Consider the following 109,860-nt stretch of genomic DNA (forward strand, 5'->3'; position numbering starts at 1 on the left):
GTCGACACAATCAGTGACTGACACGCCGCCTTCGCGAGCAAGCCCGCTCCCACATTAAATCCCGCACACACAAAAACGCCCGGCATAACCGGGCGTTTTGTATTGACTTGATTAACGGGCGCGGTAAGTGATGCGCCCTTTGCTCAAGTCATAGGGCGTCAGTTCGACGCGCACTTTGTCACCGGTAAGAATACGAATGTAGTTCTTGCGCATCTTGCCGGAGATATGCGCGGTTACGACGTGCCCATTTTCCAACTCCACACGAAACATGGTGTTGGGCAGGGTGTCGACGACAGTGCCTTCCATTTCGAAGCTGTCTTCTTTCGACATGCAGTAAAGCCCTCGGTATCCAGTGAATGGCCCGGTGCAACTGCGCCAGGCAAAAGCGGCGTGCATTGTGCCCGAAAAAGGGTGTTTAAGCCAAGAGGTTCTAGTTCAAGGTGACCCATCTTTGGTTAATTAGCAGCTCAATGGGTCGATATTGGGTCTTGTAGTTCATCTTTTTGCAGTTTTTGATCCAGTATCCGAGGTACACCGCCTCCAATTCCATGCGCAGGGCTTCGCCGATTTGCCACAGGATTGCAAAGCGTCCCAGGCTGCGGCGTTCCTCGGCGGGCTCATAAAAGGTGTAGACCGCCGACAGGCCATTGGGCAGCAGGTCGGTGACGGCTACCGCGACCAGGCGTCCTTCAAGGCGAAACTCGTAGAAGCGCGAGAAGGGCAGGTCGCGCACCAGGAAGGTGGAAAACTGGTCTCGGCTGGGTGGGAACATGTCGCCGTCGGCGTGGCGTTGTTCGATGTAGCGTTGGTAAAGGTCGAAGTATTCCTCACTGAAGCCCGGTTTGGCGGCAGTGACGGTCAAGTCGGCATTGCGCTTGAGGATGCGCTTCTGATTGCGGTCCGGCAGGAACTGCGCCACCGGGATACGCGCTGGTACGCAGGCGTTGCAGTTCTGGCAGTGGGGCCGGTAAAGGTGGTCGCCGCTGCGCCGGAAGCCCATTTCCGACAAATCGGCATACACATGCACGTCCATCGGCTGGCTGGGGTCGAGGAACAGCGTGGTGGCCTGCTCATCGGGCAGATAGCTGCAAGAGTGGGGTTGAGTGGCATAAAACTTCAAACGCGCCAGCTCGGTCATGATCAACCCTCGGATAAGCTTTGAAATAAGTGTAAGCCAGGTGCGGGGAAGTCGCCTAGGAAACCCACGGAGCAGAGCTGGTTTGGTCCAAATGGTCGCGCAGGTAACTGGCAAAGTCGCTGCGGGGGATGGCGCGGGCGCCGAGGCTGTGCAGGTGATCGGTGGGCATTTGACAGTCGATCAGCACAAAGCCCCATGCCTGAAGTTGCCGAACCAGGGTGGCAAAGCCGTATTTCGAGGCGTTGTCGGCGCGGCTGAACATCGATTCGCCGAAGAACAACTGGCCCATCGCCAGGCCGTACAGGCCGCCGACCAGTTCGCCCTCGTCCCACACCTCTACCGAGTGCGCATAGCCGCGCTGGTGCAGTTGCAGGTAGGCGCTTTGCATGGCTTCGGTGATCCAGGTGCCGTCTGCGTAACTGCGCGGCGCCGCGCAGGCCTGGATGACAGCGGCGAAATCCTGGTCGAAGGTCACGCTGTAGCGCTGTTGGCGCAACAATTTGCCCAGGCTGCGGGAAACATGCAGCTCGTCGGGGAACAGCACGGTGCGCGGGTCGGGCGACCACCAGAGGATGGGCTGGCCTTCCGAGAACCAGGGAAAGCAGCCATGGCGATAGGCCTGGATCAAGCGGTCGGCCGACAGGTCGCCACCGGCGGCGAGCAGGCCATTGGGTTCGCGCATGGCCTTGGCCAGCGGTGGGAAGGTCAGGGTGTTGCGTTGTAACCAGGTCAGCATGGCATCCAGGCTTACGGAAGGGGAGGGCGGTAACGGCGATGTTGCCCGTTGCAAGAGCTGTGATTATTGTCGACGAAACGCTCTGGGGCTACCCCGAACATGGGATCGATGCAGATAAGCATGAACGGGTGTTTCTGCAACTCTATGCCGGGGCCGTGGTCGTAATCGCGTACGTCGGTCGGCAAGCTAGCCTGGATTGGCAAAAACAGCTCATAAGCCTTTGTCAGTAAAGACAATGCATGCTCAAATTGAACGTTATGAAACCGAACACTGGCTATGCTGTGTAACGTGGGGCCAAGTGCGTGGCATAGCGCACACAAACCCGTACAATGCGGCCATTGGGGCGTTATCGCCGTTTCATGAATCAGTTGCAGAGTGTTAAAAGTAGCTTCACTGGCACTCGTTCATTTTTTACCTGCTCGGATTGAGCAGTATTTTGCAGTCATTCAATAGATGGACGCGCTAAAGGCGCAGGAAAAGACCCGTTTTGAAGAAATCCGCCGCAACACCTAAAGCCGCAGTCGTGCCCGCCTGGCGCCAGCACCTGCACTACCGCCTCAAGGAAGGTGCACTGATCGCCATCGGCGCGCTGTGCCTGTTCCTGATGATGGCCTTGCTGACCTATGGCAAGGACGATCCAGGCTGGAGCCATAACAGCAAGATCGAAGACGTACAGAACTTCGGCGGCCCGGCCGGCTCCTACAGCGCCGATATCCTGTTTATGGTGCTGGGTTACTTCGCCTATATCTTCCCGTTGCTGCTGGCCATCAAGACCTGGCAGATCTTCCGCCAGCGTCATGAGCCGTGGCAGTGGAGCGGCTGGCTGTTCTCCTGGCGCCTGATTGGCTTGGTGTTCCTTGTACTGTCGGGTGCGGCCCTGGCCCATATCCATTTCCACGCACCGACCGGTTTGCCGGCCGGTGCTGGCGGCGCATTGGGCGAAAGCCTCGGAGACCTGGCCCGCAGAACCCTGAATATCCAGGGCAGCACCCTGATGTTTATCGCGCTGTTCCTGTTTGGCCTCACCGTGTTTACCGACCTGTCCTGGTTCAAGGTCATGGACGTGACCGGCAAGATCACCCTCGACCTGCTCGAACTGTTCCAGGGCGCCGCCAATCGCTGGTGGTCGGCGCGGGTTGATCGCAAACGCATGGTTGCGCAACTGCGCGAGGTCGACACCCGCGTCAACGAGGTCGTGGCCCCAAGCACGCCGGACCGACGTGAGCAAGCCAAGGTCAAGGAGCGCCTGATCGAACGCGAGCAGGCCCTGACCAAGCACATGTCGGACCGCGAAAAGCAGGTACCGCCGGTGATCGCGCCTGCGCCGACCAAGGCGCCGGAGCCGAGCCATCGCGTGCAGAAAGAGAAACAGGCGCCGCTGTTTGTCGACAGCGCCGTGGAAGGCACCTTGCCGCCGATCTCGATTCTCGATCCTGCTGAAAAGAAACAGCTCAACTATTCCCCTGAATCCCTCGCGGCCGTCGGCCACCTGCTGGAAATCAAGCTCAAGGAATTCGGCGTCGAAGTCTCCGTGGACTCGATCCACCCGGGCCCGGTGATTACCCGCTACGAAATCCAGCCGGCTGCCGGCGTGAAGGTCAGCCGCATTTCCAACCTGGCCAAGGACCTGGCGCGTTCGCTGGCCGTGACCAGTGTGCGGGTGGTGGAAGTGATTCCGGGCAAGACCACCGTCGGCATCGAGATTCCCAACGAAGACCGGCAGATCGTGCGCTTCTCCGAGGTGCTGTCGACCCCGGAATACGACAACTTCAAATCGCCGGTCACCCTGGCCCTGGGCCACGACATCGGCGGCAAGCCGGTGATCACTGACCTGGCGAAAATGCCGCACTTGCTGGTTGCCGGTACCACCGGTTCCGGTAAGTCGGTGGGTGTGAACGCGATGATCCTGTCGATCCTGTTCAAGTCTGGCCCGGAAGACGCCAAGCTGATCATGATCGACCCGAAAATGCTTGAGCTGTCGATCTACGAAGGCATCCCGCACCTGCTGTGCCCGGTAGTAACCGACATGAAGGACGCCGCCAACGCCCTGCGCTGGAGCGTCGCCGAGATGGAGCGGCGCTACAAGCTGATGGCGAAGATGGGCGTACGTAACCTGTCGGGCTTCAACGCCAAGGTCAAGGAAGCCCAGGACGCCGGCACACCGCTGACCGACCCGCTGTACAAGCGCGAAAACATTCACGACGAAGCGCCGCTGTTGACCAAGCTGCCGACCATCGTGGTGGTGGTCGACGAATTTGCCGACATGATGATGATTGTCGGCAAGAAGGTCGAAGAGCTGATCGCCCGTATCGCCCAGAAAGCGCGGGCCGCCGGTATCCACTTGATCCTGGCTACCCAGCGCCCATCGGTGGACGTGATCACCGGCCTGATCAAGGCCAACATCCCGACCCGAATGGCGTTCCAGGTATCGAGCAAGATCGACTCCCGGACCATCATCGACCAGGGCGGCGCCGAGCAACTGCTGGGCCACGGTGACATGCTCTACATGCCGCCGGGCACCAGCCTGCCGATCCGTGTTCACGGCGCCTTCGTCTCCGACGATGAAGTGCACCGTGTGGTGGAAGCCTGGAAACTGCGCGGCGCCCCGGAATACAACGACGACATCCTTGCAGGCGTCGAAGAGGCCGGCAGCGGCTTCGACGGTGGCAGCAGTGGTGGCGACGATGACGCCGAGACTGACGCGCTCTATGACGAAGCGGTGCAGTTCGTCCTTGAAAGCCGCCGTGCCTCGATCTCCGCTGTACAGCGCAAGCTGAAGATTGGCTACAACCGGGCTGCGCGCATGATCGAAGCCATGGAAATGGCCGGCGTGGTCACCTCGATGAACACCAACGGCTCGCGCGAAGTCATTGCGCCAGCGCAGATGCGTGACTGATTACGTACCGCGTGGCAACACGCGGCACGCCTTGCAAACGAATCTATGAGGACTCCCATGCGTCTTATCCGCATGCTGTTGTTGCCGGCATTGGCCCTGACTGCTGTTTCGGCTCACGCTGATCCGGCTTCCGTTGCGAGCCTGACCAACCTGCTGGACAAATCCAAGACCCTGACCGCGCGCTTCTCCCAGTTGACCCTGGACGGCGGCGGCACTCAATTGCAGGAAACCGCCGGCGAAATGGCCGTGCAGCGTCCAGGGCTGTTCTACTGGAAAACCGACGCGCCAAACGATCAGACCATCGTTTCCGACGGCCAGAAAGTGACCCTGTGGGACCCGGACCTGGAGCAGGCGACCATCAAGAAGCTTGATCCGCGCCTGAGCCAGACGCCGGCGTTGCTGCTGTCGGGCGATGTGTCGCAGATCAGCCAGAGTTTTGACATCACCTCCAAGCAGGCCAGCGGCGTGATCGACTTCACCCTCAAGCCTAAATCCAAAGACACGCTGTTCGACAGCCTGCGCCTGTCGTTCCGCAACGGCGTGATCAACGACATGCAGTTGGTCGACAGCGTTGGCCAACGCACCAATATCCTGTTCACCGGGGTCAAGGCCAACGAGCCGGTGGCCGCGTCCAAGTTCAAGTTCGACATCCCGAAGGGTGCCGACGTGATCCAGGAATAAACTGCCTAGAGGTTTCAAACGCTGCCCATGGACCTGTTTCGAAGTGACCCGATTGCTCAGCCTCTGGCGGCGCGCCTGCGCTCGACCAACCTGGACGAGTACGTCGGGCAGGAACACCTGCTCGCTCGCGGCAAGCCTTTGCGCGAAGCCCTGGAGCAGGGTGCGCTGCACTCGATGATTTTCTGGGGGCCGCCGGGCGTGGGTAAAACCACCCTGGCGCGGCTCCTGGCGAAAGTCTCGGATGCGCACTTCGAAACGGTTTCGGCGGTGCTCGCTGGGGTCAAGGAGATCCGCCAGGCGGTGGAAGTCGCCAAGCAACAGGCCGGGCAATACGGCAAGCGCACCATCCTGTTTGTCGACGAAGTGCATCGTTTCAACAAGTCTCAGCAGGATGCGTTTTTGCCGTATGTCGAAGATGGCACGCTGATCTTTATTGGCGCCACCACCGAAAACCCGTCCTTTGAATTGAACAACGCCTTGCTGTCCCGGGCGCGTGTCTATGTGCTCAAAAGCCTCGACGAAGCCGCGATGCAGAAGCTGTTGCAGCGCGCGCTGAGCGAAGACAAGGGCTTGGGCAAGCGGCAGTTGAGTGTCAGCGAGGAAGGTTTCAAGATTCTGCTGACCGCTGCTGATGGTGATGGTCGACGCTTCCTCAACCTGCTGGAGAATGCTTCCGACCTGGCCGAGGACGGCAGCGAGATCGGTGTCGACCTGCTGCAAAGCCTGCTGGGCGACACCCGCCGGCGTTTCGACAAGGGCGGCGAAGCCTTCTACGACCAGATTTCCGCATTGCACAAGTCGGTGCGCGGCTCCAATCCTGACGGCGCGCTGTACTGGTTTGCGCGCATGATCGACGGCGGCTGCGATCCGCTGTACCTGGCCCGGCGCGTGGTGCGTATGGCCAGCGAAGATATCGGCAACGCCGACCCGCGCGCGCTGAGCCTGTGCCTCGCCGCCTGGGAAGTGCAGGAACGCTTGGGCAGCCCCGAAGGCGAGTTAGCGGTGGCCCAGGCCATCACGTACCTGGCCTGCGCGCCGAAGAGCAACGCGGTGTACATGGGCTTCAAGTCCGCATTGCGTGCAGCCGCCGAGCATGGTTCGCTGGAAGTGCCGCTGCACTTGCGCAACGCACCGACCAAGCTGATGAAGCAACTCGGCTATGGTGACGAATACCGCTATGCCCATGATGAGCCGGACGCCTATGCGGCTGGTGAAGATTACTTCCCGGATGACCTTGAACCGCAACCGTTCTACCAGCCAGTGCCTCGCGGCCTGGAGCTGAAGATCGGCGAAAAGCTCAATCACCTCGCCCAACTTGACCGGCTCAGTCCGAAACAGCGGAGAAAGTAGTGCTTAGAACGATTCTTGCCGTGTCCGTGGCCGGCATCGCTGGTACATTATTGCGTTTCGCCACCAGCACCTGGGTCAGCGCCAACTGGCCGAAGCATTTTTATGCGGCGACCCTGGCGGTCAACCTGGTGGGCTGTTTGATCATCGGCCTGTTGTACGGGTGGTTTTTGATTCGCCCGGACGTGCCGATTGAGATTCGTGCCGGCTTGATTGTTGGCTTTGTAGGCGGTCTGACGACCTTTTCATCCTTTTCACTGGACACGCTACGCCTGCTGGAAAGCGGGCAGGCACCGGTCGCCTTCGGGTACCTGGCCATCAGCGTGTTCGGCGGGCTGCTCGCCACCTGGGCTGGCCTGTCCTTGACCAAACTTTGATAAACGAGAGACCGACATGCTCGATTCCAAACTGTTACGTAGCAACCTTCAGGACGTAGCGGACCGCCTGGCATCCCGTGGCTTTGCCTTGGATGTTGCGCGCATCGAAGCGCTGGAAGAACAGCGCAAGACCGTCCAGACCCGCACCGAAGCACTGCAGGCTGAGCGTAATGCGCGTTCCAAATCCATCGGTCAGGCCAAGCAGCGCGGCGAAGACATCGCGCCGTTGATGGCGGACGTCGAGCGTATGGCGGGCGAGTTGGCTTGCGGCAAAGTCGAGCTGGACGCGATCCAGACCGAACTGGACTCGATCCTGCTGGGTATTCCCAACCTGCCGCACGAATCCGTGCCGATCGGCGCAGACGAAGACGGCAACGTCGAAGTCCGTCGCTGGGGCACGCCAAAAGCCTTCGATTTTGAGATCAAGGACCACGTCGCCCTGGGCGAATTGACCGGCGGCCTGGATTTCGAAACAGCCGCCAAAATGTCCGGCGCGCGCTTTGCCTTGCTGCGCGGCCCGATCGCGCGCATGCACCGTGCCCTGGCGCAGTTCATGATCAACCTGCACACCGCCGAACACGGTTACGAAGAGGCTTACACCCCGTACCTGGTTCAGGCGCCTGCGTTGATGGGCACCAGCCAGTTGCCGAAGTTCGAGGAAGACCTGTTCAAGATCAGCCGCGACGGCGAAGCCGATCTTTACCTGATCCCGACGGCCGAAGTGTCGCTGACCAATATCGTGGCCGGCGAAATTCTCGATGCCAAGCAACTGCCGATCAAGTTTGTTGCCCACTCGCCGTGCTTTCGCAGTGAAGCCGGTGCATCGGGCCGCGACACCCGCGGTATGATCCGCCAGCACCAGTTCGACAAAGTCGAGATGGTTCAGGTGGTCGAGCCGTCGACCTCCATGGAAGCGCTGGAAGGCCTGACCGCCAACGCCGAACGCGTCCTGCAACTGCTGGAGCTGCCGTACCGCGTTCTGGCGCTGTGCACCGGCGACATGGGTTTCAGCGCCGTGAAGACGTACGACCTGGAAGTGTGGGTGCCGAGCCAGGACAAATACCGCGAGATTTCGTCGTGCTCCAACTGCGGTGATTTCCAGGCCCGTCGCATGCAGGCGCGTTTCCGTAACCCGGAAACCGGCAAGCCTGAGCTGGTCCACACCCTCAACGGTTCGGGCCTGGCTGTAGGCCGTACCCTGGTAGCGGTGCTGGAAAACTACCAGCAGGCTGACGGTTCGATCCGCGTACCGGAAGTGCTCAAGCCGTACATGGCAGGCGTTGAGGTCATCGGCTAAATGGAATTTCTGCCGCTGTTTCATAACCTGCGCGGCAGTCGTGTGTTGGTCGTCGGTGGCGGGGAGATTGCCTTGCGCAAATCCCGGCTGCTGGCTGACGCCGGCGCGTTGTTGCGGGTGGTTGCTCCCCAGATTGAAGACCAGTTGCGTGAACTGGTGCAGGGCAGTGGCGGTGAACTGATTTTGCGCGGTTATCAGGAGGCCGACCTCGACGGTTGCACCCTGATCATCGCCGCGACCGACGACGAGCCGCTGAACGCGCAAGTGTCCAGCGATGCCCGGCGTCGTTGCGTACCGGTCAACGTGGTAGACGCGCCGGCCTTGTGCAGCGTGATCTTCCCGGCGATTGTCGACCGTTCGCCGTTGGTGATCGCAGTGTCCAGCGGCGGCGATGCGCCGGTGCTGGCGCGGTTGATTCGCGCCAAGCTGGAAACCTGGATTCCGTCGACGTATGGCCAGTTGGCCGGGTTGGCGGCGCGGTTTCGTAGTCAGGTCAAAGGTCTGTTTCCGGATGTGCAGCAGCGTCGCGCGTTCTGGGAGGAAGTGTTTCAAGGCCCGATTGCTGATCGGCAACTGGCCGGGCAGGGCGCTGAAGCTGAGCGTTTGCTGGTCGAGAAAATCAACGGTGCGCCGCCTCATGCACCAGGCGAAGTTTACTTGGTGGGCGCAGGCCCGGGTGATCCCGACCTGCTGACCTTCCGCGCCTTACGCTTGATGCAACAAGCCGATGTGGTGCTGTACGACCGCCTGGTGGCACCGGCGATTCTTGAGCTGTGCCGGCGTGATGCCGAGCGGGTGTATGTCGGCAAGCGCCGCGCCGACCATGCGGTGCCGCAAGACCAGATCAATCAGCAACTGGTGGATTTGGCCAAGCAAGGCAAGCGCGTACTGCGGCTCAAGGGTGGCGATCCGTTCATCTTTGGTCGTGGCGGTGAAGAGATCGAAGAGCTGGCGGCCCATGGCATCCCGTTCCAGGTGGTGCCGGGCATTACGGCGGCCAGCGGTTGCGCGGCGTATGCCGGTATTCCGCTGACCCACCGCGACTATGCGCAATCGGTTCGCTTTATTACCGGGCACTTGAAGGACGGGACTTCGGACCTGCCGTGGAGTGATCTGGTGGGGCCTTCGCAGACCCTGGTGTTCTACATGGGCTTGATCGGGTTGCCGATCATCTGCGAACAATTGATCAAGCATGGCCGTTCGGCGGATACGCCGGCGGCGTTGATCCAGCAAGGCACTACGTCCAACCAGCGGGTGTTTACCGGCACGCTGGCTGATTTGCCACGCATGGTGGCGGAGCATGAGGTTCATGCGCCGACACTGGTGATTGTGGGAGAAGTGGTGCAGTTGCGTGAGAAGCTGAAGTGGTTTGAAGGCGCTCAGTCGCAAGTCTAAACACCGCGACACAGTCCAGTGTAGGAGCGAGCTTGCTCGCGAAAAACTCAAAGGCACTGCGTTCATTCAGAATGAGCGCGTTATCGTTGACGACCTTCGCGAGCAAGCTTGCTCCTACAGGGCTTGGATCAACTCCAGACGCCTTTCCCGCTCAACCGCTCGCGGTCATGCTCCGCATCAAACGTCTGCAACGGCCCTTTCGGCACAATCCCCGTCGGATTAATCGTACGGTGACTGGCGTAGTAGTGCCCCTTGATGTGGGCAAAGTCCACCGTCTCGGCAATCCCCGGCCACTGATACAGTTCCCTTAGCCAATTCGACAAATTCGGATAATCCGCGATTCGCCGCAGGTTGCATTTGAAGTGGCTGTAGTACACCGCATCAAACCGGATCGCCGTGGTGAAAAGCCTTACATCGGCCTCCGTCAGGTATTCCCCCGCCAAATAACGATGCTCACCCAAGTGCTGTTCAAGGTGATCCAACTCGGCAAACACATCATCAAATGCCGCTTCATAAGCCTTTTGCGACGTGGCAAAGCCTGCGCGGTACACACCGTTGTTCACGGCGGGATAGATCCGGTCGTTCAGTGCGTCGATGGTCGAGCGCTGTGCCTCGGGATAGAAATCCAACTGATTGCCGGTCAGTTCATTAAACACACTGTTGAACATGCGAATAATCTCAGCCGACTCGTTGCTGACAATCCGCTTGAGCTTCTTGTCCCACAACACCGGCACCGTGACGCGCCCGGTGTAGCTGGCGGTGTCGGCGGTGTAGCGTTGGTGCATGTAGGTGAAGTCGTCGAGTTTGTCGCCGCTGGAGCCGTGGGCCTTGTCGAAGGTCCAGCCGTTTTCCAGCATCAACCAACTGACCACAGACACGTCGATCAGGCCTTCGAGGCCTTTAAGCTTGCGCAGGATCAATGTGCGGTGCGCCCAGGGGCAGGCGAGGGAGACATACAAATGGTAGCGGCCGGCTTCGGCCGCAAAGCCGCCTTCACCGGTCGGGCCGGGTTCGCCATCGGCGGTTACCCAGTTGCGGCGTTGTGCCTGTTCCCGTTGGAAGGCGCCGTCTGCGCTACTTTCGTACCACTGGTCATGCCAGCGTCCTTCGATCAGCAAACCCATGACTGACTCCTTGGCTAATAAGCGTTGGAGTGCAGTCTAAAGGTCTGAGTTCGAACAAAAAGCGCAAAGGCTGGGGGTTAATGATCGACTAAATCGATCTGTCCCGGGCGTCCCAGTATTGCTGGGCCAGTTCAAACGCCTGCTCCCTTGGGTGGCCGAGGCCGCGCAAAGCCAAGGCCATGGTGGCGATCAGTGCCAGTTGCGGGTAGCTGTCCTGCACGTCGCCGCGCCACAGCGCTTTCAAATGCTCGGGCTCCAGCGCCGCAGGTTTGACGTGGCGCTGAGCGGAGAGGGCGGGCCACTCTTCATCCCAGCTTTCGCCGCCGGTGGTGCCGTACAGGTGGCTGATGGTGTCCGGGTTGATCTCGATCTCGCCGCCGTCGCCCTTGACCACGATGGTGTTGTCGCCAAGCAAGCCGCTGGCATCGCGATGAACGCCCTGGTAACCCGGATGGAAGATGCTTTGCAGGCCGCAGCGGGCGCTCAGCGGATTGAGAATGCGTGCCAGGGAGTGGATCGGCGAACGCAGGCCCAGGGTGTTGCGCAGGTCGATCATGCGCTGCAGTTGCGGCGCCCAATCTCCCAGCGGGATAAACGCCAGGTTGCCCTTTTCAAGGGCGGCCTCGACCTGTTGCCAGTTGCGGCATAGCGGAATCTGCAAGCCTTCCAGCAATTGCTCGGTATACAGGCGGCCCGCCGTATGCGCGCCGCCGCCGTGCATCAGGATGCGCACGCCGTTCTGTGCCAGGCATTTGGCTGCCAACAGGCACCACGGCAGGTGGCGTTTTTTACCGGCGTAGGTAGGCCAGTCGACATCCACATTGAGTGACGGTGCATTCAGGCGTTCGCGCACGGCTTCGGTGAAACCCGCGAGTTCTTCCGGGCTTTCTTCCTTGTGGCGCAGCAGCATCAGGAAGGCGCCGAGCTGGGTGTCTTCGACCTTCTCATCCAGCAGCATGCCCATGGCTTCCCGGGCTTCCTCACGGGTGAGGTTGCGGGCGCCGCGCTTGCCTTTGCCAAGGATGCGCACGAACGGCGCGAACGGGTGCTCGGCAGGGGTTTCAGTGATCAACGGGGCAAAATCAGTCATAAGCAATTCGTCGGCCTGGGCAGGCCCGCCAGCTTGGCGGCGAGTTTGGCGGGAGTGCCTTTGAACAGTCGGTTGAGGTGCAGGCTGTTGCCCTTTTCCGGGCCCAGTTTCAAGGCGGTGTACTTGATCAGCGGGCGGGTAGCGGGCGACAGCTGGAATTCGTTGTAGAAGCCCCGCAGCAGCTCGAGGATTTCCCAGTGTTGCGGGGTCAGCTCCAGGTCTTCTGCGGTGGCGAGGGCGTTGGCTACGTCGCTGGACCAGTCGCTCAGGTTGGCGAGGTAGCCGTCCTTGTCCAGTTCGAGGGTGCGTTCGCCTACGGTCAGGGTGTTCATAGCCAGGTGTTGACCTTGTCGTAATCGATCGACAGCTGGACGAAGGCCGGGTAATCGACGCAGGCGGCCCAGGCAGGCAGCGCAAGATTGCGTGCCTGGCTGTCTTCGGCCAGCACAAACACCTTCACGCCCTTGGCTTGCAGGGCCTGGCAGGGTGCGCTGGCGGGTTGCAGGGCGTAGGCGCCATCGCCGCACAGCAGGATCGCGTCCTGGGCGCCACAGAGGCGCAGGCAGCTGTCCAGCCGGCTGTCGGTAAAAGGGGAGTGGGACACCACATGCAAAGTCGACATCAGAGGGTAATCACCTGGTCGTAACGGTCAATCATCTGTGAAATCTGTTCGCTGCTCAGCGGCTGGGCGTTGCCGGAGGCGGTCAGGCCACGCTCCGACAGGCTATGGCTGCAGGCAAACACCTCTTCAATGCCAAACAATTCCAGGGCCTGGAGGTTGGCGCTCAGGTCTTTCTGTTGCACGGCCTTGGCGTCCTGGCTCGCGGCCAGTTGAAACACGCCGTCATCCAGAAACAACAGGCCAATCGGCAAATCAAACGCGCCGCCAGCCAACACGATATCCAGCGCTTCACGGGCACTGGGGCCGGACCACGGTGCCTGTCGGCTGATCACCAGTAAGGATTTCGACATGTCACGGCCCTCCGAAGCAGATCAAACGGTCAGCGGTCTGGGCGGCGTCATGCAGTTGCCCCAGCCCGGACAGCGCCCACGGCGCCTCCAGGTTCACCGCGCTGCGTTGATAGCGGGTGGCCTCTTCGGCATTCAGCACCCCACGGCGCAGGGCCGCAGCGATGCACACCACGCCATCGAGCTGATGCTCGCTGACAAACTCGCGCCACTGGCGGGCGATGTCCTGCTCATCCTGCGGCGCAACCACGTTATTGGACGCGCTGTAGACGCCATCCTGATAAAAAAACAGCCGCACAATTTCATGCCCACCCGCCAGCGCGGCCTGGGCGAACAGCAAGGCACGGCGCGAGGAGGGCGCATGGGCGGCGGAAAAAAGCGCAATCGCGAACTTCATGGAACACTCTGAAGGCAAAACCTGTGGCAATGATAAAGCCGCAGGCAACAAAAAGCCCGCCGAAGCGGGCTTTTTGCATGTGGCTGCGATCAGTCGTCGCGGCCCATGATGCCGAAGATCTGCAACAAGCTGATAAACAGGTTGTAGATCGATACATACAGGCTGATGGTGGCCATGATGTAGTTACGCTCGCCACCCTGGATGATAGCGCTGGTCTGGAACAGGATGCAGGCCGAGGAGAACAGCACGAAACCGGCGCTGATCGCCAATTGCAGGCCGCTGATCTGGAAGAACATGCCTGCCAGTACTGCTGCCAGCAACACGAAGAAACCGGCGGTGATGAAACCACCCAGGAAGCTCATGTCCTTGCGGGAGATCAGCACGTAGGCCGACAAACCACCAAACACCAGGGCGGTCATGGCAAATGCCGAGCTGACCACTTCCGCGCCGCCGGCCATGCCGAGGTAACGGTTAAGGATCGGGCCGAGGATGAAGCCCATGAAACCGGTCAAGGCAAACGCCGACACCAGGCCCCAGGCCGAGTCGCGCAGCTTGTTGGTCAGGAAGAAAAGACCGTAGAAGCCGATCAGCACCACAAAGATATTCGGGTAGCCGACGCGCATTTGCTGGGCTACGAAGGCCATCACGCCGCTGAAAGCGAGGGTGAGAGCGAGCAAGCCGTACGTATTGCGCAGGACGCGGCTAACCTCTAGCTGCTCAGCCTGCGCGTTTCCATTCACTGCGTAATTCTGTTCGCGCATGGCGACACTCCTTCAGTTTTGAAACATTCAGTCGCAAGGATCATAACAGACGCTCTGTAACAAGCTATGGCGAGAGTTTGACAGTGTGTTTCATTCGGGTATTATGGCGCCCGCTGAGACAGGATGGGCTACGCTAATCCTGTGTTGCACAAGGGAAATTGGCAGAGTGGTTGAATGCACCGGTCTTGAAAACCGGCGAACGTTAATAGCGTTCCCAGGGTTCGAATCCCTGGTTTCCCGCCAAGATTCAAACAAAAGCCCCGCTAGTGCGGGGCTTTTGTGTTTCTGGCGTTTAGATAATGAATGGACTGCGCAAGCCCACCTGTTCAGAAGATATTCATCGGATACTCGGTAATCAGGCGCGTCGGCACCAAATGCCCCCCGGTGGACGCATCGCCATCGTGCCAGGCCTCCCGCAGGCGAAAGGACAGTTTCTTGGCCGGCCCACTCTGTACGACGTATTTCACTTCGGCGTCGGTTTCGTGTTCCTGGTCGTTGGCACCATAGAACCCGGTGTAGGCCGAGTTGCTGGCCGTATGCGTACCGTCGATGCCGGAGCCGCGAATATGGCGGGCCATGAAGCTCAGGCCGGGGGCGCCAAAGGTGCTCATGTCCAGGTCATAGCGCATCTGCCAGGACTTTTCGCCCGGCCCGTTGAAGTCGGAGTATTGCACCGAGTCAGCGAGGTTGATGGAGTTACCGTAGCGGCCCGCACCCACACCGGCGTTGGTCTCCCCAAAGCCTACATAGTCGAACGGCTCGTCACCATGGACCTTCTGTCCGGCCAGGGTGAAGGTCTGCGCGCCCAGGGTGTAGGCAGCCGCCAGCGAGGCGGCGGTGGTGTCGATGGTACCGGCCTTGGCGCTGCCGTCGTCCAGTGTGCGATAGAGGTTGAAGTCCAGCGCGACGGATTGGTCAGTGGTCAGTGGATGAACAAGGTTCAAATTGACGTAGTACTGATTCCACACGTCTTCCAGGTGCGCTCCGTACAGCGACGCGGTGAATTCCTTGCTGAACTGGTACTTGCCTCCCGCGAAGCTGGCCGACGCGGCACCCACACCGGCATAGCTGGCGAGAATGTCGCCGCTACGCGACGTGGTGGTGTTACCGGTGCCGGAGGTGTAATGACCGGCCTCCAGGTTCAGGCCGGTGATTTCATGACTGTCGATCTGGAAGCCTGACGCGGTCTGTGGCATCAGGTAGTTATCGGCGGTGGCGAACACCGGCGACGTGGGCTGCAAGTCGCCGACCTTGAGCGTGGTATTGGAAATGCGGAACTTGACGTCACCGCCGGCCTTCGCGAAGCCGTGATCCGGATTGCCATTGGCGTCGGAGGGAATGTTCGGGCCACCGGCACGGTCGGTGTCGCCGTCGATGCGCAACGCCAGGTCGGCAAACGCATCAATGCCGATGCCGATGGTGCCTTGGGTGAAGCCCGAGCTGTAGGTCGCCATCAGCGCCTGGCTCCAGTCACGGGTGTGGTTGCCGCTGCCGTTCTGGTTCCAGAACACGTTGCGGTTGAGAATATTTAAACTGCTGTCCGCGACAAAACCCTTGGAATCGGACTGATCGCTGGCGTAGCTCATGGCCGGGAAGGCAAATGCCAGCGCCACGGCCAAGGTATTGAGTTGAAGTAGCGGTTGACGTTTTTTCATTATTTTTGCTCCTGTGCACGAGTTCGTGTTGGAGCATTAAGGCGACAGCCCAGGCCATCAACAAATGAAACTGGATGAATGTTTTGATATCACCGTTTGCTGAATTCCAGGCAAAGAAAAGCCCGCGATGGGGAGGGCGGGCTTAAAGGTGTTCACTAGGAGCTGGAGTCACGATAAGCGTTCGATTGTGAAAGGCGCGTGAAAGGTTGCGCTCATCAGATCACCGCGATCACTTACTCGTTGTTCTCCCGCACAATCCTTCCCGCCTTCACCTCATCCGCATACCCGCTGAGCTTTTCCTGTTGGGCAGCGAGCAGGGTGCCCATCTTCATCAGGGCGATAGCTTCGTCTGGTGATCTGGCGGTTCCGGCGATATTGCTCAGCTCATTTACTGACCAGGCGATAACAGCCATCGCATCTTCGAGGTCGTAGAACAGTTCCTGCTGGGCGGTCCTTGGGCCGTCGAGCATTTCCATCAGATCGGCCATCTACCCGTGCTCCCCACAAAAACGCAAAGCAAAACGAGTCCACGCCTTGCTCCAGAAACTTTGATTTCGCCACTCAGTCATCCGTGTTATTGCGCAGCTTTCGTTGTATGACCGATCTTCACTGCCTCGCGTTCCCGCCATTCATCCTGTAAACACGCTGTCCCGCCGACCAGACTTCGCCGACCAAGGGCTGATCGCTCTGCGTACCTTTCGGCTATAACAGTTCAAGGGCGCAAAAAATGGCGAGTGTCGGGCATATTCTCAGGAGAGAACTCATGAGTGCTAAGGACATACCTCTGGGGCACGTGGTACCAGGCTATGTAACCTTTGTCGGGAGTGACACGCCGTGGGCCGGACGGCAGTTCATGAGCTTCAGCTATAGCGTCAACGGGCAGCGGTTTCACAAGTCTCTCAACGAGACGGTTGACGCTTGGTCAACGGCAACGCTTCGTAAAGCCACCTACGGCCTGCAGGTAGGAGACCCAGTGTCTGTTTGGTGTTCTCTCACTGACCCGGACGTGTGCTGCATCGGCGAAAAACCAGCCGAGAAACCAGCAATCTTGCGCTTGATAGAGACTCTGGGATCGTTAGGGCCGTTATGAAATTGATCCACACCGTTCGTCCATCGCCGGGCACTCCCAATCCCGCACCGCCTCTGATGTTCAAGCACGGACATCCCGCGCGCCAGAACGGAGAGCCAGCATGGAAATTGACGAGAAGGCCCCAGGGAACGTATCCCAGCAGGGCGTAACGCGCGGTACAGACAATGAAACCGGCCATGATCCCCGGCGCGGCCAACCTGAGGCGCCTCTACCACCGGATGACGACGCCCCTCTGGAAGAGGACATGTCGGACGTAGACGCCGCCGATTCTGTAGCGAGTGAACACCCCGACAATTGATGCACCCGAACAAGCCCGACCACTGCGTCGGGCTTTTTCGTTTCGAGCGACGATTACGGCATCAGCACCGAGTCAACCACATGGATTACGCCATTGGACTGCATCACGTCCGCAATGCTGATACCGGCCTTGCCACCCTTGGCATCCACCACCCACAGCTTGCCGTCATGCAGCTTGATCGTCAGCGGTTCACCTTGCACGGTTTTCAACATAACGGTACCGCCGTTCTTCTTGGCGTCGGCCATCAGTTGCGCAGCGGTATGAGTTCCAGGCACTACGTGATAGGTCAGGATTTTCGTCAGATCGGCTTTGTGCTCAGGTTTCACAAGCGTGTCCACGGTGCCTGCCGGCAACTTGGCAAAGGCCTCGTTGGTCGGTGCGAATACGGTGAACGGGCCTTTGCTGTTGAGGGTGTCAACCAGCCCGGCGGCCTTGACCGCCGCAACCAGGGTGGTGTGGTCTTTTGAGTTGACGGCGTTTTCGACGATGGTTTTCGTCGGATACATCGCCGCACCGCCCACCATCACGGTGTCGGCGGCAAAGCTGAGGGTTGTCGTGACGCAGAGGACCGTGAAGCAAGCGACGGCAGCAATTTTTTTGTAGATGGCGTGCATGATGTATCTCCTGGATTCTCGTGCCCCCGGTTGAGGGTATTGAATCTACGTACGAAGGATCAAAGTGGATGCACGTCTCGAAAAGTTATTCGTTTGCCGCCGCCACTGCACTTTTTTCCATTCTCCGGCTCTATCTCTGGCCCGACCACACTAATTCCCGGCGTGGACACAAGACCCAGACCTGGTGCCGATGGATCGCACGTTACTTGTTTTTATCACTCGATGGATGCGCCAGCCGCTGTTGCTGGTTGCGGTTTTGATGCTTTGCGCCAACGGTTGCAGCCAGCAGCAGGGGCGCGATATTGCCAAGCAGTTCAGCAACGGCAAACCCGATGAATTCTTCCAGACCAGCGTCGATCGCATGGCCACGCTGGGCATGCGCGACAACCTGCAAAGCTTGTATCTACTGATGAACAAGCTCTATCTGCGCAACCCCAACCAGTGGCGTCAATCAGGTTATCTGGACGCTGTAACCGCCGCCCGGCAAATCCGCCAGGCCATCGAGCTTCGCCAACCGCTGCCCGCCCTCGGGGACCGCCGCGACCTGGCGGCGCTGAGTTATTCCTTGAGCCCGCAGTTTCGCGGCGACCGGGTGGGCGCCTTTATCTATGCGATCGGCAGCATGATCGTTACCGCACACGGCGGGCACACCGAGTTTTATATAACGGATGCGATCAATCCGCAGTTCGTCAGCAACGCCGCGCGCAATATCGAGAAGGCCACCTGGCTGCTCAGCCAGCGCCAGGATGCCAACGGCTCGTTATTGCTGTTCTCCAACGAGATCTCGGAAGAGAGCAGCAACCTCAGTTTTGCCGTGGAGTTCGGCAAGATCGTCGCGCGCCTCGACCTGTTGACCCAGATGCTCGACGAACGCTACCGGCGCATCGGCCTCAACTATGCGCAAAGCTTGCTGCTGATGAATTTCCTGCCGGTGCAGTGACCCTCCGAAATGCTCAGCGCCGCCCGGTCCGCGTACTCACATCCACCCACACCGCCAGCACCAGGATGCTGCCCTTGACGATCATCTGCCAGTAACTGTCGACGTCGAGCATCGACATGCCGTTGTCCAGGCTGCTGATCACCAGCGCGCCGAGCAGGGCGCCGTACACCGTGCCCGAACCGCCGCGCATCGACGTACCGCCAATGAAGCATGCCGCAATGGCATCCAGTTCGCCCATGTTGCCCGCCGACGGTGAGCCGGCGGCCAGGCGCGCAGTGTTGACCAAGCCGGCGAGGGCGCACATCACGCCCATGATCCCGAAGATCCACAGCTTGACCGCCTGCACGTTGATCCCCGACAGCCGCGTGGCCTCCATGTTGCTGCCCACCGAGTAGATGCGCCGGCCAAATACGGTCTGGCTGGTGACGTAACTGAACACCCCCAGCAGCACCAGCAGAAGCAGCACCGGCACGGGAATCCCGTCGTAGCTGTTGAGGGTGTAGACGAAGCCGGCCAGCACGAAACCGATCAACACCACGCGCACGCTGTCGCGCAGCATCGATGGCAGCGCCAAGCCGTGCAGGGCGCGGTTGTGGCGTTGACGCCAGGTCAGGAATATCGCCAGCCCGAACAGCAACACGCCGAGAATCACCCCGACCGCCGTCGGCAGATAGCCCTGGCCGATGTACACCAGCTCCGGCGACACCGGCGCAATTGTGGTGCCGCCGGTAATGCCCAGCAGCACCCCGCGAAATGCCAGCATGCCGCCCAGCCCGACGATGAACGAAGGGATGCGCAGGTACGCGGTCATGTAGCCGTTGCCCAGGCCAATCAGAAAGCCGCACAGGGCGACGATAGCCAGGTTGAGCGGCAGCGGAACGTGATAGACCACATCCAGGATCGCCGCGACGCCGCCGAGCAAACCGAGCATCGAGCCCACCGACAGGTCGATCTCGCCGCTGATGATCACCAGCACCATGCCACAGGCCAGAATGCCGGTGATGGACATCTGCCGCAGCAGGTTCGACAGGTTGCGCGGGGTCAGGAAACCGCCTTCGGTCTGCCAACTGAAAAACACCCAGATCAGCACAACGGCGATCAACAGGGCGAGCATTTTGTAGCGGGTAAATAGCTGTTTGACCTGATTCATTTACGCGGACTTCCGATCATTATTATTGTCATGCCCGTTCGGTTGGCTGAGGGCGGCGGCGAGTACCTGTTCCTGGGTCAGGCCCTGGTTGATGAAGTCGCCGCGCAACTGGCCTTCGCCGATCACCAGTACGCGGTCAGACACCCCCAGCACCTCGGCCAGTTCCGAGGACACCATGATGATCGACACGCCTTCGGCCGCCAGCGCGCCCATCAATTTGTAGATCTCATATTTGGCGCCCACGTCCACGCCACGGGTGGGTTCGTCGAGGATCAGCACCCGGGGTTTGGTCAGCAGCATTTTGGCCAATACGGCCTTCTGCTGGTTGCCGCCCGAGAGACTGGTGATCGGCAGGAACGGGTTCGCCGTCTTCAGGTGCATGCGCTTGATTTCCTGCTCGACGCTGCCCAGTTCCGCCTCGGCGTTGATGCGCGTCAGGTGCGAGAAGCTGTCCAGCACCGCCAGGGTGATGTTGTGCCCCACGCCCAGGTCCGGGACGATGCCCTGGCGCTTGCGGTCTTCCGGGACCATGCACAAGCCCGCGCGAATCGACTTCAGCGGGGTGCGCGTATCGATCGGTTTGCCGTCCAGCCACACCTCGCCTTCGTAGCGTCCGGGGTAGCTGCCGAACAGCGCCGACACCAGCTCCGTACGGCCCGCGCCCACCAGCCCGGCGATACCGAGGATCTCGCCACGGCGCAGGGTGAACGAGACATCATCCACGCGCTTGCGGCCTGGGTTGTCGACGTCGTAGCAGGTGATGTGCCGCGCCTCGAACAGCACCTCGCCGACCGCATGGGGTTCGGTGGGGTAGAGGTTGCTCATCTCACGGCCCACCATCTGCGTGATGATGCGCGCCACGTCCATGTCGGCCATGGCCGTGGTCGCGATGTGTTTGCCGTCGCGGATCACCGCGATGGTGTCGCAGATCGCCGAGACTTCATCGAGCTTGTGGGAGATGTACACGCAGGCCACACCCTTGGCCTTGAGGGCGCGGATGATGTCCAGCAGCACATCGATTTCCGAGCGGGTCAGCGCCGAGGAGGGTTCGTCGAGGATCAGCAGGCGCGCCTTTTTGTTCAGCGCCTTGGCGATTTCCACCAGTTGCTGATAGCCGCCGCCGTATTGCGAGACGGGCAGGGCGACGTTCATGTCTGGCACTTTCAGCTCACGCATCAGGGCTTCGGCGCGGTGCATCATGGCGGGGTAGTTCATGCGCCCGCCGGGCAGTGTCAGTTCGTGGCCCATGAAGATGTTTTCGGCCACCGAGAGGTCGGGCACCAGGGTCAGTTCCTGGTGGATGATCACGATGCCGCAGGCTTCGGTTTCGGCGATGGAGTGGGCGCGCAGCGGCTGGCCGTCCCAGATAATGTCGCCGTCCCAGGTGCCATGGGGATACACCGCCGACAGCACTTTCATCAGGGTCGATTTGCCGGCGCCGTTCTCGCCGCACAACCCCACGCACTCCCCGGGTTTTACCTTGATGTCGATACCATTCAGGGCTTTGACGCCACCAAAGGTTTTGACGATGTTGTTCATTTCCAGCAGGTAGTCGGACATGGCGGATACTCATTCCACAGCGAAAAGGCGGGTGGCATGCAGGAGCTGCCTGAGGCGGCTCCTGCAGTGAGCCGTACGCTTACTGCCCGGCGATTTGCGCTTTGGTATAGAACCCGTCTTCTTCCAGCACGTTGACGTTGTCTTTGGTCAACGCAGTCGGCTTGAGCAGGATGCTCGAGACCTGTTTGCTGCCGTTGTCGTACTGCGAGTTGTAGGCCGGTTTCTCGTCACGCACCAACTGCACCGAGAGCTTGGCCGCCTCGGACGCCAGCAGTTTGAGCGGCTTGTAGACGGTCATGGTCTGGGTGCCGGCGATCACGCGCTTGATCGCGGCGAGGTCGGCGTCTTGCCCCGAGACCGGCACCTTGCCCGCCAGTTTTTGTGCCGCCAGGGCCTGGATCGCGCCGCCGGCGGTGGCGTCGTTGGAGGCGACAATGCCGTCGATTTTGTTGCTGTTGGCGGTCAGGGCGTTTTCGACAATGCTCAGGGCTTCGGTGGGGTTCCATTCCTTGACCCATTGCTGGCCGACAATCTTGATGTCGCCCTTGTCGATCGAAGGCTGCAGCACCTTCATCTGGCCCTGGCGCAGGATCTTCGCGTTGTTGTCGGTAGGTGCGCCGCCGAGCAGGAAGTAATTGCCTTTAGGCTGCGCGTTCAACACGCCCTGGGCCTGCATCTCGCCGACCTTTTCGTTATCGAAGGAGATGTAGGCATCGATATCGGCATTCAGAATCAGCCGGTCGTAGGACAGCACTTTCACCCCGGCTTTCTTGGCCTCGGCGACCACGTTGTTCAGCACCGTGGCGTTGAACGGCACGATCACAATCACATCGACGCCCCGGGAGATCAGGTTTTCAATCTGCGAGATCTGCCGCTGTTCATTGGCATCCGCCGATTGCACATAGACCTTGGCGCCCAGTTGCTCGGCAGCGGCGGTGAAGTAATCACGGTCGCGGGCCCAGCGTTCAAGGCGCAGGTCGTCGATGGAAAAGCCGATTTTCGGATGAGCCGCATCGGCCATGACCGAATTGGAAAGCAGTGCCAGAACGCTGGTGAATAAGACAGTTTTCAGGTGTTTCATGATGGTGAGTCCCTTTTATTGTTGTTTAGACGCACTTCTGGACCTGGAACGTGTTGCGCACGAAACGCTAGAGCGTAGCGGTCATGGGTAGATAAAGCGATTTACCACGCCTTCGAGCATTTCCTGGCGGCCACTCACGGCTTTTGGGTTGAGTTCATGGCTGAAGGCATGCTCGGCCAGCGACTCCAGGCTGAAGTCGCCGCCGAGCACGGCACGCCCGAACGATTGGTCCCAGCCGGCATAACGCTGGGCCTTGAACTGCTCGAGCGCGTCGTTCTGCACCATGGCCGCCGCGCGTTCCAGGGACAGCGCCAGCACATCCATCGCCGCCACGTGGCCATGGAACAGGTCCACTTCATCGAGGCTTTGGCGGCGCACCTTGGAGTCGAAGTTGTAGCCGCCGCCTTTGAAACCGCCGGCCTTGAGTACCTCGTAGGTAACGAGTGTCAGTTCCTCGACGCTGTTGGGGAACTGGTCGGTGTCCCAGCCGTTCTGTGGGTCGCCACGGTTGGCGTCGATACTGCCGAAAATGCCCAGGGAGGCGGCGGTGGCGATTTCATGGTGAAAGCTGTGGCCAGCGAGGGTGGCGTGGTTGGCCTCGATGTTGACCTTGATCTCTTTCTCCAGGCCGAACTGGTGCAGGAAGCCAAACACGGTGGCGGTGTCGTAGTCGTATTGGTGCTTGGTGGGCTCCTGTGGCTTGGGCTCGATAAACAGCTCGCCGGTGAAGCCGATTTTGTATTTGTGCTCGACCACCATGCGCATGAAGCGCCCGAGTTGCTCGCGCTCGCGCTTGAGGTCGGTGTTGAGCAGCGTCTCGTAGCCTTCGCGGCCGCCCCACAGTACATAGCTGGAACCCTTGAGGCGGTGGGTGGCGTTCATCGCGCTGAACACCTGGGCCGCCGCATAGGCAAACACCTCGGGGTTGGGATTGCTCGCGGCACCGGCGGCAAAACGCGGGTTGCTGAAGCAGTTGGCGGTGCCCCACAGCAATTGGATGCCGGTCTCTTCCTGATGGCGTTCGAGTTCGTCGACCATCTGCGCGAAGTGGTTGCGGTACTCCGCCAGGCTGGTGCCTTCGGGGGCAACGTCGGTGTCGTGAAAGCTGTAGTAGTCGATGCCCAGCTTGGAGAAAAACTCGAACGCCGCTTCTGCCTTGCCGCGCGCCACCTGCAGTGCTTCCCCCGGTTGCTGCCAGGGCCGCTGGAAGGTGCCGGCGCCGAACATGTCACTGCCGGGCCAGACGAAGTTGTGCCAGTAACACGCAGCCATGCGCAGGTGCTCACGCATCGGTTTGCCGAGGATCAGTTTGTTCGCATCGTAGTGCCGGAAGGCCAGGGGAGAGTCGCTATTAGGGCCTTCGTAGAGGATTTTATCGACAGCGGGAAAGTAGGGCATCGCCAGATCCTTGTTGTTATGAATGCACGTTAACCTTGCCTCGATACTAGCAACGCCCTCCGGCCAACCGATTATGAAAATCACCAGAGCGGGGTTCGATTTTGAGTAGCTTTGCGCGCATAGTTGGCCAACACCTCGCAAGGAGCCGCCCTCGTGAAAACTGTCCCGCCTGTGCACCGGATTGCCCTGCTGTTCAACGGCAACAAGATCTACGATCGCGGCATCATCACCGGGATCGGCAACTACCTGAGCAGCACGCGGGTGTCGTGGGATTTGTTTCTGGAGGAGGATTTCGTTTGCCGGCTCAAGGGCATCGAGCGCTGGCACGGCGACGGGATCATTGCCGACTTCGACGACCCGGCAATGGGTCCGGCCTTGGCGGGTGTGCATTTGCCGGTGGTGGCGGTGGGCGGGTCTTACGAAGATGAGCAGGCTTACCCACGGCATATTCCGTATGTGGCCACCGACAATTTCGCCCTGATCAAGCTGGCCTATGAGCACCTGATCGAAGCCGGGCTGACGCGCTTTGCCTGTTTCAGCCTGCCGCAAGCGGATATCAACCGCTGGGCCCAGGAGCGCGAAAAAGCCTTCCGCCGTCTGCTGGAGCGCGATGGCCTGCCGGTGGAGGTGTATCGCGGGCTGGGCACCAGCGCACCGCTGTGGGATTCGGCGGTGGAACAGCAGATCGCCTGGCTGCACAGCCTGCCTAAGCCGATCGGCATCATCGCGGTCAGCGACGCCCGCGCCCGCCAGTTACTGCAAGCCTGCCTCACCGCCGGCATCCCGGTGCCGGAGCAAGTTGCACTGATTGGCATCGACAACGACCCGTTGACCCGCACCCTGACCCGCGTGCCCCTCAGTTCGGTGATCCAGGGCACCGAGAAAATGGGCCGCACCGCCGCGCGCCTGCTGCACCAGATGTTGCACGGCATGCCCTCGGCAGGCAGCCAGATATTGGTGCCGCCGGAAGCGGTCAACGTGCAGACCTCAAGCCTGCACCAACCCCTGGGCCACCCCTACGTGATGCAGGCGCTGCACTTCATTCGCCAATACGCCTGCCAGGGCATCAAGACCGCGCAGGTCGCCAACTACGTCGGCGTTTCGCGCTCGTCCCTGGAAGCGCACTTTCGCAGCGAACTGAACCGCAGCGTCCACGACGAAATCCTGCGCTTCAAACTCGCGGCTGCGGTTGCCAGCCTGGAAAATACCGGCGCGGCGATTGCGGATATTGCCTACGACTGCGGGTTCAAATCCGCGCAGTACCTGCACACGGTGTTCAAGCGTGAGTTCGGGTGCACGCCGAGGGAGTATCAGGTGGGGCAGGTTGAACGCGATTCAAACGATGTCATTTCTTTGTCGCCTTGACTCCCTACGTTGTCTTGAGTCTCGCTCCAGAACCTCAAGGGATTGAATAGCCTTATGCCCACTCTTACACGCAGGACGCTGCTGCAGGCAGCCGCCATCGGATCAGCCTACACCCTGTTGCCCGACTCCATTCGCCAGGCCCTGGCGATCCCCGCCAACAATCGCACCGGCACGATCATGGACGTCGAGCATGTGGTGATCCTGATGCAGGAAAACCGCTCATTCGATCACTACTTCGGCACCTTGCCCGGTGTGCGCGGGTTCAGTGACCGCTTCACCATTCCGCTGGCTGGCGGGCACCGGGTGTGGGAGCAGCAGGGCGTCGGGCGCAGGATTTTGCCTTATCACCTCGACAGTTCCCGTGGTAACGCGCAGCGGGTCAGCGGCACGCCCCATTCCTGGGTCGACGAGCACGCTGCCTGGGGCAGTGGCCGGATGAATGCCTGGCCGACGTTCAAGACGCCCACCTCGATGGGTTACTACCGCGAGCAGGAGGTGCCGTTCCAGTTCGCCCTCGCCAACACCTTTACCTTGTGCGATGCGTACCATTGTTCGGTGCACGCCGGCACCAATCCCAATCGGCTGTTCCACTGGACCGGCACTAACGGCCCGACCGGTGCCAACGTTGCGGCGGTGGTCAACGAGTGGGACGGCCCCGGTGCGGTGGGCGTGGGCTACACCTGGAAAACCTACCCCGAGCGCTTGGAAGAGGCGGGCGTGAGCTGGAAGGTTTACCAGTTTTTGCCGGATAACTTCGGCGATAACCCCTTGGCCGGTTTTCGCCAGTTTCGTGCGGCCAGCGTCGCGGCCGGCAACCCCGCAGAACCACCGAAAGACTTCAAAGACTTTGTGCCTTACAGCGACCAACTGAATGCCCGCGTGCCATTGTACAAAGGTAACGGCAACACACTGCCGGCCGTCAGCGGCAGCCACCTGGAGGCGATCATCCAGGGCTTTCGCAACGACGTGAATGATGGGCGCCTGCCCCAGGTCAGCTGGCTGGTGGCACCGGCCGATTACTCCGAACACCCCGGGCCTTCCAGCCCGGTGCAGGGCGGTTGGTTCACCCAGGAAATTCTCAAGGCGTTGACCGCCAACCCGGACGTCTGGAGCAAGACCGTGCTGCTGGTCAACTACGATGAGAACGATGGTTTCTTTGACCATGTGCCGTCGCCATCGGCCCCGTCAAAACGCTTGGACGGCAGCTTTGCCGGCAAGTCCACGGTGAAGTTCGACAGCGAGATGTTCACCCATCCGGCACCACCCGGTTCGAGCCAGCAACCCGCGCCTGACGGTGGCGTGTACGGGCCCGGCCCACGGGTGCCGATGCTGGTGCTGTCGCCGTGGAGCCGTGGCGGTTGGGTCAACTCCCAGGCGTTTGATCACACCTCGGTGCTGCAATTTCTGGAGAAGCGCTTCCACGTGCGCGAGCCCAATATCAGCGCGTGGCGCCGCGCCGTATGCGGCGACCTCACCTCGGCCTTCAACTTCGTCAACCCCAACACCGAAACCCTGCCGCCGCTGCACACCCTCAGCCGCCAGGCCGCCGACTCGCTGCGCCAACACCAGGAGCAACTGCCTCAGGTCGCCCTGCCAACCGTGGGCCAGCAACAGGCGCCGTTCCAGGCGCGAATGGCGCGGCCGTCCCGGGCGTTGCCTTACCAGTTGAACGTCGAGGGTTCGGTTGACCGGCGCGCCAGTTCAGTGAGCCTGGACCTCTTTAACAAGGGTGAACAAGGCGTGGTGTTCCACGTCTACGACCGCCTGCACCTGGACGAAATACCGCGTCGCTACACCGTCGAAGCGGGCAAGCACCTCAGCGACACTTGGCAAGTGACGGGAGCCTACAAGCTCTGGCTATTGGGGCCGAATGGCTTCCACCGTTCGTTCAAGGGGCACCTACAGCGTCGCGAGCCGGAGTTATCCCTGGCGTATCACGGCGATACGTTGCTGCTGACCCTGGTCAACCCCGGCAAGCGTGCCGCCTCGGTGACCATCGAGCGTTGCCCTTACACCAAGCAGGGGCCCTGGCTGCTTGACATTGCGGGCGGCAGTACCGTGCAGCGCACGTTCTCCTGCCAGCCCAATGGTGGCTGGTACGACTTCAAAATACGCGATGAACACGGTTGGGTACGGCGGGTGGCGGGGCGGATCGAGACCGGGGCGCACAGCATCAGCGATCCGTTGATGGGTAAGCGCGGGTAACGGCTTGGTTCAGGTGCCGGGGGGTGAACGCCTGCACGGTCAAATAAGGAACCAGATGGGAACTCTCACCCTTAGGGTGATATCATTTGGCCACTCATTTGAACGTAAAAGGGATTTTATGCACGCGTTTCTTTCCAAAACCTTCGGCGGCCTCACGGCTCGGTATTACATCCGACAGTTTCTGTTTGGCTTGATGTTCAGCGTCGCCATCATTTGGAGCCTCGCCCATTCCAAAACCGGGCTTTCGGGCAAATGGGGTGTGGTGGTGTTCTCCGTCGTGTGCAGTTTGTTGTATCCGTATGCACGCTTCGTCTATGAGAGCGTGGTGGGTTACGTCATGGGCGAAAACGTGTTTTACGTGCCCGCCATACCCATGCTGCTGGTCAAGCTGTTCACCATGGTGATGTGCTGGAGCATGGCGCTGTTTATCGCCCCGGTGGGTTTGATTTACCTGTATTTCCATCACAGCCGCGCAGCAGTGCTTGATTGATTTCACCGAGTCGACGCCTTTAACGGGCGCTTGGCTTATGCCGGGCGCAAGCAACCCGGCATCTTGAAAAGAGTCTTTCCGTGAGCGAAGTGATCACCAGCGTGTTACATCAGGCAGCACAGAATTTTGCTGCCAGCCTGGACGAATTTTACCCGTCCTACGGCAGCAACGGCCTCAATGAGCGCAACCTTACCTACCAGATGTCCAAGGCATTTGAGGCGCGAAGCAATGCTCATGCCTTTATGGAAGTGCCGTTTCTCAACCCGGTGACCGAGCGCTACGAATTCCGTATCGATTGCATGTTGTTCGACCCCACTACCGTTGCTTTCGTTGAGTGCAAGCGGCTCTACAGCCCGGAAAAGGCGGAACAACTGCGCCTTGATTTCCATCGGATGAGCGCAATGAACCTGGCGCCACTGATGGAGAAATTCACCCGCGCTGAAACCGGCGAACGAAGCGTATATCGCGTCATGCTGGCGGAGACTTGGCAAAAAGCTACCGTGGACTGGTGGACAGCCAAGGACAGCAGCCGCAGTTGGGACAATGAATGGCTGCCGGATGAGCGGGGCGTGTTTGAGGTCAAGACATTCGAGAATGGCAACACGTTGTATTGGCTGTTTGCCTATGAGTTGTTGGAGCTTGCTTGATCGCCATGGCTTGAAGCGTTGGCCTGCTAGCCATTGACCTGCACTGCGAGCAGCGCGCGCTCTTTGGTCAGCGGGTTCATGACACCTGGGCCACCGCCGCAATGAAGGTACAAAAAGTAGTGGTCTTTGTGGTCGTGCAGGATCCGGTAAGTCTCGGGCGGCCTGCGCGTACCACGGGAAAGGTTTCGGTCCACAAGCAGCTCGTAGGTCTCGATGTGCAGGTGTTGCAGGGCGGCTTCAAAGTCGGCTTTGACTTTTTGCTTCCATCGCCGGACCCGGAGAGCTTGCAAGAGGGCTGCGAGCAAAATTAACAGCACCAGGCCGACAAGTGCGACGGGTTTTATTCCCTGTTCCATGGGGCGGCTCCGTGTCCTGTGAAATTTCGTAAGCCCTTTCCCTGTTTACTGTAGGAGCAGGGCTATCCATCTACGCAGTGCTTGAAACAAAAACCACGCGGCCATAGCCTCACGCTTTTCCTGAAACTGAGGCCCTGCATTGGGTAAGCGAAAAACGGTTTGGCCCACGGAGCGGGAAGTTCGACTGCGCTTTATCCTGCTGGCAATCATTGAAACCGCCTGTGATCGAGGCGTTCCCATCGAGCGACTGTTGCTCTCGTACATAGTGCTGCGCAACAAGCCGACCCAGGAGCAGCTTTGGGAGGCAATCAGCGACTGCGTGCTTCTTGATGAGATGCGAGGCTTTCGATTTGAACCCGGGTCGGAAGCCGATCAGTTGATGCGCAAACTCGGCGATGATGCCGTTCAGGTATGACGCTGCAAAAAGGGATTGGAACCTGAACCGTTCCAATCCCTTCCTGTTTACTGCTTGCCAGCCACCAACACCGGCGTGCGCGGCGGCACCAGGCGCTTGCTCCCCGTCGACTCATACGCCGACGCCAATCGCAGCAGCGCCGAATCATCATAAGCCCGGCCGGCAAAGGTCAGCCCCACCGGCATGCCGATATCCGCCATGACGCCCATCGGCACGGTCACCGTCGGCACGCCCAGATGGCGGATGGCGAGGTTGCCGTTGGCCACCCACACACCGTTGCTCCAGGCGATGTCCGCCGACGCCGGGTTCACATCCGCATCCGCCGGGCCTACGTCGGCGACGGTCGGAAAGATCACCGCATCCAGCCCCAATTTATCCATCCAGTCTTCAAGGTCGATGCGCCGTGTTTGTTCCAGGCCGCGCAGGCCATCGGGCACGGTGCTGATCTTGTTCCACGGTGTAATGCCGCGCTCGGCCATGCGCACGTATTCGTCCATGCCGGCGGCCAGGTCGTCTTCGCGGTTGGGCAGGGTGCCGGGGTCGTGGGGGAAGATTTTCGGGCCGTCGACGTCTGCCAGGCGGTTCAGCGTGGGGTCGTTGTTGGCGCGCAGAAAATCATCGAACGCCCAGGCCGACAGTTCCCACAATTCATCGTGGAGAAATTTCTTGGACACCAGGCCACGGGTAAACACTTTTGTGGCGCCCGGGCGGTCGCCTTCGCAGTTGGAGACCAGCGGGAAATCTACCTCTACCACTTCCGCGCCAGCCGCTTCGAGTGCCTTGCGCGCGGCTTCCCAGAGGTCGATCACTGAGGCGCGGGTCTTGATTGGCTGGCCGGTGGGGCCGCCGATTCCCGGGTCGTCGCTGGTGCCTGCTTGTGGGTCGGCGTTGATGTACATGCGCGGCACACCGAAGCGTTTGCCGGCGAGTGCATCGCCGGTCGCGGCCAGGGCGCCATAGGACTCGGGACGTACCGAGGCGACGCTGGGGATCGGCACCCAGGGTTGCATGCGCCACAGGTCGCCGCGTGTGTCAGGATCTTCCGCCACCACCACGTCGAGTACTTCAAGCAGGTCGGCCATGGTCCGGGCGTAAGGCACGACCACGTCCATGGTCGGGGTCAGCGGCCAGTTGCCGCGCACCGAGATCACGCCACGGGACGGGGTATAGGCGCACAGGCCATTGTTGGAGGCCGGGCCACGCCCACTGGACCAGGTTTCTTCCGCCAGGCCAAATGCCGCGAAGCTCGCCGCAGTGGCCGTGCCGGCGCCATTCGAGGAGCCTGAGGCGAACGGTGCGGTGAGGTAGTCGGCGTTGTACGGGCTCTCGGCCCGGCCATACACGCCGCGCTGCATGCCGCCGTTGGCCATCGGCGGCATATTGGTCTTGCCCAGGCAAATCGCACCGGTGGCGCGCAGGCGCTCGATGGTGAACGCATCGCGGTAAGCGGTCAGGTTCGCGAACGCCGGGCTGCCGGAGGCGGCGGTGAGGCCCTTGACCAGGTAACTGTCCTTGGCCGTATAGGGGATGCCGTCGAGCGGCCCCAGGGTTGTGCCGCTGGCCCGGCGTGCATCGGATGCCCGGGCTTCCTCCAGCGCTTGCGGGTTGCGCACCACCACGGCGTTGAGAGCGGTGGTGGTGTTGGGTGTGTCGTAGGCGTCGATCCTGGCGAGGTAGGCCTCTACCAGCTCGACCGCCGTGGTCTGGCCGGACTCGAGCGCAGCGCGCAACTGGGCAATGGAAACTTCGGTTACTTCGATCACGTGGTTATCGCCGGGTGTAGAAAAGGGGGAGGGCTTGAGTGCTGACTCAATCCATTCAGTGAAAGTAGCTTACTGATAGATTTTTCGTAGCGCCAGAGAATGGCATCCCTTACTGTGGCCCCTCACTTCCCTTATCGATAACGGTGCTGTTTATGTCCGCTGAAGTCCGGCTTGTCGTCATCATCAATACCCAGCCTGGGCGGGGTGCGGACCAGTTGGCCGCGTTTGCCAAACTCGCGCCGTTGGTCCGGGCTGAAGCGGGTTGCATCCAGTACGACCTGCATCCGGTTGACGGCAACAGCGACAGTTTTGTGTTGATCGAGACGTGGGCTTCAAAGGCGGCGCTCAAAGATCACCACGCTGCGCCGCACATGCTGGAGGCCGCGAAGCACAACCCGACATTCCGTGCGGGGCCCGCCAACGTATTGGTGCTGGAACCCGCTATCCAGACGCTCTGACTTCAATCCGGTGGCTCCAGGGTTTATCATTGCCCCTTCATTTTTTGCTGCCCGGAAAGATTTCGATGTCGTTTACAAGGACTGTCATGGCGAGCGCACTGCTCGCCGTTCTGGCCACCCCGGCCCATGCTGCCAACCTGGACTTGACCTACGAGGCGCCCATCCTCAGCGCCGTACCCCTTGCGACGCAGGCTGAGCCCAAGCCGCGCTTCCCGGTCAAAAGCCTGGCGCCGGTGACCGTGGAAAACAGCTGCACCGGCCCGCAGTGCACGTACGAAACCGACATCAGCCTGCCCCGTGAGGAGCAGACGGTGCGGCGTATTTCCATCGGGATTCAATGATCCCTGGATTGCTCCAGCTCGTTTTGCAGCGAGTGAAGGCGACTGTCATCGGGGTACTTTGATTTCAACTGTTCCAGGTGGGTTTCGGCTTGAGCGTATTGACCCACCTTGATCAGGTTGCGCACCAACACTATCTGAGTGATGCGCCCAGGCGATATATCAAAAGCGGCTTGATTGAAGACGAGCGCCTTGTTGAAGTCCGCATACTCTTTGCCGTTGTCACCCAGATAAAGCAGGCCCAGCACATTGTTGGCGGCGAGCGTGTGAGGGCTGATGTTTACCGCTTGTTCAAGCCGCTCACGCGCAGAAGGTATTTGGTGGCGCATAAGGTCGGCGTCAGCCATGTTGACCAAGTAGTAATAAGAACCGGCCGGGTAGTACTGCGCTGCCTGCGCCGCAAAGTCTCCGGACCTCGGATAGTCGCCCATTTCGTAGTAACTCAGTGAGATGAAGCGCAGGGCGCCCGCTTTTTGTTGGTCGCTGGCCGCCGGGTCTGCGGCAATTTTTTTGAAACGCGTGATGGCCTCCGAGTTGTTTCCATCGTCCTGAAGTTTTCCGCCTTGAACAATGCTGTCTTTCAGCTCTGCTTTATGTTCGGTGGTCTTGATGTACTCCTGAACCTTGTCGCATCCGGTCGTTAAAGTGCATAGCAAAAGTATGAGCAGCAATCTGGATTTGCCCATGGATCATTCCTGGGTGGGTGGCTTGCGAAAGTCATCGACAAGCAGGCTGGAAACTTGAGCACTGATCTTGGTTTGCCGCGTCCGACGAACCGGTTCTTCGCCGGGTGAGCGTGTATTTGTACCGTGGTTAGATCGTTTATTTCCTTATGATTGGATGCCATTCCCCAATCGCATATCCATCGCGCCGGTTCAGCCCTTATCGCGGAGCTGATCGGCGCGATCGCTTCATAACGTCTGTCATCACGGATTTGTCGGCTGTCTCGCCCCGATTAATCCCCATGCAGCATCTATTCTTGCTGCTGGGCCAGCGCCTTGCGCCGTTGTGCGGCATCTCTAGAATCGGCCCCAGAACTTACTCATTTCCTGTCGATTACGGAGTTTCGAACATGATGAACGCCATGCAGATGCCAATGAACAACGCGATGCCAATGATGCCGATGATGGGCATGCCAATGATGATGGCAACCATGACCTGCAAGATGACCGACGAGGCCATGATGTGCACCATGAAGCCGGCCGCGGGCATGGACATGGCGATGTTCAAGAACAACGCCGAAATGATGGCGATGATGATGAACTGCGGCATGCCGATGATGATGCAGTGCGCCAACATGTCGATGATGTGCATGTCTGAAGACGGCATGGCGATGATGAACAGCATGTCTGCCATGAACATGCCGATGATGATGCCGATGGGCATGCCGATGCCGATGATGAAATGCGTCATGGAATGCAAGATGGAAGCAGACTGCATGACCTGCAAGATGATGCCGATGCCTGGCATGAGCATGGACATGATGAACAACTGCTGCATGCTGATGATGAAAATGATGAACGACTGCGCCATGCCGATGATGATGAGCTGCAACGGCATGCCGATGATGTGCTGCACCTGCTGATTCGTTTGGCGTGAAACCAAAAAGCCCCGGCGAGTGCCGGGGCTTTTTGCGTTTCAGTCCAGGCGTTCCGGGTAGGTGATCACCAGGAACGCCACGGCCTCGCTGTCGGCCGGGTTTCGATAACGGTGGGGCTGGTCGGCGTAGAACAAGATCGAATCGCCGGTGGAAAGCAGGTAGCGCTCTTCGTTGACGCTGACTTCCAGCACGCCCTGGGCCACTACCAGGTTTTCCTGGATGCCCGGCCCGTGACCTTCTGAAACCTCCTCGCCAAGCGCCTTCAAGCGTATCTCGTAGAACTCCGACTGGCGTGCCATATCGTAGGGAAACAGCGCGCGGCTGATGAAAGTGCCATCGGCACTCACCAGGCGTTTGCTCTGCTGCGCCGGCAGTAGTTCAACCCCTTCGAACGCACGGTTTTCCAGGAAAGCCGCCACCGAAACTTTCAAGCCTTTGGCAATCTTGCACAGCACCTTGATCGACGGCACGCTGCGCCCGGATTCAATCTGCGCCAGCATCGCCCGGCTTACACCGCAGTTACGCGCCAGGGCATCCAGCGACAGGTAGCGTTTACTGCGCAGGCGTTGCAGGTTCTGTGCGACGCACTGGCCGATGGCGTCATCGTCGCCGCTGTTGCAGTCCTTGGGTTTGGAGGGGAGGTCGGGCACTTCGGGAATCGCGTGCAGGAAATTCATTGCCTCACGCCCGGCGGGTATCGCTGGACGCCGTCGTGTGTGCGGTAAACACCGCGACCCCGGCCCGTGCCGCGTACATCGCCCACATCAACTCAGCCGCTGCGCGTGCCTGGCGGCGTTTGCGATGGAGGGTGAAATCGATGACCGTGGCGGATGTTTGCATGACGTAAATCTCTGGGGACTCAATGGCTCTACAGTAATCCGTACGGCTTATTTCCATAAATACTGAGTTTGCATTTGGTAATTCGATTTTGGACTTAACGCTGAATGATGGCTGTCCGTTCATAAGTGGTGACCCGTCGGGCCTCAGAGGCTTCCCACCACAGACCTTGTGCTGGGCCAAGCCCGACGCAAAAACGAATTCCAAGGATTTACCCCCATGCCCCCCGCGTTTCTGTTCCCCGCCCGAAAAGCCTGGCCCTTGCTGGGTTTTGGCGCTGCCCTGAGCTTCAGCCCGGCCTCCCAAGCCGAAGACACGCTGCAACTGGCACCCGTTGAAGTCAGCAGCGCCGAACTCAGCGCCGACGAACTGGCCCAGGCCCAGCTCAAGAGCGTGCCCGGCGCCACTAACTACATCGACATGGGCAGCGTCGACCAAGGGCGGGTGAGCACCAACGAGGACGTGTTCAAATACCAGGCCGGCGTGTACGCCAAGGCGGCGAACAACGAAGGGGTGAAGCTTTCGATCCGTGGCTCGGGGATCAACCGTGGCCCCGGCGCCCACGCATCCGGCCTGTACGAGACCTTCGACGGCCTGCCACTGACCGGCCCGGGCGGCACGCCCTACGAACTCAAGGACCCGTTGTGGCTCAGCCGCGTTGAAGTGCTGCGCGGCGCCAACGGTTTTGACCAAGGCGCATTGGCGTTGGGTGGTGCGGTCAACTATGTCACCCACACTGGCTACGACGCACCCAAGTTGCAATTGCGCTACGAAGCCGGCAGCCATGGCTACGCCCAGCGAGAGATCAGTTCGGGGCAGGTGCTGGGCGATGCCGACTACTACATCAGCCTCACCGACTCGCAATACGACGGTTTCCAGAACCACAGCGCCGGCAGCGGCAAAGGCATGGCGGCCAACTTTGGCTACCGCTTCAACCCCGACCTGGAAACCCGCTTCTATTTCCGCTACCGCGAAACCGACAACGATTCCCCCGGCAAGCTGACCCGCGACCAGATCAGCCACGACCCGCGCGCCGCCGCCACCCTCAACGTGACGCGGGACTCCAAGCGCCTGCAACCGGGCTCGACCTGGATCGCCAACAAAACCATCCTGCACCTGGACGACAACGCCCGGGTCGAGGTCGGGCTGGCGTATCACGACTACCCGATGGACCTGCGTGAAGGCACCAACCGCCTCAAGGTCGCCTACACCGACGTCAGTGGCACCGTGAACTACATCCGCCAGGACACGCTGTTCGGGCGCGACAGCAAGACCACCCTCGGTTTGCGCACGACTCAGGCGATGCCCAACAACGGTGGTTCGGAGTTCGTGCGGATTCCGGTGGGCAATACAGCTGGCTATGCGCCCGGCACCAAGACCCGTGACTACAGCTACCTGGGTTCCGACAGCGTGCTGCATATCGGCAATGACCTTGAGCTGGTGCCAGACCTTTGGCTGACCACCGGGCTGGCGGCGATCTACACCCGTCGTGAAACCGAAGTCAGCTACCCAGAAACCCATACACCGGTCAGCCAGCACGATTGGGATTACGCACCACGGGTCGGCCTGCGTTATGACTTCAGCCCGCAACTGCAGGTGTACGGCAACCTGAGCCGTTCGGTTGAACCACCCCATGCGTGGTCGATGATCTGGGGTTCCAACAAGTATTTCCCGGCCAACAGCGGCCCGGCGAGCGGGTTGCAGCGCGAAGGCGTGAAGCTGAAAAACCAGACCGCAACCACCCTGGAAGTCGGTGGGCGAGGTGAGGAATGGTTCGGCCAGTGGGACCTGGCGCTGTACCGTTCCGAGGTGCGTCACGAACTGCTCAGCGTCGAAACCCAGGCCGCGACCTCCACCACGTCCGCCGTAGTCGCCGAGTCCAACGCCAGCCCCACCGTGCACCAAGGCGTGGAGCTGAGCCTGATCAGCCCGCTGTGGGACGGCGGCCGTACCGGCCAACTCGCCGTGCGCCAGGCCTACACCTACAGCGACTTCCACTACCGCAACGACGACCGCTTCGGCGACAACACCTTGCCCGGCATTCCCAAGCACTACTACCAGGCGCAACTGCGCTACAGCCATCCGAGCGGTTTCTACACCAGCCTCAACGGCGAGCATTCATCGCGGGTGGCGGTGGACTACGCCAACTCCTACTACGCGGCGGCCTACACGCTGCTCGGCGCGACGGTCGGGTATGACGCGCCGAAGCACGACTGGCAAGCCTGGGTCGACCTGCGCAACCTCACCAATCAGCGCTACGCGAATACGGTCACGCCGGGTTATGACGACAAGGGAATGGACGTTGCGCGTTCGACGCCGGGGGATGGCATGGGCGTGTACACCGGGGTTTCCTGGAGCTGGCGTTAAAGCAGGGCCTCGATCTGCGCCTGTTCCCAGGCACTGAGCAGGCTGACCGGGTCGGTGCCGAAACGTTGCCAGTTCTCGGGGCTGCCGGTCCTGCCGTCGGGGGATTCGCAGGAGAGGCAGCCGCTGAGCACGCCATTGTGCGCGAGCAGGGTGATATGCCAGCCATCGACGCGAAACAGCTTCCCCTCGATATCGATTGGGGACATCGCGGCCTGCACAGTGCGGCTGCCGAGTGCGATGTCTTTGAGCAGTTGGTAAGCCTCCCGCGCAGAGACGGTCGACGTGGATGTATTCATGAAGATAAGCCTTTTTCGGGGGCGTGCAGTGTCGCGTTCCTGGGAGAGCGTTTCAAGTTTACGGCGCTATTGCACGAGCCGGATTTTTTGATTTTAACGCTGGTTTTTTTGTAACAATTACGTGTATAAGATAAAGTCTGCTCAACTGAAAGATGCTTCTTCATGAGCAGTTAGTGCCTTGCGCTACTGGCGTGGGTGCTTAAGCGGGTACGCACATGGAATGTCGCCGTACGCGCAAATACAGTTAGCCAACTGTCAGCAATCAACTTGATAGCGTTGTCATTTCATCATGGGGTGGCTTTCGTACTACTGGGATCAATTGCGTGCGTTTTATCGACTTGAACTTAATTAAACTGTTGTAAATGGAGTATTACCATGCAAAGGAAAGCACTGTTCAAATACCTGGCGTTGTTGTGGGTGCCGCTGATGGCGGGCTGTATCAGCACCCAGCCTTCACGGGCACCGGAACTCGCCGTTCAGGCGCCTGTCGAGCAGGCGGCTACGGTCGATAACTGCTCGCAAGGCTGCCCTTCCGGCGGCGGGCCGCTGACGCTGAATCGCCAGGCCTACACCCTCAACAACAACGCGTCGACCAAGTTTGCCAACTGGGTGGCTTACCGCATTACCAAGTCCACACCAGCCAGCGGGCGCCCGCGTAATTGGCAGACGGACCCGGCCATTCCGGCGGGTGAAACCCTTGATCCTGTTGACTACAACGGCGCCAACGTGGCACTGAAGGTCGACCGCGGGCACCAGGCAAACCTGGCGTCGATGGCCGGCGTCGCCGACTGGCAGACCCTCAATTACCTGTCCAATATCACCCCGCAAAAGGCCGATCTGAACCAGGGCCCCTGGGCGCACCTGGAGGACCAGGAGCGCAAGCTGAGCCAGGACGCCACAGTGGATGAGGTGTATGTGATGACCGGTCCGCTGTATGAGAAATTCATCGGCACCTTGCCGGGCACCAATAAGGTCCACACGATTCCCAGCGGCTACTGGAAGATAGTTTCCGTGGGTAAATCGCCGCAAGACGGTCTTTATGCCTCCTTCATCCTGAATCAGGAAACACCCAAGGGCGCCAACTTCTGTGACTACCGCGCAACGGTCGAACAGATTGAACAGCGTTCCGGGCTGACATTCTGGAACGAGTTGCCGCCAGCGGTGCAAACCGCACTTAAGTCCAAGCAAGGGCAACTGCCGCAGAGGATTGGTTGCAAGTAACTACTGCGCTCTAGAAGTTAATCATTAATTATCATCCGTCCATTAAGTTGGCAGGCTGAGTAGTGCCTGTCGACTCATGGTCGCTTTAACTAAGTAAGCAGTTAATGAGTAAATTAAAAGACTGTTATCGTCTACCAGCATCCTGCTAACTACACATCATGCATGACTTTCCTGTAGCTGAGGGTGATATAGCGCGTCGCCAATCCCTGTCCACCGCCTTCACCAGGCGCCCGGACGACAGTACCTCGCTGACCACGGCGGCCATCTTCGAACTGCGCCAGACCAACATGCCGACGCGGGACCCGGACGCTTCCCTCCTGTGCAACGGCTCGCGCTGCCAGGTGCAGGACGGTGAATGCCACCAACCTTGCGAATAAAGAGTACGTCGCGTCCTGCTATTCCTACTCGTGGTGCTGGTAGCGCACTGCAGGCGAGCGCGACACGCCGGCCTACTGTAGGAGCGAGCTTGCTCGCGAAGAACCTGAGAGCGGCGCGTTAAACCAGACACACTGCGTTATCGTTAACGACCTTCGCGAGCAAGCTCGCTCCTACAGTGACCAAGAGTATTTTATCGAAGATGGCCTTTTAACATTGCTGCTCACTCTTTATCATCCGCCCCCAGCACTCCGGCCATGGAGACGCTCCATTCACTAAGGAAGTCGTAATGCACATTGGAAAAATGCTGGGGTTGGCCCTGATCACGTTGTCGATGAGCGGCTGCGCCAGCTTCACGAAGGACGAAGTGGCGCCCGTCACGCTGCCATCGAAAGCCAGCTACGCCAACAAACCGAACGTCTACGTAGACTTCAAGTTCTACCAGGGCGAGCCGACCAACGCCGCTGCCGCCGAAGTGCCACAAGCGCGGGAAATGCTCAAGCCACAGCTGCAGAAAGTCTTGACCGACTCCGGCCTGTTTGGTCGCGTTACCCTGGATGAATTCCAGAAGCAGCCGGGCGATTACAACCTGCGCCTGAAGGTCTACAACCATCCACCGGGTGGCGGTCAACTGGCCCTGGCCTTTATCAGCGGCTTTACCTTCACCATCATCCCGGCGCTGGGGACTGATCAGTACACCATGAAGCTGGAATCGCTGGACCCACAAGGCCAGACGCTGAGCACCGGCAGCAACCATGACGCGATCAATACCTGGATGGGCATCTGGTTTATCCCGCTGATGGCCAACACGCCAAAAGACGCGGTGACCGACACCTTCACCCGCCAGGTCAATGCCCTGCTCAAGCAAATGGTCGACGGCAATAACCTGAAGTATTCGGCACTGGATGCCGGCGTGCCACGGGCGTGACACGTTGCAAAAAATAAGCTGAAACGGCTGCGAGGGCAGGGTGACCCGCCCTCGCAGCACAGGCCTTACTTAAGCGCCTGGATAAACAGCGGGTCGCTGTACAACGACTTGAGCAAATCCCGCACCATCGGGTTGTAGGCATTGGCTGCATTCGGGATCGCAATGAACCCGAAAAACGAACTGGGCCAGGTGTGATTCACTTCCTTGGTCGCGTCGTACACCACGTCATTCCCCTTGAGCAGCGTAAACCGTGCGGCCAGCGTGCCGTTGCCGGAACCCACGCCTGCGGTCAGCGAATTCTTCACCACCAGCACTTGCAGATGACGTTCCGCTTGCGGGTTCAGCAGGCCTGCCAATTGCAGTTCCTGAGTGATCGCCGCCTGGATATGCGCTGGGATGCTGCCACTGGGCGAGCGGATCGGGTTGGCACGTACCGTCAGCGAGCCTTCGCCCGATGCGGCCGTCACTTGGGCATTGCTCACGGGTTGCAGCGGCGCTGCTTGCTTGAGGACCTGGACGTTATCGAAGTTTGGCTCGTATTGCGTCATGGTGACGCCGCAACCTTGCAACAGCAGCGCGAGCAATGGGGTCAACAGTAGAAGCTTTTTCACGGCATTTCCTTGCGTGAGTGTGGGAGAACTCGGCGATTATCGTCAGGCAATGGCCGGCAGGCAATCGATAGTGGCAAAAGGCCCTAGGATCCCTGTAGGCCTTGGTCCCGGCTACCTGCCGGAAAAATCCCCGAGAAGGCAATTTGCTGGCCCCTTTGTAACAAAATTCTCGCCAAAATCACTTTTATTTTCAGGTGGTTAGGCGGGATGCAAATGCGCAATGTTGGAATCATGCTGGTCGCCTGTTCCCTGGCGGGTGGGGCGGTTTCGGTTGAGGCTCGGGAGCTGCGGGACAACGACCGCTACATGTGCAGTTGGGGCGCGGGCACGGCGGCCCGGGCGCAGGAATTGAAATTGTCGGGCGTCTCGCTGTATGCCGCGCGCCAGAAGTTGCACACGTACAAGTTCAAGAAGCCCTGGATGCACATGATGGCCATGGGCATCACCGAACAGACCTACGACAGCCGTTCGCGGGTCAAGCCCGAGGTGATTCGCCAGAGTTTTTATCAGGACTGTCTGCGCTACAAGCTGGCGCGTAAATAACCCCTATTTATCCAGCAGTAACTGGAACCTGGAGAATGACTGATCGTAGTTGGGCTCCCATGGAAAGTGCCCTTGCTTGTCCGGCCAGACCATTTGCAGCGCGGGGAAGTCGGCCTTGATCGAGGCGTAGAACCAGCCGGCATAACCGAGGTATTCGCGGTAGTGCTGGCGGGCCACGGGAATGAACGCGATGCGCATGCCTTCGGCAATATCGTCATAGGGCGTGTAGGTTTCATAGGCGGCTTTTGCACCCGCAAAGCGGATGGCGGTGATGTTCAGCAACTGCTGTGCAATGTGCGGGGGCAGCCCGAATACGATGATTTCCGGCTGGCCGAAGTTTGCGTAAAACCCCAGGGAGTAGGCAAATGACGGCTCACCGTCTTCGGCACGTACATGCACGTGGTGCCAGCCGACTTTCTTGATATCCGCCAATACCTTCTCGTCGTACTCCGAGTCTGCCTTGGGCAACTGGAATCCCGGGAGCGGGGCCTTGGCCGACGTGTTCATCGAGAACAATGAGGCGGCGAAGAGGGCGACGGCGCGAATGATGTTCATCAGAGTCCTTTCTGCTGGATCGTGAGTGAAAGCGCGATGAGGCTAGCAGCGTTGGGTTCGGTCGGCAAAGTGATCGATGCACCGCCCAGTACAAAATCTGCGTAAGCCTGTCCAACTTCGTCCTGGAGCCAGTGCGCATACTGGCCCTAGGTAACCGAAGAGGCCTATGCCATGACCCGCTACGTCATCACTCCCAACGCAACCCCATCGCTCGCCATCCAGGGCGACGACGCTCGCTTCCCGCTGCGCCGGGTGTTTTGTGTCGGGCGCAACTACAGCGAACATGCCCGTGAAATGGGCCACGACCCGGACCGCGAGCCGCCGTTCTTTTTCATGAAGCCGGCCGATGCCGTGGTGCCTGCCGAAGGCGTAATCGCCTATCCGCCGATGACCGCCGACCTGCACCATGAAGTCGAGTTGGTGGTGGCCATCGGCAAGGGCGGGGTGGACATCGCCCCCGAAGACGCCTTCGCGCATATCTGGGGTTATGGTCTGGGCATTGACTTGACCCGCCGCGACCTACAGGCCCAAGCGAAAAAGCTGTCGCGGCCGTGGGAATGGGCCAAGGCCTTCGATGAATCGGCACCCTGCACCCCATTGCAGCCGGTGAGTGCCGTCGGCCATCCGGGCACTGGGCGTATCTGGCTCAAGGTCAATGGCGAGCAACGTCAAGTGGGCGACCTGGCGGACCAGATCTGGTCGGTCAGCGAGGTGATCAGCCACGCGTCTAAATCCGTGGCGCTGAAGGCTGGAGATCTGATCTTCACCGGCACCCCGGCGGGCGTCGGCGCCTTGCAACCGGGCGATGTGGTGACTGCCGGCATCGACGGCCTGGCCGAACTGAGCTTCTCCCTCGGCAAAGGTTGACGCTACAGTGGTGCCCAGGCCCTCCGAGAAATACGTATGCCCGGCACCCGCATCACCACCTACGGCATGGAACAGCGCAGCGACCGCCCCGACTTCTACATCCGCGACAAGCGGGGCAGGGCGGCGCTGACCAGTCCCCATCGCCATGAATACTTCCAGATCCAGATCAACCTGGGCGGCGACACCGTGCAGCACATCGGCGGTGCGGTGCGCCCGTTCCCGAAAAAGGCCCTGGCCTTTATCCTGCCCCATCGCCTGCATGTGATTCCCCATCCCGAAGACGGCGACTTCATGCTGATCAATTTCAGCCAGGGGTTTTTCCTGCCGCAACTGACCTGCGACCCGCTGGACCTGGAAGACATTCCCATCGGCCAGGCCCCGGAACTGTCGCCGTTTCGCTTCCAGGAACAGCTGGATTTCATCCTCGAAGACGCCGCATTCGAGCAAGTGAAAACCTGGCTGGAACACATGCGCGCCCTCGACGCCCACCGCAGCTTCGGCGCCCGGGAACGGCTCAAGGGTTACCTGTTCCAGTTGATCGGGCTGGTATGCCAGCAGTACGCCGAACCGCTCCAGACCTTCGCGGCCAACAACGCCACCCGGCGTGGCCGCAAGGACGCCCTGGCCCGGGTGCAGGGCTACATTCGTGAGCATTTGCACGAACCGTCGCTGAACCTGACCGATGCCGCGGCCGCCGCCTTTCTATCGCCCAACTACCTGACCCACCTGCTGCGCAAGGAAACCGGCAAACCCTTTTCCCAACTGGTGCTCGACCGGCGCATGCAACTGGCGCGCACGCTGCTGCTCAATAGCCCGCAGATGATCGGCGCGATTGCGCACCGTTGCGGGTTTACCGATGAGGCGTATTTTTCCCGGTGTTTTCGCAAGGCCCACGGGCTGGCGCCGGGGCAGTTCAGGCGGCGTGAGCAGGATTAGCGCGTCATTCGGCTGACTGTTTTACAAATCCAACACAACCCATGTGTTTCAATTTACATACAATTGAGCGTCTCATTGGGAGGCGGTGCACATGGGTACGGTTATACGGGTGGCAACCCAGGACGATATCGAGGCCATTTTCGAGATTCGCACGGCGGTGGTGCAGAACCATCTAAGCCGCGAGCAGATGGCCGAGCTGGGTATTACCCCGCAGGTCGTCGCCGACAGCATGCGCCAGGCTCCCTGTGTGTGGCTTGCCGAAGTGAAGGGTACGCCCGTCGCGTTCTCGATGGTCGATCTTGCCGAAGGCGAGGTGTTCGCGCTGTTTGTGTTGCCGTCCCACGAGAACCTCGGGTTAGGCCGCCAATTGATGGCAGTGGCCGAGGCGGCGTTGTTCGAACGCCACGACACGCTATTCCTGATCACCGACGGGCGCGATCAGGTCCGGGCCAATGGCTTTTACCAACGGCTTGGTTGGTCAGTGGTCGACACAGCCGAGGGCGACGACGTTCGCTATCAGAAACACAAGGTGCAATGAGTGTATGAGTCAGCTGGAACCCCCTCAATCCAACGCCTTCCGCTACTTTGTCGTCGGGGTTCTATGCGTGGCGGTATTGCTGGGGGCCTACTTCGTTCGGCTCAATGCCCAGGTTGACCGGCAGCGCGAAGAAGCGGCAGAGCGTTTGGCGTTGTGCCGTCAGGCGGCCGCCGTTTCGCGCCCCACGCCCGAGGACGAACTTGTATTGGTGGATCCGTGCAAACACTTGAGTGAGCATTACCTGAAGAAGCCCACGCACTTTTAATCAATAACCTTATTTTTATCGCGGAATTAAACAGCGCAAGTTTGTTTAAATTGGAATTCGTTGCACCAAAAAGTGGCACTTTGAATAATCGGATCCATTAAAAAAGTGTGGTTATTGAATGACTTAGCGCTGTTGTAATCCGACGAAAGGTTGAAAATTATCTTGTTACAAGTTTTGCCGCTCGGTAATATAGCCATGCGTTCACCTCCCACGGTTTATGCATTTTTAAATCCCAAGTTTCCATCAGCTACTTGGGATTTTTTTTGCCCGCGATTTGAGCTTTGTATCAACCCGCCACGTCGGCAAACTCCGCGCGCATCCGGCCATTGCGCTTGGCCTGGTACAGCAACTTGTCGACCGCTTCGACAAAGGACAGCGCCGCGCTTTGCGGTTTTACCGTGCAAGTGCCCACGCCCAGGCTCAGCGTGAGCAGGTTCGACACCGCCGAATGCCCATGCTCGATCTGCTGCTGGCGTATCAGGTGCAAACAACGTTCGGCCACGCGCCGGGCGGACTCGGCATCGGTCTCCGGCAGCAGCCACACAAACTCCTCACCGCCGATACGCGCAATGAAATCCCGTGGCCGATTGGCCGCCTGCGACAGCGTGTGTGCAACCTGACGCAGGCATTCATCGCCCTTGATGTGCCCGTAGAGGTCGTTGTACTGCTTGAAATAGTCGATATCCAGTAGGATCAACGACAGCGGCAACTGGCTACGCTGGGCACTGGTCCATTCGCGCGCAAGCACCGTGTCGAACATGCGCCGGTTGGCGATGCCGGTCAGGCCGTCCTGGAAGGAATATTCCTCCAGCTGTTTTTGCAGGCGTATCAGGTGTTCTTCGGTTTTCTTGCGCTCGCTGATATCGAACATGAAGCCGATCAGCGCTTGCACCTCGCCGTCCTTGCGCTCTACGTGCACCACGTCGCGGATCCACACGTACTCGCCGCTGGCGGTCAGCGCCCGGTAATCGGCCTCGTGGTCGACCCCTGCGCGGGACTGCGAGACGCAGAAGTTGACCACGTATTCGCGGTCATCCGGGTGCATGCGTTCCACCCAGTCATCCACGGTGGCCCAGCTCTGCGGCGTCCAGCCCAGCAACGCCTCGATTTGCGGGCCGATGTAGCTGAAGGTCATGGTTGCCCAGTCGATGCGCCAGGGAATGGCCTTGGTCGATTCCAGCAACGTTTTGTACACGGCATTGTCGGGTTCGCTCGGCGGATCGATGCTCATGCGGGGTGCTCTGGGTGTCGGAAAAAACATAGCATCTGGCCATCATCGCCAGGAATCAAGCGCTTCGCGCGGCATCGGATGAGAGGTCGTGGTGTGGTTTTTCTGGCGTCAGCCGGCCAGCGGTTTTAGTCAAAATGAGCACTAAGTATCACTTTCGACTCAATTCCCTGGCGGCTTGAAAAAGCTCATCTACCCTAGACGGATCACGTCCACCGAGTCTGGTCCAGCGAAGGGTGCCCGCATGGTCTCGATAGCCGAGTTTCGCCACATCATGGAGTCCGGCTTCCTGCCGCTCGCCTGTGACTGCTCGTTAAACAGCGACGGTTCGCTGCGCATCAATATCTTCGACCCGGCCTCCGGGCGCGTCGACCTGCTGCTGACCCGCGTGTCGCCCCAGGGTTTGGACAGCATCCGTTCCATCTCAAACCTGATAGGCGAACTGCGCACCGAGATCAAGGCTGGGCGCAGAGGGTTTGCGGCGTTCAGCTAATCGATCAGGAAACCGCTTGTGTAGTCGGGGTGGTTACGACCCCGTAACCGCGCCAGCAGCAATGCTCGCGGTGGCCCGGCAGGAACACGCAGCCGCCAAGGTTCATGAGCAGGACAGCGGCAACCAGCAGTGAAATTCGACGAGACATGGTGATTTCCTCAAGGTAGTGAACGTTGCCGATCAACAGATTTGCCTGCTGATTGCCAACGGTTAACCCTTGAACGCGACCGCCTGGCCAAATCCGTCGCCGCTTTTTGCATATTTCATCAAACCCCCGCACACCCTGGGCAATACTGGCCCTGTCTGGCGTCTTGAACGGTCGCGAAAAAAGTTGATTGTGACGCGACGGATTTCCCCGGCACCCGCCGTTCAACCCTACAGCTGCGATCACTGGCGATCGCTGATGAAGGAGTTGTCATGAGACTTGCACGACCGCTGGCCAAATTACGTTATGCCCTGTTGATCCCGCTGGCATTGGCCGCCCTGGTCAGCACGCCGACCTTTGCCCAGACCGAAGTGATCATCCGCGATGCACCGCCACCGATGCGCGTCGAGGCGGTTCCGGTCGAGCGCCCTGGCTATGTGTGGGACCGCGGGCACTGGCGCTACGAAGGGCGTGGCTATGCCTGGGTGCCGGGCCACTGGCAGCCGGTGATGCGCAACGCCCGTTGGGAACCTGGCCACTGGGAGTCGCACGGCCCCAACTGGTACTGGAAGGAAGGGCACTGGATTCGCTGACCGTTCCGTCAACCTGACCCTTAGCCACCGGACCGAGACTTGCCCTATTGAAAGACACTGATCCGGACGTTGAGCTGTTGGCCCGCATCGGTAACAACGAACCGGCGGCCATCAACGAAATGGTGACGCGCAAATTGCCGCGTTTGCTGGCGCTCGCCAGTCGGATCCTCGGGGATGCCGACGAGGCCAGGGACGTGGCCCAGGAAAGCTTCCTGCGGATCTGGCGCCAGGCCGCGAGCTGGCGCAGTGGCGAAGCGCGTTTCGACACCTGGTTGCACCGCGTGGTGCTTAACCTGTGCCAGGACCATTTGCGTCGGCGCAAGGAGCGCCCGTTGCACGACGAGGAGGCCATGAACGAAGTGGTCGACAACGCGCCAGCACCCGATGAACAGCTGGAAGCGGCTGCCCGCAGTGAGCATATGGCGCAGGCGCTGGCGTCGCTGCCTGATCGCCAGCGCGAGGCGATTGTGTTGCAGTACTACCAAGAGCTGTCGAATATCGACGCCGCGGCGCTGATGAACATCAGCGTCGAGGCACTGGAGAGCTTGCTGTCACGGGCCCGGCGCAACTTGCGCAGTTACCTTGACGACACACCCGGGCCCGCCCGCCCAGGAAGGGGAAGACCATGACGCCCGAACGATTTGCCCAATTGGCCGAGGCTTACGGCGGCCACTTGCACCGTTGGCCCAGCGCCGAACAGGCCCAGGCCCAGGCACTGCTGGACGCAGGCGATGCCGGCGTACGCGAGGTGCTGCATCAGGCGCGATGGCTCGATGGCCAACTGGACGGCTATCAACTGGCGCCGGTCGACCCGGCGCTGGCGCGGCAGATCCGCCAGTCTTTTCCCCAGCGCCAGTCCTTCTGGGCGCGCTACGCGGGCTGGCTGTCGCCTGCCGGTTTTGTCGGCGTGGGCATCGCCGGGATCGCCGCCGGAATCCTGGTGGCATCCTTGAGCGTGCCGTTGCCCATGCTCGGTCCTGAAGTACTGCCGAGTGTCTTCGACCAGGGCGACGCTGAAGTCGTCTTCACCGTCAACGCCGAGGAAAGCGAGCAATGACCCCGTCACCCAAGTACCTGAAGCCGCTGTTGGTTGTGTCGGTGTTGTTCAACGTGTTTTTGATCGGTGGTGTCGGCGGTGGCCTGTACCACTGGCTGGCAACTGCCAAGCCCGCCGAGGCGGTGGTGAACCAGCATGGCTTGCGCCAGGCGATGGTCAAGTTGCCGCCGGAACGGCGCAAGGAATTGCGCCAGTTGCTGCGTCAGAACCGCGCCGATAGCCAACCGCTGGTGCTGGCGGGGCGCGAGGCGCGGCTGGATGTGATCAAGCAACTGGAAGCGCCAACCCTGGACCGTGCGGCCTTGGTGACGGACTTGGGCAAGGCCCGCGAGGCGGACATGGCGCTCAGGGCGCTGGTGGACAACACCCTTGCGCAGTTCGCCAGCACCTTGCCCCGGGATGAGCGCCAGCGGCTGGTGGAGGCGTTGTATTTGAAAGGGCAGGCGAAGGGCAAGGCCGCCAGAAATAACTGAGATGGGCGCTGATCGTTCCCACGCAGAGCGTGGGAACGAGCATTAATCACTGAGACGGGCGACGGATTTTCCCGGTTGGCGGCGTTTAACCCGGGTAAGCCCGCCACTCAGGCGACGGCTAGTCTCATTGGGGAACCGTGCCATGTCCCGCATATTCAAGGCCACGCTGGCTGCCACGTTGATGGCGGCTGCGTTATCCGGTTGTATTGTTGAACCTGTTCATCCGCGGCGTCCGCCGCCATTGGTTGAGGTGGTGCCGGTGGCACCTGCGCCGGGGTATCAGTGGGTGCGGGGGCACTATCGCTGGGGGAACGGGCAGTGGTTGTGGGTGCCGGGGCATTGGCGGTATTGATCCTTCGGCGCTATTGGCAGCGACACAGAAACCCTGTGGGAGCTGTCGAGCCCAAGCGAGGCTGCGATGGGATCGCTGCGGTACGACAGTGATACCCAGTTGATCCCATCTCAGCCTCGCTAAAGCTCGACAGCTCCCACATTCGATTGGGGTAGGCATTGAATTAATGCTCCCCTGATCTACTTCAGCGCGGCTGCAAACAATCCACCGCTCGATCCACCATCACCCGCGCCATATCCACCCAATGCAGCACTGAAATCACCAGTGCTCGCGACGTCCCATCGCTGATCTCCCGCCTGTTGCGCCGTTACCGAGGCGCAGTGCGCGGGACGAGGCCGATGTGTTTGTGCGCAACGCGCGGCCGACATCGATCATCCAGCGCGCAGCAAATGTGGATGAAGTGGCGAATCTGGTGGCGTACATTGCTTCACCGTTGTCCTCTGCAACCACCGGTGCCGCGTTGCGGGTCGACGGCGGTGTTGTCGACAGCATGGCGATCTGATTTTTCTTGAATGGTTTGGAGTGTGAATCGTGGCAAAAGCATCTGCTGTTATTGAAGTTCCGGTTTCGGCCGAACAGGTTTGGCAACTGGTCGGCGGCTTCAATTCGCTGCCGGACTGGCTGCCCCTTATCGCCAAGAGCGAGCCGAGTGAAGGCGGCCGTGTGCGCCACCTGCAAACCGCTGATGGTGGGGTGGTGGTGGAGCGCTTGCAAAGCTTTGATGATGCGGCGCGTACTTACAGCTACTCGATCAGCGAGTCGCCGTTTCCGGTGAGTGAGTATTTGGCGACGTTGAAGGTTGAAGCGCTGGGCGAGAACACGGCCAAGGTGACCTGGTCGGGGGTGTTTACCCCGGTGGCCGGTGTGACGGATGCGGCGGTGGAGGAGTTGTTTGCCGGTGTCTACAGCGGTGGGCTTGAAGCGTTGCGGGGCAATTTTCCGGGTTGATTGAGGATCAAATGTGGGAGCGGGCTTGCTCGCGAATACGGTGGGTCAGTGCCATACGGGTTGACTGACACTCCGCCTTCGCGAGCAAGCCCGCTCCCACATTGGTTTTGTGGTGTTTGCGCTATTCGGGCATCAGTTGTTGGCGGCATTCGAGGATCAACTTCGCGCCGCCACTTTCGCTGCTGCCTACTTCCAGTTTGAAGCCGTGCAGGTTGATGATCGCGGCCACAATCGACAGCCCCAATCCAAACCCGCCTTGTTGCTGATTACCTTCGTCCACTCGATAGAAACGTTGGAACACCGCAGCCCGTTCCGCTGCCGGAATTCCGGGGCCGGTGTCGAGCACTTCGATGCGGGTGCTGCCGGCATCGCTCACACCCCGCAGAATCACTTTGCCGTCCGGTGGGGTGAATTTGATCGAGTTGCTCAGCAGGTTGGCCAGGGCTTCGAACAGCAATGCGCGGTCGCCGGTGATCCAGGGCAACGAGGCCGGTACTTCCAGCAGCAGTTCCATCTCGCCTTCTTCTGCCAGGGGCAGGTAGAAGTCGTGGAGTTCCTGCAGCAAGGGCAGGGGGTCGAGCACCAGGAAGCCTGAACGACGTTGATGGTCTTCCAGTTCGGAAATCCGCAGCAAGCCGCGAAAGCGGGCCATCAAGGTGTCGGTTTCGGCGATGGCCGCGTCCAGTTGCAGGGCGTGGGGCGCGTCTTCATCAGCCTGCTGCTGGATCCGGTACAACTGCGCCCGCAGGCGGGTCAGCGGGGTGCGCAGGTCGTGGGCGATGTTGTCGCACACGCCCTTGACCTCGTTCATCAACTTCTCGATGCGGTCGAGCATGGCGTTGACGATGGCCGCCAGCATGTCGAGTTCGTCGCGCCGGTCCGACAACGGCAAGCGATGGGTCAGGTCGCCGGCGACGATGGCTTCGGCGCTGGCCTGGATCCCGCGAATCCGCCGCAACGGGCGCCGCCTGAGCAGGTGCCAGCCGGCCGCACCGGGAATGATCGTCAGGGTGATCCCCCACAGCAAGGCGTGCAGGATGATGCGCGTGACGCCGAACAGCGAGCCGTTGGCGCGCACCAGAATCAGCCAGCGGCCATCTTCGGTGTGGGTGGCCACGGCGTCGCAGCTGTCGCGCGGCAGTTTCGGGTCGTCGGAGTCGATGCAGTTGGCCAGCGCATGGATGTGCCCGTCCATCGGCAGGTCAGGCGGTATCACGCGGATCGGGCCGCTGATGGGGTTGAACTGGTTGTCGAACAGGCCGTAGGCGTCAACGCCCTTCATGTCGAAGGTCATGCTGGTGGTCAGGGCTTCCACCAGTTCTTCACCGTCGAAGCGCTGGAACAAATGCTGGCGCTGCATCAGCGAGTGGCGCGAGAGGTCGCCCAGGTAACCGGACACCTCGTAGTACAGCACGCCCATGAGGATGCAGCTCCAGGCTACGAACAACGAACTGTAGAGCGCCAGCAGCCGGCTGCTGGAGGAGCGCCAGCCTTTAGAGGGGTTCAGCAATGACATACCCGGAACCTCGTACCGTGCGGATCAGCGGCGTGAGGCCCGGCGGGTCGATTTTTTTACGCAGGCGGCCGATGTGCACGTCGATCAGGTTGGTGCCCGGGTCGAAGTGATAACCCCAGACTTCCTCGAAGATCATCATCCGCGACAGGATCTGCCCGGTGTTGCGCATCAGGAATTCCAGCAGTTTGTATTCAGTCGGCAACAGGCTCAGGGGCTGTTCGGCGCGGCTGGCTTCGCGGCTGATCAGGTTCAGCTCCAGGTCCGCCACGCGCAGCGCGGTTTCGAACTCCTGGACTGTGCTTTTGCGTCGCAGCAGCACTTCGACGCGGGCGGCCATTTCGTCGGAAGCGAACGGTTTGGTCAGGTAGTCATCACCACCGGCGCGCAGGCCGCGTACCCGCTCATCCACATCGGAGAGGGCGCTGATCATCAGGATCGGCGTCGACACGCCAATGGTGCGCAGGGTGGTGACGATGGCCAGGCCATCCAGTTCCGGGAGCATGCGGTCGAGGGTGATCAGGTCGTAATCACCGCTGACAGCGCGGACCAGGCCTTCGCGGCCATTGTCTACCCAGTCTACGTCCAGTCCATGGCTACTCAGCTCGGCAACGATCTCGCGGGCCGTTACGGCGTCGTCCTCGATGGTCAAAATGCGGGTCATAAGGATTACCTGGTGAGCGATTCACACTGAAGTGCGGGCATTTTGCCAAGAAATGATAGCCCGCTTACTAAATAAAAATTTATGTAGGCATAAACGACACAATTCACCTTACCCCGCTGAATCTGAACGAATGCTGTGCGTGTAGGATTTTTTGCGCTCCACGCCGTGCTCATGGGTTGTTTCCGACAAGGAATGCATAACGCCCGCCGCGCCAGGGCGTTTCTTGCAAGTTGCATGGTTCACATTAGTTCAAATTAGTTAACTTGTTGAAATATATGGAGTTTTAAATTGAAGGTTCCTGGCACGTCGCCTGCACTGTCCCTTTTGAGACTTGTAACACTATTTTTCATGCCTGGAGCGAAACAACAATGATCACATCCTCATCCACGCTGCAAGAGTCGAGCACGCTCTCCGGGGTTTCCTGGGGCGCGATCTTTGCCGGGGCCGCTGCTGCGGCTGCGCTGTCCTTGATCCTGGTACTGCTGGGCTTCGGCCTGGGCTTTTCGGCGGTGTCGCCGTGGGCCGACAGTGGCATCAGCGCCAAAGGGCTTGGCATTTCCACCATTGTCTGGCTGGCGGTTACGCAAATTATCGCGTCGGGGATGGGCGGTTACATCGCCGGTCGCCTGCGGGTGAAATGGGCCAATATGCACGGCGATGAGGTGTACTTTCGCGACACTGCCCATGGCTTCCTGGCCTGGGCCGTGGCGACACTGGTGACGGCGGTGCTGATCGTCGGTTCGGTCAGCAGTGTGGTCAGCGGTGGTGTGAAGGCCGGTGCCAGTGTGGCCTCGGGTGCCGCCAGCGGCATGAGCCAGGCGGTGGGCGCTGCCACCAAGGGTGAAGACTTCGGCTACTACGTCGACAGCCTGTTCCGCGATGATCGCCCGGCAGCCGTCAGTGATGACGCGGTGCACGGTGTTGTCGCGCGCATCTTTGCCCGCACCGTCAGCAACAACGGCCAGTTGGCACCTGAAGACCGTGCGTACCTTGCGCAATTGATCACCCAGCGTACCAATCTCAGCCAGGCCGATGCCGAGGCGCGTGTTGACCAGGTCTACGGCCAGGCTCAAAAAGCGCTGGATGATGCCAAGTTGAAAGCCAAACAGGCTGCCGACACCGCTGCGAAAGTCGCTGCCTACACGTCGCTGTGGACCTTCGTGGGGCTGTTGATCGGTGCGTTTTTTGCCAGCCTCGCTGCAACCTTTGGTGGTCGTCGCCGGGATGCCGTGGTGTACCTGGAAACCCATACCAATGCCACTTCCGTTCGTTAATTCAAGGAGAACGTCATGCGCTCATTACTGCTGTTTTTCCTCGGTGTGCCGATCCCGGTCATTATCCTGATCGCGATCTTCATGCACTGATCCTGCTGTCTGTTTGACTCAAGCCGCGCCTGCTCCAGCAGGTGCGGCTTTTTATTACGTTGTTAATTGTTGCTTAACCGCCTTTTGGCTAAGCTCCCGTCCCATGAGCCGCTATCTGCGTTTTTTCCTGGTCCTGTTGTTAAGTCTTGCGCTTCCCCTGACCGGGATGGCGGGCGTGCCGTCGAGCACCGAGCCGTGCCCGATGCAGATGTCCGACATGCAGATGATGAGCGACATGGCCCCGGACTGTTGCCAGGACGGCGCCGCTCCCGCCGACCACGGCAAAAGCTGCAAGCCCGGCCAGGAATGCAAGACTGGCGGCATGCTGCAACTGTCGATGCCGGTGCTCAAGGCGCCGGTGACTGCCTCCAGTGCGCTGCTCGTCAGCCTCTCTTCTGATTTCATCCCCGACCGCACGCCGTCCGGCGTCTGGCGTCCGCCCCGTACCTGAATCCTGTTGCACCTGAAGACTCGTCCCTGACCCGGGATGGCCTTGCTGTGGGCCGCGTAAAGCGGTGCGCAGCGCAACAGAACAGGAAACTTCAAGATGAATTCCCTATGCGTGCGTGCCCTGGTGGTGGGCGTGCTGGCGTGGCCGACGCTGGCGTCTGCGCTGACCCTGGATGAAGCCTTGCGCCTGGCGCAAAACAACGCGCCGTCGCTGGCAGCCGAATCGTCCAAATTACAGGCCGCGACCCAGGCGGCGATTCCGGCAGGTGAACTGCCCGACCCGAAACTGGTAGTGGGCCTGCAAAACTTCCCCGTCGGCGGGCCCAATCGCGGCACGCTGTATGGCGATGACATGACCGAACAAATGATCGGCATCCAGCAACAAGTGCCCAGCCGCGACAAGCGCAAGGCCCGTGTTGAGTTGGCCTCGGCCACTGTGGATACGGCTGCCGCCGAAGGCCGGATAGAACGCCTGAACGTCCGCCAGGCCACCGCCCAGGCGTGGATTCGCGCCTATGCAGTGGAGCGCAAAGAGGCGTTGTTCAAGGACTTCTATCAGCAGAATCGCCTGCTGCAAGACACCGTGCGTGCGCAATTGGCCGGTGGCCGTGGGCAGCCGTCCGACGCGGTTATTCCCAGGCAGGAGGCCGCCGACCTCGCCGAGCGCGAAGACGAACTGACCCAGCAACGCGCCCAGGCCCGCGCGGCCCTCAAGCGCTGGATCGGCTCGGCGGCCAGCGAAGCCCCCAGCGGCCAGTTGCCCAACTGGAACGTCGACACGACGGGCTTCACCCACAACCTGCACCAACATCCGGTACTGCAAGCCTTTGTACCGCGTACCCGCGAGGCCGAAGCCCGGCTGAACGAGGCCAAGGCGCAAAAGACCTCCGACTGGAGTTGGGAGGTGGACTACCAGCACCGTGGCCGTGAATACGGCGATATGGTCAGCCTGCAGTTGACCTTCGACTTGCCGATTTTCCCCGGTGGCCGGCAAAACCCCGGCATTGCCGCCAAGCAGGCCCAGCTTGATCAACTGGACGCCGAACGCGAAGCCAAGACCCGTGAACACACCCAGGAACTCGAAGACGACCTGGCCAACTATCAGCGCCTGGACCGCGCCGTGCAGCGCAGCCAGGACAGCCTGGTGCCGTTGGCCGAGGAGAAGGTTTCCCTGAGCCTGGCGGGTTATCGCACGGGCAAGGGTGACCTGATGAACGTGGTCAGCGCTCGCCGCGAGTGGGTCGAGGCGCGCTTCAAACAGATTGATGCCATTGAGCAGCGCGCCCTGACCGGCGCCCAGCTGTATTTCGCTTACGGGGAAGCGGCCAATGAATAACCGAATCGTGAACGTGGCCCTGTTGGGCGGCGCCCTGCTGCTGGGCCTGGGTGGCGGCTATTGGCTGGCGCAGATGCGCATGGCGCAGCCGGCGATGGCCGGGGCGATGCAGGCGCGGGATGAGAAAAAGGCGCTGTACTGGTACGACCCGATGTACCCGCAGCAAAAATTCGACAAGCCAGGCAAGTCGCCCTTTATGGACATGCAACTGGTGCCGCGTTACGCCGGTGGTGCCGAGGAAAGCGCGGCGATTCACATTGATGCGAGCCTGACCCAAAACATCGGCGTACGCCTGGCGAGTGTCAGCCGTGGTGTCCTGGCGTCGAGTCTTGAGCTGTCGGGGATTCTTGCCTTCAACGAGCGCGATGTGGCGGTGGTGCAGGCTCGCGCTGCCGGCTTTGTGGAGCGGGTTTACGCCCGTGCGCCGGGTGATGTGCTCAAGGCTCAGTCGCCCCTGGCCGACATTCTGGTGCCCGAATGGGCTGGCGCCCAGGAAGAGTTTCTGGCCCTGCGCCACAGCGATCCCGGCCTGTTGGCCGCCGCCCGCCAGCGCCTGCGCCTGAGTGGCATGCCCGCCGGGTTGATCACGCAGATGGAACGCAGCGGCCGGGTGCAATCGGTGATGACCATTACCACCCCGTTGGGCGGCGCGTTGCAAACACTGGATGTGCGTGAGGGCATGACCGTCGCGGCCGGCCAAACCCTGGCGCGGGTCAATGGCCTGGGGACCGTGTGGCTGCAAGTCGCCGTGCCTGAAGCCCAGAGTGCCGCGTTGGCCGTTGGGCAAACCGTCGAGAGTCATTTTGTCGGGTTGCCGGGGCAGGTATTTAAAGGCACCGTCGCCGCAATTCTGCCGGCAACCGCCATGGACAGCCGCACTGTGCAGGTTCGGGTTGAACTGCCCAACCCTGACGGTATGTTGCGTCCCGGCATGACCGCGCAGGTGCGCCTGGCGCAGTCGACCGGGCAATCGGTGTTGTTGCTGCCGAGCGAGGCGCTGATTCGCACCGGCAAACGGGTGCTGGTGATGGTGGCCGAGGAGGGCGGACGGTATCGCCCGGTAGAAGTCCAGGCAGGCGCCGAAAATCAGGACCAGACCGTGATCGTCGCAGGCTTGCAGGAAGGCCAGCAGGTAGTCGCCTCGGGTCAATTTCTGCTGGACTCTGAAGCAAGTTTGAAGGGGATTACCGCTCAATCGTCCGACGATTTTTCAAATGATGGCTCCATGGACGGTATGAGCATGCAACCGGGAGCCCGGCCATGATCGCCCTGTTGATCCGCTGGTCGGTAGCCAACCGTTTCCTGGTGCTGCTGGCCACGCTGTTTGTCACGGCCTGGGGACTGTGGTCGATCCAAAACACTCCGGTGGACGCCTTGCCGGACCTTTCGGATGTGCAGGTGATCATCCGCACGCCGTACCCGGGCCAGGCGCCGCAGATTGTCGAAAACCAGGTCACTTACCCGATGACCACCACCATGCTCTCGGTGCCGGGGGCGAAGACCGTGCGCGGCTTTTCGTTCTTCGGCGACAGCTACGTCTACGTGCTGTTTGACGAAGGCACCGACCTGTATTGGGCGCGCTCGCGGGTGCTGGAATACCTGAGCCAGTTGCAGGCGCGTTTGCCGGCATCCGCCAAGCCGGCGCTGGGCCCGGACGCCACCGGTGTGGGCTGGATTTACCAGTACGCCCTGGTGGACCGCACCGGCAAACATGACCTGGCGCAGTTGCGCTCGTTGCAGGACTGGTTCCTCAAGTTCGAGCTCAAGACCCTGCCCAACGTCGCCGAAGTGGCAACCATCGGCGGCCAGGTCAAGCAGTACCAGGTGCAGATCGATCCGCTGGCCCTGGCCAGTCGCGGCATCACCCAGGCGCAAGTAGTGGAAGCCATCGGCAAGGCCAACCAGGAAACCGGCGGCTCGGTACTGAACATGGGCGAGTCGGAATACATGGTGCGCACCTCCGGCTACCTGAAAACCCTGGAAGACTTTCGCGCCATTCCCCTGCGGCTCGACACCAACAACGTGCCGGTGACCCTGGGCGATGTGGCGACGATTCAACTGGGCCCGGACATGCGCCGGGGCATCAGCGAGCTGGATGGCGAAGGCGAAGCAGTGGGCGGGGTGGTGATCCTGCGCAGCGGCAAGAACGCCCGCGAGGCCATTGCGGCGGTCAAGAGCAAGCTGGAGCAACTGAAAACCAGCCTGCCGCCCGGCGTGGAAGTCGTCACCACTTACGATCGCAGCAAACTGATCGACCGCGCCGTGGACAACCTCAGCCACAAACTGCTGGAAGAGTTCCTGGTGGTGGCGCTGGTGTGCGGGATCTTCCTGTGGCACCTGCGCTCCTCCCTGGTGGCGATCATCTCGTTGCCGGTGGGGGTGTTGATTGCCTTTATTGTGATGCGCTTCCAGGGCATCAACGCCAACATCATGTCCCTGGGCGGGATTGCGATTGCCATCGGTGCGATGGTCGATGGCGCGGTGGTGATGATCGAGAACGGCCACAAGAAAATCGAGGCCTGGCACCACGCGCATCCGAACCGTGAATTGAAGGGTGAAGAGCACTGGAAGGTCGTCACCGATGCGGCGGTGGAAGTGGGACCGGCGCTGTTTTTCTGCCTGCTGATCATCACCTTGTCGTTTATCCCGGTGTTCACCCTGCAAGCCCAGGAAGGCCGGTTGTTCGGGCCGCTGGCCTACACCAAGACCTACGCCATGGCCGCCGCGGCGGGGTTGTCGGTGACCCTTATCCCGGTGCTGATGGGTTACTGGATTCGCGGGCGCATCCCCGATGAGCAACGCAACCCGCTGAATCGCGGCCTGATCAAGCTCTATCAACCAGCCCTCGAAGCGGTACTGCGCTGGCCGCGCATGACCTTGCTGGTGGCGCTGTTGATGGTCGCCAGTGCACTGTGGCCGATGTCGCAGCTGGGCGGTGAATTCCTGCCGCCGCTGGATGAGGGCGACTTGCTGTATATGCCCTCGGCGCTGCCGGGGTTGTCGACGCAAACCGCAGGTGCGTTGTTGCAACGCACCGACCGCTTGATCAAGAGCGTGCCGGAAGTCGCCCATGTGTTCGGCAAGGCCGGTCGCGCGGAAACCGCTACCGACCCGGCCCCGCTGGAAATGTTCGAAACCACCATTGAATTCAAGCCACGAGACCAATGGCGACCCGGCATGACCCCGGAAAAACTGGTGAAGGAACTCGACCGGGTGGTGCAGGTGCCAGGCTTGACCAACATCTGGATTCCGCCGATCCGCAACCGCATCGACATGCTCGCCACCGGGGTCAAAAGCCCGATCGGCGTGAAGGTCGCGGGCACCAGCCTGATGGCGATCGATGCCGTGACCCAGGCCGTGGAAAAGGTCGCCAAGACGGTGCCCGGCGTCAGCTCGGCCCTGGCCGAACGTCTCACGGGCGGGCGTTATATTGATGTGGATATCGACCGCCCGGCAGCTGCGCGTTATGGCCTGAACATCACCGATGTGCAGTCCATCGTCTCCGGGGCCATTGGCGGTGAAAACATCGGCGAGACCGTCGAAGGCCTCGCGCGGTTTCCCATCAACCTGCGTTACCCGAAAGAGTGGCGCGACTCGGTAAGTGCCTTGAGCAACCTGCCGATCTACACGCCGTCGGGTAGCCAGATCACCTTGGGCACCGTGGCCCACATCAAGGTCACCGAAGGCCCGCCGATGCTCAAGAGCGAAAACGCCCGGCCTTCCGGCTGGGTGTACATCGACGTGCGCGACCGCGACCTGGCCTCGGTGGTGAAGGACTTGCGTGAAGCGATCAACCAGCAGGTGCAGTTGCAACCGGGCATGAGCCTCAGCTATTCGGGGCAGTTCGAGTTTCTGGAGCGGGCCAATGAACGCCTGAAACTGGTGGTGCCGGCGACCTTGCTGATCATCTTCGTATTGCTGTACCTGACGTTCCGTCGCGTGGATGAGGCGCTGCTGATCCTCGCCACATTGCCATTTGCGCTGACCGGTGGGGTTTGGTTGTTGTACTGGCAGGGCTTCAACCTGTCGGTGGCGACCGGCGTCGGGTTTATTGCGTTGGCGGGGGTGTCGGCGGAGTTCGGCGTGATCATGCTGCTGTACCTGAAAAACGCCTGGGCTGAACGACAAGGAGGAGGGGACCAGGCCTTGCAGGAAGCCATCACCGAAGGCGCCGTATTGCGCGTGCGGCCCAAGGCGATGACCGTGGCCGTGATCATCGCCGGCTTGCTGCCGATCCTGTTGGGCGGCGGCACCGGTAGCGAAGTCATGAGCCGAATTGCCGCGCCAATGATTGGCGGCATGCTCACAGCACCGCTGCTATCGCTGTTCGTCATCCCGGCCGCGTACCGCCTGATGCGCAAATCTCAAACACAATGACAACCTAATGTGGGAGCGGGCTTGCTCGCGAAAGCGGTGTGTCAGTCGCCAGATGTATTGGCTGATCCACCGCCTTCGCGAGCAAGCCCGCTCCCACATTTAGGCCTCATTCAACCTGACCCACCGCTCTTCCCTGGCTGCCAGGCGAATCGCCGTCGCCAGTCGCTCCACCTCCCACGCCGCCGCAAAATCCGTCCCGTTGCTACCCTCGCCAGCCAACGCCATCACCAACTCATGCACCTCCAGCGTCTTCAACTCGTTGTACCCCAACTGATGCCCCGGTGCCGGGCTGAAAGCCGCATACCCCGGCAGCGAAGGCCCCGCCAGCAACCGCTGAAACCCCTCCTGCCCAACCCGAAACAGCTGCAATTCATTCAACCGCTCCTGATCAAACAACAACGTGCCGCGCGTGCCACTGATCTCAAAACTCAGGTGGTTCTTATACCCATGCTTAAGCCAACTACTGCTCACCGTCCCCCGCGCCCCATTGGCAAACCGCAGCAACGCATGCACCTGATCATCCACCGCAATCTCCCGCAGCGTCTCACTCCCCGCCGTGGCAGGCCGCTGCCCATGCACCGTCTGCGTATCGGCACACACACTCAGCACATCCCCCACCAGGTACCGCGCCATCGACAGCAAATGACTGCCCAAATCCGCCAAGGCACCGCCGGCATGCCCCACTTCACAACGCCACGACCACGGCGATGTCGCATCCGCCATGAAGTCCTCGCTGAATTCCCCCTGGAAACTGATGATCTCCCCCAACTCACCGCTGTCGATCAACTGCCGGGCCAAACCAATCATCGGGTTGTGCTGATAGTTGTAACCCACCCGCGTCACCACGCCAGCCTTGCTCGCTGCATCGCGCATGGCTGCCGCCTGCTCCAGGCTCACCGCCAGCGGTTTCTCGCAATACACCGCCTTGCCCGCCGCCAGCGCAGCCATGGCCATCGGGTAGTGCAAATGATTCGGTGTGGTGATGGCGACGACGTCGACCTTGGGATCATCAATCAACTGCTGCCAGTCGCCATGGGCCCGCGCAAACCCCCAGGCTGCGGCGCAGCGTGTCGCGCGTTCGGTATCGGCATCGGCCAAGGCGGCCAGCGTGAGCTTCACCGGCAGCTCAAACACCGCCCGCGCGTTATTGAACGCCAGGGCGTGGGCACGCCCCATAAAGCCTGTGCCAATTAGGCCGATTCCGAGTTCGCGCATAGCCGGGTTCCTTCGAATTATTGTTTTGAGAGGGCTATTTATGGAATAAATATTCCCAATATTCAATAGATAGAATAAAAATTCATTCTCGTAGGTCACACTGCACTCCGTGGCGAGGGAGCTTGCTCCCGCTGGAGTGCGAAGCACTCCCAAGATATTGGGGCCGCTGCGCAGCCCAGCGGGAGCAAGCTCCCTCGCCACAACAGCCCCCCTCCACGGATCACCGCTGCTGATAGCGTTACATTCAGCACCGGCTTAACGGCCTCCAGTTAACAAAACATAACGTAGCGCCGATTGTCAGACGATTCCAAAGCCCGCTAGGATGGCCCAGCTTCCCCAAGGCGCTCTAGATTGCAGGTTTCAGGGCTCCGAACGGCAAGACGACCTAACAATAATAAATGGGAGAAAGGTCTATGAGTGAGCCTGTCATGGGTGTGGTGTTTTACCGCCCGAAGGCCACGCGCAGGGTCGCATTGCTGGCCACAGCGCTCTCGTTGCTGGGGGGTGTCGCGTTGTCGACACCTGCCCACGCCGCCACAGAAACCACCGCCGCAGCGGTGTTCGCCATTGATTCCCCCAAGGCTGCCAAAAGCCTGATGATCGACGTGGTGCACGCAGGCAAACGCCTGGTCGCGGTCGGTGATCGCGGGCACATCCTCTATTCCGACGACCAGGGCGCCACCTGGACCCAAGCCAAAGTCCCCACCCGGCAACTGCTGACGGCGGTGTTTTTCGCCGATGACAAACACGGCTGGGCGGTGGGGCATGACGCACAGATCCTCGCCACCACCGATGGCGGTGTGAGCTGGACCCAACAATTCCAGGACCTCAAGCGCGAAGCGCCGCTGCTCGACGTCTGGTTCAAGGACGCCAGCAACGGCTTTGCCGTGGGCGCCTACGGTGCGTTGATCGAAACCACCGACGGCGGCAAGACCTGGGACGACGTCAGCGACCGCCTCGACAACGAAGACCAATACCACCTCAACGCCATCGCCCAGGTGAAAGACGCCGGGCTGTTTATCGTCGGCGAGCAGGGCAGCATGTTCCGCTCCCACGATGAGGGCCAAACCTGGGAAAAACTCGAAGGTCCCTACGAGGGTTCGCTGTTCGGCGTGATCGGCACCGCCCAGGCCCAGACGCTGTTGGCCTACGGCCTGCGCGGCAACCTGTTCCGCTCCACGGATTTTGGCAGTACCTGGGAGCCGGTCGAGTTGAACGCCACCCGTGGCGCGCTGGAGTTCGGCTTGTCGGGGGCGACCCTGCTGGATGACGGCTCAATCGTGGTGGTGGGCAACGGCGGCAGCGTGGTGGTCAGCCACGACGACGGCCTGACCTTCAGCGTATTCAATCGCCCGGACCGCATTTCGCTGTCGGCGGTCACGGCGGCGGGCAACGGCAACTTGATTCTGGTGGGGCAGGGCGGCGTTCGCGTCGCGACTCCCACCGGTGCCGAGCTGATAAAACAATAAGAAGGCGGGGACAGCATGAGCAGTCATCACAACGACAAGGCCACGTTTCTCGAGCGCCTGATTTTCAATAACCGCCCGGCAGTGATCACGATCTGCCTGCTGGTGAGTATCTTCCTGTTCTGGCAAGCGACGTTGATTCGCCCGTCCACCAGCTTCGAAAAAATGATCCCCTTAAAGCACCCCTTCATCGAGAAGATGATGGAGCACCGCAACGACCTGGCGAACCTGGGCAACACGGTGCGCATCTCGGTGGAAGCCAAGGACGGTGACATCTTCACGAAGGAGTACATGGAGACTCTGCGCCAGATCAACGATGAGGTGTTCTACATCTCCGGCGTCGACCGCTCCGGCCTCAAGTCGCTGTGGAGCCCCAGCGTGCGCTGGACCGAAGTTACCGAGGAAGGTTTTGCCGGCGGCGAAGTGATCCCGCAGAGCTACAACGGCTCGCCGGAAAGCCTCGACCAGTTGCGCAACAACGTGCTCAAGTCCGGGCAGGTCGGGCGGCTGGTGGCCAACGACTTCAAGTCGAGCATCGTCGACATTCCACTGCTGGAGTCCTACCCGGACCCGCAAGACCAGGGCAAGTTGCTGGCCCTGGACTATCGCAAGTTCTCCCATGAACTCGAAGACAAGATCCGCGACAAGTTCGAAGCGCAGAACCCCAACGTCAAGATCCACATCGTCGGTTTTGCCAAGAAGGTCGGCGACCTGATCGACGGCCTGGTGATGGTGGTGATGTTCTTCGGTATCGCGTTCGTCATCACCCTGGTGCTGCTGCTGTGGTTTACCAACTGCCTGCGCAGCACCATCGCGGTGTTGAGCACCACGTTGGTGGCGGTTATCTGGCAGCTTGGGCTGATGCATGCCTTGGGTTTCGGGCTGGATCCCTACTCGATGCTGGTGCCGTTCCTGATCTTTGCCATCGGTATTTCCCACGGCGTACAGAAGATCAACGGCATCGCCCTGCAATCCAGTGATGCCGACAACGCCCTGACCGCTGCGCGTCGCACCTTTCGCCAGCTGTTCTTACCGGGAATGATCGCGATCCTCGCCGATGCGGTCGGCTTTATCACCCTGTTGATCATCGACATCGGCGTGATCCGCGAACTGGCGATCGGCGCCTCGGTGGGTGTGGCGGTCATCGTGTTCACCAACCTTATCCTGCTGCCGGTAGCGATCTCCTACGTGGGCATCAGCAAACGCGCCATCGAGCGCAGCAAGAAAGACGCACACCGCGAGCACCCGTTCTGGCGCTTGCTGTCGAAGTTCGCCAGCCCCAAAGTCGCGCCGGTGTCGATTGCCCTGGCATTGGTCGCCTTCGGTGGCGGCCTGTGGTACAGCCAGAACCTGAAGATCGGCGACCTCGATCAGGGCGCGCCGGAGCTGCGCCCCGACTCGCGCTACAACAAAGACAACAACTTCATCATCAGCAACTACTCCACCAGCTCCGACGTGCTGGTGGTGATGGTCAAGACCAAGGCCGAAGGCTGCTCGCGTTATGAAGCCATGGCGCCCATCGACCAGTTGATGTGGAAGATGCAGAACACCGAAGGCGTGCAATCGGCCATCTCGTTGGTGACCGTGTCCAAGCAGATGATCAAGGGCATGAACGAGGGCAACCTGAAATGGGAAACCCTGTCGCGCAACCCCGACGTGCTGAACAACTCCATCGCCCGCGCCGATGGCCTGTACAACAACAATTGCTCCCTGGCGCCGGTGCTGGTGTTCCTCAACGACCACAAGGCCGAAACCCTCGACCGCGCGGTGCATGCGGTGCAGGACTTCGCCAAGGAGAACAACAAGGACGGCCTGGAATTCATCCTCGCCGCCGGTAACGCCGGGATCGAGGCGGCCACCAACGAGGTGATCAAGGAGTCCGAGCTGACCATCCTGATCCTGGTGTACCTGTGCGTGGCCACCATGTGCATGATCACCTTCCGCTCGTGGGCGGCGACCTTGTGCATCGTGTTGCCGCTGGTGCTGACCTCGGTGCTGGGCAACGCGCTGATGGCGTTCATGGGCATCGGCGTCAAGGTCGCGACCTTGCCGGTGGTGGCCCTGGGCGTAGGGATTGGCGTGGACTACGGCATCTACATCTACAGCCGCCTGGAGAGTTTCCTGCGCGCTGGGTTGCCGTTGCAGGAAGCCTATTACCAGACGCTCAAGTCCACCGGTAAAGCCGTGCTGTTCACCGGCCTGTGCCTGGCGATCGGCGTGGCGACCTGGATCTTCTCGGCCATCAAGTTCCAGGCCGACATGGGCCTGATGCTGACCTTCATGCTGCTGTGGAACATGTTCGGCGCGCTGTGGCTGCTGCCGGCGCTGGCACGCTTCCTGATCAAACCGGAAAAACTCGCGGGGCAGAAGGGCAATTCGTTGTTTGCTCACTGAGCCCATTTCATCCAACGTCGCACACCCCGGGTTTGACGGCTTCTTAACGTTCCAAGAGCGCAAAACCTGAACCAAAACTGAATAGGTTCTGAGTAATAATTTATACATTTGATAAATATCAGCCGTTGTTCAACTCTCCACGCCATGTGATTGATCATGTCGGGCTTGCCGTCAGAGGCGGCAAGCCCGGGTGCTGATGCACCGACTGGAGAACTCTATGCACCGCTCTGTTAAATCTCTGCGCCCTCATCTGTTGAATCTACTTCGCCTGCCGGATCGGGCACGCGGTCGGGTTTTTTGGATAAAACTGGCGCCCTGGTTTGTGCTGTGCATTGGTTTGGGGTTGCCGCCAGGCTCCGAGGCGGCTGAGCGACCTGAGGGGTTTGCCCAGGGAGTCACCGGCGGCGGCAACACCCCGGCCGTACAACCGCGTAGCCTGGACGATCTGAAAAAGGCGCTGTGTGCCTCGTTTGACACGCGCGGAAACTGCACGGATGACGCCCCGCGCGTGATCGCCTTGGACCATGACTTCGACTTTCGTGGTTCGGTGGTTGAAAACGGCAGCGCACAAACCCACGAGACCGGTTGCATGGCCAACGCCTGTCCGCAGGGAGGAGGGCAATGGGCGATCAACGGTGCGAACGGGTTTTGCCAAGCGAAGCCGCCGGTCGAGGTGAGCTATGACAACGCCGGATTGCAGCGCTTGAAGGTCGGCTCCAACAAGACGCTGATCGGCGTGGGCAGCGTTGCAGGCATTAAGGGCATGGGGTTGTTCATCGGCGGTGGCGCTCACAACGTCATCGTTCAAAACCTGACTTTGTCCGATATCAATCCCCGCGTGGTCTGGGGTGGGGATGCGCTGACCTTGGACGGTGCCGATGGGGTATGGATTGACCACAACACCTTCGCGCGGATCGGCCGGCAGATGATTGTGACCGGATGGGGCACGGCGTCCCACGTGACGATTTCCCACAACGAATTCGATGGACGCACGCCGTACTCCGCGACCTGTGACGGGCATCATTATTGGGTCTGGTTGTTCCTCGGTCACCACGACACCCTGACGGTGGCGAGCAACTACGTCCACGATACGTCTGGGCGCGCACCCCACGCCGGCGGTATGGGCAATGCGGATATCAGCGCGCAACTGGTGAACAACGTTTTCAGCAACCTGACCTATCAAGGCGCGATCATGTCACGCACCGCCTCCTCGCACCTGCTGGTGGAGGGCAATGCGTTCGAGCACGTGACACATCCTTTGTTCAACGATACCGATCAGCCTGGCACCGCTTATGCGCTCTTCGAACCTGCAACGGGACCGGTCGGCACTGCTTGTCAAAGCGTGATCGGCAGAGCGTGTGTGCCTAACCTGCAACACCTGAGTGGCACGGACTACCGTCCACAGGACGTTGACGCGCTGAAAAACCTTGCGCGATACCGTGCCTACCTGATCACGCCGCTGCCGGCGGAAACGGCGCTTGCGCACGTGCCCCACGAGTCCGGTGCGGGCAAAAGTAACCTTGTTCATGTCAATTGAAGAAGCCAGCAAATGAAACGCTCTCTATCGATGCTGCTCTGCGCATGTCTGTGGGCCGGCACGCTACCTGCTGATGCGCAAGCTGGCAGTTTTGGTTTCACGCAATCTGACACGCGGGTTGTGGTTGATACCGGCGCAAATCTTGTTTTCAGCGTGGACACCCGCAATGGCGATCTCGTCTCCATGGTGTATCACGGTGACGAACTGCAGACCCACGAGTCGAAAGGGTCACAGATCGCCTCTGGCCTGGGTGCCGCGCAGGTCGATGCCCACTCGGTGGGAGATACCATCGTGGTCAGCGCGCAGGCGCACGATTTGACCCAGTACTACATAGCCCATAAAGGGCGCAGCGCGATTTACCTGGCGACGTACGCGCCGACACGCTTGCCCGTCGGTGAGCTGCGCTTCGTGACCCGGCTGGATGCCAGCAAGTTGCCCAAAGCCGCCTGGGGCACCGATTCCAATGTCGGGCAGGCGATTGAGGGCAAGGATGTGTTCCTGCTGCCGGATGGGCGCACCAGCTCGAAGTTCTATTCTGCACGCCCGATGATCGACGACCCGCTCCACGGTGTGAGCGGCCCAGGCGTTGCGGTTTATATGCTGATGGGTAACCGCGAACTCAGCGCAGGGGGGCCATTTTTCAAGGACATCGCCACGCAGAAAACCCTGAAGACCCATGAGTTGTATAACTATATGTTCTCCAACCACACCCAGACGGAACCCTATCGCGGGGGACTGCACGGGCCCTATGGGTTGCTGTTTACAGAAGGAGCAGCGCCTGCCGCGGCCCTTGGCGACCTGAGTTTCGTGAATCAATCACTGGGGCTCAAGGGGTTCATCGGCAGCGCTGGGCGGGGGTCGGTATCGGCTCATCTGTCCGGCGTCGGCAGTGGCCTGCCGGTGTTGGTAGGGTTGAGCAATGCCGACGCGCAATATTGGGCTCGCGCAGACGCCAACGGTAACGCCCAGGTAGAGGGTGTTCGCCCTGGGCGCTATCGAACAACGCTCTATCAGAATGAGCTGGAAGTGGCGCGCGGGACTGTCGACATCATGCCCGGCGCGCAGGCGCAGGTAACGCTGAATGCGCAGGTGCCCCAGGGCCGTGTGAAGTGGCAGATCGGCGTGGCAGATGGTACGCCGGCAGGTTTCCTTAATGCCAGTCGACTGGCGTCCGAACACCCTTCTGATTCACGCATGGCGCCCTGGAAACCGGTGATCTATACGGTGGGGAGCAGCCCGCTGAGCGACTTTCCTGCCGTGCAGTGGCGAGACGTCAACTCCCCGACCCGGATCAATTTTTCACTCAGGCCAAACGAGGTACGCGACTATCGATTGCGCCTCTACGTGACATTGGCCCAGGACGGCGGACGCCCGCAGATCAAGGTCAACCAGGGTTGGGAGGCGCCACTGCCACCGCCCTCGAACCAGCCTGACAGCCGGGGCATCACACGCGGGACCTACCGTGGCAATAACGTGCTGTTCGAATACGTCATTCCACGCACTACACTGCATGCGGGTTTGAACTCAGTGGGCATCAGCGTCGCTTCCGGAAAGGCAGGCGACGGTTTTTTAAGCCCTGCGTTTGTGTACGACTGTGTTCAATGGGTTGAGCAGTAGAGACAACGCTCGCAAATAATTCTCTTGGGTATGGAACGATGCCCTATCAGCATCTGCATTGCGCAGGCTTAGGCCGATGCAACGATTTGACCTATCATGAGGTCTTTCCTCTTGATGATTGATGGTTATGACTGCCGACACTGCTACCTTGCTCAACGCTTTTGAAGACTGCCAGATGGTTGAAATCGATGGCCTGCATACCTTCGATTTCAGCCTGGATGACCAGAAGTTACTGATCACCTGCATGGACGGTCGTGTCGAGAAACGCTGGAGTTTCAGCCTGGAGCAGATCAAGGCGGCGACCTTTGATCAAACCTTGCAAAGCTGGACCCTTACCGGTGACTCGGGCGAACACCGCCTGGTCTGCATGAGCGGCGTCACCGGCAATAATAACGACGAGGATGAAGCGGATGATGATGCGTAAATTCTGGCCCCTGCTGATGGCTGGCAGCGTAGGCGCGATGTCGGTCCAGGCCGCGCCGGTGGACACCTTTGAATTGCTCGTGGGCAGCTACACCGCCGGCACCAGCGAAGGCATCTACCGCCTGCAGTTCGACAGCCGTACCGGGCAGTTCAGCGGCCAGCCGGTGCTCGCCGCCAAGACTGCCAACCCGTCGTGGCTGACCCTGTCCAAAGACCAGAAGCACCTGTTTGTGGTCAACGAAAATGGCCCGGGCCAAAAAGACCCGGTGGGGCGCGTCAGCAGCTACAGCATCGACCCGAAAAACCATCAACTGACCCTGATCAACCAGGTGCAGAGTCTGGGCAACGAGCCGACCCATTCAAGCCTGGCCAGTGATGGGCGTTACCTGTTTGTGGCCAACTATTCAGTGCTGGAAGATCCGGGCGGCAGCCTCGCGGTGTTGCCGGTAGACGCCGAAGGCAAGCTGTCGCCACCGGTGCAGTTGAGCGGGCACCCGGCCAGCCGGGTCAACCCTGAGCGCCAGGCGTCCAATCATGTGCATTCGGTGGTGTCTTCGCCGGACGGCAAATACGTGTTTGTCCAGGACCTGGGTGCAGACAAGATCTTTGCCTACCACTACGACCCCAAGGCCAACCATGAGCTGCCGCTGACCCCGGCCGACCCTGCGTTTGTGCAGTTGCCACCGGGTAGCGGCCCGCGCCACTTGCTGTTCACAGCGGATGGCAAGCACGCCTGGCTGACCACCGAGATGAGCGCGCAGGTTGCGGTGTTCGACTACAACGACGGCAAATTGACCCAGAAGCAACTGGTCAACTTTGCTGACGGCCAGCCGGTGTCCGACAAGGCCGGCGCCGCGCTGCACACCTCAAGCGACGGCAAGTTCCTCTACGTGAGCAACCGTGGCACCGCCAACCAGATGCTGGTGTTTGCCATCGACCCGGCCAGCGCGCAGTTGAAAGAGATCCAGCGCCGTTCGGTGGAAGGTGACCATCCCCGGGAATTCGCCCTGGACCCCAGCGGCAAGTTCCTGCTGATCGCCAACCAGAAGAGCAACCAGATTGTGGTCGTCGAGCGCGACCCCAAGACCGGCCTTTTGGGCAAAACCGTGCAGAAACTGGCGATTGATGCCCCCAGCGATCTCAAGTTCCTGGCGCGACAATAAGCCACAGGCCCCGCAGTGCGGGGCCTGACTTGTTGTATTAATCGTATTAATAGCGGCTAGTGGTTCAAAGAATTTCTAAGGCTAACCCCTCGGGCGTAAGTTTGGTTCCAAGGCCAACACAGGCCATCCAGCCAACCGAACACAAGGGTTACCGACATGAACTTCAATCTCTTCTCGATCATCGCTGCTTCTGCTGTTTCCGCCACCGTTGCGTTGCCTGCCAGCGCCAGTGTTGAGATCAGCAGCAAAAAAACCAGCACCAGCGCCTACACCCAGAAATACCTGCAACAAAGCGCCAACTTCTACGCAGCGCTGGACCACAAAATCCAGAACTGAGCGCAGTACTTTTTAGGCGCGGGTTTATTGTGGCGAGGGAGCTTGCTCCCGCTGGGTTGCGAAGCGACCCCAAAAATGGGACTGCTGCGCAGTCCAGCGGGAGCAAGCTCCCTCGCCACAAAAGCTGGCTCTGACCTCAGGGTTTTGCCATTACGGCGATGAATAGTGGCGATTCCAGGAAGCGCTGCAACCAGTCCCGCAACCGCGGATACGGCGCCTGGGAAAACCACTCCCGATCCACATGCGCGAACTGCCGCACAAACGGCGCGAGTGCCACATCCACCAGGCTCAAATGCCCGGCCAGCAAATACTCCCGCTCAGCCAGCAATCCCTCCAGCTTCAACAAAAACACCTCACCCTCGGCCCGATAATCCTCCATCGGCTGCTCCGGATAACGCTCGGCATACTTGTATCGATTCAATTGATGTTTGAAGCCCTGATCATTCTCGTCAATCAGCGCCTGCACCGTCGCCTCATCCTCAAGTAACCAACCCTCAGGATCGTTCTGCGCCAGGGCCCAGCGCATGATCGCCAGACTCTCATCAATCACCCGACCCTCCACACTCAGCACCGGCACCGTGCCCTTGGGCGACAGCGCCAGCATTTGCGCCGGCTTGGCCTTGAGGCTGACTTCAATGATCTGCACCGCCACCCCGCAATACCGCAGGGCCATCCGCGCCCGCATCGCATACGGGCAGCGGCGGAACGAATACAACACCACGTCGCTCACTTGACCTCCAGGGTGCTCAAGCCATTGCCCTGGCGCTTAACCTGAATCTGCACCGGAATCCGCTCGTGCATTTCCTGCACATGGGAAATCACCGCCACCTTGCGGCCCTGGGCCTGCAAGCCGTCGAGGGCGTCCATCGCCAGTTGCAGCGATTCGGGGTCGAGACTGCCAAACCCTTCATCGATAAACAGCGACTCGATCTTCAACGTGCTGGACGCCATCGACGCCAGGCCCAAGGCCAGGGCCAGCGACACCAGGAACGTCTCGCCACCGGACAACGAGTGCACCGAGCGCAGTTCGTCGCCCATCTCCGTGTCGAGCACCAGCAAGCCGAGCATGCTGCCGCCGCGTTTCAGACGGTAGCGGCGCACCAGTTGGCGCAGTTGCACGTTGGCGTGGTGCACCAGCAGGTCGAGGTTGTAAGCCTGGGCGATCTTGCGGAAGGTGTCGCCGGTGGCCGAACCGATCAGTGCATTCAGGCGTGCCCAGCGTTGCCATTCTTCGTAAGCCTTCGCGATCTCTGCCGCCAACGCCTGGTTGGCATCCTGGCGGCGCTGGTCGTCGGCTTGTTGGGCGCGCAGTTCGGCGCAGAGTTTCTCGCCAATCGCCAATGCGGCGTTGAGTTCAGCCAGTGCGCTGTCCAGTTGCCCGGCTTCGAGGTTGCCGTTGTGCAGCGCCTGGTGATCCTTGAGCCGCTGTTCGCGCTCTTGCAGCAACACCTTGGCCTGCTCGACGGCTTTTTCGCTGTGTTGCAGTTGCTGGCGTAGCTCGGCCACCTGCGGTTCATCGAAGGCCACCAGGCGCGCCAGGCCTTCGTCATCGAGTTCCGGGTGCAAGGCGCGCCAGTCGCTGAGGCGCGTAGTGAGGGCCAGATGCTCGGCGTCCAGCGACTGTCGGCGTTCTTGCAGCGACTTGAGGTCGGCGGCGAGCTGGATCAACTGGTTGCGGGTGTCCTGCAACTGCTGGTTGGCCTCGGCCTCATGCTGTCGAGCCTGCTCGACGGCCTGGTCCAGTTGCTGCTGCCACTGTTCGGCGCTGGGGTTTTCGCCCAGCAGGCCGGCGAGTTTTTCCTCGGCGGCGTGTTGCAGCCCGCTCTGTTCGGCGAGCTGCTTTTGCAACGTCTCCAACTGCTGCTGGCGATGCTGCTGGCGGTCCTGTTCTTTCTCGATGGCTTGCTGGCGCTGTAGCTGCTCGGCCAGTTCTTCCTTTTGGTTATCCAGTTGCTCCAGGCGCTGGCTGACCTGTTGGTCGAGCAACATGAAGGTCGCCGCCGGCTCGCTGCGCAGGCCGTCCAGGGTCTCGCTCGGCAACAGGCTGGCGAAGGCGTTGAGCTCTTCGTCCAGGCGTTCGCGGTCGTTGGACAGTTCCCGCTGCTGGTCGATCAGCAATTGGCGCGCCTGTTGGCTGGCGTCCTGGGCGGCTTGCAGTTGTTGCTGCAAACGCCCGGCGTTTTGTTGCAAGTTGAGCAGGGCGCCCTGGCGTTGCTCATCCTGGGTGAGGCTTTGGCTGAGCTGGCTCAGTTGCTGGGCGAGCCAGGCATCGCGTTTGGCCGCGTCCTGGTTGAACAGCGAGGCTGACAGTGGGTGGGCTTCAAGATTCGAGGAAGAGATTTTTTGTTGAGCGGCAAGTTGTTCCTGCTGGCTCAGGAACTCCTTTATCTGGCCGTTCACTCCTCCCAAGTCGCCCCGCAACTCAATGAGTTTGCTGTTGAGGGCGTCGACTGCCTTCTGAGCGACGGCCTCTTCATTTTCATCGTGCCGATCCATGCTTTGCAGCAGGGCTTCAGGTTGATGGTATGGATGTTCGTGGCTGCCACAAACGGGGCAAGGCTGGTCGTCCTGTAGCTTTGCACGTAACTCTTCGATGCTTTCACTACGTGCGTGGCGTTGGCGATCCAGCAGCTGCTTGGTAACGGTCAGGGTCTGTTCGGCGGTTGTTAGCTCTGTCTTGGTTTGAAAGCCGGACTGTATCAGCGCTTCCCGCTGCTGTTGGGCAGCACTTAGCCTCTCGCCCAATGCCTGTAGCTGCTTATCCAGTTGTTGATGGCTGTCCCACAGCCGCGCCAGGTCTTCAAACGCGCGATGTTGTTTGCGATTGTCCTGTAGCAGGCTGCCCAGCAACTGGATCTGCTCGGCCACCGCATGGGGTTCGGCGCCGGCTTCGTGGTACAGCAGGTCCAGGGCTTCACGTTGCTCGGTCCATTTTTTACCGAGGCGGGTGGCGCGTTCTTCCAGTTGCGGCAGTTCGGCCTGGCCTTTATTGAGGCGATTGCCGATCAGCATCAGCTGTTGCAAGCGGTCGCGGTAGGCGCTCCAGGCGTCGCTCAAGGGCGCGAGGGCGGCGCTGCGTTCAAGCTCTGCGGCCAGCCGATTCAGGCGCTCGGCGACAACTTTTTGTTTGTCGAGCAAGCCGGTCAACGCAGCCTGGCCTTCCACGCAGGCGGCGTCGCCCAGCTGTTTTTCTTCGCTGCGTTTGGCCAACTCGCGGGTCAAGTGGGCGAGGGTGGTTTGCTCCTCGAAAGCCTGGCGCAGCAGGGGCACGGCGTCGGCTTGTTGTTTCAGGGCCTGGGCGAGGGCGGCGTGCACGTCAGTCTGCTGCTGTTGCAGTTGCGTCTGGCGGGTGTGCAGCGCGGCTTGTTGCTCAAGGTGTTGCTGGATCTGCGTAGCGAGCGGCTGCAACTGTGTGGTCAGTTCGGCCTGGCGGGCGAAGTGATGACGTTGTGGCGCCAGTTGTTCCAGGCGGCTGAGGTCCAGGCGTTGCGGGCCCTGGCTTTCCCAGTGTTGCTGGGCCTGTTGCAGTTGCTCGACGGCACCTTGTTGGCGTTCCTGCCATTCGCGCAGTTCCTTGAGCCAGGTGTGTTGCAGCTCAAGTTGCTTGAGCTGCGCCTGCTGGGTCTTGACCTGTTGCTGGGCGGCGGCCAGTTGTTCGTCCAGCTCGGCGCGGGCTTCAGGGGCCAGCGGGGTCACGCCGGTGGCCTGGTCTTGCAGGTGTTTGTGGGCGTCCCGGGCGTCTTTGGCCTTGTCGAACGCGCGGCGGCCGAGTTGGGTGTACAGCGCGGTGTCGGTAAGTTTTTCCAGCAGTTCGCTGCGCTCGTTGTCGTTGGCCTTGAGGAACGCGCTGAACTCACTTTGCGCGAGCAAAACGGCGCGGGTGAACTGCTCAAAGTTCAGGCCCAGGGCCAGTTCCAGCTGGGTCTTGTATTCGGTTTTCTGGCTGGCCAGCAGTTGCTCGCTGTCGAGGTCGATCAGGCTTTGCCGGCTGGCTTGCAGCTTGCCGCCGGCCTTGTCCCGGGCGCGGTTGGCTTCCCAACGGGCACGGTAGCGACGGCCGCTCACGCCGACAAAATCCACTTCGGCATAACCACCACCGGTGCCCCGGCGAATCAGGGTGCGTGGGTCACCGATGGAAATATCGGTGTCGGCATCCGGCATCTTCGCCTGGCCGGTATCACCCAGGCGCGGCACGGCGCCAAACAGCGCCAGGCACAGCGCATCGAGCAAGGTACTTTTACCGGCACCGGTCGGCCCGGTAATCGCGAACAGCCCGGCGCTGGCCAGGGGTTCGGCGGTAAAGTCGATTTCAAACGGCCCCGCCAGGGAGGCGAGGTTTTTCAGGCGAATGGCGAGGATCTTCATGGCTGTTCGCCCTCCTGTTGCACTTCCTGGAGCAGTACGGCGAAGTCCTTCAGGGTTTGTTCGTCCACTTCATTGCCGTAGCTTTCCTGCCAGGCGCGGCTGAACAATTCCTGGGGCGTGAGCTGGTCGAGTTCGATCAGGCGGTCTTCCTGGCTGTCTTCGCGGCTGCCGCTACCCGCGTATTCAGCCGCGATGCGCACCAGGCGCACGGCTTTGCCTTGCAGGGCGTTTTCTATTTGCTGGCGCAGGTCGGGTTGCGGCTCGTCGAGGCGCACGCGTACTTCCAGCCAGGGTTGGCGCTGGGTTTCGGCCAGCAGGTCGATGTCGGGCAGGTCGGCCAGTTGCTTGAGGATATCGGCCAGGGGCGCGGCCTCCAGGCGTTGCAGGTTGACCGAGCGGGGGATCAGCCGGGATTCGACGCTGACCAGGGTTTCGCCATCCAACTGTACGTCGAGGATTTGATGCTGGTAGCCGATTTCCGAGAATGACAGCGGAATCGGCGAGCCGCAGTAGCGAATACGCTCCTCGCCATTCACCCGCTGGGGTTTGTGCAAATGGCCGAGGGCCACGTAGCTCACGCTGGCATCGAACAGGCTGGCGGGCAGCGCCTCGGCATTGCCGATGATCAAGCTGCGCTCGGAGTCTTCCGACACCGAGCCGCCGGCCATGTGCGCATGGCTGATGGCAACCAGCGCCTGGCCCGGCTGGCGCTTGGCATTGGCGGCGGCGATGAGCCATTCGTGAACCTGGCCGATGCCCCGCAGGTAATCGTCCCCCAGTTGCGCGCCGGTCACTTCGGCCGGGCGCAGGAAGGGCAAGGCCAGGCACCAGCCGGCAATCTCACCGTTTGCACCGGGCAATGGAATCAGCAAGCGTTCGACATCCAGTTGCCCGTCATCCAGCCACAGCACCCGGCCAAGGGCGTGGGTGCGCAGGCGGCGCATCAACGGTGCGGGCAGTTCGATGCGCGAGCCGGAATCGTGGTTGCCGGCGATCATTACGATGGTCAGCGCGGGGTTTTGCTCGTGGGCGCTGATGATGAAGTCATACAGCCGCTCCTGGGCCTTGAGCGGCGGGTTGACCGTGTCGAAGATATCGCCGGCGATCAGCAGCACATCAGGGCGGTGCAGGCCCAATTGGCCCAGCAGCCAGTCGAGGAAGCAGGCGTGTTCGAAGTCGCGTTCCTGGCCGTGCAGGTTTTGCCCAAGGTGCCAGTCGGAGGTGTGAAACAGACGCAAGGCGATCTCCGTAAGAAAGAGGGTGACCGCTCAAGACAAGGTGGCGGTACGCAGAACCGCCAATTCTACTGTGCTAACGCTCAAACATCCCGCATCAAAAGCCCGAATCGCAGGTCCATTTCCGCCGGGATCGGCAGATACACGGTGTGCCCGTCACCCGGCGCCACCTCGATGGCCTCGCCCTTGGCGTTGTGCAGCGTGGCCAAGTCAAAGTGGAAATTTCCCGCCGGGGTCATCAGTTCCAGGTGATTGCCCACCGCAAAACGGTTCTTCACCTTGACCTCGGCCAACTCGCCACGCCGCTCACCGGTCAGCTCGCCCACGAACTGCTGGCGTTCGGACACCGAGCTGCCGTTCTGGTAGTTCTGATATTCATCGTGCACGTGCCGGCGCAGGAAACCTTCGGTGTAGCCGCGCTGGGCCAGGGATTCGAGGTTGGTCATCAAGCCCCGGTCAAAGTCGCGCCCGGCCACCGCGTCATCAATCGCCTGGCGATACACCTGGGTAGTGCGGGCGCAATAGAAGTGGGATTTGGTGCGGCCTTCGATTTTCAGCGAATGCACGCCCATGCGCGTCAGCCGCTCGACGTGTTGCACCGCGCGCAGGTCCTTGGCGTTCATGATGTAGGTGCCGTGCTCGTCTTCGAAGGCGGGCATCTGTTCGTCGGGGCGGTTGGCCTCCTGCAACAGGAACACCTGGTCGGTGGGCGCGCCGAGGCCCAGGGTCGGCTCGGGCGCGTACTGCTGCACGATGTCGCCGACGGCGTTTTCCACCGCCGGGGTGGCCTGGTATTTCCAGCGGCAGGCGTTGGTGCAACTGCCTTGGTTGGCGTCGCGCTTGTTCATGTAGCCGGACAGCAGGCAGCGCCCGGAATACGCCATGCACAGCGCGCCATGCACAAACACTTCCAGCTCCATGGCGGGGACTTGCTGGCGAATCTCGTCGATCTCTTCCAGCGACAGCTCGCGGGACAGGATGATCCGGCAGATGCCCTGCGCCTGCCAGAACTCCACGCTGGCCCAGTTCACGGTATTGGCCTGCACCGACAGGTGAATCGGCATGTGCGGGAAGTGCCGGCGCACCAGCATGATCAGGCCGGGGTCGGACATGATCAGCGCATCCGGGCCCATGGCGATCACCGGGGCGAGGTCCTTGAGGAAGGTTTTCAGCTTGGCGTTGTGCGGTGCGATGTTGACCACCACGTAGAACCGCTTGCCCTGGGCCTGGGCTTCCTGGATGCCGAGCGCGAGGTTGGTGTGGTCGAACTCGTTATTGCGCACCCGCAGGCTGTAGCGCGGTTGCCCGGCATACACGGCATCGGCGCCGTAGGCAAAGGCATAACGCATGTTTTTCAGGGTGCCGGCGGGGGCGAGCAGTTCGGGGGCGATAACGGGAGGCATGAGTTCGGGTCGCAAAAGGGCGGCAGGGTAGCCGGGGCTGCCGCGCCGTTTATTGATCCAGGTCTAATAAATAGGGCACTCGCAGGATTTGCGGCGGACTAAACATCAAGGTGCACATGAGTGTCCTGCGTTTTTTGAGATGGATCGGCCATGAATCAAACCAACCTGCAATTCAAAACCCTGCTGTTACTGCTCGCCTTGGTGACCATCGCGTTTATCTGGATTTTGCTGCCGTTCTACGGCGCGGTGTTCTGGGCGGTGATCCTGGGGATCATCTTTGCGCCGATGCAACGGCGCTTCCAGCAACGCTTTGGCTGGAACCGCAACCTCACCTCACTGGCGACCCTGACGGTGTGCCTGGTGATCGCGATTTTGCCGGTGATCATCACCAGCGCCTTGCTGGTGCAGGAGGGGGCGACGCTTTACAAGAATATCGAGAGCGGCAAGCTCGACGTTGCCGGGTATATCGAGCAGTTCAAGAATTTCCTGCCGCCGTATTTCCAGCACCTGCTGGACCGCTTTGGCATGGGCAACCTGGAAGGCCTGCGCGAGAAAATCGTCAAGAGTGCGATGCAGGGCAGCCAGTTTTTCGCGAGCCAGGCATTCAGCTTCGGCCAGGGTACGTTTGATTTCCTGGTGAGCTTTTTCATCATGCTGTACTTGTTGTTTTTCCTGCTGCGCGACGGCCCCGAGCTGGTGCGCAAGGTGCGCACCGCCGTGCCGCTGGCCGAGCCGCAAAAGCGTCGCTTGCAGCTGAAGTTCAACCGGGTGGTGCGTGCCACGGTGAAAGGCAACGTGTTGGTGGCGGTCACGCAAGGGGCGTTGGGCGGTTTGATTTTCTGGTTTCTGGACATTCCCAGCGCGCTGCTCTGGGCGGTGTTGATGGCGTTTCTGTCGCTGCTGCCGGCGGTGGGTGCGGGGATTGTGTGGGGGCCGGTGGCGGCGTATTTCCTGCTGAGCGGGTCGATCTGGCAAGGCGTGGTGCTGGGGCTGTTCGGGGTGTTTGTGATCGGGTTGGTGGACAACGTGCTGCGGCCAATCCTGGTGGGCAAGGACACCCGGATGCCGGATTACCTCATCCTGATCTCAACCCTGGGTGGCCTGTCGATCTTTGGCCTGAACGGTTTTGTCATCGGGCCACTGATTGCTGCGTTGTTCATGTCCAGTTGGGCGTTGTTTGTCGAAACCAAACCGCGGGTGCAACTGCCTTAGGCGTGAAAGCAATGCGCCATCTTGACCGACAGGGCCTGGGCGGCCGGCAACGAAGTGAGTGGGCCGCTGATGGCTTCGCCATCGCGTACCAGGTACCAGCAGGCGAGCAAACCCAGCTCCCGGAGTGGGGCGGGAACGGCACTGCCGATGACGGACATGATTTGGATAGTGGGCATGACGGCCTCCATTAATCTATGGAGGTGACATTACGGTGCGCAGGCCTTAAGGAGAAATTAACCTGCTCGATAGTCGACATCACTGTTATCGAGCGATCCTTCAGTCGACAACCTGGTCCAGCATGTGCACCACTTCCTGCTCACTGAGCAGGCCTTTGCGCACCAGGTTTTCCGCCAGCAGGGACAGGAACTTGGCATTGCGGTGGCCTTCCAGGGCCTTGAGCTCGGTCAGTACGCTATAAACCTTGCTTGAGGTGCAGAGGCCGGCGGTGCGATGGGGGTTTTGCGTGGGCATGGTCAGTCGTCCTTGTTGTTATGGGCTGGACAGTTTTGATAGTGAAAGCCTTTTGAGACACAAACATGACAGCGCAGGCCCCGATCGGGCAAGCGCCTATTGAGATCAATGATGTGGGATTTCGCCACAGCCATTGTCCTTATAACGACCTTTGCGAGATTTATTCAGACCTGCAGGCCAAAAAAAGGCCCCGCTTTTAGGGCGGAGCCTGTTTGAGTGTGTCAGTTCATGCTTACCAGCCGCGACCGTAATAGCCGTGTGGAGGGCCGTAGTAGCCGCGCGGTGGGCCGTAATAGACCGGCGCCGGGCGGTAATAAACCTGTTGTTGCACATACACAGGCGGTGGCGGTGCGTAGTAGACCGGCGGCGGAGCGGCATACACCGGCTGCGGCTGGACATACACCGGCTGTTGCACATAGACCGGCTGCTGCTGGTTGGCGACAATCGAGCCACCTACCACTGCACCGACGATAGCGCCCAGTGCAAGCGGGGCACCCCAACCACCACCGTGGGCGGAGGCCTGGCCTGCTATAGCGAGTGCACCAATAAGCAAGGCAATCTTGGGGATTTTACGAATCATGGTTATTCCTCGGTTAGCCCCTGCGCTTGTGGTCTGCAATCAATAGACTCAAGGATTGTCGCGGGGATACTTTTAAGACAGCGTATTTCTGAAAAACAGCACAGCCGATAGGTAAAGGTTGTGTAAGGTCTGTATCAGCGGGCTTACACAAGCGGCCGGGCACAGTGCGTATGATCCACGACAACCCGCCGGCGCGGGTATTCCGTCTATCCGAAACCGCCTCTGGAAGGGCTTCAAGGAGTTACCGATGCAGATGAACCCCAACAAGGACACCCAACTGTGCATGTCACTGTCGGCGCGCCCCGGGAATTTTGGCCTGCGTTTTCATAACCACCTGTATGAACAGTTGGGGCTGAATTTCTACTACAAGGCTTTCAGCAGTCAGGACTTGCCGGGCGCCGTCGGTGGCATTCGCGCGTTGGGCATTCGTGGGTGTGGCGTGTCGATGCCGTTCAAGGAAGCGTGCATTGCCTTGGTGGACGAGCTGGATGATTCGGCGCGGGCGATTGCGTCGATCAATACCATCGTCAACACGAACGGGCATTTGAAGGCGTACAACACCGACTACATCGCCATTGAGCAACTGCTGAAGAAGCATGCAGTGCCCAAGGGCTCGACCTTCGCCCTGCGCGGCAGCGGCGGCATGGCTAAGGCCGTGGCCAGTGCCTTGCGCGATGGTGGCTACACCCATGGCGTGATTGTGGCGCGTAATGAAGTGGCGGGCCGGGCGCTGGCCCAGAGCCTGGGGTATGAGTGGCAGGCGGAACTGGGGGCTTTGCGTCCGCAGATGTTGGTCAATGTGACGCCTATTGGCATGACCGGAGGAGCAGAGGCGGACCAGTTAGCATTTGAGGCCGACGCCATTGATTCGGCCGAGACCGTGTTCGATGTGGTAGCGATTCCCTCGGAAACGCCACTGATCCTGCGTGGCCGCGCCCAGGGCAAGCGGGTGATTACCGGTTTGGAAGTGATCGCGATCCAGGCGCTGGAGCAGTTTGTGCTGTACACCGGTGTACGGCCGACGGATGAGCAGTTTCAGGCGGCGGTGGGGTTTGCCAGAAGCTGAACAGCACCGCTGACTTTGTGGCGAGGGAGCTTGCTGTGGCGAGGGAGCTTGCTCCCGCTGGGTTGCGAAGCAGCCCCAAGAAAATGGGAGCGCTACGCACTCCAGCGGCAGCAAGCTCCCTCGCCACAAAAGCCCGCCACAACAATGATTATTCCAACCGGGAAAGGCGCTCTTCCAGCGCCGCAATCCGAGCCTCCAGCTCTTCGATACGCTCCAGCGAAACCCCGCTTCCTGCGCCACGCTCCACCGGATTCCCGCGTGCTGCCAGGATCGCTTCAATATCTGCCGGGTCCCCCAGCGCATGCATATACCGATCTTCCCGCTGCCCCGACTGACGCGGCACCAGCAGCGCCAGCCCACGGGCAATCAGGCGCTCCAGCTGATGCACCACCTGCTCGGCGTCTTCAAAGTCGTGCATGCGCCCGCTGCGGGTCAGCAGTTCGTTGACCGTCTGCGGCCCCCGCAGGAACAGCAACCCGCTGAGAATCACCTGGGCTGGCACCAGTTCCAGCGCCTTGTCGACCCGATGCTCCCAGCGATCGGCCCGGCTGCCCATCACCAGCCGGGTAAAGCCGCGACCTTCCAGCGCCCGCAGGCTCTGGCCGACCTGGCCCTGGCTCAGGTTCATCACCGGCTCGCGGCTGGTTTTCTGGTTGCAGGCGATCACCAGCGCGTTAAGGGTCAGCGGGTAGGTTTCGGGGTTGGTGGCCTGTTTTTCGATCAGGCAGCCAAGGATGCGGATTTCCGTGCTGTTCAGGCGCGGTTCTTCAGAGATCGTGTCGTGCTCGGTGGTCATCGCGCTTTCCCTAATGCAGTGAGCCCACTAGCCTAATCCTGAAAAAATAAAAGACAAGCGGCGCCGGCTGCCGGCATGTCTATAATCGCTGCTGTTTCAAACCCTGCCACAACTGTCGAGACTGTCATGACTATTTCCCTGTACGCCGCTTCCCTCCCGGTCTTCAAGCAAATGCTCAACGCCCTGAGCGATGTGCTGAACAAGGCCGAAGCCCACGCCACCGCCAAGAACATCGACCCGAACGCCTTCCTGCAAGCGCGCTTGTACCCGGACATGTTCCCGCTGGTGCGCCAGGTGCAGATCGCCGTCGACTTCGCCAAAGGCGTTTCTGCCCGCCTGGCTGAAATCGAAGTACCGAAATACGACGATACAGAAGTCACCTTCGCCGACCTGCAAGCGCTGATCGCCAAGGTCCTGGCATTTATCGACACCATCACCCCGGCTCAGGTCGACGGTAAAGAAGGCATCGAAATCGTTACTCGCCCTGGCACTCCTAAAGAGAAGCGCTTCAGCGGCCAGTCGTACCTGCTGAGCTACGGCCTGCCGCAGTTCTTCTTCCACGTCACCACCGCTTACGCCTTGCTGCGTCACAACGGTGTGGAAGTGGGCAAGCGCGATTACATGGGCGCGTTCTAAGCCTTCAGGCATAAAAAAGCCCGGGCCGGTTCATTCACGAACCGCCCCGGGCTTTTTTGTGCACACAAGGTTTACGCGGCTTGTTCTTCTTTACCCAGGCACGCGGCAGCGGTGAACAGCACGTCGGTGGACGAGTTCAGCGCGGTTTCTGCCGAGTCCTGCAACACGCCGATGATGAAGCCTACGGCCACCACCTGCATGGCGATTTCGCTGGGAATACCGAACAGGCTGCACGCCAGCGGGATCAACAGCAGCGAACCACCGGCAACCCCCGACGCGCCGCAGGCACACACCGCAGCGACCACGCTGAGCAGCACGGCGGTGGGGATGTCCACGGCAATGCCCAGGGTGTGCACGGCGGCCAGGGTCAGCACGGTGATGGTGATGGCCGCGCCGGCCATATTGATGGTGGCGCCCAGCGGAATCGACACCGAGTAAGTGTCTTCATGCAGGCCCAGGCGCTTGCTCAATGCCAGGTTGACCGGGATGTTGGCCGCCGAACTGCGGGTAAAAAACGCGGTGATGCCACTTTCCCGCAGGCACATCAGCACCAGCGGGTAAGGGTTGCGGCGCAGTTTCCAGAACACGATGGCCGGGTTGATCACCAGTGCCACGAACAGCATGCAGCCAATCAACACCAGCAGCAGGTGCGCGTAGCCCAGCAGGGCGCCGAAGCCGGAGGTGGCCAAGGTCGAGGCCACGAGGCCGAAGATGCCGAGGGGCGCGAAGCGGATCACCATGCGCACGATCAGCGTGACGCCGTTGGACAGGTCGTCCAGCACGGTGCGGGTGGTGTCGCTGGCATGGCGGATCGCTATGCCCATGCCGATGGCCCAGGCGAGGATGCCGATGAAGTTGGCGTTCATCAGCGCGCTGACCGGGTTGTCCACCACGCTGAGCAACAGGCTTTGCAACACTTCACCAATGCCGCCGGGGGCGCTGACGGCTATGTCGTGGGTGGCCAGCACCAGCGAGGAGGGGAACAATGTACTGGCAATCACCGCGACCACGGCGGCAGCAAAGGTGCCCAGCAGGTACAGAAACAGGATCGGCCGGATATGGGTTTCCTGGCCGTGCTTGTGGTTGGCGATCGAGGCCATCACCAGCACAAACACCAGGATCGGTGCGACGGCCTTGAGCGCCGAGACGAACACCTTGCCGATAAATCCGGTGGCTTGTGCGACGTCGGGTAACAACAGGGCCAGCAAGATACCGGCGATCAGGCCGATGACAATTTGGGTGACCAGGCTGATAGACATCAGCCGTTGCAAGAGAGAGGGGGCAGCAGTCATAAAAGGGTTGTCTCTGGTTTTTTCTAATTGGATGCAGCTAAGGCAGCGTGAATCTGGCAGGGGCGAAGTCTAGCATCTGTAGGAAACGGCTTATCCGGGTGCGGCGTTGCGTCGCCACGATGCGACACATTCTGTTAACATTGCCCATCCTCTTATTTCTTCTCTATCAGCGGGCCCTTGGGCTTTCGTTGATGTCGCTGTTTTCTGGAGTTTTTAATGCTGTTTCCGATTTTGCTGTTGTCAGCGGCCGGTTTTACCGTGCTGACCACAGAATTCATCATCGTCGGCCTGTTGCCTGCCATCGCCCGGGACCTCGACGTGAGCGTGTCCCAGGCCGGGTTGCTGGTGACACTGTTCGCCTTTACGGTGGCGGCGTTTGGCCCGTTCCTTACCGCGTATTTCGCGCGGTTTGAGCGCAAGCGGTTGTTTATCACGATCCTGATCATGTTCGGCCTGGCCAATACGCTGGCTGCCACGGCGTCGAATATTTGGGTCATGTCGTTGGCCCGGCTGATCCCGGCGCTGGGGTTGCCGGTGTTCTGGGCCCTGGCCAGTGAGACGGCGGTGGACATCGTCGGGCCGGATTTCGCTGGCCGTGCGATTGAAAAAATCGGCTTCGGCATCGTGTGTGCCACGGTCTTCGGGATCCCGGTGGGCACGCTGATTTCCGATATGTTCGGCTGGCGCACCGCCTTTGGCATTCTCGCGGTGGTGGCGTTTGCCAAGGCCTTGCTGCTGTTTATCTACCTGCCGAAGACCCGTGCGAAGAACGACCAGGTCAGCTTGCGTTCCCAGTTCAAAATCTTGCGCAGCCCGCTGATGCAGGGCCATATCCTGCTGTCGATCCTGGTGTTCAGCGGCATGTTCACCGCTTATACCTACCTGGCCGACATTCTCGAGCGCCTGGCGGGCTTCGATGGAACCGTGGTGGGCTGGTGCCTGATGGGCTTTGGCGCCGTCGGCCTGATCGGTAACTCATTGGGCGGGCGCATGGTCGACCGTCATCCGCTCATTGCGTCGATGGTGTTCTGCGGTTTCATGATCGCCGGCATGGTGGCGTTGGCACCCGCCATTCACTCCACTGTCGGGCTGGCGGCGGCGATGGCTGTATGGGGCGTGACTCAGGCGGCATTGTTCCTCGTAAGCCATGTACGGCTGATGAAGGCCGCACCTCATGCGCCGGCGTTTGCCGCGTCGCTGAATATCGCCGGGGCCAACCTGGGGATTGGCCTGGGGGCGCTGGTGGGTGGGCATGTGATCGATACCCTTGGCCTTGGCAGCCTCGGCTTTGCCGCCGCCGGGTTCATCCTGCTGTCGATCCTGTTGGCGCTGTGGCTGATGACCGCCAAGACCCGCGCCGTCTGCGCCTGAGCCGTCAGGGCAGGGACGTGAACAGCTCCCGTCGCGCACCTTCGGTAATCGCCACGATGCCGGGGTGCTTGACCTTGCGTTCCACCGAGATCGCATAAAACGACTCGGTGACTGCATCGGTCTGGCCGATCAGCGCCACGCCATACTGGCGTTCCACCTCGTCGGCAATCACGCTGGGTGCGATAAAAATCCCGCTGCCGGATTGCCCAAACGCCTGCATCAGGGCGCTGTCGTCGAACTCCCCGACAATCCGTGGCTGAATCTGCTGCTCGGCAAACCAGCGCAGCAAACGGCTGCGCACCACGGTCTCCGCCCCCGGAATCAACAGCGGCGCGCCCTGCAGGCACTGTGGGAAATCGCCGCGATGCTGGTCAGCCAATGCCTGGGTGGCGAAAAAGCTGATCCCGCATTCCCCCAGCTTTTGGCTGTAGCCCTTGATGTCCAGGTGCGGGGGCATCGGGCTGTCGGAGATCACCAGGTCCAGGCGCTGGATCGCCAGGTCCGCCAGCAAACGCTCAAGCTTGTCTTCACGGCAGGTAATGCGGATCGGCTCGCTCAACTCCATGGTCGGCGCAATCAGCCGGTAAACGATGGACTTGGGCACCACATCCGCCACGCCAACCCGGAACAAAATCTGCTGCTCATTGGGCTGGGTGCGCAACATCGCCTCAAGCTCATTGCCCAGTTGGAACATCTGTTCGGCATAGGGCAACGCCTGGCGCCCGGCTTCGGTCAGCTCCAGCTGGCGCCCGACCTTTTGAAACAACGCCACGCCAAACGTCTGCTCCAGCAGGCTGATTTGCCCGCTGATGGTCTGCGGCGTGAGGTTCAGTTGCTCGCAGGCGCGCACGATGCTGCCGGTCTTGGCGACGACCCAGAAGTAGTGCAGTTGTCGATAATTGAGCATGGTGGCCAATACTTCGTGAAAACCGAAGTATAAACGAAAAAAATACGAATTTTCCTGAAGTGTTTGCCTGCATAGAATGCGTCGCTATCGAGGGGCCACTACTTGGACCCGAAGGTTCTAACGAGGAACGCATCATGAAACTCAATTCCCTGGGCGCAACGGCGTTACTTGCGCTTTCATTAGTCATGCTCAGTGGCTGTGACCAAGCGGAAAAAAGCGCGCAACAACTGCTGGGTAAAGCCACCGAGTCGGCCAAGCAAGTGATTGACGACACCCATCAGGCTGCCGAGCAGGCATTGAGTGACGCGACCAAGGGCTTGATCGCTCCACCGGAAGGCAAGCAGGACAAGCAGGAGCAGGAAGACAACACGCCTGAGTCCACCTCCCAAGAAACCTAATACCCGCACATCACACCAGGACTGACCTATGGATTACCTTTTACAACTGGCCGCCAGCCCGACCGCGTGGATCGCACTGGCTACCCTGATCGTCATGGAGATCGTGCTGGGGATCGACAACCTGATCTTTATCTCGATTCTCACCAACAAGTTGCCGGTGCAGCACCGGGCCAAAGCCCGCCGCATTGGTATCAGCATGGCGTTGATCCTGCGTCTGGGCCTGTTGAGCACCATTGCCTTTATCGTGCAGTTGACCGCGCCGGTCATCGACATCCTGGGGCAGTCGTTCTCCTGGAAAGACATGATCCTGATCGCCGGTGGCCTGTTCCTGGTGTGGAAGGCGACCACCGAGATCCATCACAGCATGGACCCTGAGAAGGAGCATGTGGATACTGGTGCGCCGAGCGTGACCCTGGGCTTCGCCTCGGCGATTGGCCAGATCCTGTTGCTGGACTTGGTGTTCTCCATCGACAGTATCATCACTGCCGTGGGCATGACCGAACACTTGCCGATCATGATCATTGCCGTGGTGGTCTCGGTGATCGTGATGCTGGTGGCGGCCGAGCCGTTGGCCAAGTTCATCAACGACAACCCGACTATTGTGATGTTGGCCTTGGGCTTCCTCATCATGATCGGTATGACGCTGATCGCCGAAGGTTTCGGCGCCCATGTTCCAAAAGGCTATATATACGCCGCCATGGCGTTCTCGGCGGCTATCGAGTGCCTGAACATGATGCGACGCAACCGGCATAAACGCCTGGCTGCGAAACAGTAAAGGCTGACAGGAAAGGCCGGCTGCGCTCATCAGAGCCCAGCCGGCCTTTTTGCTGCCTGGTTCCCGTTGAATCGCCCATGTATGTAGGAGTCGTCTGTTAAGATTCTTCGCCTTGACGTTTTGAGGTGCCTTCATGAACGAGCCAATTCGCCTGACCCAATACAGCCACGGTGCTGGTTGCGGTTGCAAGATTTCACCTCAGGTGCTGGAAGTAATCCTTGCCGGCAGCGGTGCGCAAAACCTTGACCCCAAGCTCTGGGTGGGCAACGCCTCCCGCGATGACGCGGCGGTGTATGCCATCGACGATGAGCGCGGCGTGGTCTCCACGACCGACTTTTTCATGCCGATTGTCGATGACCCCTTCGACTTCGGCCGCATTGCCGCCACCAACGCCATCAGCGATATCTACGCCATGGGCGGCGATCCGTTGATGGCCATTGCCATTCTCGGCTGGCCGGTCAACGTGCTGGCCCCGGAAATTGCCCGTGAAGTGATTCGCGGTGGTCGCTCGGTGTGTGACGCTGCCGGGATTCCGCTGGCTGGTGGCCACTCCATCGACGCCCCCGAACCGATCTTCGGCCTGGCCGTCACCGGTCTGGTAGAAAAGCGCCACATGAAGCGCAACGACACCGCCACCGCCGGTTGCCAGTTGTACCTGACCAAACCCTTGGGCATCGGCATCCTCACCACCGCTGAAAAGAAGGGCAAGCTGCGCGAGGCCGATGTGGGCCTGGCCCGTGACTGGATGTGCACCCTCAACAAGCCTGGCAGCCGTTTTGGCAAGCTGGCTGGCGTAACCGCCATGACCGACGTCACCGGTTTCGGCCTGTTGGGCCATTTGGTGGAAATGGCTGACGGCAGCCATTTGACGGCCCGCATCGAATACGAAAAGGTCCCACGCCTGCCCGGGGTGGAGTACTACCTGGAGCAGGGCTGCGTACCCGGCGGCACCTTGCGCAACTTCGACAGCTACGCCAGCAAGCTCGGGCGCCTGAACGAGCTGCACAAGCGCGTGCTGTGCGACCCGCAAACCAGCGGTGGCCTGCTGGTGGCGGTCACCCCCGAAGGCAGTGCCGAATTCCTCGCCGTGGCGGCGGAACTGGGCCTGAACCTTGAGCCGATCGGCGAACTGGTTGAGCGACAGACCAACGCGGTAGAGGTGTTTTGATGCCTGTCGACATCACCGATTACCGCGACATTTTTCTCAACGACCGGCCGATGATGGATACCCGCGCGCCGATCGAATTCATCAAGGGCGCGTTTCCCGGGGTGATCAACCTGCCGTTGATGACCGACGATGAGCGCCAACGGGTGGGCACCTGTTACAAGCAGCAGGGCCAGCAGGCGGCTATTGTCCTCGGGCACGAGTTGGTGTCTGGGGCGATCAAGGCCGAGCGCATTGAGCAATGGGCGCGCTTCGCCCAGGCCAATCCGGAGGGCGTGCTGTATTGCTTCCGTGGCGGGATGCGTTCGCAGATTGCCCAGCAATGGTTGAAAACCGAGGCGGGTATCGACTACCCGCGAGTGGGCGGTGGCTACAAGGCCATGCGCACCTTCCTGCTGGATACGGTCGACCAGGCCACCGCTCAGTGCGACTTCGTGTTGCTGGGAGGCATGACCGGCACCGGCAAGACCGAAGTGCTCGGCCAATTGAACAACGCGTTGGACCTGGAAGGCCACGCCAACCATCGCGGCTCCAGCTTCGGCAAGCGTGCTACCACGCAACCCTCCAACATCGACTTCGAGAATCGCCTGGCGGTGGACCTGCTGAAAAAGCGTGCCGCCGGTATCGAGCAGTTCGTGGTCGAGGATGAGAGCCGCATGATCGGCAGTTGCGCGCTGCCATTGCCGTTGCACAAGGGCATGCAGGGCTTCCCGATGGTCTGGCTGGAAGACAGTGTTGAAGGCCGCGTGGAGCGCATCCTGAAGGATTACGTGGTCGACCTCTGCGCCGAGTTTGTCGCGGTGTTTGGCGAAACAGGCCAAGACGTGTTTGCCGAGCGCCTGACCCAGAGCCTGGGCAACATTCACAAGCGCCTGGGCGGTGAGCGGTTTACGCGGTTGCACGCGATCATGCAGGACGCCCTGGCAGAGCAGGCCCGCAGCGGCGCGGTGGATGTGCACCGCGGCTGGATAGAAGGGCTGTTGCGTGAGTATTACGACCCGATGTATGCGTTCCAGCGCGAAAGCAAAGGGGCGCGTATCGAGTTTGCGGGGGAGCAGGGCGCGGTACTGGAGTACCTGCGTGAGAGGGCTGTCCGGCGGGAGTAATGGGTTGGCGGCCCCTTCGCGAGCAAGCCCGCTCCCACATTCGACCGCGTTTATCCTGTAGGAATGCGGTCAGAATGTGGGAGCGGGCTCGCTCGCGAAGAGGCCCGCAACCTCACCCAATAACTACAGAATAAACGCCCCGATCAGGCCACACACCACGCCCATCAGCATGGTCAGGCCTGCCACGGTCACCAGCACCCGCGCATCGAAGTCCTTGCGCAGCATCAGCAGCGACGGCAGGCTCACGCTCGGCAGGGTCATCAGCAAGGCCACGGCCGGGCCGGTGCCCATGCCGAGGGTCATCATGGTCTGCACGATGGGGATTTCGGCGGCGGTCGGGATCACAAACAACGTGCCGACAATCGCCAGCGGTACCAGCCAGACCAGGCTGTTGGCCATGGCGCCGTCAACATGGGGAAACAGCCAGACCCGCGCCGCGCCGAGGATCAGCACCGCCAGGATGTACACCGGAATCGTGCTCCAGAACAGCTGCCACAAGGTGCGCAGCCAGCGGCTCAGGAACGGTTCGGTCTCGGTAAGGCTGGCTTGGGCCACGGCGTCGAGCGCGGCTTCCGGTACCTGCTCCGGCCGCGCGATGCGCTGCGCCACCAGCGACACACCCACCACCAGCACAATCCCGGCCACCAACCGCAGCGCGGTAAAGCCCCAGCCCAGCACAAAGCCCATGAACACCAGTGTCGCCGGGTTCAGTACCGGGTTGGCGATCCAGAACGCCAGCGCGGCGCCTACCGACACCTTTTGCCGACGCATACCGGCGGCCACCGGGGCGGCGCAGCAACTGCACATCATCCCCGGCAAGGCGAACAGCCCGCCACGCAGGGTAGAACCCAGCCCGGCACGGCCAAACAGCCGTAACAGCCAGTCCCGCGGGATCAGCACTTGCAGCAATGAGCCGAGGATCACCGCCAGCACCGCGGCTTTCCAGATCGCCAGGAAATACACCTGGGCATAGGCCAGCGCGGCGGCCAGTGGCGCGCTTTGCTGGTCGTTGAGAATCGAGGCGCCGATGCTGTGGTTGTCTGCCGCGATAAACGCCTTGGCGTAGTAGGGCGACCATTTCACGTAGTAGAGGCCGATACAGGCCACCAGCAGGAACAGTGCTGGTTTCCACCAGAAGGACCAGCCCCGGGCGGGCTGGGTGGAGGAGAGGTTGGACATGTTGATGATCCGCAGGTGAGTCAATAGCGCAGCATCATACGCTGTAGAAGAGCGGTCCCGAAGAACCTGTGGCGAGGGAGCTTGCTCCCGTTGGGCTGCGCAGCAGCCCCACTAAGAACACCGCAGCCTTTCAGGCAGAACTCAGGGCAGGTTTGGCTGCGGTCAGATATCGGCGCTAACCTGTGTTGCATCCGGGCACGTCTGCTGGCCGTTATCCAGCCCTTGCTTGTAATTGCGGCTGAGCAGCGTGGCCTTGCCGTTGTGCCAGGTGAGCTTCAGCACATACAAGGTGTCAAAATCACTGCCGGACCAATCGTCGGTAATGACGTGTTTTTCACCGACGGCTTCACTGGCCACCTTATTGATCAGGTCCGGCAGGTAGCCATGGGACCAGGCGGTGTAAATGACGGCGTTGTGGTACTTGTCTTCCACCAGTTCGTCGGCAAGGGCGCTGGTGTCATTCGCCGAGAATTTGATGTTCACCGGCAACCCGAGCTTGATGGCGCTGGGGCTGATGGTCATCAACGGGCGGATGTAGCTGTAGGCGTTGTCTTTCTCGCCTTCCTCGACATTGCGGGTCGGATTAGGCGCGAACACGAAGTTGGCCTTGCCGAATTTTTCCGGCAGCACCGTGGCCAGGTTCATCGCGCGGTTCAGGCCCTGGCAATTGAGTTGGCCGAGGCCGCCGGCGGGTTTTTCTCCGTGCCGCAGGAATACCAGGGTTTGCACGCCGTCGATCTGTTGGGCGCGGCTGATTCTGGATTCCAGGGTAAGGCCGACAGCGGTGCCTACCAGTAATACCGGCAGCAGGACGTAGGCGTAGCGTTTAAGGCGTTTCGCAAGGCACAGAGGCTTGATGGTCATTATGGTTCTAAGTCTCGGTGCAAGGAGTCAGGGCGAGCAGGCCCAGCCATCGGGCGCTCTTTAAGAGTGCATACAGGCAGTTTGGTTCGTTTCGCAGGGGAGATGGGGCGGCATCCTTGCCGTTTGCGGGAGATTAACCAGTAGATGTTGCTAAATTAAGACGGATGCACGACGCGCATCCAGCCACTACTATCAGGGCCTTTATCAGGAGTCATGCGATGAACTCACTTTCAGACTTCCCCATCACCGCCAAATGGCCGGCCCAACACCCCGAACGCTTGCAGCTCTACTCCTTGCCGACGCCCAACGGGGTCAAGGTGTCGATCATGCTGGAGGAGTTGGGGCTGCCCTACGAGGCGCACAAGGTCAGCTTCGAGACCCAGGACCAGCTCTCCCCCGAATTCCTGTCGCTGAACCCCAACAACAAGATCCCGGCGATCATCGACCCCAACGGCCCGGGCGGCCAGGCACTGGGGTTGTTCGAGTCGGGCGCGATCCTGATTTACCTCGCCGAGAAGAGTGGTGAGCTGCTGCCAGAAGACCCGGCGATGCGCTACGAGACGATCCAGTGGCTGATGTTCCAGATGGCCGGTATCGGGCCAATGTTTGGCCAGGTGGGTTTCTTCAATAAATTCGCCGGCGCGGCCTACGAGGATAAACGCCCGCGTGATCGCTACGTCGCCGAGTCACGGCGCCTGCTTGAAGTACTGGAAAAACGCCTGCTGGGCCGCACCTGGATCATGGGCGACGAGTACAGCATCGCCGACATCGCCACCTTCCCGTGGGTTCGTAACCTGATTGGCTTCTATGAGTCCGGCGACCTGGTGGGCATTACCGACTTCCCGAACGTGCTGCGGGCGCTGGACGGGTTCGTCGCCCGGCCCGCGGTGATCCGTGGCTTGAGCATCCCTGCATAAGGACCCGCATGCCTTCCTTCGACTTCAAACAGCTGGATGTTTTCAGCAGCGTAGCCCTCAAGGGCAACCCATTGGCCGTGGTGCTGGGTGCCGACAGCATGAGCGACCAGCAAATGGCGGATTTCGCCAATTGGACCAACCTCAGTGAAACCACGTTTCTGCTCAAGCCCCGTGATCCACGGGCGGACTATCGCGTAAGGATTTTCACCACCCAGCAGGAACTGCCATTTGCCGGCCATCCAACCCTGGGTAGTTGCCATGCCTGGCTGCAGGCCGGTGGCCAGCCCGCTGGCAAGGAGATCATCCAGGAATGTGAAATCGGCCTGGTACGCATCCGCCGTGAGGGCGATGAGCTGGCGTTTATCGCGCCACCACTGCTGCGCTCCGGCCCGCTGGAGCCTGAATTGATCGAGCGCGTGCGGCAGGCATTGGCCCTTGAACCGGGGGCGATTTTGCGTAGCCTGTGGGTGGATAACGGTGCGGGTTGGCTGGCGGTGATGCTGGCGGATCGGGAACAGGTACTGGCGCTGCGTCCGGATTACTCGCAGTTGCAGGGTTTGGCCGTGGGCGTGATCGCCCCGTGGACGCCTGAGCGGGACGGTGATGAGGCGCAATTTGAAGTGCGTGCTTTTATCGCCGGCGACGGCGCGCCAGAAGACCCGGCCACCGGCAGCCTGAACGCCGGTGTCGCCCAGTGGTTACTGGGCGAAGGCCTGGCGCCGAGCCGCTATGTGGTCAGCCAAGGCACCGCCATGGGCCGCGCCGGGCGAATCCGCGTCGAACAGGCCGGCGAAGAAATCTGGATCGGCGGCGCAGTGGCACTGTGTATTGAAGGCCGATTGACCCTTTAACGGTTGTTGGCGGCCAGCTTGATCCCGAACCCGATCAACGCCAGGCCTGCCACGCGGGTCGCGATTTTACGGGCCAGCGCAAAGGTCCGCAGGCGAATCACCAGCGCGTTGCCCACCAGCACCAGCAGCGCCTGGTACAAAAAGCCGATCAGCGTGACATGCACCATCATCGCCACCAGGGTGCTACTTGGCGAATCCGGGCGGATGAACAGCGGGAAAAACGCCACGAAAAACAGGATCACCTTGGGGTTGGTCAAGCTGACCGCAACGGCCCGACGGAAGTAGATCCAGCCGGAGCGTTTCGGTTCTTGCCCGACCACATCACGGTTGACCGGGGTGAGCAGCAGTTGCAGGCCCATCCAGCACAAATACGCCGCACCCGCCCATTGCAATGCCATGAACAGCATCGGGTTGGCTTTCATCAGGGCCGCGAGGCCTGCGCAAGCAGCAAGCATGAAGATCATATCGCCCAGTACGGTGCCGAACACCGCGCCAAATCCGGCGCGTACGCCATTGCGCGCGGTGGCGTGCAGGATGGCGAAAGTGCCGGGGCCGGGGATCAACTGGAAGATCAGGATGGCGGCGATAAAGCTGCCGTAGTTCTGGATATCAAACATGCCGAGCGCTCCTTTGCTGTTTTGCCGAGAATAGCTGCAAACATCATTGTTACGGAATACGAAAAGCACTGTTATAGAACGGATGTTTGTGCTCCCGGTCAATCCGGGCATAAGCTTTCGCCCTTAAGCTATGTGCCTCGGCCCGTTTTTTTCAGGAGCATCAATGTCCAGCCAGTTCCCCGAAGCCCGTCCACGTCGCCTGCGCCGCTCCCCGGAGTTGCGTGGCCTGTTCCAGGAAACCGAATTCACCCTCAACGACCTGGTGCTGCCGATCTTCGTTGAAGAAGAAATTGACGACTTTGTGCCGATCACCAGCATGCCCGGGGTGCAGCGCATTCCCGAGTCGAAACTGGCCGGCGAGATCGAGCGCTATGCCAAAGCCGGGATCAAGTCGGTGATGACCTTCGGTGTGTCCCACCACCTGGACGCATCGGGCAGCGACACCTGGAAAGAACGTGGCCTGGTCTCGCGCATGTCCTCGATCATCAAGGATGCGGTGCCGGAAATGATCGTGATGTCCGACACCTGTTTTTGCGAATACACCGACCACGGCCATTGCGGCGTGATGCACGGCGCCGAGGTCGACAATGACCGCACCCTGGTCAACCTCGGCAAACAAGCCGTGGCCGCTGCCCGTGCCGGTGCCGATGTGATCGCGCCGTCCGCTGCGATGGACGGGCAGGTCCAGGCCATTCGCCGGGCGTTGGATGAAGCCGGTTTCAGCCATATTCCGATCATGGCCTACTCCACCAAATTCGCCTCGGCCCTTTACGGCCCGTTCCGCGAAGCCGGCGGCAGCGCGCTCAAGGGCGACCGCAAGAGCTACCAGATGAACCCGATGAACCGCCGCGAAGCCGTGCGTGAATCGTTGCTGGACGAACAGGAAGGCGCGGACGCGCTGATGGTCAAGCCGGCCGGTGCGTACCTGGACATCATCCGCGACATCCGCGAAGCCTCGCGTTTGCCGGTGGCGGCGTACCAGGTGAGTGGCGAGTACGCGATGATCAAGTTCGGTGCCCAGGCGGGCGCGATCGATGAAGCCCGCGTGGTCCGGGAAACCCTGGGTTCGATCAAACGCGCCGGCGCGGACTTGATCTTCACCTACTTTGCGATGGACTTGGCTCTGGCCGGGATCTGAGTAACCTGTGGCGAGGGAGCTTGCTCCCGCTGGGGCGCGAAGCGGCCCTAAAAAATGGGCCTGCTGCGCAGTCCAGCGGGAGCAAGCTCCCTCGCCACAAAAACCGATTCAATACTGCCCAGCAACTTACCGCTGGGCAAACGCCAGGTTCAGCCCCAACCCCGCAAACGTTGCCGCAAAACTGCGGCGCAGCCAGTTCTGTACACGCGGCGATTCGATCACCGCGCGGCGGAACACATTGGCCAGCAGGCCATAAATCACAAACACCGCAAACGTCATCGCCATGAACACACTGCTCAGCAGCAACATTTGCAGGGCCGGCGCGCTCGCGCCCGGGGTGACGAACTGCGGCAGGAACGCCAGGAAGAAAATCGTCAGCTTGGGGTTCAGAATATTCAACAACAGGCCGCGTACCATCAGGCTGCGGGCGCTGGAAATCGTCGGTGTGTCGTTCATGGCAAAGGCCGAGCGGTCCCGCCAGGTGGCGTAGGCGAGGTACAGCAAGTAGGCGGCGCCGGCGTACTTCAGGGCTTCGAACGCCAAAGCGCTGGTGTGCAGCAGGGCGGACAAGCCAAGCACTGAGGCCAACAAGTGCGGGACGATCCCGGCGGTGCAGCCTAACGCGGCGAACACACTGGCGCGCTTGCCGGCGGTAAGGCCGGTGGACACGGTGAAGATCACGCCGGTGCCGGGAATCAGCACGACGATCAGGCAGGTGATGAGGAAGTTCAGGCTGAGCATGGCATTCAAACTCCTTGTAGGAACGACGAGTGCCTGATCGTTTCATGTTCTGCATTTATTGGCGAGTGCAGCAGGTCGGCGAACCCCGGTTAGACTTACCGGTCGATATCTGCCATGACTGGCCCATCGTCGCCCAAGGAAGCCCCATGCATTCACATCGCCTGATCCTGTGCCTCACCACCTTGCTGGTGCTGGCCGGCTGCTCCAGCCAGCGCACCCAGCAACTGCCTGAGCGCAGCGAGGCCGAGGTGAAGGCGCAGATCGTGCGGCTGATGCCGGCCAGCGTGCCGGACCGCAACGGCTGGGCCCAGGACATCTACACCGCCTTCAATACGCAGAAAATCTACCCCAGTACCGAAAACATCTGCGCCGTGCTGGCCGTGACCGAGCAGGAGTCCACTTACCAGGTCGACCCGCCGGTGCCGAACATGGGCAAGATCGCCCAGGACGAAATCCTGCGCCGCGCCGCCAAAGTCCATGTGCCTGCGGTGCTGGTGCGTACGGCCTTGCAACTGCGTTCGCCCACGGGCAAGTCTTATGCCGAACGCTTGAGTGCTGCGCGTACCGAGAGGGACCTTAGCGGGATCTTCGACGACTTCATCAGCGTGGTGCCCCTGGGCAATACGCTGTTTGGCGGCTTCAACCCAGTGCATACCGCAGGCCCGATGCAGGTCAGCATCGACTTCGCACAGAAGCAGGCCCGGGATTATCCCTACACCGTGGATGGCAGCATCCGGCGGGAAGTATTCACCCGCCGTGGCGGCATGTACTTTGGCATCACCCATCTGCTGGGCTATCCGGTGAACTACGATCAGATGTTGTATCGCTTCGCCGACTTCAACGCCGGCTGGTACGCCAGCCGCAATGCGGCGTTCCAGGCTGCGGTCAGCCGCGTCTCGGGTACCACGCTGGCGCTGGACGGTGACTTGATCAACTACGGCTCGTTCCTGCCCGGCACCACCGAGCTGGCAGTACGCTCCTTGGGCACGAGGCTGGACATGCGCAACCCGAGCATCCGCAGCCAACTGGAGCAGGGCGAGCGCCTCGATTTTGAAGACACCACCCTGTACCTGCGCGTGTTCGCCCTGGCCGACAAGGCCGCGGGTAAACCCCTGCCGCGGGCGATCCTGCCGGGCATCATGCTGAAAAGCCCGAAGATTACCCGCAACCTGACCACGGCCTGGTTTGCCAAGCGCGTGGATGAGCGTTATCAGCGCTGCATGAAGCGTTAGGCTTATCACCGCAGATTTGCCGGGCTGATCTTGATGGTCCGGATGCACCGGGCGGAGTAAATCTGCTGCCTTACCCCCAAGGAAGAATCCGCCATGACTGCCCATGTCATCCCCGAAGGTTTTGTGTCGCTGCCTCGCAGCAGCCCGCTATTGGACCTGCTTGGCCCGGTGTACTGCCGTGGCGAGGGGTTGCAGCTGGAAATCGGCCTGCGCGCCGACAACCGTCACGCCAACGGGCGCGGCACCGTGCATGGCGGGGTGTTGGCCACCTTGGCGGATGTTGGCATGGGCTACGCCATGGCGTTTTCCAGCGAGCCGCCCTTACCGCTGATTACCGCGAGCATGACTTTGGATTATCTCGGTGCAGTGCAGGTGGGAGAGTGGATCGAGGTGCGGTTGGAGCATCACAAGCGCGGGCGGCAGATGGCGTTCGCCACGGTCAGCGTGCAGGTGGGGGAGAAAGTGGTGGTGCGGGCGAGTGCGGTGTTTGCGGTGCCGCAGGCGCGAGACTGAGCACCCGCTGCTTTAGCTGACAGCAGACCTGTGGCGAGGGGGCTTGTCCCCCGCTGGGCTGCGAAGCGGCCCTAAAACCTGCGATGAAGTTCTACCTGAAACAACGTGGTCGACTTATTGGGGCTGCTGCGCAGCCCAACGGGGGACAAGCCCCCTCGCCACAACGGGCCTTTTCCATGTTGCTCTTGGAAATCAGCTGCGTTCGAGCGCCAGTGCTACACCCTGACCGCCACCGATACACAATGTGGCCAGGCCTTTCTTGGCATCACGCTTGATCATTTCATGCAGCAGGGTCACCAGCACACGGCAGCCTGACGCGCCAATCGGGTGGCCGATGGCAATCGCGCCGCCGTTGACGTTGACCTTGGCCGCATCCCATTCCAGCTCTTTGCCCACCGCCAATGACTGCGCGGCAAAGGCTTCGTTGGCTTCGATCAGGTCCAGGTCGCCCAGGCTCCAGCCGGCTTTGTCCAGGCAGCGGCGGGTGGCCGAGACCGGGCCAATGCCCATGATCGCCGGGTCGACACCGGCGTTGGCGTAGCTGGCGATACGCGCCAGCACTGGCAAGCCGAGCGCCTTGGCTTTATCCGCGCTCATCAACAGCACCGCAGCCGCGCCGTCGTTGAGGCTCGACGCATTGCCGGCGGTGACGCTGCCGTCTTTCTTGAACGCCGGCTTGAGCTTGGCCAGGGACTCTGCAGTGGTGCCGGCGCGTGGCTGTTCGTCCACCGCGAAGGCAACCGGGTCGCCCTTGCGCTGGGGAATCAGGATCGGCGTGATCTCATCGCTAAAGCGCCCGGCTTCAATAGCGGCCGTGGCTTTTTGCTGGGAGGCGGCGGCGAAGGCGTCCTGGGCTTCACGGCTGATGCCGTATTTGTCCACCAGGTTCTCGGCGGTGATGCCCATGTGGTAGTCGTTGAACGCATCCCACAGGCCGTCGGTGATCATGCTGTCGATCATTTTGGCGTGGCCCATGCGCAGGCCGGTGCGGGCGGCGGGCAGTACGTACGGCGCCAGGCTCATGTTCTCCATGCCGCCGGCGATGATCACCTCGGCGTCACCGCAACGGATCGCTTGCGCACCCAGGTGCAGGGCCTTGAGGCCCGAACCGCAGACCTTGTTCAGGGTCAGGGCCGGTACGGCGTGGGGCAGGCCGGCGAGGATCGATGCCTGGCGGGCCGGGTTCTGGCCGCTGCCGGCGGTGAGCACCTGGCCAAGGATCACTTCATCCACGAGCGCAGGGTCGATGCCGGTTTGCTCCAGCAGGCGACGGATCACCGCAGCGCCCAGCTCCGGGGCCGGGATGTTTGCCAGGGAACCTTGGAAGCTGCCCACGGCGGTGCGGGTGGCAGCAACAATCACGACGTCTTGCATGGAATCTGTCCTCACTGGAAGTGCATTTCTGGAACGTGGTCCGGGACGATCAGTTTACCGGCTGTCTTGCTGACGATCTCTTCAACACTGACGCCAGGTGCGCGTTCCTTGAGGACAAAAGCGCCATTTTCGATTTCCAGGTAGGCCAGGTCCGTCAGCACGCGCTTGATGCAGTTGGCGCCGGTCAGCGGCAGGCTGCACTGGCTCAGCAGTTTGGATTCACCGTCCTTGGAGGCGTGGGTCATGATCACGATGATGTTCTCGGCACCGGCCACCAGGTCCATCGCGCCGCCCATGCCCTTGACCAGCTTGCCGGGGATCATCCACGAGGCGATGTTGCCCTGCACGTCGACCTCGAAGGCACCGAGCACGGTCAGGTCGACGTGGCCGCCACGAATCATTGCGAAGGACTCGGCCGAGGAGAAGATCGACGCGCCAATGCGCGCGGTGACGGTCTGTTTGCCGGCGTTGATCATGTCGGCGTCGATGGTTTCTTCGGTCGGGAAGGGGCCCATGCCCAGCAGGCCGTTTTCCGATTGCAGCATCACTTCCATGCCTTCGGGGATGTAGTTGGCCACCAGGGTCGGAATGCCGATGCCGAGGTTGACGTAAAAACCGTCCTGCATTTCGCGGGCGACGCGTTGAGCCATTTGTTCGCGGGTAAGCGCCATTTTTTGTCTCCTTATTATTTGGGCTGGTGGGTTATTTGCGGAGTGTGCGCTGTTCGATGCGCTTCTCGAAGGTGCCGCAAATGACCCGGTCGACGTAGATCCCTGGGGTGTGGATATGCGCCGGGTCCAGCTCGCCCGGTTCGACGATTTCTTCGACTTCGACCACGGTGATCTTGCCGGCGGTGGCGGCCAGCGGGTTGAAGTTCTGGGCGGTGTGGCGGTAGATCACGTTGCCGAAATGGTCGGCTTTCCAGCCTTTGACGATGGCGAAGTCACCGGTGATGGACTCTTCCATCAGGTACGGGCGACCGTTGAACTCGCGGGTTTCCTTGCCTTCGGCGACGGGAGTACCAACGCCGGTGGCGGTGAAGAAGGCCGGGATGCCGGCACCGCCTGCGCGCATTTTTTCGGCGAGGGTGCCTTGGGGTGTCAGGATGACTTCGATTTCGCCGCTGAGCAGTTGTTTCTCGAACAGCGCGTTTTCACCGACGTAGGAAGCGATGACCTTGCTGATCTGCTTGCCTTCCAGCAGCACGCCCAGTCCGAAGCCGTCGACGCCGCAGTTGTTCGAAACCACGGTCAGGTCGCGGGTGCCTTTGCGCTTGATTTCGGCAATGAGGTTTTCCGGGATGCCGCACAGGCCAAAACCACCGGCGAGAACCGTCATGCCGTCTTCCAGGCCTGCCAGCGCCTCTTCATAGGACGCTACGCGTTTATCAAAACCTGCCATATGCACCTCTTTTATTGTTTGTGGGCCAGCCATATGAACCGAGTGTTGCGCCGACGGATTGATTTGTTAAGTTGTTTTTTAAGGTTGATTGATTTAAAAAACGGCATAGTCGTCCGCCGTTGGGAGAAGCTTCATGACAGTTAAACAGATGCGCGCCTTTCTTGCCGTGGCCCAGACCTTAAGCTTTGCGGCGGCCTGTGAGCGCCTGCATCTTTCCCAGTCGGCGTTGAGCCTGACCATCAAAGGCCTGGAGGAAGGCCTGGGCGGGCGCTTGTTCAGCCGTAATACACGCAATGTCGCGCTGACACCCGAAGGTGAGTCCCTGCTGCCCCTGGCCCGGCGCCTGATCGCCGATTGGGACAACGCCGAGGATGAGTTGCGCCAGCGCTTCACCTTGCAGCGCGGGCGGGTGACGGTGGCGGCGATGCCATCGTTCGCCGGTAATTTGCTGCCGCCGATACTGAAGATTTTTCGGGCGCGCTATCCACAGGTCAATGTGACAGTTAATGACGTGATCAATGAGCAGGTGCTGGAAATGGTCCGGGACCGCCAGGTGGAGCTGGGCGTGGCGTTTGAGCCTTCGGAAAGCTCGTCGCTGGTGTTTACGCCGCTGTATGTGGACCGGTTTATTGCTGTAGTGCCGGGTGATTCGGTGTTGGCGCAGATGGCCGACATCGACTGGAAAACGTTGCTGGAGCAACCCTTCATTACGCTGCAACGCCCATCCACCGTACGGGTGATGTTGGAAGAGCACCTTGGGGCACTGGGCATGAAGCTGCCGGTAGCGTTGGAAAGCCATCAGTTGGCGACAGTAGGCAAGATGGTCGCCAGTGGCCTGGGCGTGAGTGCGGTGCCAGCGCTGTGTGCCCTGCAAATGCAGGAAGCGGGCGCCCACTGCATCACCTTGAGCGATCCGGTGATTGAACGGCCGATTGGTGTATTGACCAAGCCTGGGCATGAACTCTCGGCAGCGGCCCAGGCCATGTTTGATATTTTTCGAGATGAAGCAGGGAAGGGGCGTTTCCCGGCCTTGTTGCAATAAACACCGGCAATAAAAAAGCCTGCTCGTTTTAAGCGAGCAGGCTTAAGTGATAAGTGCGTAGTTATCAGCAGTATCTGTCGATCACTTTAACGTGTGAATGGCCTTTAAGGTTCTGCCACTCAGTATTAAGTGTATGAAAGACCTGCTCGATAAAGTTGCGATCGGCGGCGGCTTTCTTGCCGACATAACCCTGGCCGCGGCGGTACATCTTCAGGCGCGCTGCGAGCTCACGGTGATCCTTGTCGAACTCTTCTTCCACGGTGTGGGGCGCCAGGCAGTCAATATGGACCTGGCCCGATTTACCAATCCAGAGGATATGGTCGTCGAGCGTGTCTTTCTGCGCTGCGAACATCTCAGCCAATTCATCGATAGTTGGTTGGTTGTTCAGATTCATGTGTAAGCCCCTTGACCAGTTGGCGATCTTTAGTTGATCCATTAAAACGACTAAGTTGTCTCCGGCTCAGAAAACCGGGCGTCAGCGACTGTCTGCCGAATACGGGCAGGGTCTTGAACCTGATGCATGTAGTCTTGCTGATGAACTGCTACGCAATGGTTTCATAACGAAGACAAGCAGCGTTTGAGCTCCTTGTACCGATCCTTTCGGGCCGGTCAGCTTCATCAATCTGCCTTGTGGGCAGTGCACATCCGGAAAAAACAGCTCGGCGGTCAGACGAGCTTGTTCAAAACGCTTGTTACCAACGCTCCCGATCCGGGAGACGCTTGAATCATGCAATTACAAAATGGTTACGTCAACGATTATGTAGTGATTATTTTTTAGCACTACATAATTCCTTGCGGGGTGGGGGTGAAGACGGAAAGCGTGACTTGGGCGTCATTTTTTGTGCGGGTGGGTCGAGAGAGCTGGCAATGCTTTTGTGGCGAGGGAGCTTGCTCCCGCTGGGGTGCGAAGCGCCCCCATTAGGCTGACTGCCGTTCTTCGGGAATAACTCGGTCGCCGGCTTTGGGGCTGCTGCGCAGCCCAGCGGGAGCAAGCTCCCTCGCCACAGAAAAGCAGCATTGTGTTATCCCAGGCGCTCTACCAACAACGGCAACAGGTGTTCACAGGACGCTTCAATCTTGAGCTGCAGCAACTCATCGCCCCGTGTCTTGCCCAAGTTGATGGCAATCACGGGCTTGCCTTGCTCAACCATTGCCTTGCACAGGCGAAACGCTGAATAAGCCATCAGCGACGATCCCACCACCAACAATCCTTGCGCGTCGTCCACGGCCAGCATCGCCTTGGCGGCGGTACCCTGGGCAACGTTCTCGCCGAAAAACACCACATCCGGCTTCAACCGTTGCCCGCCGCAATGCGGGCAGCGGGGCACCTGAAAGCGCCCTTCAAAGGCCGGGTCCAGCAAAGTGTCGCCGTCTGGTGCTTGAACCGCGTCCACACCCGCCAGGTACGGATTCTCGGCCTCCATTTGGCGTTGGATCAGGCCCCGCTCGCTGGTCTGCTGGCAATCCAGGCAAAGTACCCGGTGCAGGCTGCCGTGCAGCTCGATCACTTCATGGCTGCCAGCCTGGTCGTGCAGGGTGTCGACGTTCTGCGTGATCAGCCCGGTAATGCGCTGGCGCTGCTGCAAAGTGGCCAGGGCGATATGCGCCTGGTTCGGCTGCGCGACACGCACCCTCGGCCAGCCGAGCATCGCCCGTGCCCAGTAACGCCGGCGCGCCTCCGGGGTGGCCAAAAACTCCTGATACATCATCGGCGCCTTGCCCCGGCGCACGCCTTCGCTGTCCCGGTAATCTGGAATGCCCGAAGAGGTGCTGATACCCGCACCGGTCAGCACCAGGAAGCGCCGTGCGGCCATGGCCCGGTGCAGGCTGTCGAGGTGGTCATCGACCTGATGTTGCAGGGTATCGAGCATGGGGTCCCCAATGATTATTCGCCGCGAATGTACTGCTCCAGCTGTTTGATCAGGTCGGCCTGTTCGGCAATCGCTTCCTTGACCAGGTCACCGATGGACAGCAAGCCCAGCAGTTTCCCACCCTCGACCACCGGCAGGTGGCGCAGGTGACTGTCGGTCATGATGTTCATGCACTTCTCGACGCTTTGGTGCGTGTCGACGGTAATCACCGGCGAACTCATGATCTCGCTGACCGCAGTGGTGGCTGATGAGCGCCCCTTGAGGATCAGTTTACGGGCGTAGTCACGTTCGCTGATCACCCCGATCACCTTGCCCTCATCCACCACCGGCAGGGCACCGACGTTTTTCGCGGCCATCAGGATCAACGCCTCCATGACAGTCTGGTGCGACTTGATGGTGTGGACGTCCTGATTCTTTTGGTCCTTGGACTTGAGCACTTGTGCGACGGTTTTCATGGCGGCCACTCCGGTGTTGTTGTTAGGAAGTCAGCAGTTCCTACAGAATCCTAGACGGCTCACGGCAGGGCAAGGTCCAAAGCGGCGTATATCCCGTCGAAAAACGTCATTGTCGCGACTTTTAGTGCTTCTCAGCCCTTGTTTGCCGGTTTTGCCGCGCGTTTGGGGCTGGCGGCGGTCTTGCGCTTGGCCGGTTTGCGTTTGTTTTTCCAGGGGGTGGCACCCCGTCCTGCCGGGCTGGCCGGGCCGCTGATGGTCAGGCGCATGCCGGTGCAGCGTGTGACCTGCTTGCTCATCCACGCTGCCTGCTTGGCGACGAATTCTTCCAGGCTCATCTCACCGCTTTGCACCATGTCCAGCGCCTGTTCCCAGATGGCCGTGGTGCCGGGATCGGCGATTGCCCGTGGCACCGCATCGATCAGGCTGAACGCCGCAGGCGTTGCCGACAGTGCCTTGCCGTTTTTCACCAGGTAACCGCGGTCCAGCAGGCCCTGGATAATCCCCGCGCGGGTGGCTTCGGTGCCGATCCCGGTGGTGTCCTTGAGCTTTTGCTTGAGCAGCGGGTCTTCCACCAGTTTGGCGACGTTTTTCATCGCCTTGATCAGGTCACCTTCCGTGAAGGGGTTGGGCGGTTGGGTCCACAGATCCTTGAGGTTGACCTTGGCCACGGCGTAGTCCTGGCCTTGAACCAATGTCGGTAACGACTGTGGCGCAGGCGCTTCACGGCCCTTGGCCGGCGCCAGCGCTTGCGGCAATGCGCGTTTCCAGCCAGGTTCGACGATGACTTTGCCGACAGCCCGCAACGCTTCACCGGCGCAGTCGAAATCGGCCTGGGTGCGATCGTACTCATGGTTGGGCAGGAACTGCGCGAGGTAGCGGGCACGAATCAGGGTGTACACGGCGCGATGCTTGCCGGTCAGTTGCCCCACATCCTTGCCGGCGCCGGTGGGGATGATGCCGTGGTGCGCGCTGACTTTGGCGTCGTTCCAGGCCCGGGAGCGGCGCTTCGGATCGATGTGTGGCATCAGTTCATTCACTGCCGGGTCGGCCCGCCCCAGCGCCGCGAGAATTTTCGGCGCGTCGCTGTGCTGGCTCAGGGGCAGGTAGCCGCAATCGCTGCGTGGGTAAGTGATCACTTTATGGGTTTCGTACAGCGACTGGGCAACATCCAGGGTTTCCTGGGCGCCGAGGCCGAGTTTTTTCGAGCAGATTTCCTGCAACGTGCCGAGGTCGAAGGGCAGGGGCGCGACGTCGCGCATGCGTTCGGTACGCAATTTCACCAGCCGCGCACTGGCGGCATTGCTCATGGCATTGGCCGCGTCCTGGGCGAGTTGAGGGTTGAGGCAACGGCCCTGATCGTCGCAGGCATCTTCGGTAGCACGCCATTGCGCAGTAAAGGTGATGTTGTCGTGGAGCAGATCCACATCGATGGCCCAGTACGCGACGGGCACGAAGTCGGCAATGCTGCGGTCGCGGTCAACCACCAAGCGCAGGGTAGGGGTTTGCACACGGCCTACCGGCAACACGCCCTGATAGCCGGATTGACGACCCAGCAGGGTAAACAGGCGGCTCATGTTCATCCCGATCAGCCAGTCGGCGCGGGAGCGGCCGAGGGCCGAATGGTAGAGGCTGAAGGTTTCTGCGCCGGGCTTCAACGATGCCAGGGCCTTGCGGATCGACGCGTCGTCGAGTGCCGAGAGCCAGAGCCGCTGGATGGGGCCGCGATAACGGCAATGCTCCACCAGCTCCCGGGCGATCATCTCGCCCTCACGGTCGGCATCGGTGGCGATCACCAGTTCCTGGGCTTCCCCCAGCAGGCGCTTGACCGCCTTGAACTGGCTGGCGGTCTTGGGCTTGACCAGCATCTTCCATTTTTCCGGGATGATCGGCAGGTCGGCGAGCACCCAGCGCTTGTACTTGGCGTCGTAGCTGTCGGGCGGGGCGGTTTCCAGCAGGTGGCCGATGCACCAGGTCACCGTCACGCCTGAACCCAGCCAGCAACCGTCGCCACGCCGGGTCGCGCCGAGCACGGCGGCGATATCCTTGGCTTGGGACGGTTTTTCACAGAGGAACAGCCGCATGGTCACCACATTCGCTACGCAATTGAATGGGGAGCAGGATGGGCAATAAATGAGAAATGGGCAACTTTTATCTGGATGGATATACAGCAAATTGTGTGTCTGGCACTGAATCAAATGTGGGAGCGGGCTTGCTCCCACACTGGATATTAAGTGTCGGCAGAATCGAGGTTTAGTTCTTGTCGATATCCACGTTCTTGGTCTCTTTCAGGCAAATCAGCCCCACAATCAGGCTCACCCCGGTAATCACCACCGGGTACCACAGGCCATAGAAGATATCGCCGGTGTACACCACCAGCGCAAACGACACCGTCGGCAGGAAGCCACCGAACCAGCCGTTACCAATGTGGTAAGGCAGCGACAGCGAGGTGTAGCGAATGCGCGTTGGGAACAGTTCCACCATCAGCGCTGCCAGCGGGCCGTAGCACATGGCGGCGATCAGGATCAGTGCGACGATCAGCACCACCACCATGGTCTTGTTGACCTGCGCCACGTCAGCCGACTGCGGATAACCCGCCAGCGTTACCGCACCTTTCAGGGCGGCTTCGTCGTAACCGTTTAGACGCACATCACCCACACTCACCTGCACCGCACTGCCCGCAGGGGCGGCCGCGCTTTCGTATGGCAGGCCCTGTTTCACCAGGAAGGTCTTGACCTTGTCGCACGGGCTGTCAAAACGCGCCTTGCCCACCGGGTCGAACTGGAAGGTGCAGGTGGCCGGGTCTGCCAGTACGGTGATCGGCGACTGGCGGCTGGCGTGGTCCATCGCCGGGTTGGTGTAGTGCGCCAGGCCCTTGAAGATCGGGAAGTACAGCGCGGTCGCCAGCAGCAGGCCGACCATCAGCACCGGCTTGCGCCCCAGCTTGTCCGACAGCCAGCCGAAGAAGATAAAGAACGGCGCGCCAATCACCACGCTGATGATCAGCAGCATGTTGGCCAGTGCCGGGTCCATCTTCAAAAACTGCGTGAGGAAGAACAGCACATAAAACTGTGCGGCATAGAACGTCACCGCTTGCCCGGCGTTGATGCTGAACAGCGCAATCAGCACGATCTTGAGGTTTTCCCATTTGCCGAAAGACTCGCGGATCGGCGCCTTGCTGGCCTTGCCTTCCTCTTTCATTTTCAGGAACGCCGGCGACTCGTGCAGGCTCATGCGGATCCAGGTGGAAATGCCCAGCAGCACGATCGACAGCAGGAACGGCAGGCGCCAGCCCCACACTTCGAACTGGTCACCGGTGAAGTAACGGCAGGCCAGCACCACCAGCAACGACAGCAGCAGGCCGAGGGTCGCAGTGGATTGAATCCAGCTGGTGTGGAAACCGCGCTTGCCCGCCGGGGCGTGCTCAGCCACGTAAGTGGCTGCGCCGCCGTATTCGCCGCCCAGCGCCAGGCCCTGCAGCATACGCAGCGCCACGAGGATGATCGGTGCGGCGATGCCAATGCTCGAATAGGTTGGCAGCAACCCCACGCAGAAGGTCGCCAGGCCCATCAGGATGATGGTGGCGAGGAAGGTGTACTTGCGTCCGATCATGTCACCCAGCCGGCCGAACACCAGCGCGCCGAAGGGGCGCACTACAAAGCCGGCGGCGAAGGCCATCAGGGCGAAGATAAACGCCGTGGTGTCGTTGACCCCGGCAAAGAACTGCTTGCTGATCACCGCCGCGAGGGCGCCGTAGAGGAAGAAGTCATACCATTCGAACACCGTCCCGAGGGAAGAGGCGAAGATGACTTTCTGTGTGTCGTTGCTCGAGCGTGCGCCGAGCGCCGGGTCCAGGGGTTGAGCGTGTTCTGACATTGGGTAGCCCTCACAGTGATTATTTATTGTTGTTCCACTGTCGGCGCCAGTTTCAGCGCCGCTATTCCACTGTAGGAGCGAGCTTGCTCGCGAAAAACGTCAACGATAACGCGTGCATTCTGGATTAACGCGGTGTCTTTGCGTTCTTCGCGAGCAAGCCCGCTCCCACAGGTCTAGCCGGTAAGGTAAGTTCAAGCCGGTAAAGTCAGTTCTTTCTCCGGGGCGAGGCTCCTTGTGTTCGGCGAAAGGATGAGCTGCGCGGCTTTTTCCGCGATCATCAGCGTGGGTGAGCAGGTGTTGCCTGAAGTGATACGTGGCATGACCGACGCGTCGGCGATGCGCAGGCCGGGAACGCCGTGCACCCGCAGTTGCGCGTCGACCACCGCGTCCTTGTCGCTGCCCATGCGGCAGGTGCCCACCGGATGGAAAATCGTGGTGCCGATGCGCGCGGCGGCTTCTTGCAGCTGTTCGTCTGTTTGCAGGTCTGCGCCGGGTAGGTATTCCACCGGGTTGAACTGCTTCAAGGCCGGCGCCGAGACGATGCGCCGGGTCAGGCGAATGGCGTCGGCGGCCACGCGCAGGTCTTGCGGGTGGCTGAGGTAGTTGGGGCGGATCAGCGGCGCGTCTGCCGGGTTGGCCGAGCGAATGTCGATGCGGCCACGGCTTTGTGGGCGCAGGTCACACACCGAGGCGGTGAAGGCCGGGAAGGCGTGCAGTGGTTCGCCGAAGCGCTCCAGGGACAGCGGCTGCACGTGGTATTCGAGGTTGGCCGACGTCTGTTCCGGCCCGGAGCGGGCGAATGCGCCAAGCTGGCTGGGCGCCATGGACAGTGGGCCGCTGCGGTCGTAAAGATAACGCAGGCCCATGCCCATCTTGCCCCACACGGTGCCGGCGATCTGGTTCAGCGTGCGGGCGTTTTCCAGTTTGTAGATCAGGCGCAGTTGCAGGTGATCCTGCAGGTTGCCACCGACACCGGGCAACTCGTGCAGTACGTCGATGCCCAGCGGCTTGAGCACACTGGAAGGGCCGATGCCGGAGCGTTGCAGGATGCCGGGCGAACCTACGGAACCGGCGCACAGGATGATTTCCTTGCGTGCCCGCCAAGTGACTGGTTGGCCCTGCTGGCGACCGACCACCGCCGCCGCACGGCCGTTCTCCAGCAATACGCGGTCGACTTCAACTTCAGTCATCACCGTCAGATTGGGCCGCTGACGAATCGGCTTGAGAAACGCCTTGGCCGCATTCCAGCGCACCCCGGATTTCTGGTTGACCTGGAAGTAACCGCAGCCTTCGTTGTCGCCCTGATTGAAGTCGTTGATGCTCTCGATTCCACTTTGCTGCGCGGCATCGCGAAACGCATCGAGGATCGGCCAGTGCAGGCGCTGTTGCTCAACCCGCCATTCACCGCCGCCGCTGTGAAACTCTGAGGCACCGGCAAAATGGTTTTCGCTCTGCTTGAACAGCGGTAGCACATCCTTCCAGGCCCAGCCGGGATTGTCTTCGGCCCAGCCGTCGTAATCCCGGGCCTGGCCGCGCATGTAGATCATGCCGTTGATCGAGGAGCAACCGCCCAGCACCTTGCCGCGTGGATAGCTCAGCGCACGGCCTTGCAGGCCTTCCTGGGCTTCGGTCTTGAAGCACCAGTCGGTGCGCGGGTTGCCGATGCAGAACAGGTAGCCGACGGGAATATGGATCCAGGGATAGTTATCGCGACCGCCGGCTTCAAGCAGCAGCACGCGATGGGCAGGGTTGGCGGACAGTCGATTGGCCAGCAGGCAGCCTGCGGGGCCGGCGCCTACCACCACGTAATCGTATTCAGCAGCTGCAATGGGCATCTGAGGTCTCGCTTGTTTTTCTTATTGATTCCATCCTAGTTGTTAGTTTTCGTCTTAAAAATGTTAGTTTTTACCCAGCTGCTGTGCGTTTTTAGACAGCACTCCATGGAGGCGGCATGTTCGACTGGAATGACCTGCGGTTCTTTCTTGAGTTACAGCGTAGCGGACGCCTGCTCACGGCGGCGCAACGCCTGAAAACCACCCACGCCACCGTGGCCCGGCACATCGAGGCCATCGAGAAAAGCCTCGGCACCGCGCTGTTCGTGCAGCACGCCCAGGGCTACGAACTCACGCCTTCCGGCGAGGCCCTGCTCAAGCACGCCGAAGCCATGGAAAACGTCGCGCTGCTGGCTGAAGAAGAACTGACCCATTCCGCCGCGCCCCTGGGCAAGATTCGCCTGGGCGTGGCTGAAGGCTTGGGCGTGATGTTTTTGGCCAGTCGCATGGGCGGCCTGTTCGAACGCTACCCGGGGCTGGAAGTGGAGCTGCTGGCGGTGCCGCGCTTTGTCAGCATCCTCAACCGCGAAGCGGAAATCAGCATCCACCTGGAACGCCCCAGCGTCGACCAGTTGGTGACCCGCAAACTCACCGACTACCGCCTGGCGCTCTACGCCAGCCGCAGCTACCTGGACCGCACGCCACCGATTGAAAAGCGCGAGGACCTGGCGGTACACGCCTGGATCGATTACGTCGACGACCTGCTGTTCAGCCAGGAACTGAAATTCCTCAGCAGCTTTTGCCGCAATCCCAAAGTGGTGTTCCACAGCACCAGCGTGATCGCGCAGCACCAGGCCGCGCGCTCTGGGTTGGGGATTGCGGTGTTGCCGTGCTTCATGGCAGCGAGCGACCCGGACCTGGTGCCGCTGCTGCCGGGGGAGAGCATCCAGCGCAGCTACTGGATCAGCTCCCGGCGTGAGTTGCACAAGTCGGTGAGGTTGCGGGTGTTGTGGGATTACCTGGTGGAGTTGTGCGCGCGGGAGCAGGGGGTTTTGTTGGGCGAGGTTTAGCTGGCGCAACCGGATCAAAATGTGGGAGCGGGCAAGCCCGCTCCCACATTTGATCTGTGTTGTTGCGGCGAACGTCGTCAGCTCAGCAATTCGAATTCAACACTGCCCAACCGCTCCCCATTCACCAGCACATGCACCGCGTGCTTGCCGGGGTAGTGCTTGCGCGTGGTCAGTTCACGAATATGTTGGCCGCGGCTAATCGCGTGATGTTCACCAGCGCCCAGCGTAAACGCCTTCAGCTTGAACACCTTGGACGCACTGTGACCGGCGCTTTTCACGTAGTCGATGGCGTAGTCCACCACCAGCTTTTGCGGCGTGTCGGCAATCGATTCCAGGCTGAAGGACAGGTTGATCCGTTCCCCCAGATTGATCACCGCCGGCTCGACCTTCAGCTGATGAATCTTCACCTCGGCCTTGGCCCCCGCCCCCATGATCGTCAGCGCCCGGGTGTTGCCTTGCTTGATCAAACTGCGCAACGCGTGACGGGCAATCCACGCCGTGTGGGGGTTATCCAAAGGCCAGCCTTCAATCAAACTCAGCACCCAATCCGGATGGTCCTTGGTGATGTCGTTGAGGTGGTTGGCCACTGATTTGCGCACGTAGAGGCTGCTGTCGGCCTTGAGGTTGTCGAGGATCGCGGCACACAGGTTCGGGTCGGCCTGCACTTCGGCCAGGCGAAATGACCACGGCAACCGTGGCCGTGAACCTTCACTGGCGAGGCGGCGCACGTGTTCGTTTTCATCCAGCGACCACTGTTGCATCACCGCCAGGGTGCGCTTGAAATCACTCAGCAGAAAATGGCGCACGGCAAACTCGGCGGAGCCAAAGGTGGTGAAGTATTTGAGCGCGGCCATCGAACGTTTGAAATCATCGCCGCCGTAACTGGCGACGTAATGGGGCAGGAACAGGCTGACAAACGCGCTGTTCAGCCGTGGCGCCAGGGCATACAACAGCTTGAGCGTTTGTGGGTAATCCAGCGGGATCACCGCGTGCAGGCTTTCGCTGACCCGAGCCATGCGCTGCATCACCGACAGGTCCGCCAGCCCGGCCTTGGCATG

General features: G+C 60.7%; 113 protein-coding genes, 1 tRNA gene and 1 pseudogene (1 of these 115 only partly in view). 60 read left to right on the top strand and 55 right to left on the bottom strand.

All coding sequences use genetic code 11. The annotated features are described in order from the left end of the window. Positions 1 to 111 precede the first annotated feature (111 nt). The 3 genes from infA to aat form a co-directional block, all read right to left on the bottom strand. A complete protein-coding gene (infA, locus tag CEC48_RS07400) occupies positions 112 to 330 on the bottom strand; it encodes a translation initiation factor IF-1 (protein WP_002553999.1) in 219 nt (72 codons plus the stop codon). 100 nt (positions 331 to 430) lie between these two features. Next, on the bottom strand, positions 431 to 1,138 hold the full coding sequence (locus tag CEC48_RS07405; protein WP_017479517.1) for an arginyltransferase: 708 nt from the start codon (positions 1,136 to 1,138) through the stop codon (positions 431 to 433). A gap of 55 nt (positions 1,139 to 1,193) precedes the next feature. Further along, positions 1,194 to 1,874: a leucyl/phenylalanyl-tRNA--protein transferase gene (gene aat / locus CEC48_RS07410; RefSeq protein ID WP_088423142.1), complete on the bottom strand. Its 681-nt coding sequence runs from the start codon at positions 1,872 to 1,874 to the stop codon at positions 1,194 to 1,196. Between the two features lie 487 nt (positions 1,875 to 2,361). On the opposite strand from aat, the gene CEC48_RS07420 reads away from it, so the two are divergent. Genes CEC48_RS07420 through cysG form a run of 6 tightly spaced genes read left to right on the top strand, consistent with a single transcriptional unit; the run spans position 2,362 to position 9,867 of the window. Next, on the top strand, positions 2,362 to 4,770 hold the full coding sequence (locus CEC48_RS07420) for a DNA translocase FtsK (RefSeq protein ID WP_088423144.1): 2,409 nt from the start codon (positions 2,362 to 2,364) through the stop codon (positions 4,768 to 4,770). 57 nt (positions 4,771 to 4,827) lie between these two features. Next, entirely contained in the window at positions 4,828 to 5,451 is a 624-nt protein-coding gene (gene lolA, locus CEC48_RS07425) for an outer membrane lipoprotein chaperone LolA (protein ID WP_088423145.1), read from the top strand. A gap of 27 nt (positions 5,452 to 5,478) precedes the next feature. Further along, on the top strand, positions 5,479 to 6,801 hold the full coding sequence (locus CEC48_RS07430; protein WP_010172481.1) for a replication-associated recombination protein A: 1,323 nt from the start codon (positions 5,479 to 5,481) through the stop codon (positions 6,799 to 6,801). After that, a complete protein-coding gene (gene crcB, locus CEC48_RS07435) occupies positions 6,801 to 7,175 on the top strand; it encodes a fluoride efflux transporter CrcB (protein WP_088423146.1) in 375 nt (124 codons plus the stop codon). Before CEC48_RS07430 ends, crcB begins: the two co-directional genes overlap by 1 nt. A 16-nt stretch (positions 7,176 to 7,191) precedes the next feature. Continuing rightward, the gene (serS, locus tag CEC48_RS07440; RefSeq protein ID WP_088423147.1) at positions 7,192 to 8,472 is read left to right on the top strand and encodes a serine--tRNA ligase; all 1,281 of its coding nucleotides are present in this window, start codon (positions 7,192 to 7,194) and stop codon (positions 8,470 to 8,472) included. Beyond that, a complete protein-coding gene (cysG, locus tag CEC48_RS07445; protein WP_088423148.1) occupies positions 8,473 to 9,867 on the top strand; it encodes a siroheme synthase CysG in 1,395 nt (464 codons plus the stop codon). It abuts the gene before it with no gap. Between the two features lie 128 nt (positions 9,868 to 9,995). On the opposite strand, the gene CEC48_RS07450 is transcribed toward cysG, so the two are convergent. From CEC48_RS07450 to CEC48_RS07480, 7 genes are all read right to left on the bottom strand, one after another. Beyond that, the gene (locus CEC48_RS07450; RefSeq protein ID WP_088423149.1) at positions 9,996 to 10,991 is read right to left on the bottom strand and encodes a glutathione S-transferase family protein; all 996 of its coding nucleotides are present in this window, start codon (positions 10,989 to 10,991) and stop codon (positions 9,996 to 9,998) included. An 88-nt stretch (positions 10,992 to 11,079) separates the two neighbouring features. Beyond that, on the bottom strand, positions 11,080 to 12,081 hold the full coding sequence (locus CEC48_RS07455; RefSeq protein ID WP_088423150.1) for a glycosyl transferase family protein: 1,002 nt from the start codon (positions 12,079 to 12,081) through the stop codon (positions 11,080 to 11,082). Continuing rightward, complete coding sequence (locus CEC48_RS07460; RefSeq protein WP_088423151.1) at positions 12,078 to 12,413, bottom strand: TusE/DsrC/DsvC family sulfur relay protein; 336 nt, start codon at positions 12,411 to 12,413, stop codon at positions 12,078 to 12,080. Before CEC48_RS07460 ends, CEC48_RS07455 begins: the two co-directional genes overlap by 4 nt. Continuing rightward, positions 12,410 to 12,703, bottom strand: a complete 294-nt coding sequence (tusB, locus tag CEC48_RS07465; protein ID WP_088423152.1) for a sulfurtransferase complex subunit TusB — start codon at positions 12,701 to 12,703, stop codon at positions 12,410 to 12,412. Before tusB ends, CEC48_RS07460 begins: the two co-directional genes overlap by 4 nt. Continuing rightward, entirely contained in the window at positions 12,703 to 13,053 is a 351-nt protein-coding gene (gene tusC / locus CEC48_RS07470; protein WP_088423153.1) for a sulfurtransferase complex subunit TusC, read from the bottom strand. The genes tusB and tusC overlap by 1 nt, the downstream gene beginning before the upstream one ends. 1 nt (position 13,054) lies before the next feature. Then, entirely contained in the window at positions 13,055 to 13,447 is a 393-nt protein-coding gene (gene tusD / locus CEC48_RS07475) for a sulfurtransferase complex subunit TusD (RefSeq protein WP_088423154.1), read from the bottom strand. An 89-nt stretch (positions 13,448 to 13,536) separates the two neighbouring features. Beyond that, on the bottom strand, positions 13,537 to 14,208 hold the full coding sequence (locus tag CEC48_RS07480) for a Bax inhibitor-1/YccA family protein (protein WP_003219636.1): 672 nt from the start codon (positions 14,206 to 14,208) through the stop codon (positions 13,537 to 13,539). 152 nt (positions 14,209 to 14,360) lie between these two features. Between CEC48_RS07480 and CEC48_RS07485 the strand changes: the two genes are divergently transcribed. Next, a tRNA-Ser gene (locus CEC48_RS07485) sits at positions 14,361 to 14,451 on the top strand. A gap of 83 nt (positions 14,452 to 14,534) precedes the next feature. On the opposite strand, the gene CEC48_RS07490 is transcribed toward CEC48_RS07485, so the two are convergent. Together CEC48_RS07490 and CEC48_RS07495 are read right to left on the bottom strand one after the other, a co-directional pair. Then, a complete protein-coding gene (locus CEC48_RS07490) occupies positions 14,535 to 15,863 on the bottom strand; it encodes an OprD family porin (protein ID WP_088423155.1) in 1,329 nt (442 codons plus the stop codon). A gap of 233 nt (positions 15,864 to 16,096) precedes the next feature. Beyond that, positions 16,097 to 16,351 (bottom strand): hypothetical protein, encoded by a 255-nt coding sequence (locus tag CEC48_RS07495; RefSeq protein ID WP_088423156.1) that lies wholly within the window; start codon positions 16,349 to 16,351, stop codon positions 16,097 to 16,099. A 702-nt stretch (positions 16,352 to 17,053) separates the two neighbouring features. Between CEC48_RS07495 and CEC48_RS31795 the strand changes: the two genes are divergently transcribed. Beyond that, on the top strand, positions 17,054 to 17,251 hold the full coding sequence (locus CEC48_RS31795; protein ID WP_088423158.1) for a hypothetical protein: 198 nt from the start codon (positions 17,054 to 17,056) through the stop codon (positions 17,249 to 17,251). A 53-nt stretch (positions 17,252 to 17,304) separates the two neighbouring features. Here CEC48_RS31795 and CEC48_RS07510 read toward each other — a convergent pair whose 3' ends face one another. Next, positions 17,305 to 17,865: a fasciclin domain-containing protein gene (locus CEC48_RS07510; protein WP_088423159.1), complete on the bottom strand. Its 561-nt coding sequence runs from the start codon at positions 17,863 to 17,865 to the stop codon at positions 17,305 to 17,307. 190 nt (positions 17,866 to 18,055) lie between these two features. Here CEC48_RS07510 and CEC48_RS07515 point away from each other — a divergent pair, with 190 nt between their 5' ends. After that, complete coding sequence (locus CEC48_RS07515; protein WP_088423160.1) at positions 18,056 to 18,805, top strand: hypothetical protein; 750 nt, start codon at positions 18,056 to 18,058, stop codon at positions 18,803 to 18,805. 13 nt (positions 18,806 to 18,818) lie between these two features. Here CEC48_RS07515 and CEC48_RS07520 read toward each other — a convergent pair whose 3' ends face one another. The 4 genes from CEC48_RS07520 to xylA all read right to left on the bottom strand — a co-directional run bounded on the left by CEC48_RS07520 (position 18,819) and on the right by xylA (position 23,994). Next, a complete protein-coding gene (locus CEC48_RS07520) occupies positions 18,819 to 19,955 on the bottom strand; it encodes a sugar ABC transporter permease (protein WP_088423161.1) in 1,137 nt (378 codons plus the stop codon). Continuing rightward, positions 19,956 to 21,515 (bottom strand): D-xylose ABC transporter ATP-binding protein, encoded by a 1,560-nt coding sequence (gene xylG, locus CEC48_RS07525; protein ID WP_088423162.1) that lies wholly within the window; start codon positions 21,513 to 21,515, stop codon positions 19,956 to 19,958. It lies immediately after the preceding gene. Positions 21,516 to 21,594: 79 nt separating this feature from the next. After that, positions 21,595 to 22,596: a D-xylose ABC transporter substrate-binding protein gene (gene xylF / locus CEC48_RS07530; protein ID WP_088423163.1), complete on the bottom strand. Its 1,002-nt coding sequence runs from the start codon at positions 22,594 to 22,596 to the stop codon at positions 21,595 to 21,597. A gap of 81 nt (positions 22,597 to 22,677) precedes the next feature. Then, positions 22,678 to 23,994: a xylose isomerase gene (gene xylA, locus CEC48_RS07535; RefSeq protein ID WP_088423164.1), complete on the bottom strand. Its 1,317-nt coding sequence runs from the start codon at positions 23,992 to 23,994 to the stop codon at positions 22,678 to 22,680. A 153-nt stretch (positions 23,995 to 24,147) separates the two neighbouring features. Here xylA and CEC48_RS07540 point away from each other — a divergent pair, with 153 nt between their 5' ends. The 4 genes from CEC48_RS07540 (at position 24,148) to CEC48_RS07555 (ending at position 28,701) form a co-directional block, all read left to right on the top strand. Next, positions 24,148 to 25,359: a DNA-binding transcriptional regulator gene (locus CEC48_RS07540; RefSeq protein ID WP_088423165.1), complete on the top strand. Its 1,212-nt coding sequence runs from the start codon at positions 24,148 to 24,150 to the stop codon at positions 25,357 to 25,359. 54 nt (positions 25,360 to 25,413) lie between these two features. Continuing rightward, positions 25,414 to 27,564, top strand: coding sequence for a phosphocholine-specific phospholipase C (locus CEC48_RS07545; RefSeq protein WP_088423166.1), 2,151 nt, complete (start codon positions 25,414 to 25,416; stop codon positions 27,562 to 27,564). A 118-nt stretch (positions 27,565 to 27,682) separates the two neighbouring features. Then, on the top strand, positions 27,683 to 28,054 hold the full coding sequence (locus tag CEC48_RS07550; RefSeq protein WP_088423167.1) for a hypothetical protein: 372 nt from the start codon (positions 27,683 to 27,685) through the stop codon (positions 28,052 to 28,054). Between the two features lie 80 nt (positions 28,055 to 28,134). Next, positions 28,135 to 28,701, top strand: coding sequence for a hypothetical protein (locus CEC48_RS07555; RefSeq protein ID WP_088423168.1), 567 nt, complete (start codon positions 28,135 to 28,137; stop codon positions 28,699 to 28,701). Positions 28,702 to 28,727: 26 nt separating this feature from the next. On the opposite strand, the gene CEC48_RS07560 is transcribed toward CEC48_RS07555, so the two are convergent. After that, the gene (locus CEC48_RS07560; protein WP_088423169.1) at positions 28,728 to 29,057 is read right to left on the bottom strand and encodes a hypothetical protein; all 330 of its coding nucleotides are present in this window, start codon (positions 29,055 to 29,057) and stop codon (positions 28,728 to 28,730) included. A 139-nt stretch (positions 29,058 to 29,196) separates the two neighbouring features. On the opposite strand from CEC48_RS07560, the gene CEC48_RS07565 reads away from it, so the two are divergent. Then, entirely contained in the window at positions 29,197 to 29,472 is a 276-nt protein-coding gene (locus tag CEC48_RS07565) for a hypothetical protein (RefSeq protein ID WP_088423170.1), read from the top strand. A gap of 47 nt (positions 29,473 to 29,519) precedes the next feature. Here the strand turns inward: CEC48_RS07565 and CEC48_RS07570 are convergent, their stop codons facing one another. Beyond that, on the bottom strand, positions 29,520 to 31,235 hold the full coding sequence (locus CEC48_RS07570; protein WP_088423171.1) for an amidase: 1,716 nt from the start codon (positions 31,233 to 31,235) through the stop codon (positions 29,520 to 29,522). Between the two features lie 152 nt (positions 31,236 to 31,387). Between CEC48_RS07570 and CEC48_RS07575 the strand changes: the two genes are divergently transcribed. Beyond that, positions 31,388 to 31,693 (top strand): putative quinol monooxygenase, encoded by a 306-nt coding sequence (locus CEC48_RS07575; protein ID WP_088423172.1) that lies wholly within the window; start codon positions 31,388 to 31,390, stop codon positions 31,691 to 31,693. Between the two features lie 86 nt (positions 31,694 to 31,779). Then, positions 31,780 to 32,034, top strand: a complete 255-nt coding sequence (locus tag CEC48_RS07580; protein WP_088423173.1) for a hypothetical protein — start codon at positions 31,780 to 31,782, stop codon at positions 32,032 to 32,034. Here CEC48_RS07580 and CEC48_RS07585 read toward each other — a convergent pair. The 4 genes from CEC48_RS07585 to CEC48_RS31530 form a co-directional block, all read right to left on the bottom strand. After that, entirely contained in the window at positions 32,028 to 32,717 is a 690-nt protein-coding gene (locus CEC48_RS07585) for a lipopolysaccharide assembly protein LapB (protein WP_088423174.1), read from the bottom strand. The two genes, CEC48_RS07580 and CEC48_RS07585, sit on opposite strands and share 7 nt — an antisense overlap. A gap of 370 nt (positions 32,718 to 33,087) precedes the next feature. Beyond that, positions 33,088 to 33,609, bottom strand: coding sequence for a hypothetical protein (locus tag CEC48_RS31525; protein ID WP_176438686.1), 522 nt, complete (start codon positions 33,607 to 33,609; stop codon positions 33,088 to 33,090). Positions 33,610 to 33,669: 60 nt separating this feature from the next. After that, a complete protein-coding gene (locus CEC48_RS07595; RefSeq protein WP_088423175.1) occupies positions 33,670 to 34,308 on the bottom strand; it encodes a helix-turn-helix domain-containing protein in 639 nt (212 codons plus the stop codon). 4 nt (positions 34,309 to 34,312) lie between these two features. Beyond that, the gene (locus CEC48_RS31530) at positions 34,313 to 34,471 is read right to left on the bottom strand and encodes a hypothetical protein (RefSeq protein ID WP_176438687.1); all 159 of its coding nucleotides are present in this window, start codon (positions 34,469 to 34,471) and stop codon (positions 34,313 to 34,315) included. A 216-nt stretch (positions 34,472 to 34,687) separates the two neighbouring features. On the opposite strand from CEC48_RS31530, the gene CEC48_RS07605 reads away from it, so the two are divergent. Then, on the top strand, positions 34,688 to 36,835 hold the full coding sequence (locus CEC48_RS07605; protein WP_088423177.1) for a TonB-dependent receptor domain-containing protein: 2,148 nt from the start codon (positions 34,688 to 34,690) through the stop codon (positions 36,833 to 36,835). On the opposite strand, the gene CEC48_RS07610 is transcribed toward CEC48_RS07605, so the two are convergent. Then, entirely contained in the window at positions 36,832 to 37,131 is a 300-nt protein-coding gene (locus CEC48_RS07610; protein ID WP_088423178.1) for a hypothetical protein, read from the bottom strand. The genes CEC48_RS07605 and CEC48_RS07610 overlap by 4 nt on opposite strands. Before the next feature lie 375 nt (positions 37,132 to 37,506). Between CEC48_RS07610 and CEC48_RS07615 the strand changes: the two genes are divergently transcribed. The 3 genes from CEC48_RS07615 (at position 37,507) to CEC48_RS07625 (ending at position 39,655) form a co-directional block, all read left to right on the top strand. Beyond that, the gene (locus CEC48_RS07615; protein ID WP_088423179.1) at positions 37,507 to 38,352 is read left to right on the top strand and encodes a DNA/RNA non-specific endonuclease; all 846 of its coding nucleotides are present in this window, start codon (positions 37,507 to 37,509) and stop codon (positions 38,350 to 38,352) included. Positions 38,353 to 38,510: 158 nt separating this feature from the next. Beyond that, positions 38,511 to 38,729, top strand: a complete 219-nt coding sequence (locus CEC48_RS07620) for a hypothetical protein (RefSeq protein ID WP_088423180.1) — start codon at positions 38,511 to 38,513, stop codon at positions 38,727 to 38,729. 287 nt (positions 38,730 to 39,016) lie between these two features. Continuing rightward, positions 39,017 to 39,655, top strand: coding sequence for a hypothetical protein (locus CEC48_RS07625; RefSeq protein ID WP_088423181.1), 639 nt, complete (start codon positions 39,017 to 39,019; stop codon positions 39,653 to 39,655). A gap of 65 nt (positions 39,656 to 39,720) precedes the next feature. On the opposite strand, the gene CEC48_RS07630 is transcribed toward CEC48_RS07625, so the two are convergent. Then, the gene (locus CEC48_RS07630; RefSeq protein ID WP_088423182.1) at positions 39,721 to 40,266 is read right to left on the bottom strand and encodes a hypothetical protein; all 546 of its coding nucleotides are present in this window, start codon (positions 40,264 to 40,266) and stop codon (positions 39,721 to 39,723) included. A 213-nt stretch (positions 40,267 to 40,479) separates the two neighbouring features. Between CEC48_RS07630 and CEC48_RS07635 the strand changes: the two genes are divergently transcribed. Further along, positions 40,480 to 40,809 carry a hypothetical protein gene (locus CEC48_RS07635; protein ID WP_176438688.1) on the top strand — a complete coding sequence of 110 codons (330 nt, stop codon included), beginning with the start codon at positions 40,480 to 40,482 and terminating at the stop codon, positions 40,807 to 40,809. Between the two features lie 3 nt (positions 40,810 to 40,812). On the opposite strand, the gene CEC48_RS07640 is transcribed toward CEC48_RS07635, so the two are convergent. After that, positions 40,813 to 41,364: a DUF4262 domain-containing protein gene (locus CEC48_RS07640; RefSeq protein WP_088423184.1), complete on the bottom strand. Its 552-nt coding sequence runs from the start codon at positions 41,362 to 41,364 to the stop codon at positions 40,813 to 40,815. Positions 41,365 to 41,535: 171 nt separating this feature from the next. Between CEC48_RS07640 and CEC48_RS07645 the strand changes: the two genes are divergently transcribed. The 4 genes from CEC48_RS07645 (at position 41,536) to CEC48_RS07660 (ending at position 43,970) form a co-directional block, all read left to right on the top strand. Then, a complete protein-coding gene (locus CEC48_RS07645) occupies positions 41,536 to 42,231 on the top strand; it encodes a fumarylacetoacetate hydrolase family protein (protein WP_088423185.1) in 696 nt (231 codons plus the stop codon). A gap of 36 nt (positions 42,232 to 42,267) precedes the next feature. Beyond that, positions 42,268 to 43,167: an AraC family transcriptional regulator gene (locus tag CEC48_RS07650; protein ID WP_088423186.1), complete on the top strand. Its 900-nt coding sequence runs from the start codon at positions 42,268 to 42,270 to the stop codon at positions 43,165 to 43,167. Between the two features lie 91 nt (positions 43,168 to 43,258). Further along, complete coding sequence (locus CEC48_RS07655; protein WP_088423187.1) at positions 43,259 to 43,705, top strand: GNAT family N-acetyltransferase; 447 nt, start codon at positions 43,259 to 43,261, stop codon at positions 43,703 to 43,705. 4 nt (positions 43,706 to 43,709) lie between these two features. Beyond that, a complete protein-coding gene (locus tag CEC48_RS07660) occupies positions 43,710 to 43,970 on the top strand; it encodes a hypothetical protein (protein WP_088423188.1) in 261 nt (86 codons plus the stop codon). 286 nt (positions 43,971 to 44,256) lie between these two features. On the opposite strand, the gene CEC48_RS07665 is transcribed toward CEC48_RS07660, so the two are convergent. Continuing rightward, positions 44,257 to 45,201 (bottom strand): sensor domain-containing diguanylate cyclase, encoded by a 945-nt coding sequence (locus CEC48_RS07665; RefSeq protein WP_088423189.1) that lies wholly within the window; start codon positions 45,199 to 45,201, stop codon positions 44,257 to 44,259. A gap of 241 nt (positions 45,202 to 45,442) precedes the next feature. On the opposite strand from CEC48_RS07665, the gene CEC48_RS07670 reads away from it, so the two are divergent. Next, the gene (locus CEC48_RS07670) at positions 45,443 to 45,691 is read left to right on the top strand and encodes a DUF1652 domain-containing protein (RefSeq protein WP_088423190.1); all 249 of its coding nucleotides are present in this window, start codon (positions 45,443 to 45,445) and stop codon (positions 45,689 to 45,691) included. A gap of 4 nt (positions 45,692 to 45,695) precedes the next feature. Here the strand turns inward: CEC48_RS07670 and CEC48_RS31535 are convergent, their stop codons facing one another. Continuing rightward, positions 45,696 to 45,839 carry a hypothetical protein gene (locus CEC48_RS31535; RefSeq protein WP_176438689.1) on the bottom strand — a complete coding sequence of 48 codons (144 nt, stop codon included), beginning with the start codon at positions 45,837 to 45,839 and terminating at the stop codon, positions 45,696 to 45,698. A 269-nt stretch (positions 45,840 to 46,108) separates the two neighbouring features. On the opposite strand from CEC48_RS31535, the gene CEC48_RS07680 reads away from it, so the two are divergent. From CEC48_RS07680 to CEC48_RS07715, 7 genes and pseudogenes are all read left to right on the top strand, one after another. After that, a complete protein-coding gene (locus tag CEC48_RS07680) occupies positions 46,109 to 46,429 on the top strand; it encodes a YXWGXW repeat-containing protein (RefSeq protein ID WP_088423192.1) in 321 nt (106 codons plus the stop codon). Between the two features lie 47 nt (positions 46,430 to 46,476). Next, positions 46,477 to 47,058: an RNA polymerase sigma factor gene (locus tag CEC48_RS07685; protein ID WP_088423193.1), complete on the top strand. Its 582-nt coding sequence runs from the start codon at positions 46,477 to 46,479 to the stop codon at positions 47,056 to 47,058. Further along, positions 47,055 to 47,486, top strand: a complete 432-nt coding sequence (locus CEC48_RS07690; protein ID WP_088423194.1) for a hypothetical protein — start codon at positions 47,055 to 47,057, stop codon at positions 47,484 to 47,486. Before CEC48_RS07685 ends, CEC48_RS07690 begins: the two co-directional genes overlap by 4 nt. Then, positions 47,483 to 47,959 carry a periplasmic heavy metal sensor gene (locus CEC48_RS07695; RefSeq protein WP_088423195.1) on the top strand — a complete coding sequence of 159 codons (477 nt, stop codon included), beginning with the start codon at positions 47,483 to 47,485 and terminating at the stop codon, positions 47,957 to 47,959. The genes CEC48_RS07690 and CEC48_RS07695 overlap by 4 nt, the downstream gene beginning before the upstream one ends. A 142-nt stretch (positions 47,960 to 48,101) precedes the next feature. Beyond that, a complete protein-coding gene (locus CEC48_RS07700; RefSeq protein ID WP_076016843.1) occupies positions 48,102 to 48,311 on the top strand; it encodes a YXWGXW repeat-containing protein in 210 nt (69 codons plus the stop codon). A gap of 316 nt (positions 48,312 to 48,627) precedes the next feature. Next, positions 48,628 to 48,813, top strand: a pseudogene (locus CEC48_RS07710) (SDR family oxidoreductase); the annotation flags it as partial. 29 nt (positions 48,814 to 48,842) lie between these two features. Further along, positions 48,843 to 49,259 (top strand): SRPBCC family protein, encoded by a 417-nt coding sequence (locus tag CEC48_RS07715; RefSeq protein ID WP_088423196.1) that lies wholly within the window; start codon positions 48,843 to 48,845, stop codon positions 49,257 to 49,259. A 121-nt stretch (positions 49,260 to 49,380) separates the two neighbouring features. Here the strand turns inward: CEC48_RS07715 and CEC48_RS07720 are convergent, their stop codons facing one another. Beyond that, a complete protein-coding gene (locus tag CEC48_RS07720) occupies positions 49,381 to 50,775 on the bottom strand; it encodes a HAMP domain-containing sensor histidine kinase (protein WP_088423197.1) in 1,395 nt (464 codons plus the stop codon). Beyond that, positions 50,753 to 51,436, bottom strand: coding sequence for a response regulator transcription factor (locus CEC48_RS07725; RefSeq protein ID WP_088423198.1), 684 nt, complete (start codon positions 51,434 to 51,436; stop codon positions 50,753 to 50,755). Before CEC48_RS07725 ends, CEC48_RS07720 begins: the two co-directional genes overlap by 23 nt. Positions 51,437 to 51,804: 368 nt before the next feature. On the opposite strand from CEC48_RS07725, the gene CEC48_RS07730 reads away from it, so the two are divergent. From CEC48_RS07730 to CEC48_RS07750, 5 genes are all read left to right on the top strand, one after another. Beyond that, positions 51,805 to 52,710, top strand: coding sequence for a hypothetical protein (locus tag CEC48_RS07730; protein ID WP_088423199.1), 906 nt, complete (start codon positions 51,805 to 51,807; stop codon positions 52,708 to 52,710). 193 nt (positions 52,711 to 52,903) lie between these two features. Continuing rightward, positions 52,904 to 53,251 carry a hypothetical protein gene (locus CEC48_RS07735; RefSeq protein ID WP_088423200.1) on the top strand — a complete coding sequence of 116 codons (348 nt, stop codon included), beginning with the start codon at positions 52,904 to 52,906 and terminating at the stop codon, positions 53,249 to 53,251. A gap of 96 nt (positions 53,252 to 53,347) precedes the next feature. Then, positions 53,348 to 54,586 (top strand): TolC family protein, encoded by a 1,239-nt coding sequence (locus CEC48_RS07740; RefSeq protein ID WP_088423201.1) that lies wholly within the window; start codon positions 53,348 to 53,350, stop codon positions 54,584 to 54,586. Then, on the top strand, positions 54,579 to 55,850 hold the full coding sequence (locus CEC48_RS07745) for an efflux RND transporter periplasmic adaptor subunit (RefSeq protein WP_088423202.1): 1,272 nt from the start codon (positions 54,579 to 54,581) through the stop codon (positions 55,848 to 55,850). The genes CEC48_RS07740 and CEC48_RS07745 overlap by 8 nt, the downstream gene beginning before the upstream one ends. Continuing rightward, positions 55,847 to 58,963 carry an efflux RND transporter permease subunit gene (locus CEC48_RS07750; protein ID WP_088423203.1) on the top strand — a complete coding sequence of 1,039 codons (3,117 nt, stop codon included), beginning with the start codon at positions 55,847 to 55,849 and terminating at the stop codon, positions 58,961 to 58,963. The genes CEC48_RS07745 and CEC48_RS07750 overlap by 4 nt, the downstream gene beginning before the upstream one ends. A gap of 99 nt (positions 58,964 to 59,062) precedes the next feature. Here the strand turns inward: CEC48_RS07750 and CEC48_RS07755 are convergent, their stop codons facing one another. Continuing rightward, positions 59,063 to 60,178 (bottom strand): Gfo/Idh/MocA family protein, encoded by a 1,116-nt coding sequence (locus CEC48_RS07755; protein WP_088423204.1) that lies wholly within the window; start codon positions 60,176 to 60,178, stop codon positions 59,063 to 59,065. A 428-nt stretch (positions 60,179 to 60,606) separates the two neighbouring features. On the opposite strand from CEC48_RS07755, the gene CEC48_RS07760 reads away from it, so the two are divergent. The 7 genes from CEC48_RS07760 to CEC48_RS07790 all read left to right on the top strand — a co-directional run bounded on the left by CEC48_RS07760 (position 60,607) and on the right by CEC48_RS07790 (position 69,114). Continuing rightward, entirely contained in the window at positions 60,607 to 61,647 is a 1,041-nt protein-coding gene (locus CEC48_RS07760; RefSeq protein ID WP_256579681.1) for a YCF48-related protein, read from the top strand. Positions 61,648 to 61,662: 15 nt separating this feature from the next. Continuing rightward, positions 61,663 to 64,038, top strand: a complete 2,376-nt coding sequence (locus CEC48_RS07765) for an RND family transporter (RefSeq protein ID WP_088423206.1) — start codon at positions 61,663 to 61,665, stop codon at positions 64,036 to 64,038. A gap of 217 nt (positions 64,039 to 64,255) precedes the next feature. Continuing rightward, the gene (locus CEC48_RS07770) at positions 64,256 to 65,575 is read left to right on the top strand and encodes a pectate lyase (RefSeq protein ID WP_088423207.1); all 1,320 of its coding nucleotides are present in this window, start codon (positions 64,256 to 64,258) and stop codon (positions 65,573 to 65,575) included. Positions 65,576 to 65,587: 12 nt separating this feature from the next. After that, positions 65,588 to 67,192, top strand: coding sequence for a rhamnogalacturonan lyase B N-terminal domain-containing protein (locus CEC48_RS07775; RefSeq protein WP_088423208.1), 1,605 nt, complete (start codon positions 65,588 to 65,590; stop codon positions 67,190 to 67,192). Between the two features lie 127 nt (positions 67,193 to 67,319). Then, positions 67,320 to 67,616 carry a DUF5629 family protein gene (locus CEC48_RS07780; protein WP_088423209.1) on the top strand — a complete coding sequence of 99 codons (297 nt, stop codon included), beginning with the start codon at positions 67,320 to 67,322 and terminating at the stop codon, positions 67,614 to 67,616. Next, a complete protein-coding gene (locus CEC48_RS07785) occupies positions 67,603 to 68,778 on the top strand; it encodes a lactonase family protein (protein WP_088423210.1) in 1,176 nt (391 codons plus the stop codon). The genes CEC48_RS07780 and CEC48_RS07785 overlap by 14 nt, the downstream gene beginning before the upstream one ends. Before the next feature lie 156 nt (positions 68,779 to 68,934). After that, positions 68,935 to 69,114 carry a hypothetical protein gene (locus CEC48_RS07790; RefSeq protein WP_003211212.1) on the top strand — a complete coding sequence of 60 codons (180 nt, stop codon included), beginning with the start codon at positions 68,935 to 68,937 and terminating at the stop codon, positions 69,112 to 69,114. A gap of 136 nt (positions 69,115 to 69,250) precedes the next feature. On the opposite strand, the gene CEC48_RS07800 is transcribed toward CEC48_RS07790, so the two are convergent. The 4 genes from CEC48_RS07800 to yegQ form a co-directional block, all read right to left on the bottom strand. Then, on the bottom strand, positions 69,251 to 69,844 hold the full coding sequence (locus CEC48_RS07800) for a glutathione S-transferase (RefSeq protein ID WP_088423212.1): 594 nt from the start codon (positions 69,842 to 69,844) through the stop codon (positions 69,251 to 69,253). Continuing rightward, positions 69,841 to 73,479, bottom strand: a complete 3,639-nt coding sequence (locus CEC48_RS07805) for an AAA family ATPase (RefSeq protein ID WP_088423213.1) — start codon at positions 73,477 to 73,479, stop codon at positions 69,841 to 69,843. Before CEC48_RS07805 ends, CEC48_RS07800 begins: the two co-directional genes overlap by 4 nt. Further along, positions 73,476 to 74,717 carry an exonuclease SbcCD subunit D C-terminal domain-containing protein gene (locus CEC48_RS07810; RefSeq protein ID WP_088423214.1) on the bottom strand — a complete coding sequence of 414 codons (1,242 nt, stop codon included), beginning with the start codon at positions 74,715 to 74,717 and terminating at the stop codon, positions 73,476 to 73,478. Before CEC48_RS07810 ends, CEC48_RS07805 begins: the two co-directional genes overlap by 4 nt. An 80-nt stretch (positions 74,718 to 74,797) precedes the next feature. After that, a complete protein-coding gene (yegQ, locus tag CEC48_RS07815; protein WP_088423215.1) occupies positions 74,798 to 76,117 on the bottom strand; it encodes a tRNA 5-hydroxyuridine modification protein YegQ in 1,320 nt (439 codons plus the stop codon). A 150-nt stretch (positions 76,118 to 76,267) separates the two neighbouring features. Between yegQ and CEC48_RS07820 the strand changes: the two genes are divergently transcribed. Further along, the gene (locus tag CEC48_RS07820) at positions 76,268 to 77,329 is read left to right on the top strand and encodes an AI-2E family transporter (protein ID WP_088423216.1); all 1,062 of its coding nucleotides are present in this window, start codon (positions 76,268 to 76,270) and stop codon (positions 77,327 to 77,329) included. Here the strand turns inward: CEC48_RS07820 and CEC48_RS07825 are convergent. The 3 genes from CEC48_RS07825 to CEC48_RS07835 all read right to left on the bottom strand — a co-directional run bounded on the left by CEC48_RS07825 (position 77,326) and on the right by CEC48_RS07835 (position 78,386). Continuing rightward, a complete protein-coding gene (locus tag CEC48_RS07825) occupies positions 77,326 to 77,505 on the bottom strand; it encodes a hypothetical protein (RefSeq protein ID WP_088423217.1) in 180 nt (59 codons plus the stop codon). The genes CEC48_RS07820 and CEC48_RS07825 overlap by 4 nt on opposite strands. A gap of 100 nt (positions 77,506 to 77,605) precedes the next feature. Next, on the bottom strand, positions 77,606 to 77,800 hold the full coding sequence (locus CEC48_RS07830) for a hypothetical protein (protein WP_010172323.1): 195 nt from the start codon (positions 77,798 to 77,800) through the stop codon (positions 77,606 to 77,608). Positions 77,801 to 78,032: 232 nt separating this feature from the next. Then, positions 78,033 to 78,386, bottom strand: a complete 354-nt coding sequence (locus CEC48_RS07835) for a hypothetical protein (RefSeq protein WP_088423277.1) — start codon at positions 78,384 to 78,386, stop codon at positions 78,033 to 78,035. A gap of 241 nt (positions 78,387 to 78,627) precedes the next feature. Here CEC48_RS07835 and CEC48_RS07840 point away from each other — a divergent pair, with 241 nt between their 5' ends. Continuing rightward, complete coding sequence (locus CEC48_RS07840) at positions 78,628 to 79,446, top strand: shikimate 5-dehydrogenase (RefSeq protein WP_088423218.1); 819 nt, start codon at positions 78,628 to 78,630, stop codon at positions 79,444 to 79,446. A gap of 148 nt (positions 79,447 to 79,594) precedes the next feature. Here the strand turns inward: CEC48_RS07840 and CEC48_RS07845 are convergent, their stop codons facing one another. Further along, positions 79,595 to 80,242: a YceH family protein gene (locus CEC48_RS07845; RefSeq protein WP_088423219.1), complete on the bottom strand. Its 648-nt coding sequence runs from the start codon at positions 80,240 to 80,242 to the stop codon at positions 79,595 to 79,597. 126 nt (positions 80,243 to 80,368) lie between these two features. On the opposite strand from CEC48_RS07845, the gene CEC48_RS07850 reads away from it, so the two are divergent. Then, positions 80,369 to 80,878, top strand: a complete 510-nt coding sequence (locus tag CEC48_RS07850; protein ID WP_088423220.1) for a DUF1993 family protein — start codon at positions 80,369 to 80,371, stop codon at positions 80,876 to 80,878. 71 nt (positions 80,879 to 80,949) lie between these two features. Here the strand turns inward: CEC48_RS07850 and sstT are convergent, their stop codons facing one another. After that, entirely contained in the window at positions 80,950 to 82,170 is a 1,221-nt protein-coding gene (gene sstT / locus CEC48_RS07855) for a serine/threonine transporter SstT (protein ID WP_088423221.1), read from the bottom strand. A gap of 216 nt (positions 82,171 to 82,386) precedes the next feature. Between sstT and CEC48_RS07860 the strand changes: the two genes are divergently transcribed. After that, positions 82,387 to 83,541: an MFS transporter gene (locus CEC48_RS07860; protein ID WP_088423222.1), complete on the top strand. Its 1,155-nt coding sequence runs from the start codon at positions 82,387 to 82,389 to the stop codon at positions 83,539 to 83,541. A 4-nt stretch (positions 83,542 to 83,545) separates the two neighbouring features. Here the strand turns inward: CEC48_RS07860 and nhaR are convergent, their stop codons facing one another. Then, entirely contained in the window at positions 83,546 to 84,448 is a 903-nt protein-coding gene (gene nhaR / locus CEC48_RS07865) for a transcriptional activator NhaR (RefSeq protein ID WP_003211241.1), read from the bottom strand. Between the two features lie 134 nt (positions 84,449 to 84,582). Between nhaR and CEC48_RS07870 the strand changes: the two genes are divergently transcribed. The 4 genes from CEC48_RS07870 to mnmH all read left to right on the top strand — a co-directional run bounded on the left by CEC48_RS07870 (position 84,583) and on the right by mnmH (position 87,892). Beyond that, a complete protein-coding gene (locus CEC48_RS07870) occupies positions 84,583 to 84,846 on the top strand; it encodes a hypothetical protein (RefSeq protein ID WP_088423223.1) in 264 nt (87 codons plus the stop codon). Positions 84,847 to 84,874: 28 nt separating this feature from the next. Next, positions 84,875 to 85,621, top strand: a complete 747-nt coding sequence (locus CEC48_RS07875; protein WP_088423224.1) for a TerC family protein — start codon at positions 84,875 to 84,877, stop codon at positions 85,619 to 85,621. 133 nt (positions 85,622 to 85,754) lie between these two features. Then, positions 85,755 to 86,789 (top strand): selenide, water dikinase SelD, encoded by a 1,035-nt coding sequence (gene selD, locus CEC48_RS07880; RefSeq protein WP_088423225.1) that lies wholly within the window; start codon positions 85,755 to 85,757, stop codon positions 86,787 to 86,789. Next, complete coding sequence (gene mnmH, locus CEC48_RS07885) at positions 86,789 to 87,892, top strand: tRNA 2-selenouridine(34) synthase MnmH (protein WP_088423226.1); 1,104 nt, start codon at positions 86,789 to 86,791, stop codon at positions 87,890 to 87,892. The genes selD and mnmH overlap by 1 nt, the downstream gene beginning before the upstream one ends. Positions 87,893 to 88,015: 123 nt before the next feature. Here mnmH and CEC48_RS07890 read toward each other — a convergent pair whose 3' ends face one another. Further along, positions 88,016 to 89,071: a permease gene (locus CEC48_RS07890; RefSeq protein WP_088423278.1), complete on the bottom strand. Its 1,056-nt coding sequence runs from the start codon at positions 89,069 to 89,071 to the stop codon at positions 88,016 to 88,018. Positions 89,072 to 89,233: 162 nt separating this feature from the next. Further along, complete coding sequence (locus tag CEC48_RS07895) at positions 89,234 to 89,935, bottom strand: histidine phosphatase family protein (RefSeq protein WP_088423227.1); 702 nt, start codon at positions 89,933 to 89,935, stop codon at positions 89,234 to 89,236. A gap of 218 nt (positions 89,936 to 90,153) precedes the next feature. Between CEC48_RS07895 and CEC48_RS07900 the strand changes: the two genes are divergently transcribed. Next, a complete protein-coding gene (locus CEC48_RS07900; protein WP_088423228.1) occupies positions 90,154 to 90,852 on the top strand; it encodes a glutathione S-transferase N-terminal domain-containing protein in 699 nt (232 codons plus the stop codon). Positions 90,853 to 90,860: 8 nt separating this feature from the next. Beyond that, positions 90,861 to 91,703: a PhzF family phenazine biosynthesis protein gene (locus tag CEC48_RS07905; protein WP_088423229.1), complete on the top strand. Its 843-nt coding sequence runs from the start codon at positions 90,861 to 90,863 to the stop codon at positions 91,701 to 91,703. On the opposite strand, the gene CEC48_RS07910 is transcribed toward CEC48_RS07905, so the two are convergent. Then, positions 91,700 to 92,320 carry a LysE family translocator gene (locus tag CEC48_RS07910; RefSeq protein ID WP_088423230.1) on the bottom strand — a complete coding sequence of 207 codons (621 nt, stop codon included), beginning with the start codon at positions 92,318 to 92,320 and terminating at the stop codon, positions 91,700 to 91,702. The two genes, CEC48_RS07905 and CEC48_RS07910, sit on opposite strands and share 4 nt — an antisense overlap. 163 nt (positions 92,321 to 92,483) lie before the next feature. Between CEC48_RS07910 and hemB the strand changes: the two genes are divergently transcribed. Further along, entirely contained in the window at positions 92,484 to 93,458 is a 975-nt protein-coding gene (gene hemB, locus CEC48_RS07915) for a porphobilinogen synthase (protein ID WP_088423231.1), read from the top strand. Between the two features lie 126 nt (positions 93,459 to 93,584). On the opposite strand, the gene CEC48_RS07920 is transcribed toward hemB, so the two are convergent. Then, a complete protein-coding gene (locus CEC48_RS07920) occupies positions 93,585 to 94,199 on the bottom strand; it encodes a LysE family translocator (RefSeq protein ID WP_010172279.1) in 615 nt (204 codons plus the stop codon). A gap of 146 nt (positions 94,200 to 94,345) precedes the next feature. Between CEC48_RS07920 and CEC48_RS07925 the strand changes: the two genes are divergently transcribed. Next, entirely contained in the window at positions 94,346 to 95,431 is a 1,086-nt protein-coding gene (locus tag CEC48_RS07925) for a DUF1615 domain-containing protein (protein WP_088423232.1), read from the top strand. A 93-nt stretch (positions 95,432 to 95,524) separates the two neighbouring features. Further along, complete coding sequence (locus CEC48_RS07930; protein WP_088423233.1) at positions 95,525 to 95,944, top strand: PaaI family thioesterase; 420 nt, start codon at positions 95,525 to 95,527, stop codon at positions 95,942 to 95,944. Between the two features lie 192 nt (positions 95,945 to 96,136). On the opposite strand, the gene CEC48_RS07935 is transcribed toward CEC48_RS07930, so the two are convergent. Genes CEC48_RS07935 through CEC48_RS07945 form a run of 3 tightly spaced genes read right to left on the bottom strand, consistent with a single transcriptional unit; the run spans position 96,137 to position 98,719 of the window. Then, on the bottom strand, positions 96,137 to 97,318 hold the full coding sequence (locus CEC48_RS07935; RefSeq protein ID WP_088423234.1) for an acetyl-CoA C-acetyltransferase: 1,182 nt from the start codon (positions 97,316 to 97,318) through the stop codon (positions 96,137 to 96,139). 11 nt (positions 97,319 to 97,329) lie between these two features. After that, on the bottom strand, positions 97,330 to 97,989 hold the full coding sequence (locus CEC48_RS07940) for a CoA transferase subunit B (RefSeq protein ID WP_003211625.1): 660 nt from the start codon (positions 97,987 to 97,989) through the stop codon (positions 97,330 to 97,332). 31 nt (positions 97,990 to 98,020) lie between these two features. Continuing rightward, a complete protein-coding gene (locus tag CEC48_RS07945; protein WP_088423235.1) occupies positions 98,021 to 98,719 on the bottom strand; it encodes a CoA transferase subunit A in 699 nt (232 codons plus the stop codon). A 133-nt stretch (positions 98,720 to 98,852) separates the two neighbouring features. On the opposite strand from CEC48_RS07945, the gene CEC48_RS07950 reads away from it, so the two are divergent. Continuing rightward, positions 98,853 to 99,761 (top strand): LysR family transcriptional regulator, encoded by a 909-nt coding sequence (locus tag CEC48_RS07950; RefSeq protein ID WP_088423236.1) that lies wholly within the window; start codon positions 98,853 to 98,855, stop codon positions 99,759 to 99,761. Positions 99,762 to 99,825: 64 nt separating this feature from the next. Here the strand turns inward: CEC48_RS07950 and CEC48_RS07955 are convergent, their stop codons facing one another. The 6 genes from CEC48_RS07955 to CEC48_RS07985 form a co-directional block, all read right to left on the bottom strand. Continuing rightward, positions 99,826 to 100,155, bottom strand: a complete 330-nt coding sequence (locus CEC48_RS07955) for a hypothetical protein (RefSeq protein WP_088423279.1) — start codon at positions 100,153 to 100,155, stop codon at positions 99,826 to 99,828. 628 nt (positions 100,156 to 100,783) lie between these two features. Beyond that, complete coding sequence (locus tag CEC48_RS07965; protein WP_088423238.1) at positions 100,784 to 101,632, bottom strand: NAD-dependent protein deacetylase; 849 nt, start codon at positions 101,630 to 101,632, stop codon at positions 100,784 to 100,786. A gap of 14 nt (positions 101,633 to 101,646) precedes the next feature. After that, entirely contained in the window at positions 101,647 to 102,087 is a 441-nt protein-coding gene (locus tag CEC48_RS07970) for a CBS domain-containing protein (RefSeq protein ID WP_088423239.1), read from the bottom strand. A gap of 131 nt (positions 102,088 to 102,218) precedes the next feature. After that, entirely contained in the window at positions 102,219 to 104,168 is a 1,950-nt protein-coding gene (locus CEC48_RS07975; RefSeq protein ID WP_088423240.1) for a DNA topoisomerase III, read from the bottom strand. Between the two features lie 169 nt (positions 104,169 to 104,337). Continuing rightward, positions 104,338 to 105,960, bottom strand: a complete 1,623-nt coding sequence (locus tag CEC48_RS07980; protein ID WP_088423241.1) for an MFS transporter — start codon at positions 105,958 to 105,960, stop codon at positions 104,338 to 104,340. 191 nt (positions 105,961 to 106,151) lie between these two features. After that, positions 106,152 to 107,795, bottom strand: a complete 1,644-nt coding sequence (locus tag CEC48_RS07985) for a GMC family oxidoreductase (RefSeq protein ID WP_088423242.1) — start codon at positions 107,793 to 107,795, stop codon at positions 106,152 to 106,154. A gap of 116 nt (positions 107,796 to 107,911) precedes the next feature. Between CEC48_RS07985 and CEC48_RS07990 the strand changes: the two genes are divergently transcribed. Beyond that, on the top strand, positions 107,912 to 108,802 hold the full coding sequence (locus CEC48_RS07990; protein ID WP_088423243.1) for a LysR family transcriptional regulator: 891 nt from the start codon (positions 107,912 to 107,914) through the stop codon (positions 108,800 to 108,802). 77 nt (positions 108,803 to 108,879) lie between these two features. Here CEC48_RS07990 and CEC48_RS07995 read toward each other — a convergent pair whose 3' ends face one another. Next, on the bottom strand, positions 108,880 to 109,860 hold the 3' portion of the coding sequence (locus tag CEC48_RS07995) for a DNA alkylation repair protein (RefSeq protein ID WP_088423244.1). It continues 117 nt past the right edge of the window; only the last 981 of its 1,098 coding nucleotides appear in the window; the start codon falls outside the window, past its right edge; the stop codon is at positions 108,880 to 108,882.

This window comes from Pseudomonas sp. K2I15 (assembly GCF_002204795.1).
Classification (GTDB): Bacteria; Pseudomonadota; Gammaproteobacteria; order Pseudomonadales; family Pseudomonadaceae; genus Aquipseudomonas.

Excerpts from the sequence above, each read along its gene's own strand:
- CEC48_RS07725 (WP_088423198.1), bottom strand. The coding sequence starts at position 51,436 with ATGACCCGCATTTTGACCATCGAGGACGACGCCGTAACGGCCCGCGAG.
- CEC48_RS07645 (WP_088423185.1), top strand. The coding sequence starts at position 41,536 with ATGACCCGCTACGTCATCACTCCCAACGCAACCCCATCGCTCGCCATC.
- CEC48_RS07765 (WP_088423206.1), top strand. The coding sequence starts at position 61,663 with ATGAGCAGTCATCACAACGACAAGGCCACGTTTCTCGAGCGCCTGATT.
- CEC48_RS07430 (WP_010172481.1), top strand. The coding sequence starts at position 5,479 with ATGGACCTGTTTCGAAGTGACCCGATTGCTCAGCCTCTGGCGGCGCGC.
- CEC48_RS07595 (WP_088423175.1), bottom strand. The coding sequence starts at position 34,308 with ATGAATTTCCTGCACGCGATTCCCGAAGTGCCCGACCTCCCCTCCAAA.
- CEC48_RS07580 (WP_088423173.1), top strand. The coding sequence starts at position 31,780 with ATGGCGAGCGCACTGCTCGCCGTTCTGGCCACCCCGGCCCATGCTGCC.
- CEC48_RS07925 (WP_088423232.1), top strand. The coding sequence starts at position 94,346 with ATGCATTCACATCGCCTGATCCTGTGCCTCACCACCTTGCTGGTGCTG.
- CEC48_RS07980 (WP_088423241.1), bottom strand. The coding sequence starts at position 105,960 with ATGTCAGAACACGCTCAACCCCTGGACCCGGCGCTCGGCGCACGCTCG.
- tusD (WP_088423154.1), bottom strand. The coding sequence starts at position 13,447 with ATGAAGTTCGCGATTGCGCTTTTTTCCGCCGCCCATGCGCCCTCCTCG.
- CEC48_RS07935 (WP_088423234.1), bottom strand. The coding sequence starts at position 97,318 with ATGCAAGACGTCGTGATTGTTGCTGCCACCCGCACCGCCGTGGGCAGC.
- CEC48_RS07820 (WP_088423216.1), top strand. The coding sequence starts at position 76,268 with ATGAATCAAACCAACCTGCAATTCAAAACCCTGCTGTTACTGCTCGCC.
- serS (WP_088423147.1), top strand. The coding sequence starts at position 7,192 with ATGCTCGATTCCAAACTGTTACGTAGCAACCTTCAGGACGTAGCGGAC.
- CEC48_RS07480 (WP_003219636.1), bottom strand. The coding sequence starts at position 14,208 with ATGCGCGAACAGAATTACGCAGTGAATGGAAACGCGCAGGCTGAGCAG.
- CEC48_RS07455 (WP_088423150.1), bottom strand. The coding sequence starts at position 12,081 with ATGACTGATTTTGCCCCGTTGATCACTGAAACCCCTGCCGAGCACCCG.
- CEC48_RS07850 (WP_088423220.1), top strand. The coding sequence starts at position 80,369 with ATGACTATTTCCCTGTACGCCGCTTCCCTCCCGGTCTTCAAGCAAATG.
- CEC48_RS07870 (WP_088423223.1), top strand. The coding sequence starts at position 84,583 with ATGAAACTCAATTCCCTGGGCGCAACGGCGTTACTTGCGCTTTCATTA.
- CEC48_RS07405 (WP_017479517.1), bottom strand. The coding sequence starts at position 1,138 with ATGACCGAGCTGGCGCGTTTGAAGTTTTATGCCACTCAACCCCACTCT.
- CEC48_RS07695 (WP_088423195.1), top strand. The coding sequence starts at position 47,483 with ATGACCCCGTCACCCAAGTACCTGAAGCCGCTGTTGGTTGTGTCGGTG.
- CEC48_RS07845 (WP_088423219.1), bottom strand. The coding sequence starts at position 80,242 with ATGACCACCGAGCACGACACGATCTCTGAAGAACCGCGCCTGAACAGC.
- CEC48_RS07450 (WP_088423149.1), bottom strand. The coding sequence starts at position 10,991 with ATGGGTTTGCTGATCGAAGGACGCTGGCATGACCAGTGGTACGAAAGT.
- xylG (WP_088423162.1), bottom strand. The coding sequence starts at position 21,515 with ATGTCCGACTACCTGCTGGAAATGAACAACATCGTCAAAACCTTTGGT.
- tusC (WP_088423153.1), bottom strand. The coding sequence starts at position 13,053 with ATGTCGAAATCCTTACTGGTGATCAGCCGACAGGCACCGTGGTCCGGC.
- CEC48_RS07510 (WP_088423159.1), bottom strand. The coding sequence starts at position 17,865 with ATGCACGCCATCTACAAAAAAATTGCTGCCGTCGCTTGCTTCACGGTC.
- CEC48_RS07990 (WP_088423243.1), top strand. The coding sequence starts at position 107,912 with ATGTTCGACTGGAATGACCTGCGGTTCTTTCTTGAGTTACAGCGTAGC.
- CEC48_RS07760 (WP_256579681.1), top strand. The coding sequence starts at position 60,607 with ATGGGTGTGGTGTTTTACCGCCCGAAGGCCACGCGCAGGGTCGCATTG.
- CEC48_RS07560 (WP_088423169.1), bottom strand. The coding sequence starts at position 29,057 with ATGGAACAGGGAATAAAACCCGTCGCACTTGTCGGCCTGGTGCTGTTA.
- CEC48_RS07615 (WP_088423179.1), top strand. The coding sequence starts at position 37,507 with ATGCAAAGGAAAGCACTGTTCAAATACCTGGCGTTGTTGTGGGTGCCG.
- CEC48_RS07920 (WP_010172279.1), bottom strand. The coding sequence starts at position 94,199 with ATGCTCAGCCTGAACTTCCTCATCACCTGCCTGATCGTCGTGCTGATT.
- CEC48_RS07975 (WP_088423240.1), bottom strand. The coding sequence starts at position 104,168 with ATGCGGCTGTTCCTCTGTGAAAAACCGTCCCAAGCCAAGGATATCGCC.
- CEC48_RS07585 (WP_088423174.1), bottom strand. The coding sequence starts at position 32,717 with ATGGGCAAATCCAGATTGCTGCTCATACTTTTGCTATGCACTTTAACG.
- CEC48_RS07680 (WP_088423192.1), top strand. The coding sequence starts at position 46,109 with ATGAGACTTGCACGACCGCTGGCCAAATTACGTTATGCCCTGTTGATC.
- CEC48_RS07840 (WP_088423218.1), top strand. The coding sequence starts at position 78,628 with ATGCAGATGAACCCCAACAAGGACACCCAACTGTGCATGTCACTGTCG.
- CEC48_RS07825 (WP_088423217.1), bottom strand. The coding sequence starts at position 77,505 with ATGCCCACTATCCAAATCATGTCCGTCATCGGCAGTGCCGTTCCCGCC.
- nhaR (WP_003211241.1), bottom strand. The coding sequence starts at position 84,448 with ATGCTCAATTATCGACAACTGCACTACTTCTGGGTCGTCGCCAAGACC.
- CEC48_RS07910 (WP_088423230.1), bottom strand. The coding sequence starts at position 92,320 with ATGTTTGATATCCAGAACTACGGCAGCTTTATCGCCGCCATCCTGATC.
- CEC48_RS31795 (WP_088423158.1), top strand. The coding sequence starts at position 17,054 with ATGGAAATTGACGAGAAGGCCCCAGGGAACGTATCCCAGCAGGGCGTA.
- CEC48_RS07775 (WP_088423208.1), top strand. The coding sequence starts at position 65,588 with ATGAAACGCTCTCTATCGATGCTGCTCTGCGCATGTCTGTGGGCCGGC.
- lolA (WP_088423145.1), top strand. The coding sequence starts at position 4,828 with ATGCGTCTTATCCGCATGCTGTTGTTGCCGGCATTGGCCCTGACTGCT.
- tusB (WP_088423152.1), bottom strand. The coding sequence starts at position 12,703 with ATGTCGACTTTGCATGTGGTGTCCCACTCCCCTTTTACCGACAGCCGG.
- CEC48_RS07545 (WP_088423166.1), top strand. The coding sequence starts at position 25,414 with ATGCCCACTCTTACACGCAGGACGCTGCTGCAGGCAGCCGCCATCGGA.
- CEC48_RS07550 (WP_088423167.1), top strand. The coding sequence starts at position 27,683 with ATGCACGCGTTTCTTTCCAAAACCTTCGGCGGCCTCACGGCTCGGTAT.
- CEC48_RS07460 (WP_088423151.1), bottom strand. The coding sequence starts at position 12,413 with ATGAACACCCTGACCGTAGGCGAACGCACCCTCGAACTGGACAAGGAC.
- CEC48_RS07605 (WP_088423177.1), top strand. The coding sequence starts at position 34,688 with ATGCCCCCCGCGTTTCTGTTCCCCGCCCGAAAAGCCTGGCCCTTGCTG.
- CEC48_RS07890 (WP_088423278.1), bottom strand. The coding sequence starts at position 89,071 with ATGTCCAACCTCTCCTCCACCCAGCCCGCCCGGGGCTGGTCCTTCTGG.
- CEC48_RS07860 (WP_088423222.1), top strand. The coding sequence starts at position 82,387 with ATGCTGTTTCCGATTTTGCTGTTGTCAGCGGCCGGTTTTACCGTGCTG.
- CEC48_RS07965 (WP_088423238.1), bottom strand. The coding sequence starts at position 101,632 with ATGCTCGATACCCTGCAACATCAGGTCGATGACCACCTCGACAGCCTG.
- CEC48_RS07635 (WP_176438688.1), top strand. The coding sequence starts at position 40,480 with ATGCGCAATGTTGGAATCATGCTGGTCGCCTGTTCCCTGGCGGGTGGG.
- infA (WP_002553999.1), bottom strand. The coding sequence starts at position 330 with ATGTCGAAAGAAGACAGCTTCGAAATGGAAGGCACTGTCGTCGACACC.
- CEC48_RS07490 (WP_088423155.1), bottom strand. The coding sequence starts at position 15,863 with ATGAAAAAACGTCAACCGCTACTTCAACTCAATACCTTGGCCGTGGCG.
- CEC48_RS07575 (WP_088423172.1), top strand. The coding sequence starts at position 31,388 with ATGTCCGCTGAAGTCCGGCTTGTCGTCATCATCAATACCCAGCCTGGG.
- CEC48_RS07805 (WP_088423213.1), bottom strand. The coding sequence starts at position 73,479 with ATGAAGATCCTCGCCATTCGCCTGAAAAACCTCGCCTCCCTGGCGGGG.
- CEC48_RS07875 (WP_088423224.1), top strand. The coding sequence starts at position 84,875 with ATGGATTACCTTTTACAACTGGCCGCCAGCCCGACCGCGTGGATCGCA.
- CEC48_RS07955 (WP_088423279.1), bottom strand. The coding sequence starts at position 100,155 with ATGAATCTGAACAACCAACCAACTATCGATGAATTGGCTGAGATGTTC.
- CEC48_RS07640 (WP_088423184.1), bottom strand. The coding sequence starts at position 41,364 with ATGAACATCATTCGCGCCGTCGCCCTCTTCGCCGCCTCATTGTTCTCG.
- CEC48_RS07900 (WP_088423228.1), top strand. The coding sequence starts at position 90,154 with ATGAACTCACTTTCAGACTTCCCCATCACCGCCAAATGGCCGGCCCAA.
- CEC48_RS07720 (WP_088423197.1), bottom strand. The coding sequence starts at position 50,775 with ATGTCATTGCTGAACCCCTCTAAAGGCTGGCGCTCCTCCAGCAGCCGG.
- CEC48_RS07735 (WP_088423200.1), top strand. The coding sequence starts at position 52,904 with ATGAGCCGCTATCTGCGTTTTTTCCTGGTCCTGTTGTTAAGTCTTGCG.
- CEC48_RS07745 (WP_088423202.1), top strand. The coding sequence starts at position 54,579 with ATGAATAACCGAATCGTGAACGTGGCCCTGTTGGGCGGCGCCCTGCTG.
- CEC48_RS07625 (WP_088423181.1), top strand. The coding sequence starts at position 39,017 with ATGCACATTGGAAAAATGCTGGGGTTGGCCCTGATCACGTTGTCGATG.
- CEC48_RS07520 (WP_088423161.1), bottom strand. The coding sequence starts at position 19,955 with ATGAATCAGGTCAAACAGCTATTTACCCGCTACAAAATGCTCGCCCTG.
- CEC48_RS07985 (WP_088423242.1), bottom strand. The coding sequence starts at position 107,795 with ATGCCCATTGCAGCTGCTGAATACGATTACGTGGTGGTAGGCGCCGGC.
- cysG (WP_088423148.1), top strand. The coding sequence starts at position 8,473 with ATGGAATTTCTGCCGCTGTTTCATAACCTGCGCGGCAGTCGTGTGTTG.
- CEC48_RS07755 (WP_088423204.1), bottom strand. The coding sequence starts at position 60,178 with ATGCGCGAACTCGGAATCGGCCTAATTGGCACAGGCTTTATGGGGCGT.
- CEC48_RS07945 (WP_088423235.1), bottom strand. The coding sequence starts at position 98,719 with ATGGCAGGTTTTGATAAACGCGTAGCGTCCTATGAAGAGGCGCTGGCA.
- CEC48_RS07610 (WP_088423178.1), bottom strand. The coding sequence starts at position 37,131 with ATGAATACATCCACGTCGACCGTCTCTGCGCGGGAGGCTTACCAACTG.
- CEC48_RS07940 (WP_003211625.1), bottom strand. The coding sequence starts at position 97,989 with ATGGCGCTTACCCGCGAACAAATGGCTCAACGCGTCGCCCGCGAAATG.
- aat (WP_088423142.1), bottom strand. The coding sequence starts at position 1,874 with ATGCTGACCTGGTTACAACGCAACACCCTGACCTTCCCACCGCTGGCC.
- CEC48_RS07895 (WP_088423227.1), bottom strand. The coding sequence starts at position 89,935 with ATGACCATCAAGCCTCTGTGCCTTGCGAAACGCCTTAAACGCTACGCC.
- CEC48_RS07930 (WP_088423233.1), top strand. The coding sequence starts at position 95,525 with ATGACTGCCCATGTCATCCCCGAAGGTTTTGTGTCGCTGCCTCGCAGC.
- CEC48_RS07785 (WP_088423210.1), top strand. The coding sequence starts at position 67,603 with ATGATGATGCGTAAATTCTGGCCCCTGCTGATGGCTGGCAGCGTAGGC.
- mnmH (WP_088423226.1), top strand. The coding sequence starts at position 86,789 with ATGCCTGTCGACATCACCGATTACCGCGACATTTTTCTCAACGACCGG.
- CEC48_RS07655 (WP_088423187.1), top strand. The coding sequence starts at position 43,259 with ATGGGTACGGTTATACGGGTGGCAACCCAGGACGATATCGAGGCCATT.
- CEC48_RS07620 (WP_088423180.1), top strand. The coding sequence starts at position 38,511 with ATGCATGACTTTCCTGTAGCTGAGGGTGATATAGCGCGTCGCCAATCC.
- sstT (WP_088423221.1), bottom strand. The coding sequence starts at position 82,170 with ATGACTGCTGCCCCCTCTCTCTTGCAACGGCTGATGTCTATCAGCCTG.
- CEC48_RS07700 (WP_076016843.1), top strand. The coding sequence starts at position 48,102 with ATGTCCCGCATATTCAAGGCCACGCTGGCTGCCACGTTGATGGCGGCT.
- CEC48_RS07950 (WP_088423236.1), top strand. The coding sequence starts at position 98,853 with ATGACAGTTAAACAGATGCGCGCCTTTCTTGCCGTGGCCCAGACCTTA.
- CEC48_RS07730 (WP_088423199.1), top strand. The coding sequence starts at position 51,805 with ATGATCACATCCTCATCCACGCTGCAAGAGTCGAGCACGCTCTCCGGG.
- CEC48_RS07660 (WP_088423188.1), top strand. The coding sequence starts at position 43,710 with ATGAGTCAGCTGGAACCCCCTCAATCCAACGCCTTCCGCTACTTTGTC.
- hemB (WP_088423231.1), top strand. The coding sequence starts at position 92,484 with ATGTCCAGCCAGTTCCCCGAAGCCCGTCCACGTCGCCTGCGCCGCTCC.
- CEC48_RS07750 (WP_088423203.1), top strand. The coding sequence starts at position 55,847 with ATGATCGCCCTGTTGATCCGCTGGTCGGTAGCCAACCGTTTCCTGGTG.
- CEC48_RS07830 (WP_010172323.1), bottom strand. The coding sequence starts at position 77,800 with ATGCCCACGCAAAACCCCCATCGCACCGCCGGCCTCTGCACCTCAAGC.
- CEC48_RS07770 (WP_088423207.1), top strand. The coding sequence starts at position 64,256 with ATGCACCGCTCTGTTAAATCTCTGCGCCCTCATCTGTTGAATCTACTT.
- xylA (WP_088423164.1), bottom strand. The coding sequence starts at position 23,994 with ATGCCCTACTTTCCCGCTGTCGATAAAATCCTCTACGAAGGCCCTAAT.
- CEC48_RS07670 (WP_088423190.1), top strand. The coding sequence starts at position 45,443 with ATGGTCTCGATAGCCGAGTTTCGCCACATCATGGAGTCCGGCTTCCTG.
- xylF (WP_088423163.1), bottom strand. The coding sequence starts at position 22,596 with ATGAAACACCTGAAAACTGTCTTATTCACCAGCGTTCTGGCACTGCTT.
- CEC48_RS07780 (WP_088423209.1), top strand. The coding sequence starts at position 67,320 with ATGACTGCCGACACTGCTACCTTGCTCAACGCTTTTGAAGACTGCCAG.
- CEC48_RS31530 (WP_176438687.1), bottom strand. The coding sequence starts at position 34,471 with ATGCAAACATCCGCCACGGTCATCGATTTCACCCTCCATCGCAAACGC.
- CEC48_RS07905 (WP_088423229.1), top strand. The coding sequence starts at position 90,861 with ATGCCTTCCTTCGACTTCAAACAGCTGGATGTTTTCAGCAGCGTAGCC.
- CEC48_RS31535 (WP_176438689.1), bottom strand. The coding sequence starts at position 45,839 with ATGTCTCGTCGAATTTCACTGCTGGTTGCCGCTGTCCTGCTCATGAAC.
- yegQ (WP_088423215.1), bottom strand. The coding sequence starts at position 76,117 with ATGCCTCCCGTTATCGCCCCCGAACTGCTCGCCCCCGCCGGCACCCTG.
- CEC48_RS07515 (WP_088423160.1), top strand. The coding sequence starts at position 18,056 with ATGGATCGCACGTTACTTGTTTTTATCACTCGATGGATGCGCCAGCCG.
- CEC48_RS07650 (WP_088423186.1), top strand. The coding sequence starts at position 42,268 with ATGCCCGGCACCCGCATCACCACCTACGGCATGGAACAGCGCAGCGAC.
- CEC48_RS07970 (WP_088423239.1), bottom strand. The coding sequence starts at position 102,087 with ATGAAAACCGTCGCACAAGTGCTCAAGTCCAAGGACCAAAAGAATCAG.
- CEC48_RS07790 (WP_003211212.1), top strand. The coding sequence starts at position 68,935 with ATGAACTTCAATCTCTTCTCGATCATCGCTGCTTCTGCTGTTTCCGCC.
- CEC48_RS07665 (WP_088423189.1), bottom strand. The coding sequence starts at position 45,201 with ATGAGCATCGATCCGCCGAGCGAACCCGACAATGCCGTGTACAAAACG.
- CEC48_RS07740 (WP_088423201.1), top strand. The coding sequence starts at position 53,348 with ATGAATTCCCTATGCGTGCGTGCCCTGGTGGTGGGCGTGCTGGCGTGG.
- CEC48_RS07690 (WP_088423194.1), top strand. The coding sequence starts at position 47,055 with ATGACGCCCGAACGATTTGCCCAATTGGCCGAGGCTTACGGCGGCCAC.
- selD (WP_088423225.1), top strand. The coding sequence starts at position 85,755 with ATGAACGAGCCAATTCGCCTGACCCAATACAGCCACGGTGCTGGTTGC.
- CEC48_RS07495 (WP_088423156.1), bottom strand. The coding sequence starts at position 16,351 with ATGGCCGATCTGATGGAAATGCTCGACGGCCCAAGGACCGCCCAGCAG.